The sequence below is a fragment of the Ochrobactrum sp. XJ1 genome, assembly GCF_024701725.1.
GTDB classification, from domain to species: Bacteria; Pseudomonadota; Alphaproteobacteria; order Rhizobiales; family Rhizobiaceae; genus Brucella; species Brucella anthropi.
The window spans coordinates 114,087-226,567 of record NZ_VDGD01000003.1; the positions used below are offsets into that span (position 1 = coordinate 114,087).

Genomic DNA, 112,481 nt, shown 5'->3' on the forward strand with positions numbered 1-112,481 from the left:
GGTGTTGATGAGAAACCAGCGAAAATTCGCGAATTTGACGTCTGAACCGGTACTTGTCCGATTCAAACGTCAAATTCATTCCGCCAGCGAATGTCGCGACCCATTCTCAGCAAGCCATTAATAGGACTATTGCCTCTCGCCCGCTTTCGTGATTTGGTCCAATAGTTTCGAGAGTGGGCCAAACGCAGGGCAGAACTGCAATGAAACCAAAGTCTCCGCCGGGGCTTTTACTGCCGGGAAGCGAGGAGCTGCAGAAGTTCCACGAGCAGCGTATTGCCATGCTGGAGGGCATGAGCGGGCCAGTGATTGCCTTGCCGACACGCTATCCCGACGGCTATTTTGTGCCGCGCCACCGCCATAGCCGGGCACAACTTCTCTGCGCCTCACAAGGAGTGGTGCTGGTGACGACGGATGCTGGACGCTGGATGATTCCCAGTGACCACGCCATGTGGATACCGGCAGGTGTGGAGCACTCGGTTGAAATCCTCGGCGAAGTCTTTATGCGATCGATTTACATCTGCGTCGATGCCGTCTCGGGCGTACCGGATTATCTCCACGTGGTCGGGCTTACCGATCTCATGCGGTGCCTCATAACGGATGCAACGACGCAGGACAGCACGCCGGAACCGGATAGTCGCGATGCTCTGGTAATCGAACTGATCCTGCGGGACCTTCACACATTGCCGCAACGCTCGCTGGGCCTGCCTTTTCCATCGGATCCGCGCTTGCAGAAACTGTGTCGTGAATTCGTGAAAAAGCCTTCTTCGCGCGCCACAATTGATGACTGGGCGGACAGGATGGCGATGAGCCGGCGCTCGTTCACCCGGCATTTCCAACGGGAGACTGGCGTAAGCCTTTCAGTCTGGCGCCAGCAGGCCTGTCTTTTTGCGGCAGTTCCCCGCCTGGCAGAAGGGGAGGCGGTGACGAGCGTGGCACTGGATCTGGGTTATGACAGCGTTTCCGCTTTCACGACGATGTTCCGCAGGATGCTCGGTGTTTCGCCGCGGTTTTATTTGCCTCGACTGGACACTGTTCCGTTTGAGCGCAGCGACAACGCCGCAGTTTTGGCCGAATAATAACAATTGTCTCCGCGATGGGAGAGCATTAATAGAAGCGCATGCTGTTTCAACGCCGTAATCCTCCGACCAGAAAAGAGCGCTTAAGGCTTCTGGTCTGGCCGCGCCGCTCCTTCTCCCGTTCCTTCCGGTACGGTGGAAAGCGGATTCTGCGCATCACTGCCTCGCCTCATGCTGTCGCAGCCGGTCTGGCCGTGGGCGTGTTTTCGGCGTTCACGCCTTTCTTTGGCTTCCATCTCATCATCGCAATCGTGCTGGCCTATTTCCTTGCCGGAAATATTGCCGCCGCGGCACTTGGCACGACGCTTGCCAATCCGCTGACCCTGCCATTCATCTGGGGCAGCACATTCGAGCTGGGCCGCTTCATCATGAATGGAAGCATCGACGATGCTCCGCCAGTTCATCTCGGGCGGGCACTGGAAACCATGCATTTCGATGAAATCTGGACGCCGCTTTTGAAGCCGATGCTATTCGGCTCAACGATTCTGGGCGCAGCATTCGCTGTCGTGGTCTATTTCGTTACCCGGTTTGCCGTTTCGGCCTTCCGCCGTCGCCGTATCGAACGCCTTGCCGAAAAACATCGCCTGCACCGCGAACAGGAGCTTCAGAAAGTATGATCGTCGGTATAGGCAGCGATCTCATCGATATTCGTCGTGTCGAAAGCGCGCTGGAACGACACGGCGATCGCTTTCGCAACAGGGTTTTTACCGAGGTCGAGCAGAAAAAATCGGACGGGCGCAAGCAGCGTGCTGCATCTTATGCAAAGCGCTTTGCGGCGAAGGAAGCCTGTGCGAAGGCGCTTGGAACTGGCATAGCTCAGGGCGTTTTCTGGCGGGACATGGGCGTGGTCAATGCCCCTTCCGGAAAGCCCACCATGCATTTGACCGGTGGTGCCGCAAAGCAGCTGCAGAAACTCTTGCCCGCCGGAACACGCGCCGCCATACATCTGACAATTACCGATGATTTTCCTCTCGCGCAGGCGTTCGTGATCATCGAAGCCCTGCCTGAGTGTCTGAATCAAAATGCGTCAGGCCGCAGCGAGAATGGTGATTTTCGAGAACCGGAGCGCAGTGTACTTAAAGGTACATGAGCACCGGAAGCGCAGAAAAATGCCATTTGCAGCAAGGCATAGCGACTTTTGGATCAGGCACAGAGACGAAATAGTTGTGGTTGTGACAGGTAAACTCCTGCTCATAATCGTGCGATAAACCGGCGTTCTGCCGGTGGCCTGATTGCGTCATGCATTCATAGTCGTTATTAGATCGCGTTATCGGAAGCGGAGATACAATGAGCGTGTCCAGCAAGAGTGAGACAAAAAAATCCGGCGGCCTTGGCGAAACCATCAGCGTTATCGTGCAGGCGCTGCTGCTGGCACTGGTCATCCGCACCCTTCTTTTCCAGCCTTTCAGCATACCGTCGGGCTCCATGCGCCCCACGCTTCTCGAAGGCGATTATCTGTTCGTTTCGAAATATGCCTATGGCTATTCGCGCTATTCACTGCCGTTCGGACTGGATTTGTTTTCAGGTCGCATCTGGAGTGCCGAACCGAAGCGTGGTGACGTGGTGGTGTTCAAGCTGCCGAGCGATCCTTCCGTCGACTACATCAAGCGCGTGATCGGCCTGCCGGGTGATCGTGTGCAGATGCGCGGTGGTGTGCTCTATATCAATGATCAGGCGGTCAAGCGCGATCGCATCGGCACGATCAACAATCCCGATGTCACCGAACAGAACCGCCCCGTCGAAGTCTATCGTGAAACCTTGCCGGACGGCGTGACCTACGACACGCTTGATCTGTCGCCAAACTCCATCGGTGACGATACGCGTGTTTTCGAGGTTCCGGCCGGTCATTACTTCATGATGGGCGACAATCGTGACAACTCGCTCGATAGCCGTTTCGGCGTTGGCTATGTTCCGTTTGAGAATCTTGTCGGGCGCGCAAACATCATCTTCTTCTCCATTGCCGACAAGGCGAGCCCGCTGGAAATCTGGAAATGGCCGACTGATGTTCGCTTTGGCCGACTGTTCAGTTCAGTCAATGCCGCGCCGCATACAGCTGTAACCGGAAACTGAAATGGCTTCGGCAAATCAGGCAGCAGCAATCCTGGAGGAGCGCACCGGACACCGTTTTCTCAATTTGAAACGGCTGGATCGTGCGCTCACCCACTCAAGTGTGCAGGCGCCATCGCGCGCAAATTATGAACGTCTCGAATTTCTCGGTGACCGCGTTCTGGGACTGACCGTCGCGGAAATGCTGTTCGATGAGTTTCCGGACGCATCCGAAGGTGAACTGTCGGTTCGCCTCAATGCGCTGGTGAACGCAGAAACCTGTGCGGCGATTGCCGATGAGATCGGTCTCGCTAACCTCATCCATACCGGTTCCGATATCAAGTCGCTGAATGACAAGCGTCTTTTGAATGTCCGCGCCGATGTTGTCGAAGCACTGATCGCCACGATCTATCTCGATGGCGGACTGGAGGCCGTGCGGCCTTTCGTCAAGCGCTACTGGGAGAAGCGGTCTCTGCAAACGGGCGCTGCCCGCCGTGACGCCAAGACGGAACTGCAGGAATGGGCACACCAGCAGGGCAACGTCCATCCTTCATACGCCATCATAAGCCGCACCGGTCCGGACCATGATCCGCTGTTCGCGGTGGAGGTTACGGTCAAGGGCTTTGCCACGGAAACGGGTGAGGGGCGTTCGAAAAGAATAGCCGAACAGAATGCGGCGGAAGCGATGCTTTATCGCGAAGGCGTCTGGAAGCGTGACGATTCCGCTTGATGCAAGAGTTGGCGTTTTTTAAGTCGAGATCGGTTATAATCAGTCAATTACGATGTGTCGCTTTCGTCGGCGGTTTTGTCGTATCCGGAATGCCGTACGCAGGGGACGGCGGCGTTCTGCAAGGAAATATCGTCTGGAAGGATAAAAAATGAACAATCGGACGACGCCGGCTGACGGCGAAAACGAGGCAGGCCAGACCCGGTCCGGCTTCGTGGCGTTGATCGGGGCGCCGAATGTGGGGAAATCCACGCTGGTCAACCAGCTTGTGGGAACGAAGGTTTCTATCGTCACGCACAAGGTGCAGACGACACGCGCTCTTGTGCGCGGCATATTCATTGAAGATCAGGCGCAGATCGTCCTGGTGGACACACCTGGTATTTTCCGGCCGAAGCGCAGGCTCGACCGTGCCATGGTCACCACGGCCTGGGGCGGTGCGAAGGATGCCGACATCATTCTCGTTCTTCTCGATTCGCAAGGCGGTTTGAACGAGAACGCCGAAGCGCTGCTTTCGAGCATGAAGGACGTGCGCCAGAAGAAAGTTCTAGTGCTCAACAAGGTTGATCGTGTCGATCCGCCGGTTTTGCTGGACCTTGCCCGCAAGGCCAACGAGCTGGTCGCGTTCGACCAGACCTTCATGATCTCGGCGCTGAACGGATCGGGCTGCAAGGATCTTGCGAAATATCTCGCAGAGAACGTGCCGAACGGTCCTTGGTATTATCCGGAAGATCAGATTTCCGACATGCCGATGCGGCAGCTTGCAGCCGAAATCACGCGCGAAAAGCTCTATCTGCGCCTGCATGAAGAACTGCCTTACTCGTCGACGGTGGAAACCGAACGCTGGGAAGAGCGCAAGGATGGATCAGTCCGCATCGAGCAGGTGATCTATGTCGAGCGCGAAAGCCAGAAGAAGATCGTGCTTGGCCACAAGGGTGAGACGATCAAGGCAATCGGGCAATCCGCGCGCAAGGAAATCTCCGAGATATTGGAACAGACGGTTCATCTCTTCCTTTTCGTGAAAGTGCGTGAGAACTGGGGCAACGACCCGGAACGCTATCGTGAAATGGGTCTTGATTTTCCAACCTAAATTATAAGACTGGCGGCCATGGAATGGCGCGATGAAGGCATAATTCTCGGGACACGACGCCATGGCGAGACAAGCGCCATCGTGGAAGTGATGACCCGTGAGCATGGCCGCCATATGGGTATGGTGCGCGGCGGGCGTTCCCGCCGCATGCAGCCTTTGCTACAGCCGGGCAATCATGTGGACGTGACATGGTGGGCGCGGCTGGACGAGCATATGGGCAGTTTTACCATCGAACCGCTGGAATTTGCCGCCGCCCGCCTCATCGAAACGCCAGTGGCGTTATACGGTATCCAACTGGCGGCTTCCCATTTGCGTCTCCTGCCGGAACGCGATCCGCATCGCGGCCTCTATGAGACATTGCGGCTCATCATCGAACATTTTGACGATCCGTTGGCCTCTGGCGAACTGGTGCTGCGTTTCGAAGTGATGATGCTTGAAGAGCTGGGCTTCGGCCTTGATCTCAAGAAATGCGCGGCAACAGGCGTCAAGGAAGACCTGATCTATGTGTCGCCGAAATCCGGGCGCGCGGTCTGCCGTGATGCCGGGGCGCCTTGGGCCGACAAGCTTCTGCTGCTGCCCGGCTTCGTCAACAATACTGCTGTTCGCGCGTCGTCCTATGACGACATCGATCATGCGTTCACGATGACAGGCTATTTTCTGATGCGGCATGTCTGGGAGCCGCGTGCTGTAACACCGCCTGATGCACGCGGCGGGTTTTTGAATGCTCTCGGGCGAGCGATCAATGTCTCGCAGGCAAGCTGAAAACCTCACCTTCGAAGGCATCCGCTCCGCGTCCGATTGCGCGTATGGCCGCAGTCATTCGTCCGTTTCGCCCCAGAACTTCGTCTGCGAGCGATATGAGCCGGATATTCGGCGTCGCAGATGGTGACAGGCTGCGAACAAGCGCGGCAAGCTCGCTTTCATCCAGCGCCGGGTTTAAAGCCGAAGCGATGATATAAGCCGCGGCCGTAGAACGAGAAATGCCAGCATAACAATGGATGAGCAAAGGCGCATCCATGGACCAGCTCTTCGCGAAGTTCAGAAGTCCCCGCACATGGGTTTCATCGGGGGCGACCAACCCCTCGCGCAATTCGATAATATCGTTGAATGTCAGCGACAGACGGACGGCATCGTAGCCATCAGGCAGAGCCGCCGGGGCCTCGCTTCCAAGCGTCACGACATGGCTGGGCTGGTGCGATGCGAGTTGTGTTGCCAGTTGCGACAAGGGCGTCACGACGATCCGGCTCATCGGGGGTGTCGCGCCTTGTCCAATGCCGCAAATCGCGCCAGGAAATCTATCTGCACGTCTTGTGTGGGGCGCGGTGCGATATCCAGCCCTGCGGGGTCGAAGCCACGCGGGCGCCCGAAATATTTAACGGCCTCGGTCTCGGTGAAACCGGCAAGTCGCGTGGCTTCAAAGAAAGCGGCAACCTGATCCGCGCGCTTGATCAGCGTCTTGAGCTGCGCAGGCACAGTTACCGGCAGCGAGAAGCGCAGGTGAATTGCGTTTTCCAGCCGCGTTTCGATTATCTTGTAATTGCCACCCATCACCGCCTTGAAGGGCGAGATCATGTCACCGATCACATATTCCGGTGCGTCGTGCAGGAGTGACAATAGCTGCCATTCAATGCTGGCATCGGGCACCAGCCGGGTGAATATCTGATCCACGAGCAGCGAATGCTGTGCGACCGAAAAAGCATGTTCACCAACAGTCTGACCGTTCCAGCGTGCAACACGGGCAAGGCCGTGAGCAATATCTTCGATTTCAATATCGAGCGGCGAGGGGTCAAGCAGGTCGAGACGGCGTCCCGACAACATGCGTTGCCAGGCACGTGTCTTGCCGGAAGATCGGTCGGCGCTTGCCATCAGGCGTTACCCGCTTCAGCTTCCGGAAACCCGAACCGCACGTGAGGCGGCAAGGTGAGTGTTATGGGCGTTTCGCCAGCCAGAATCGGACTACCCGCATCTATCGCATCCTTGGCGCGATCGATGCGCACAAGCGCGATGCCGATAGTGTCAGCGGAGCTTCCTGTCGTGCCGATCTCGCGCCCATCAACGGTAATAGGCGTACCCATCGGAGGCAGATTTCCATCGGAGTGTGCCACCAGAACGCGCCGCCGAGCCGTACCGCGATGCTGCATGCGCGACACGACTTCCTGCCCGATGAAACAGCCTTTCGGGAAGGAAACGCCGCCGGTCTGGTCGAAATTGACGTCATGCGGGAATACGTCATTATAAGCGAAATCCGTTTCGCCTTCCGCTATGCCATACTCTGCGCGCAGCTTTGTCCATGCGCTTTCATCGGTCGTGCCATCGGCCGGACCGTAAATCCGGTGTACGTTCAGCTCGGTCGGAAAGCGGCTGTCCCGCTTGATTGAACCATTCTGTGAAGGATGTGATTCAGTTTGCCAGGAAACACTGACAAGCGATTCTGGTAGTTGCGTTATTTCGGCTTTCGCACGCAGCCTGTAGAGGGTGATACGTTTGATGAAATCGGCGGCAATGCTTACCGGGAGATCGAAACGCAAGCCGCCATCAATGCGTGAAACGAGAAAATCGAACAGGATTTTCCCTTGCGGAGCGAGCAATGCTCCCGGTTTCAGGTTGTCCGGTCCAAGCTTGTCGAGGTCGGTGGTAATCACAGCCTGCAGAAATTTTTCCGCCTCTTCGCCAGTGATATGAACCAAAGCCCTGTTTGAAAGATTTACCACTTCAACTGCCGTCGTCATCGCTTCGTCCTTGCCTTTCGCGCCTTCGTTACGTAAGCCCCAATGGAAAGGCTCGCAAGTCCTATCAATCTGGCAGGAGACAACTATGGCCGAAACATTCGATACGATTTTGAAGGGTGCAACCATCGTCAATCACGACGGTATAGGCCAACGCGACGTCGGTATTCGCAATGGTCGCATCGCTGCCATAGGCTCTCTTTCCACACATACGGCAGGTGAGGTGATCGACTGCACCGGCCTGCATATTCTGCCCGGCGTGGTGGATAGCCAGGTCCATTTCCGCGAACCTGGCCTTAAACACAAGGAAGATCTCGAAACCGGTTCACTCGCAGCCGTGCTGGGTGGGGTGACCTCCGTGTTCGAGATGCCGAACACCAAGCCGCTCACCACTTCCGCCGAGACGCTGGAAGACAAGATTCGTCGTGGCCGCCATCGCATGCATTGCGATTTCGCTTTCTGGGTCGGTGGTACGCGCGACAATGCAAACGACGTTGCTGAACTGGAGCGCTTGCCGGGCGCTGCCGGGATCAAGGTTTTCATGGGATCGTCCACCGGCGATCTGCTTGTTGAAGACGATGATGGCGTTCGTTCGATCCTGAAGAATACGCGCCGTCGCGCGGCCTTCCACTCTGAAGACGAGTTCCGGTTGAAAAAACGCGAAGGCCTGCGCGTGCAGGGTGACCCGTCGAGCCATCCGGTCTGGCGCGATGAAGTTGCAGCACTTCAATGCACCGAACGGCTTGTGCGCATCGCACGCGATACCGGCGCCCGCATTCACGTACTGCATATCTCCACAGCCGAAGAAATCGACTTCCTGAAAGATCACAAGGATGTCGCGACGTGCGAAGCAACGCCGCATCATCTCACCTTGTCGGCAGACGATTACAAGACGCTCGGCAATCTCATCCAGATGAACCCGCCTGTCCGTGACAAGCGTCACCGCGATGGCGTATGGAAGGGCATCGATCAGGGTATTGTCGATGTGCTCGGTTCTGACCACGCTCCGCATACACTCGAAGAAAAGCAGAAGCCTTATCCGGCTTCCCCGTCCGGCATGACAGGCGTGCAGACACTGGTGCCGATCATGCTTGATCACATCAATGCGGGCAGGCTCACGCTGGAGCGCTTCGTCGATCTTTCCAGCCATGGCCCGAACCGTATTTTCGGTATGGCGCGCAAGGGTCGTATTGCAGTCGGCTACGATGCCGACCTGACCATCGTGGACATGAAGCGCCGCGAAACGATCACGCATGAGCAGGCCGGTTCGAAAGCCGGCTGGACACCCTATCATGGCAAGACTGTTACCGGATGGCCGATTGGCACTTTCGTGCGCGGCATAAAGGTGATGTGGGAAGCGGAGATCGTCAACGCCAACAAGGGCGAGCCGGTGGAATTCCTCGAGGCATTGCCGCATCGCTGAAGGTCGTCTCATGTTCGTTGTCAACCTGACCTACATCAAGCCTCTTGAGGAGATCGGGAGGCATCTCGAAGCGCATCGGGAATTTCTGGACCGGCAATATGCGGATGGCGTTTTCCTGGCTTCCGGGCCGAAAAACCCACGAGACGGCGGCGTGATCCTCGCAAGCGGTAAAGTCAGCAAGAGCGAGCTGGACGCGATACTGAGGCTTGATCCTTTCAGGCAACACGGACTGGCAACTTATGACGTCGTCGAGTTTACGCCAGCAAAGTATGCGCCTCCTCTTGGTGATCTTCTTTAAGGTAAGGAGCTGGCAACGTATTGGCGTAATCTGTCCGCTCTTTGTCCGTCAGGTGGCTTTTGATCCAAGTTGCAAGGCGTATTCTCTCCCTATAGTCTTTTTATAAGGAGAACAAAAATGTCCGCTCAAGATACTGCTTTGCTGGTTATCGACGCTCAGGAGTCATTCCGCCACCGGCCTTACTACCGGGACGAAGAGGTTGGCGCCTATATTGAACGCCAGCAGGCGCTGATCGATGGCGCCAGGCGTGCCGGTATTCCGGTGGTGCAGATTTTCCATGTCGAGAATGAAGGCCCATTCTCGGAAGCATCGGGTCTGGTAAAGGCGATTTCGCCCCTGTCGATTGAACCCGACGCGGTTTTCCGCAAGCGTCGCCACAGCGCGCTGGTGGGAAGCGGGCTTGATGTGTGGCTGGTTGCCAATGGTATCCGTCGCGTGCTGATTTCCGGTATCCGCACAGAGCAATGCTGCGAGACGACAACACGGCAGGCATCGGATTTTGGATATCACGTCGATTTCGTCAGTGAAGCGACATTGACCTTTCCCATGACTGACGCAAGCGGCCATGAGTGGAGCGCTGCGGACATCAAGGCTCGCACCGAGCTTGTTCTTGTCAATCGCTTTGCTCGTATCGTAACTGTGGAACAGGCGCTCGCCACGTCCGGAGAACGGAAGGCAGCATGAGTGACCAAGCGGACATTGTCCGGGTAGTTCCGGTTTATGTCGTAATCCCGCCGCGTGTGCTTCTGCTCGACGTGGCGGGACCGCTGGAGGTTTTGCGCAAGGCAAATCTTGAACAGCATAAGTTACGGTTCGACGTTTGTTATATCGGGCCAGCATCGACCGTGCTTAGTTCCATCGGTCTGCCAGTGGCGGGGGTGGAGCCTTTGCCAGAAGCCTTGCCAGATGACGCACTGGTCATTGTTTCGGGTGCTGCCGATATTCCGCTTGGAAACGCGGAGATCCACCGATCCGCTGATGCGGCACTGGAAAATGAAATCGTTCTATGGCTTCGCCGGGCAGTTCGCCCCGGTGTGCGGCTGGTGACGATCTGTTCCGGTGCGCTGCTCGCAGCGCGCGCGGGATTACTCGACGGCTATTCCTGCACCACGCACCATCTAACGCTTGGTGAACTCGAACGGCTGGCGCCTGCTGCACGCGTGCATGAGAACAGGCTGTTCGTTGAAGACGGCGAGCGGCTGACGAGCGCGGGCATCACCGCAGGCATCGATCTGATGCTGCACATCGTTGCAGGGCTGACCGATCACGCCACGGCGCTGGCGGTTGCGCGTTATCTGGTCGTTTATCTGCGGCGCAGTGGCAGTGATCCGCAACTATCGCCCTGGCTTGATGGGCGAAACCATATGAATCCGGTTGTGCATCGCGCACAGGATGCCATCGCGCACGATCCGGCGGCGGAATGGTCGGTGGAACGACTGGCGGATATTGGTGGTGCGAGTCCGCGCAACTTCTCGCGTCTGTTCAATGAATATGCCGGAATGACGGTGACCGACTATGTCAATCGTCTCAAGATCAGCCTTGCGCGCGAGATGCTTTTGAATTCCGAGCTCGATATCGAGAATGTAGCGGCGCAAGCGGGTTTTGCTTCCGCACGGCAGTTTCGCCGGGTCTGGCAACGCATCTACAACGAGCCGCCGAGCCGGGTACGTTTCGGGGTCTGACTATTCACCCGCAGTGAAAAAGCGCCAGCTACCGTCCGGCCCGATACCGATACTGTAGAAGATATAGCCGCCTGCTTTCTTCATATCCTCGAAATCACCGGCGGTGACGATTTCGAAAAGCTCCACGATCTGCGGCGGCGTCAGTCTGTCGAGGGGCATGGCGTAGAAATAGGGCCAGACATAAACCTCGTCGTCCTTGCCTGCATTCAGATGCACATAGCCGGTATCCAGTAGATCGACGATGATTGCCAGAACTTCACGGCCTGCTTCGTCGCCCGACAGCGATTTGAGGAAATCGATAACGTCTTCCTCATGATCCTCAAGCGAGAGCTGGGTGGCCTTGTCCTCGACGCCGAGGAGCGGTCGCAATTGCTCAATGTCGCCGGAGCGGGCAGCTTCCAGCATGCGCTCACGCGTCAGCCTCACAGGCTCGGGCAGCTTGTCGAAATCGCGGTGGATTTCCGGCATGGGCTTGGAGGATGCAGCCGGGGCAGGTGCGTTGTCTGGCGACACTCTTGGCACCGCGCGAGGAAGCGCGCCAGGCAGGGGAATAGGGGAAGAGCTGTCGCTTTCATCCGTCACTGCACGGCCGCCGGGGCGTTGCAGGAAGTCCGACTGGTCCGCCAGCGCGAGGTCAAAAGAGCTTGCCGCGGCTGCGGGCAAGGCAATGCCACAGGCAAGGAATAACCCGGCCAATAAAGCTCGGAGCGAGGCGAAGTTCCTGATCGGGAATGACATTTGGCGCAAGGAGAGGGACGCCGGGAGGGAACTGCTACGCCGGTCTGGTCCCGCGACCGGCGCTCTATCGATGCTATTGAAGAATGCGCTGCGGCAGGAAGGTTCCCGCTACAATCTGTTCGCGCATTTTCTCAATCAGCTCCAGCGCACAATCGTCGCCCGCTTCACGGATCAGTTCAGTGAGCGCGGTCGTAAAGGCTGCTTCGGCAAGGATTTCCGGTTCGATACCTTCAGAGATACCGTCTGCCCAGGCCTCGTTGTGATATTCGATTGCGACGAGTTTCTTCTCGCGCGCAATCATTTCGTCCAGATCGGCCGGTGCATGTTCCATAGACTTCATCCTGGCTTTCGCCTTTCTGTTGCACTGTCGGTGTCTCACCGTTTCGCGGGAGCTCAACCATCTGGCAACGTGACTGCCTGCTTAAGACAGTGTTAACAGATTATCACGGATTTGAACGAACTAATCCTGTCAATCCGCACAAGAGTGAATGATTGGTTAATTTCCATAGCGCGAGATGATCTCGTTCGACAAGTCCTCGCCTTCCTTCATGTAGCGATCAATCGCCGCAAGCGCCGAAGGGGTGCAACGGGTATAATTGTCGCTGAACACGCGATACCCGTGGTTGAAGCTCGAAATGAGCCGCACCCGTTCGGCTTCGGAAGGCTTTTCCGCCGTCACAATCGCATCCATCCGATCTCGCCATTCGCTGCCAGCTTCGCCACACAGATTGCGCAGATAGTGAAGCGAGCCGAGAATTTCGGCGAGCCGCAACATCTTCCCTTCATAGGGCGCGTCCTGAGCGGAAGCCGGACATGCCGCCCCGACCCATAAAGCGATCGAGAAGCAGATAGCCGGTCGAAAAAACGGAATGCTTTTCAATCGAAAACCTCTCACCTGAAAATGAGCTATTGCTATAAATCGGGGCCTCTTCAAGGCAGATCGCTAAACAGGATTAATATCCAAGCGCTCGTCTTCATTTTCCGCCACCGTGCGCGCGACATCGAGGGTACTGTCCGTCACCTTTGCGGACGCCATTTCTTCTATCGTCAGCCAGTGAATGGATGCGGCGTCGTCTCCGGCAATTTCCTGCCCCGAAACTTCGATGGCCCGGAACACAGACAGATAATAGCTCTTGTCATATGCCTTCCCCTCAAGCGCCAGATCTACAGTAATGACGTGAGATAGCGCCCTTGCATCAAGCGCCGTTTCTTCCTTGAGTTCGCGGATCGCGGCTTTTTCGGGTGTTTCGCCCGGTTCGATACTTCCTCCCGGAAAAGCAAGCCAGCCTTTCCACGGCTCCTTCCCGCGCTCGACCAGAAGGAAGCGCCCTTCGCGTCTGCAGATCAGCGAAACACCATGAATCTTCAGAGGTATCGGAACTACGGGAACTGTTTTCATCATGCTAGAGCTACACCGTTGGTAATGGAAAAGCACCCCTTGACCGGCGCAGAAAAACGCTAAACATGGCTACCATGTGTGGACGTTTTTCATTGACTGCAAGCCGGGAGGAGCTGGAAGCCTTCGCGGCCGCATTGATCGCAGAGGATTTTCCTCCACGATACAACATTGCGCCAACGCAACCCATATTGACTATTCTGGGCGGGGAAACGCCGCCGCCGGGCAGCAACAGGCCGGATCGCGTCGGCTTGCTGGTGCGATGGGGTTTTGTCCCGTCATGGGTCAAAGACCCGAACGACTGGCCGCTCATGTTCAACATCCGCTCCGAGACGGCTGCAGAGAAGAATTCGTTCCGCGCGGCGCTGAACCATCGGCGCGCCCTGATTCCGGCATCGGGTTTCTATGAATGGCGCCGTGAGGGCAAGAACAAGGCTCAAGCCTACTGGGTGCGCCCGCGCAAGGGCGGAATTGTCGCTTTTGGCGGCTTGATCGAGACATGGAGCAGTGCGGACGGATCGCAGATCGATACCGGAGGCATATTGACGACGAGTGCCAACGGCCTGTTGCGGCCGATCCATGAACGGATGCCTGTTGTTGTGCAGCCGGAAGGTTTTGCCCGCTGGCTGGACTGCAAACGTTTTCTGCCGCGCGAAGTGGCGGATATCATGCGTCCGGCTCAGGATGATTTTTTTGAAGCAATTCCGGTGTCGGACAAGGTCAACAAGGTGGCCAACACGACGCCCGATTTGCAGGAGCGTGTAGAGGAACAGGTTCCTTCGGAGCATGCAAAGCCGAAGCGAAAGAACAAGCCCGAATCCGATGACGGAAATGGCGGGCAGCTTTCGATGTTCTGACCGTGACCGCCAGTCTTGCTGAACTGGCGCTATTTGTTACGCATCCACCGACTCTGATCGCCGAGCCTGCGCGGCTCGGCGCTGAACGACATCAGCTTCTTCAGCCTGTCTTCTTGACGGCGAGAATGGAACGCCGGCGATTGTCGTTACGACCGTCGCTGCTGCGCCGCGTTGCGTTCAGCAATGCTGCAACAAGCACGGCAGGCCCGATTTCGCGGTATTTATCAACCAGTCGGTCTTGGCGGGGTTGCAGTTCACTCTTAGACATTGGTCCTTCCTTTCGATAATGCCTGCTCACCATTTTGTGATTGATTGAGACCGAATGAAGGCTGTTTGGAGCCGGTTTTGCGGTTTTCCGGTTAACGCGGGAAAGGGGGATATGCAGGTTGCAAAAATACAACATGCTTGGTGATCTCACTAAACTATCAGCCGCTTAGCGAAAGTTCTTGACGGAAGCACTCCTGCTGAGGATAAGTGCAGCCATGAAAACGCCGACCACGATCATTTGTATTTGTGCGATTATTATTGGCTAGCAGTTTGCTGGCCCGGCCGTTTTCGTCTCCCTTTCATAAAAATTGGATGATAACGCCCCGGCCAGTCGGCTGCGGTCAGTTGCGCACTGATTTCACAGGTCTATTTGGGGAATATTTACAATGGCTTATGCGCCACAACTGCGTCTGTACAACACGCTGACCCGCATGAAGGAGGAGTTTTCTCCTCTCGATGCTGACAATGTGCGCATGTATGTCTGCGGACCGACGGTTTATGACTTCGCGCATATAGGCAATGCCCGTCCGGTGATCGTTTTCGACGTATTGTTCCGTCTGCTGCGTCATGTCTATGGCGCAGAACATGTCACCTATGCGCGTAACATTACCGACGTTGATGACAAGATTAACGCCCGTGCCGCGCGGGATTACCCTGATCTTGCCTTCAATGAAGCCATTCGTCGTGTGACGGAAAGCACCAATGCGCAGTTTCAGGCTGACGTGACGGCACTCGGCAATCTGCAGCCCAGTGTTCAGCCGCGTGCAACCGAGCATATGGACGAGATGCGCGCGATGATCGATCGTCTCGTGAAGCTCGGTGTGGCCTATGTGGCTGAGGACCATGTCCTCTTCTCGCCGTCCGCCATGAATGAACGGAAGGGGCCACGCTATGGTGCGCTCGCCCGCCGTTCGCTGGATGAGATGCTGGCTGGCGCCCGCGTTGACGTCGCGTCTTACAAACGGGACGAAATGGATTTCGTCTTGTGGAAACCGTCGAAAGAGGGCGAGCCGGGCTGGTCGTCTCCTGCGGGGATTGCGGTGCTGGGCCGGCCGGGTTGGCATATCGAGTGCTCGGCCATGTCGATGGCCAAGCTGCTTGAGCCGTTTGGTGGCGGATTGAAGTGCGATGATCCGCTGAAGAACCAGTTCGACATCCATGGCGGCGGCATCGATCTCGTCTTCCCGCATCACGAGAACGAAATTGCGCAGTCATGCTGCGCATTCGGCACTGAGCGGATGGCAAACATCTGGATGCATAACGGCTTCTTGCAGGTCGAAGGGCAGAAGATGTCGAAATCGCTCGGCAATTTCATCACCATTCGCGATGTGCTGAACGAAGGCCTGCCGCAACTGGGCGTATGGGATGACGTTGATGCGCGTGATCGCTGGATCGGTCTGGCGGCACGCCTGTCGATGCTACAGACGCATTATCGTGAGCCGATCAACTGGACGGCGCAGCGTCTGGCAGAATCCGCCGACGAACTGCATCGCTGGTATGGCTTGCTGCGCGACAGGAAGTTCACTGTACCGGAAACGCTGACTGCAGTTGGTGAAGTCGTTGAGGCCTTGTCTGACGATTTGAACAGCTGGACGGCGATCACCGCATTGCGCAAGGCTTTCAAAGCACGCGATATCACCGGATTAGGCGAGGGCATGGCGCTGCTGGGCTTGTTGGATCCGCATTTCGTTATGGCTGAAGATATTCCTGTCTTTGCAAAGGCGGAAGTGGATCGTGAAGCCATCGAAGCACGTATCGCGGAGCGTCTGCGCTTCATCAATGAGAAGAACTGGGCCGAGGCTGATCGCATTCGCGACGAACTGCTTCAGGAAGGTGTTCAGCTTAAGGATGGCAAGGACCCGGCAACGGGCGAACGCACAACCAGCTGGGATGTGGTAGGCTAACAAGCTTATGGAGCAGGGAGGATGATATGACGCTTGATAACAAACCGATCTATACCGGCGGATGCCAGTGCGGTGCGGTTCGCTTTCGCGTCGACGGCGCGATGGGCTCCGCATCGATCTGCCATTGCCGCATGTGCCAGAAAGCGTTCGGTAATTTCTATGCGCCGCTGGTTTCGGTGAGCGATGCGAAACTGGAATGGACGCGCAACGAGCCGAAGCGCTTTCGTTCGTCCAATCATGTACAGCGGGGCTTTTGTCCCGAATGCGGCACGCCGCTTACCTACGAAGCGCCCGACGGGATCGCGCTTGCCATAGGCGCTTTCGATGCGCCGGAGGAAATCGAGCCGACGGTTCAGTGGGGCATCGAAAAGCAGCTGCCCTATGTGCCGGAACTTGCAAATCTTCCCGGCTACACAACGGAACGCGATCCGGAGAGCATCGAATTTGTACGAACGATGATTTCCTACCAGCATCCCGATTACGACACTGAAAGCTGGCCGCAACAGCAAGGTTGACCGGACCGCAGACCCACCGACAGGCAGGCACAATGGCACGCGAACGCATCTATATCTACGACACCACTTTGCGGGATGGGCAGCAGACACCCGGCATTGATTTTTCCGTGGAGGACAAGAAGTCGATTGTCGCGCTGCTGGAAGAGCTCGGCGTCGATTATGTGGAGGGCGGTTATCCGGGAGCCAACCCGACTGATACGGCTTTCTTCAAGCGTCGCCAGACCGCTCGCGCCAAGTTCGTGGCCTTTGGCATGACGAAGCGTGCAGGCGTTTCGGCATCCAATGATCCCGGCCTTTCCAGTCTGCTTCAGGCCTCTGCCGATGCTGTTTGCTTCGTTGCCAAGAGCTGGGACTATCACGTCCGCTTGGCGCTGGGCTGTACCAATGAGGAAAATCTGGAGTCGATCACCGCTTCCGTCACTGCTGCCCGTATGGCAGGACGGGAAGCGCTGGTCGATTGCGAGCATTTCTTCGATGGATACAAGGCCAATCCCGAATATGCGCTTGCCTGTGCCAAGGCTGCCTATTCGGCAGGTGCGCGCTGGGTTGTGCTTTGCGATACGAATGGCGGCACGCAACCGTCGGAAATCGCTGAAATTGTTGCCGCCGTGACGGCTGTAGTTCCAGGCGAGAGCCTTGGCATCCACGCCCATAACGACACCGAGCAGGCGGTCGCCGTCTCGCTTGCAGCTATCGATGCGGGTGTTCGCCATGTGCAGGGGACCCTCAACGGGATAGGCGAGCGTTGCGGCAATGCCAATCTCGTTTCGCTGATCCCTACACTGGCGCTGAAACCCTATTGGGCAGACCGTTTTGAGCTGGGGATCAAGCCAGCTGCGCTGAAGGGGATCACGCGGATTTCGCGCGCCTTCGATGATATCCTGAATCGTCCGCCGACGGAGCAGGCGCCCTATACTGGCACTTCCGCATTTGCGACCAAGGCCGGAATTCATGCTTCCGCGCTGCTCAAGGAACCGCAGACCTATGAGCATGTGCCACCGGAATCCGTTGGCAACAGCCGGCGTGTCATGGTGTCGGATCAGGGTGGAAAGTCCAATTTCATCGCCGAACTGGAACGCCGGGGCATTCGCGTTGCGAAGGACGATGTGCGTCTCGATACGTTGATTGCCGTGGTCAAGGAGCGCGAAGCCGAAGGCTATGCCTATGAAGGCGCGGATGCGAGTTTCGAGCTGCTCGCGCGCAATATGCTGACGCCACAGCCGGAATTCTTCAAGGTCGAATCCTTCCGTTGCCTTGTCGAGCGGCGTTTCGATGCCAACGGCATGCTGAAGACCGTTTCCGAAGCCGTGGTCAAGGTGGAGGTCGATGGCGAGGTGCGCATGTCGGTCGCCGAAGGGCACGGTCCGGTCAACGCGCTCGATATTGCATTGCGCAAGGACCTCGGGCGTTTTCAGGCCGAAATCGAGGATCTTGAACTGGTGGACTTCAAGGTGCGTATCCTCAATGGCGGTACGGCGGCTATTACGCGCGTTCTGATAGAATCCGGAGATGCGACCGGTGCCCGCTGGCGCACGGTTGGCGTGTCGGACAATATCATCGACGCGTCCTTTCAGGCACTGATGGATTCGGTCAATTACAAGCTGATGAAGAACCGCGCGATGGCCGGACTGGCTGCTGCTGAGTAAACCTATCTGTTCACGGCGATTGATGCTTCGATCAGTTTAATTGAATGGATTTTATGGGTTGTTGGGCGCATAGCAGGTGAAGTTTGATGCTTCGCCTGCCGCAATCGGTTTGCGACATCTTCAGTTTCGCCGAGGAGAGAGGCATGTCCGACCAGACCATCACCGATACGCGCCTTTCTGACGGGTCGCGCGGTTTTCTGATGGCTTTGGCAGCCTATGGACTCTGGGGCGCTCTACCGTTCTATCTCAAGGCACTTGGCCACATCCCGGCAATGGAAGTCGTGTCGCATCGCGTGATCTGGTCGGTTCCGGTCGCGCTGCTGCTTTTGCTGGCTCTGGGCCAGTTCAAAGGCATTCTCAGCGCCGTGCGCCAGCCGCGTATGCTGGCCATGGCTGCTCTGACAGCCGGGCTTATCACTATCAACTGGTCGATCTATGTGTGGGCTGTGGCTCATGATCAGGTGATGGGTGCAGCGCTCGGCTATTACATCAATCCACTGTTCAATGTCGTCCTCGGCGGTCTCTTCCTCGGCGAAAGGCTGACCAGGGTTCAATATGTTGCCGTGGGACTGGCTTTCGCTGCAGTGATACTGCTGACCGTCAATGCAGGCGGTTTGCCGTGGGTATCGCTGGCGCTGCCACTGACTTTCGGCCTCTATGGTTTCTTCCGCAAGTCACTGCCAATGCCGCCGCTGCAGGGCTTCACACTTGAAGTGCTCATCCTGTGCATTCCGGCGCTGGGCTATGTGCTGTGGCTGGCCGCAAACGGTCAGGACCATTTCTCGACCGGCCCAGCGTTTAACGTGACGATGCTGCTTCTGGCCGGGCCTTTCACTGCCATCCCGCTGATCCTTTATGCAGGTGGTGCCAAATTGCTGCGCTATACGACGCTTGGCCTCATGCAGTACATGACGCCGACGATGTTGTTTTTCTTTGCGATTTTCATCTTCCATGAGCCGTTCTCGACCGCTCAGCTCGGTGCATTCGCGCTGATCTGGGCCGGTCTTGCGCTCTATACATGGTCGATGCTGGTCGAACATCGCCGGGGGCGGGTGAAGGCCTGATCTTCACAATTCGCTGAATGTGATTCTCTTCTGGTGGATATCCCGCCAGAAGCCTTATTTTGGCCGCTGTCTTTGCCACTCTTCCGCCGATAATCCTTGGCGGAGAATTATTTAAGATGGTCTTCTGGTCAGCGCCAGCAAACGAAAGACTAGTTGCTGCGACGGCGGAGCCAGATTTTGCGTCCTTCGGAGCTGCCCTCAAGGGCGAGCCGCTTTCTTCCCGCAGTCTGAGACCATTCCGGCAGGTCCGGTTTTCCCTGCATACACATCTGCGGTTCTGTCTGGCACTGGCAGCCGCTACCGTCATTGCCGGGGGCGGATTTTTGTTTACGACAGGGCGGCTGGTGCGGCATGGGCGGCCCGCACAACCGGTTATGTTCAATACAATTACACTGAGAAGGAACCGCGCTGCACCGAAAGAAGCACGACTGGTGCCGGAAGGAAGTATTGCCCCCGGAAGTCGGGTATCAAGACGCATCGACATAGCTGAAGGCGTCGAGGACGGCGACGCGCGCCTTTACACCTACCAGCACGTGGTTCTTGACGTCAAAGGCTCGAAACGCGCCGTGATTGATGATGCGCTTCGCGGAGGAATTTCCTCGCTGAAATCTCGTTCGGAACCAGCCGAAGAAGCACTGGAGCGGGGTATTCCGGTCAATGTCAGTCTCGCCAGACCAGCCGTAGGAACAAAAGCCAAGGTTCATGAAATTATTGTCGCGCCGCAGTCACGCGAACGATTGGGCGCGTTGTTGCAGGCAGCGGGCATAGCAATCGAGGACAGCAAGCGGCTTGAGGAGGCTCTGGCTCGAACTGAACTGGTACCCGGTGACAGTCTGGAACTGCTGGTCGATAAATCGGGGCAAGACGCTGGCGCTGATGGCGAACAGCACATCGCGCTTGCGCGCTTCGAGCATGGCGATATCGATAAAGCTGTCTATGGACGTGCCGACGATGGCGTTTTTCGCGCTACCGGCAATGAACGCCTTTTTGCACGACTGTCGCGCGATGCGATGCTGACAGCCTACCACCCACAAAATGAGGTCAGCAGTAGCGGCTCCATTCCGTCCCGGCTGGCACAGGCGGGCGCACCGAAAGCGATCGTCGGTGAAGTCGAGAGGCTGGCTTCACAGAATGGTATTTCGCTGAATGGTGGTAAAAGACCGGACTTGATCGACCTGCTCTTCCGCAAAAGTGCGGAGACGGAACCGGAACTGGTTTTTGTCGAGTTCACAACGGATGGGAAAAGCCGCCGCCTGTATCGTCATGAAGGCAATGGCGGTGCGGATTACTTTAATGAAGACGGCTCCTCCATGACGAAATATCTCATGCAGAAACCTCTTCCGAATGGCCGTCTCAATGATGGTTTTGGCTGGCGCATACATCCCGTTCTGCATGTTCGCAAACACCATAATGGCGTGGATTACGATGCGCCAATCGGCTCGCCCATCGTTGCGGCGGGTGACGGTGTGGTGGAGCTTATCTCGTATCAGAAGGGATATGGAAAATATGTCCGTATCCGTCATCAGGGTGGCTACAGCACGACCTATGCGCATCTTTCAGCGGCCAGAAAAGACCTGAAGGTTGGCGAACACGTCAAGCAGGGTGAGGTGATCGCCTATGTCGGGTCGACGGGGTATTCAACCGGCCCGCACCTCTATTATGAGCTCAAGGTCGGCGATCAGTATGTCAATCCGTTGACGGCACGTCTCAACGCTGGTGAAAAACTGACTGGCTCGTCCCTGAACAGCTTCCGTGAAGAGATCGACCATGTAGGGCAGATCGTCAATGAAATGAAGCTGCCAGTCATGCCTGCTGCGCCCGAAGCGGCGAAGGCAGCCACCGGGAAAAGTGACCGTCATTAGAGCAGTAAACCGCTCTAACTATTTGATCGGGCGATAGGCGTTTGCCAGCGCGACGAATTCTTCCACACTGAGCGTTTCGGCACGGCGTGTTCCGTCGATGCCTGTCTTCTCAAGAAGCTCGGCCCCGCCAACCGGTTTCAGGCTCTGGCGCAACATCTTGCGACGCTGTCCAAAGGCGGCCTGCGTGATTTGCCCGAGCGCATTCGCATTGCAAGGCAGCGGGTCTTCACGCGGGATGATATGGACGACTGACGACATCACTTTTGGCGGTGGTGTAAATGCTTGCGGCGGCACATCGAAGCTGATCTTCGAAACAGTTCTCCACCCGGCAAGCACACCCAGACGTCCGTAATGATCACTGTCAGGCGTCGCGACGATACGCTCGGCGACCTCCCGCTGGAACATCAATGTCATCGACGAATAGAAAGGGGGCCATGGCTCGACCAGCAGCCAGTTGAGCAGAAGCTGCGTGCCAACATTGTAAGGCAGATTGGCAACGATGCGCGGCTTTGGCCCATCTGGAAATAATGCCGAAAAATCCTGCTCAAGAGCATCGCCTGAGATGATGCGCAGACGACCCGGATAATGGGCCTCAATTTCGGCAAGAGCATCAAGGCATCGTTCATCGCGCTCGATCGCCGTGACATAAGCGCCTTGGGCAAGAAGTGCGCGGGTCAGTCCGCCGGGACCTGGACCAACTTCGATGATGGGCTGGTCCTGCAGATTCCCTGCCTGGCGGGCGATCTTCGATGTCAGATTGAGATCGAAAAGGAAATTCTGGCCGAGCGATTTCTTCGGCATCAGATCGTGCCGTTCGATTACCTCGCGAAGCGGGGGAAGGCCATCAATACTCATGCCATTTGTACTCGTTAATGTCCGTTGGCTGCATTCTCAGCCAGTTCTTGCGCAAGGCGAATAGCCGCGACAAGGCTGTCCGGGCGGGCGATGCCTTTGCCCGCAATGTCAAAAGCCGTGCCATGGTCTGGCGATGTGCGAATGAAGGGAAGCCCGAGCGTTACATTCACGGTTTCGTCGAAAGCCAGCGCTTTGGCAGGGATAAGAGCCTGATCGTGATACATGCAGACCGCAGCATCATAGGTTGCGCGGGCTGGCGCGTGAAACATCGTATCGGCGGGCAGGGGGCCGCGCGCATTGATCCCCTCACGGCGCAACGCCTCGATTGCGGGAAGGATGACGGCATCATCCTCTTTGCCCATGGCTCCACCTTCGCCCGCATGTGGATTGAGTCCGGATATGGCCAGACGCGGTGATGCGATGCCGAACCGTTCGTGCAGTTCGGTGGCGGTGATCCGCGAAACTTCGATGATATCGGAAGTACGCAAGCGTACAGGTACTTCGGAAAGCGGAATGTGTATGGTGACCGGAACGGCGCGAAGCTGTGGCCCGGCCAGCATCATGACCGGCGTAACAGGCTTTCCAAGATGCTTGCTTGCCAGTTCCGCCAGAAATTCCGTATGGCCGGGATGCTGAAACCCGGCTTCATAAAGCGGTTTCTTCGAGATTGGGCAGGTAACGACTGCCGAAGCCTCACCTTTCAGTGTGAGCGCGACCGCGCGCTCGATGGCTTCGATGATGCCTGCAGCGTTTTCTGGTAACGGCTTGCCGACATTGTCCGTCAGCTTGTTCCCGAGCGGAAGCACCGGCAACGCACGAGAAAAGACACTGCTTGCGGCAGATATAGTGGAAATAACCTCTATCTCAACATCAAGACCGAGGTGTCGCGCACGGGCAGCCAGTTGCAGCGGATCTGCCAGCAAGGCGAAAGGCGGCAGCGAAAGCTCGCTGCGCTGAAGCCAGGCTGCAAGCACAACATCGGGGCCGATGCCAGAAGGGTCGCCAATGCTGATGGCGAGGGGAGGAACAGGTGCGGCGGACATCACGTCATATTCCATAGAGGACGGATGAACCGTCCGGTCGGTTTAGCGATTAACGATCGTCGCCTTTTCGCGCAGTTCCTTCAGATATTTCTCGCTGAGCTGTTCGGCTTTCTTTTCCTGGCCGGCAGGGGAATCCGCACCTTCCATGGAGAAGACGAGCTGAGCAACGCGGTCATCCGATATTTGGCGGGTCGAGCAGACTGCCAGGAATTCCACGCCCTTTTCGGTTTCCTGTGGCGGGGTCGTGCCACCGACGGATGTTGCCTTGACCGCTTTCGCCCACTCGTTCGGCAACTGCTGTTCGATGATGCGGCCGAGATCACGGACGGTCACGTCAAGAATGCCTTTGGCCTGCTGACGGGTCGTGTCACAGCTCTGGAAGCGCGAGCGAAGCGCATTGGCTTCCTGCTTGCGCTTGGAAAGCAGGGCAGGAGAGCGTTTGGAAGCGGGGATCACGAAAATGACCTGCTGAAGGCGATATTCGGTTGCCACAGGCTTCTTACCGCCATCCTTCAACATGCGTTGAACGGCTTCCTGTTCACTGACCATGCCGGTCGCGCGGAAGCGGGCGCTGACGAGGCGGCCCCAGCCCATCTGGACCATGATGTATTTCTTGAAATGGTCAGGCGTAACACCTGACTGGTTCATCAACTGATTGAGCTGAGCCAGGCTCATCTTGTTGCGGCTGGCAAACCCGGCATATGCCTCATCGACCTGCTGGTCGGTAATGTTGATGCTGCGCGATTTCATTTCGATGCGCTTCAACATTTCATCGGTCAGTTCTTCTTTCGCGACCTGACTGAGATTGCCACCCTTGCGTTGCAGCTTCAGGAACGCGACGCGGTGCTGAATGTCGCTGTTCGTGATGGCATTGCCGGAAACGATGACTTTGACCTCGGACCCTGCACCTGCAGCAAATGCCGGAACCGCAACGGTTCCAAGCGTCGTCAGGCAAACTGCGGCGCTCAGCATGGAGGCGAAGAGAGGTCTTGCAATCATCATCTTTCTTTCCCGATTCCTTCCGGTCGACGAACGACAATCCTTACCGGACATATCCCATTATAGTCATTGCCGCTATTCAGCCCAACAAGCAATCATATCAGCGGCTGATCATAAGCTGCCTGTATAGATGAGCTAGTGCGGCGAAACAATGACCCAAAAGCTATTTTAGGAAGCTTGTATCGTCTGAATACTGAAGAATGGATGCCAAATCAGGCTTTGATGAGCAAATTTCTTTGTCGCATTAAATGGAAAGACCGGAAGCATTTCCAACGCTTCCGGTCCATCAAGATTAGAAAGTCTGATTGCCGCTGCCTATGTCGCCGAGGGTGCGCAGCGAAATGTTGAAGCCAACGCTATGGGACGCTTTATCATCACCCGGATTGCGGGTTTGGACATAAGCCATGGAATACGTGAAGCACTCATCATCATAAGCGAGGCCTGACGATGCGCGGACCAAGGTTTCAGATACCATATCGTAGGTGCCTGAGCCGAAGACGCGCCAGTTCGTATTGATACGCGCTGTTGCCGAACCGGTAATCTCCTGACGAAGATCACTATATCCGTAGGCCGGTTGCGGCGCGATATAGGCGTACTGTGCAGAAACTGTCAGCTTCTGCCAGTTCTGCTGGGCTTCAAGCTCGCCACGCTGAACTGCGAAACTGTCCTTGTCGAAACGTCCGCGAGCAGCCAGAGCAAGGCCTGTCGAGTTGGACGTGCCGATCATGGCCACATAGTCGGAGCGGGCATCTTGCAGGCCGGAATCTGCGCCGACATTCACGAAATCGCTTGTGCCGTAGGAGTTTACGCCACCCAGCTGGAATGACTGACCGCCGAGAGCATAAAGCGCCCAATCGCTATTGTTGAAGTTGCCCGAATAGCGGACGCCGAGATTGGCACGGGTGCCACCTTCAACACGATCATAACCGGAGAACTTGTCACGCGAGAACAGGTTCGTCGCGTCGAAGACAAAGCTCTGGGCATCTTCATTCGGCAACTCCCCTGCATAGCGTTCGTTGTTGCGAACATAAAGCTGGGCAATCGGTTCGATGATATGGGTTGAGCTGGTGGTCGAGAACAGGATCGGCCAGCGCAGTTCAAGCCCTGCGGTTGCCATGGCGCGAAGCGCTTCTGAACGCACGAGTGCATCCGTATAGCCAGCATCTGCCAGATTGAAGTTCGTATTGGCGCCAATGGCGTCGCCGCGCAGTGCCAGCAACGGCGTGATGACCAGACCGGCAGGCGTGATGAACGTCCGCTTCCATTCCGCTTCGGTGGTCAGACGTGCATTGGTTCCGTCGAAGCCAGGAACGCGAGGGAACCTCGTGCCGAGAGGCGTATAATTTGCATTCTGACGATAAAGAACCTGCAGATTGGTATTGAAGTTCAGCTCACCGCCATAGACCGGCTCAGGCATCGTGTAGGAATAATCCAGACTTGGGAAAACCCAAGGCTGCTTCGAATGCATCTCGTTCGGATTATCCGACAAGAGAGATTCCTGCACATTGAAACGGTAGAAGTTCAGGTCGAAATAATTCCGGTTATTAATACCCGTGAGGTATATCTTCGAAACCTGAGTTTCGGCGCCGTAGCCGTCAAGAGAATAAGTGCGGCTGAAATTCCGGTCGGTCTGTGCCATCACATCCCAACCAAAACGCCAGCGCGAATTAAGATTGAAATCGCCTTTCGATGCGACCATGCCGCGATTGTCTTCTTCGCGGTCAACGGTGTTTACATCGAATTCGCCCGGCTTGTTCTGGTGAATGCCCGCGATGCGAAGATTGTAGGTGCCATTTTCCAGGCGATGACGCCATTCAGCCTCGGTCAGGAAGCCCTGCTTGGTGTAGGCAGTCGTGGAAAGCGTGACGTCATAATTCGGTGCGAGTGCCCAGAAATATGAGTTCTTGATGCCGACGCCCAGATCATCCTTGTAGGAAAAACCCGGAAACAGGAAGCCGCTTTTGCGCTTCACCGTCGGGTCTGCCATCTCGAATGCCGGAAAATAGGCAAGCGGCATGCCGAAGAACTCGAAGCGGCCATGTTCAAAACGAACCGTCTTCGTCGTGCTGTTCCAGATGATCTTGCGCGCCTTGATCTGCCAGAGAACAGGCTTGTCTGGATTTTTCGCGCAGGGCTCGCAGGCCGTATAGACGCCATTGTTGAACGTCGTGATTTCGCCGTTGCTGCGTTCAGCGCTTTCGGCGGCAAAGCGGGTGTTGTCCGTCGTCTCGACACGAAGGCCGTTCACGAAGCCGTCGCGGAAACTGTCGGTGACATCCATATGTTCGGAGTAGATCTTGTTGCCGTCGCGTTCGACGATTTCAACATTACCCGTCGCGGTCATACGCCGCGTCTGCTGGTTATAGGTTACCTTGTCGGCGACGAGATGGTTGCCGTCATACTCGATACGCACTTTGCCCTGAGCCGTGACGGTATTGATGTCGCGATCATAGACGAGCTCGTCTGCTTGCAGAAGCATGCGCGCATTCGGATCGCTCTCATAATTGGATGCGAGAGCGTCCTGTGCCGATGCAGGAGAGGGCAGGGCTGCGACAGAAATGAAAGGTAAAGCAAGGACGCACGCCAAGGCCGTCCCGCGCGCAAGACGCGAGAGCGAATGGGGCAATACCATGCGGGCGTTACTCAAACCCACTAACCATCCTCCTTATGCAACAGAAAGGAGACACCAAAGAATGTCGCGATAACAACCGGAACCCAGGCAGCCACGAACGGCGGAACGAATCCCGCATTCCCGAATGCCTTCACCAGCACCGAAACGACATAAAGCATGAAGCCTGCGATAACGCCACCCAGAATCATCGCTCCTGACTGACCAAATCGCACAAATTTCAACGACACTGTTGCAGCAATGAGAGTCATCGCCATCAGCAATGCCGGCAATGCCAGAAGTGACTGGTATTGCATGTCAAATGCGTTTGCCGAATAACCGAACGAACGCGCGACTTCGATCTTGTGACGCAACTGCGTGAAGGGGATCGTGTCGGGCGTCGCGAGCTTCTCTTCCACATATTCTGGGCGCAGCTGCGTCTCTATCTGGAAACTCGCCATTTTCTGGGGTTCTTCGCCGCGCGCGAATCGCGTCACGTCGGTAAGCTCCCAATGACCGTCCTTCAGCTGCGCAGTCCGCGCATCGTAACGGACCTTGATGTTCTTCTTTTCATCGAACTGAATGAATGTCGCGTCAGCAAGCGTAGCGCCCTGATCCAGAATGCTTTTTGCGCCGATGATGGTTTCGCCTTCATCCGTTTTCTGGCGAAGCCATGGATCGCGCAAGGCGGAAACGTCGGTAACCTTGCCGGTCTTCCACGTCGATGCAATCTCGTCGGCCTTGGCAAAGCCGTAGGCAGCAAACGGATTGAGGATGAAGATCGTGGCAAGGCCAAACAGGAAAGCGCCGAAACAGGCAGGAAGAAGGAACTGCCAGGCGGAAACGCCGACGGAGCGGGCGACAACGAGTTCGTATTTTCTGTTGAGCGAGATGAGCGTCGCCATTGCGGAAAACAAGGCAACGAACGGGATCATCTGCTGCATGATGAACGGAACGCGCATGGCGGAAAGGCCAAGCGCAGCCCATACCGAATAGTCCGGCAGGTTTGAAAGCTTGCTCGCATTCTCGGTGAAGTCGAGAAGCAGGGACAATGCAAAGATACCGAGCAGAAAATAGAGTGTGATCTGCACATAGCGGATGAAGAAATAGCGTCCAAGCGTCCAGCCGATCATGCCTGACCTCCGGCTTTATTGCGCGAACGTCCGGTGAGACGGGCATAGCGCTCCGAAACACGGTTTCTCAGATTGTCGAAATTGTCGAGAATACGGTCGTTCCATTTGTCCGGCAGGCCGATCCGTCGCCCGGTAGCGAGCGCAAAGCCCGTCACAAGAATGACGGCGGCAGGAACGAGATACATAACGACGATATAGCCTGCATCCTTGTCGGCCCGATCGGACGCGAAATAGCCTGCCCAATAGACGAGAAGGGCGGTGCTGATCGCCGAGAAGGACGCCGATACGCGGGCTTCGCGATGCGAGCGGGAATCGCCAGCAAAAGCCAGTGCGATCATTGCAAAGACAACCGGATAGAGCCATTGCGTCAGACGGCGATGCAATTCGGCCTTGTAGCGCAATGGACGGGTCTGAAGGATCGGATCGTTCGGGTCCGGATTCAACAGGTAGGAAAGCGGACGATCCTTCGCGTAGATAACGAAATCGTCGCCAGCCGAGGCGAACTGGCTGAGATCGAATGCGTAGGAATTGAACTTGATGATCGAAACGGTGCCATCCGACACATCACGCCGCTGCACTTCACCGTTCTGCATCAAAAGCATGTCGCCAGTCGGCGTCGACGCAATCGCGCCATCTGCGGCGTAATAGATGAGGTCGAGCGACGGATCGCGTGAATCGGCAATGAAAAGCCCGCCAATGCTGCCGTCGGCGCGTCGTTCCGCCACCTGAATATAGAGATTATCCGCCAGTTTCCGGAAGTTGCCTTCCTGAACGATGACATTCATCAGGTCGGCGCTGGCATTGGCAATCATCGCGCGCATGTTCATGCGCGCATAGGGATCGACATAATTGGCGACGAGAAACGAGACGACGGAAATGACGGCTGCAAGAATCAGGATTGGACGCATGACCGCGCTGCGCGGTGCGCCCGACGCATTGATGACGACAAGCTCGGAATCCTGGTTCATGGTCGAAAGCGTCTGAGTGATTGCAATAATCAGCGCAAACGGCATCACGAGGGGGATGGCCGACGGGATCAACAGCGAGCTGAACTGAATGATGGTCTGGAATGTCTGTCCGCTAGTGGTCAGAAAGTCGATGCGCTGGAGCACCTGCACAGTCCAGGTAATACCGACCGCCGCCCCGAGCACTGCTAGGAACATGATCGCCACCCGGCGCAAGATGTACAACTCAATCAATCGCATAGGTGGAGTCTACATCCCGGTTCCGTTGAAGGAGCGCGCACCCGAAAGGGCAGCAGCACTCGTGATAATCATTAAACTTAATGACGCTTGGCTAAGATTGGCCCAATAAACGCGGTTAACAGACTACTAAAAGCATTAGGAAGATGCCAGCTCTGCTACTCCCATTAATGGGCCCTGTTAATGAGCGATGAGTCGGCTCATGGCAACCAGTTTTTGTGCGGAGCAGGTAAGACGGGTTTGCAATTGTGTCCTGCACGGTTTTCCTCGGGCTAAAACTGGACAATCTGGCATCAACTCTTGCTGTTTCGCCATATTCGTCTCACATGAGTGGGGAAAAGTCGCGACACAATCGTGTCATTCTCAAATCGACACCAAGTTTGGAGTTGTCATGTCTAAACGTCCTTCGATCTCTTTCAGCGATTTTGCAGCACCAGAAAAAGGCGTGTCCATCGTCCTCGTCGCCAAGGGCGGCGGCTTTGCGGATGAGGCGGCTCAGGCTGCTGGCGGTGCGGAAAAGATCAAGCGCATTGCCGAAATTTCCGGATTCACCGGTGCTCTCGGCAAGACCGCTGAGGCGATCGAAACCACGTCCAGCGGTGTCGACAAGATTGTTCTGGTCGGCGTCGGTGAACCGGGCAAGCTTGGCAATGACGATTGGTTGAAGATCGGCGGCGCTGCATTTTCACGAATCGGTAAAGCCGAGCGCGCAACGGTGACGCTTGCATTGCCCGAAACCACCATTGCCGGTGACGAAGCAGCTGATCTCGCGCTTGGTATGATTCTGCGCTCCTACAAGTTCGAGCGCTACAAGACGCGCAAGAACAATGAGGAAAATGGTGATCCGAAACACGCTGCCAAGATCAGCATCTGCGTCGCTGATCCGCACACGGCGAAGCGGGCTTTTGAAGTTGCTGAGGCGGTTGCGGACGGCGTTATCCAGGCACGCAATCTCGTCAATGAGCCTGCGAACATTCTCGGCCCGGTCGAATTTGCACAGGAAGCTGAAAAGCTCGAAAAGCTTGGCGTGAAGATCGAGGTTCTCGGCGAGAAGGAAATGAAGAAGCTCGGCATGGGCGCGCTTCTCGGCGTGGCACAGGGTTCCGTTCGCCCGCCGCGACTGGTTGTCATGGAATGGCAGGGCGCGAAGAGCAAGGAAAAGCCGGTTGCCTTTGTCGGCAAGGGCGTGGTGTTCGATACGGGCGGTATTTCCATCAAGCCTGCCGCTGGCATGGAAGACATGAAGGGCGACATGGGTGGCGCGGCAGCCGTTACTGGCCTGATGCGCGCTCTGGCTGGACGCAAGGCAAAGGTCAATGCCATCGGCATTATCGGCCTTGTTGAAAACATGCCGGATGGCAATGCCCAGCGCCCGGGTGACATCGTTACATCCATGTCGGGACAGACGATTGAAGTCATCAACACCGATGCCGAAGGTCGTCTCGTTCTCGCCGATGCGCTGCACTACACGAATGACCGTTTCAAGCCGCGCTTCATCATCAATCTGGCCACCCTTACGGGCGCTGTCATGGTTGCTCTCGGCCAGTATCACGCCGGCCTCTTCTCCAATGACGACGAGCTTGCAGATCAGCTTTATGATGCAGGCCAGTTGACCGGCGAAAAGCTGTGGCGCCTGCCGCTCGGCACCGAATACGACAAGATGATCGATTCGAAGTTTGCCGATATGAAGAACAGCGCTGGCCGTTACGGCGGATCGATCACGGCGGCACAGTTCCTGAAGCGCTTTGTCGGCGAAACCCCTTGGGCGCATCTCGACGTTGCCGGAACGGCTATGGGGTCGCCAGCAAACGAGTATAGCCAGACATGGGCTTCCGGCTATGGCGTCCGCCTGCTGGACCGCCTTGTCCGGGATCATTTTGAAAGCTAAAATCTTTTCCAAACAAAAGGATGGGTGGAGAAGCGGAATCAATTTCTTCACCCATTCCCGAAACGGATAGTGCATGGCGGAAATTCTCTTCTACCATCTGACGGAATCGACACTCGATGAGGCCTTGCCCGGTCTGGTCGAGCGCTCGCTCGGGCGCGGCTGGCGCGTCACGATCCAGACTGTCAGCGAGGAAAGACGCGATGCGCTGGATGGTTTGCTCTGGACCTTCTCCGATACGTCCTTCGTGGCGCATGGCACCGATAAAGAGCCTCATCCCGAACACCAGCCGGTTCTGCTGACCACTAGTGAAGCCAATCCGAATGGAGCGACGGTGCGCTTTCTCGTTGAAGGCGCAGGACTGGAACGGGCGGATGCCTATGAACGTCTTGTCGTCATGTTCGACGGCCACGATCAGGATCAGCTCGATATTGCCCGAGGGCAGTGGAAAAATTTCAAGGCGGGGAGCCACGACTTGACTTACTGGCAGCAGACGCCCGATCGCCGTTGGGAGCGCAAAGCGTGACGCGAGTGCTATTCATTTTGATGATCGTCGCCGGTTTCGGGCTCGCCATCGGTTATCCTTGGTATATGCGCCATTTCACTGGCAGAGAAATCGGGCGCTGGACCATGCTTGAAAACCGCCAAAGCGGCTTCAAGATACAGGAAGTCAGGCTGTCGGCGGACGATGGGCCGGTGCGTGTGTTCATTGATGCAACGCCTTTGCCGGGTTACGTACCTGCGGAAAGGCGCTCGGCGGTGACCCTTGCGGTCAGCCGCGACGGCCAGCCGGTTCTCTCTCAGGGGCTCGATTTCGCCTCCACGAGCGGGTCCATCAATACGGACCGCCCGCAGGATGGCAGCGTTCTGCGCCAGAGTGCGGGGGATATCGATCCAGTCATTCCAGGGCTTTATGCGTTCCGTCTGGTGCAGGGAAACACGGATGGGCTTCAGCTTTCAAAAGCCGATCTCGTATTGCGTCGTGGAGCGGAAACGCCGGACGAGGTCTATACGACCATAGGTCTGATCCTCGGTGCATTCGGTCTTTATGCTTTGATGCGCACGCGTTTGCGTCCCCAGAGCTGACCAATGACGATGCTCTGCAAAATTTCCGACAGGTTGCTGCTGTTGCTGCTTTCGGCTCTTGCAGCGCTGGTTGCGCTGATACCGCTCGAAAAGCTTGGCGTCTTCGGCTCTTCTTTTGAAGGGCAGAGCGGTTACGCCGCCCTTTATTTCGGGTTTCCCGTTCTGACCGTCATTTTCGCGCTTCTCGCGGTACGGTTCATGCCCCGCCCTCTGCCGGTTGCCATGCGTGTCATCGGCTGGATCCTGTTGGGGGTCGTGATCTTGCTTATGTTCACGTAGGACTCTGCCGACAGACAGAAGGCCGATTTTTAATCGGCCATAGCTTCTTCATATTTGGTGGAAAGCTCCAGCCACTTGTCCTCTGCATCCGCAAGTGCAGAACGGGTATCGCTCATGTCCTTGTTGATCCGGACCGCCTTCTGGGGTTCCTTCTCGTAAAGCGCCGGGTCTTCCAGTTGCGACGAGAAGCCTTGAATCTGTTTCTGCAGTTTTTGAATCAAGGCTTCGGTTTCCTTGATCTTTTTCTGCAGCGGCGCCATGGCTTCGCGCTTCTGGGCGGCGAGCTTTCGCTGTTCAGCCTTGTTGACCTTGGCGTTATCGTCGCGGTCAGCAGCCGGTTCTCCCTTGGCATCAGCAAGAACGATCTGTCGGTATTCATCGAGATTGCCTTCAAACGCCTTCACGCCGCCCTCGCGGACCAACCAGAGTCGTTCCATCGTGGCTTCGATAAGATGGCGGTCGTGGGCAATCAGGATAACCGCGCCGTTGAAAGCGTTGAGCGCATGCACAAGCTCCTCGCGGCTGTCGATGTCGAGATGGTTGGTCGGCTCGTCGAGGATCAACAGGTTGGGACCATGAAAGGTCGCAAGTCCCATCAGGAGGCGCGCTTTCTCGCCACCAGACAGGTCTTTGGCCGGCGTCAGCATCTTCTCGGTCGACAGGCCCATCTGCGCAACGCGCGCGCGCACCTTCGCTTCCGGTTCCATCGGTATCAGCTTGCGCACATGCTCGATGGCATTGTCTTCAGGAATCAGATCGTCCATCTGATGCTGTGCGAAGAATGCGACTTTCAGGCTCGGCGAAAGCGTGAGCGTGCCTTTTTCCGGCGTCAGACGACCGGCAATCAGCTTTGCAAGCGTTGACTTACCGTTACCGTTCGAGCCGAGGAGGGCGATGCGGTCATCATTGTCGATGCGCAAGGTCACATTGCGAAGGACCGGCTTGCCGGGCACATAACCGACATCGGCATTATCAAGCGCGATGACAGGCGATGCCGTCTTTTTGTCAGCGTCTGGAAAACGAAACGGCTGCACATTGCTTTCAACATAAAGCTCGATTGGTTTGAGCTTTTCCAAAGCCTTCATGCGCGATTGTGCCTGACGGGCCTTGGTGGCCTTGGCACGGAACCGTTCCACGAAGGATTCCATGTGCTTGCGGTGGGCTTCCTGCTTGGCGTGGGCCTTCTGCTGCAATTCCAGCATTTCGTGACGCTGGCGCTCGAACTGATCGTAATTGCCGCGCCAGAAGCTGATCTTCTTCTGGTCGAGATGCATGATCGAACTGGTCGCCGAGTTCAGAAGATCGCGGTCGTGGCTGATGATGATGACGGTGTGCGGATAGCGCTTCACATAGTCGACCAGCCACAGCACGCCTTCAAGGTCGAGATAGTTGGTCGGTTCGTCGAGGAGCAGCAGGTCCGGTTCGGCGAAAAGAACTGCGGCCAGGGCGACGCGCATGCGCCAGCCGCCGGAGAAGGCGGACGCAGGCTGGCGTTGTGCTTCGGCGTTGAAACCGAGACCGGACAGAATGGCGCCTGCGCGAGCTTCCGCCGAATGCGCATTGATATCGGCAAGGCGTGTATGAATTTCCGCAATGCGGTGCGGATCGGTTGCCGTGTCGGCCTCTTCAAGAAGTGCTGTGCGCTCCTTGTCCGCCTTCATGACGATTTCAATCAGTGCGTCCTCGGTGCCGGGCGCTTCCTGCGCCACCTGACCGATACGGGTATTTTTCGGAAGCGAGATGCTGCCGGTTTCCGGCGCAAGATCGCCCGTGATCACACGAAACAGCGTGGATTTGCCGGTGCCGTTGCGGCCGACGAAACCCGTCTTCGACCCCGCAGGCAGCGTTACGCTGGCGTGGTCGATCAAGAGGCGTCCGGCAATTCGTACGGAGATGTCGTCAAGGATAAGCATGGTGAAAGCGCTTTTGCACGGCTTGACGCGTTTCCGCAAGTATCAACATCAGTCAGGCGAAGCGGCGCCCGCCTTCGGTTCGCTGGAATTGTGAGAGGTCGAGCGACGGAGCGTCGGCACCGAGCCGCGTCAATGCAGCATGGATCTGGCCGCGATGGTGGGTCTGGTGATTGAACAGATGCGCCAGCGAAGGCGCAAGCCGCTGGCTCATCGTGCGCATGTCCGAAACGGTCGTATAGGTAAAACGTCCAGCAAGCTTGTCGGCGTTCAAGGAGTCGGTATACCGGCAGATGCGTTCATCTTCGGCATGACGCAGATCGCGCAGCGTGATGAAATTGTCGGTGATGATGGCGTCGAGTTGCTTTGGATGGTCGCCTTCGCCGGTAAACCGCTTCATCCAGATGCGGTCGGTGACCAGAAGATGGTTGAGCGTGCGATGGATCGAACCGAAGAACAGCCCAAGATCGAGCCGGTATTCCTCGTCGCTCAGATCGGCGGCAGCGGCATAGAGCAGTTCGTTGGCCCAGCGATTGTACCACGCAAACATTTGAAAATGCTGTTCCATACAAGTTCCCCGCTACCCGATAGCCTGAATCAGAGTGGCATTATCTATGCCTTCAAATTTCCGTCGTCTCAAGCTGCTAGGCGGTATGCGATGTGTTCAAAATGGTGTGGCCTCTTGGCAATTAGGCCTATCGACGGTATAGAGCCTCACTTTTCTGAAATTTCCTAGCGAACAAGGTGTCATAATGGCAATCGAACGTACCTTCTCCATGATCAAGCCCGATGCGACCCGCCGCAACCTGACCGGCGCAATCACCGCCAAGCTCGAAGCAGCTGGCCTGCGCGTCGTCGCTTCGAAGCGCGTCTGGATGAGCCTGCGTGAAGCTGAAGGCTTCTATGCTGTTCACAAGGATCGCCCGTTCTTCGGCGAACTGACCGAATTCATGTCTTCCGGCCCGACGATCGTTCAGGTTCTGGAAGGCGAAAACGCCATCGCCAAGAACCGCGAAGTCATGGGTGCAACCAACCCGGCCAACGCTGACGAAGGCACCATCCGCAAGGAATTCGCCCTGTCGATCGGCGAAAACTCGGTTCACGGTTCCGACGCTCCGGAAACCGCTGCAGAAGAAATCGCTTACTGGTTCTCGGGCACCGAAATCGTCGGCTAATCCCAACGAGAATTCAAAGAAAAAGCCCGGCATTGCCGGGCTTTTTTTGTTGGGTGGGATGACGCGCAGAAGCAAATCTCAGAGGCTCTGTGCGAGCCTTGCCATCTCTTTCCCTTCGTCATCGAAGAGAACAAGCTTGCCCATGTCGATCTTGTAGGACTTGGTTTTGCCGAGCACATCGAGGAACTTGCGTTCCTGGTTCATGAGGGCAGGCGGGCACTGGACATAGGTCGATCCGATATCGGCAAAGGAAATGTTTTCCCCGGTCACGACCGCCTTGCTGAAATAACGGTTGCAGCCGCCTGAGCCACTGACGGCACCGTCGCTCGAAACCGTCAGCGTCGTCTGGGCATTGTCGATCACGCCGCCGCCCTGAATGTCTTCCGCGAGCCAGTCCTTGCCCTCGATGCCGATGGCAACGCCTTCATCACCGCTCTTGCGAACCATCACAACCTTGATTTCTGCCGGTTCTCCGGGGTTCTCCGGATCGATGGTATAGCGCTCGTCATTGACGAACCATAGCGTATCGCCTGCCGAAATGCGCGCCTGCAGGGCATAGGTATGACCGGGCTGAATCTGGTCCGTATCAAAATTGATGGCAAACGGGATCGGCGATCCCTGAACGGATTCAATCCGCGTTTCGCCAATGACTTTGGAAGGAGCGTCGGCCAGCGAGACATCGGAAAGCTGAACCGTCAGGTTTGCCTCCGGTGGCAGCGCGATACGCTCACGATACATCACCTTGCCGCTGACGGTTTTTTCCGCGGCAATGCTGCTCGTCGGCATCGACGTGGTCAGGAATAAGGCAGCGCCACCAAGCGCGCCAATGCCGACCACGAGTGCCGCAGCAATTGAAAGGGTTTTTGCCAGTCCATTTCGCATCGTCAAAGCCCGAAACTTCCGTTCCCGCACGCGTCATCTGTTGCAAGACAGATGGCGCTGATGCGGTTTCCAATCTGTCTTTCATTATCGCTTGTCAGCGTCTGATTCATCATGCCGACATTAGCGAAATCTTCATGTGAAAATTGTGGCAGCGCAAGAACACACCACCTAAATTAGCCATTATTCTAGGGGGTTAAATAGTTAATTCACGATTAAAATGAGAAATAGAGATCAACAGAATAGCTGGCAATCGAAAGATTACGACTGTTTCCAGCGTTCGCGGATCTTTTCGTCTTCCTCTTTGGACGACACCCAGCCACCAACCGAACCATCTGCGAGATGTTCCCGCTTCCAGAAGGGGGCGTCGGTTTTCATGTAGTCCATCAGGAATGAGGCGGCCTCGAAAGCCGCATGTCGATGCGACGACGCTGCTGCAACCAAAACGATGTTTTCGCCCGGTTTGATGAGTCCATAACGGTGAATGATCGTGAGGGCTGTTATCGGCCAGCGCTCGATGGCCTGTCGGGCGATGCGGGTGATTTCAGCTTCGGCCATGCCCGGATAATGCTCCAGTTCCAGAGCGGAAAGCGAGCCGCTTTCATCGCGACACAACCCGGTAAAGGTGACGATAGCGCCGATATCCGTGCGCCCATGCTCAAGCTTGCGCAGTTCCGCTGCCGTGTCGAAGTCTTCACTTCTTATGCCGACGAAAAGTGGGCATGTCATTAGGGCATTTCCAGTTTTGCTTGAATCATTGAAAATGGCCTATGTTTTTCTTTTACGCATTATCCTACGCAAAACCGCTCCGCACTTTTGCTGGAAATGCTCTTGCCCGCTCACTTCATCCTCCCGTCATGGGCGGAAAGAGCGCAACTTCATCGCCGTCATTCACGAGTTCAACGTGCTCGGCATGTTCCTGATTGATCGCGGCACGGATGACATGTTCGTGCTCGAAGGCGGCTTCATATTCATCACCGCGCGATTTCAGGTGGCTGATCAGGTCAGCCACTGTCGTTTTGGGCGAGGGAAGTTCGATTAACTCTTCACCCTTGCCGATTTTCTCGCGCACCCATGCAAAATAGACGAGTTTTACCGTCACTGGATCAATCCATTACGTGTTTGAGGCCCGCCTTGAAATAGTCCCAGCCCGTATAAAGCGTCAGAAGAGCCGATATCCAAAGCAAGACAATACCCATTTCGGTTACATAGGGCACGACTTTGTCACCAGCAGGGCCTGCGAGCAGAAATGCGAGAGCAACCATTTGTGCTGTCGTCTTCCATTTGGCGAGACGGGAGACGGGAACGCTGACCTTCAGTTCGGCAAGATACTCACGCAACCCCGAAACAAGGATTTCGCGGCAAAGGATGATGATTGCGGCCCACAGCGTCCAGCCGGCGATCGTGCCATCAGCTGCCAGAAGCAGCAGGATGGCGGATACGAGCAGCTTGTCGGCAATCGGGTCCAACATGCGACCGATGGTCGATGTCTGCTTCCAGATGCGGGCGAGGTAACCGTCGAAAAAGTCTGTAATGCTGGCGACGATAAACAATCCCAGAGCTGTCCATCGGGCGAAATCGCTTGATTCCAGCCGCCCCTCGACAAAGAAGCACAATACCACAAGGGGAACGGCGATGATCCGGCCGTAAGTGAGGATATTGGGCAAGGAGAGGGTATGATTTTTCTGCATTGTTCCGCCACGTCGTTGTTAGCGCACATCAACAGGGATGACCGATAAAATCAACACCTGCGAATATGTTCTGCCGGGACCTAATGACGCTTGTGCATAAATCCCGGACAAAATTGCGTCATCTGTCACGAAAATGATCGTGAATCGTCTTGGCCATGGCTTCCGAGATGCCTTCGATCTGCATCAGATCGGCAACCGCGGCTCTGGAAACCGCTTTTGCAGTCCCGAAATGGTGCAGCAGGGCACGCTTGCGCGATGGGCCGATTCCCGCAATTTCATCGAGCGGATTCTTGACCATTTCCTTCTTGCGACGGGCGCGGTGTGTGCCGATGGCAAACCGGTGCGCTTCGTCGCGCAGGCGCTGGATGAAATAAAGTACAGGATCGCGCGGCGGCAGCGTGAAGGCCTGTTTGCCTTCCACGAAGAAACGCTCGCGCCCCGCTTCACGGTCGACGCCCTTGGCAATACCGATTGCATTGACGAGATGGCTGATTCCAAGCTCCCCGAGAATTTGCCTTACCGCACCGACCTGGCCTTGACCGCCGTCGATCAAAATGACATCGGGCCATGCGGGAAATGTATCGGTTACTTCTGCGTCAGCGGGCTCTTCCGGCGTGCCATGCTCCTTGACCAGCCGTGAGAAGCGCCGCTCGATAACCTCGCGCATCATGCCGAAGTCGTCGCCCGGCGTAATGTCAGTCGAGCGGATATTAAACTTCCGGTACTGGTTTTTGACAAAGCCTTCCGGCCCGGCGACGATCATGCCACCGACGGCATTCGTGCCCATGATATGCGAGTTATCGTAGACCTCGATGCGGCGCGGGGGCTGGGACAGGCCGAAGGTCTCAGCCATGCCTTGCAACAGGCGCGCCTGTGACGATGTTTCGGCAAGCCGCCGTCCAAGCGCTTCGCGCGCATTGGTCAGGGCGTGATCGACAAGGTCTTTCTTCTCGCCGCGCTGTGGAACGTTGACCTGCACCTTATGGCCCGCTCGCGTCGAGAGCGCTTCGGCAATAAGCGATTGCTCCTCAACCGTTTCGGACAAGAGAACCAGACGCGGACATGGCTTGTCGTCATAGAACTGTGACAGGAATGCCCCCAGAACCTCTGCCGGGCCGAGCGAACTGTCCGCTTTGGGGAAATAGGCGCGATTGCCCCAGTTCTGGCCAGTACGGAAGAAGAAAACCTGAATGCAGGTCATGCCACCTTCCTGATGTATGGCGAAAACGTCAGCCTCTTCGACCGTCTGTGGATTGATACCCTGATGTGACTGGACGTGTGAAAGCGCAGCCAGGCGATCCCGGTAAACCGCTGCATGTTCGAAATCGAGATCAGCCGATGCGGCTTGCATTGCCGTTGCAAGGTGGTCTTTTACCGACTGGCTCTTGCCGGACAGAAACGCCTTGGCCTCGTTGACGAGTTCGGCATAGTCCTCATCGCTGATCTCGTGCGTGCAGGGGCCGGAGCAACGCTTGATCTGAAAGAGAAGGCAGGGACGGGTGCGTGTCTCAAAAACCGAATCCGTGCATGTCCGCAACAGAAAGGCGCGCTGAAGCGCGTTGATCGTGCGACCGACAGCACCGGCAGAGGCGAATGGGCCGAAATAGTCTCCCTTGCGGGACCGTGCACCGCGATGCTTGAAAATGCCGGGTGCCCGATGGTCGCCAGTCAGGAGAATATAGGGAAACGACTTGTCATCGCGCATCAGCACGTTGAAGCGCGGACGCAATCTCTTGATGAGATTTGCTTCCAGCAACAAGGCCTCGGTTTCTGTCCGGGTGACGACGAATTCCATCGTCACCGTTTCGCGGATCATCCGGGTGATGCGATTCGAATGGCCGATCCCGCGCGCATAATTGGAGACGCGCTTCTTGAGATTGCGTGCCTTGCCGACATAGAGCACGTCACCATCGCTGTTGAACATGCGATAGACGCCCGGATTGTTCGGCAGGCGCTTCACGAAAGCATTGATGATGTCCTGACCGCTCAGGCCTTCAATGTCCGGCAGGCCATCCGTAGAATCCCATTGAATGGAATCGGCAGCGGACGGCGAGGCAGGAACGTCGACTATATCGTCGGTCTCGTCATCATCGTCGGTTTCCGCATCACCAATGATAATACCGGCCACATCCTGCTCGTCATCTGACGGCAGGTTTGCAACGGCATCCTCATTGTTCTTGCGGTTTCCGGTCATTCGGTGATTCCTGCAATATCCGGGGTTTCCCACGCCAGATGCTGTCCGCCATCAAGTGCGATCATCTGGCCGGTGACGGAGCGGCTTTCCCAGAAATAGCGAACAGTACGCCCAAATTCCGACAATTCCGGCGCACGTTGCAAAAGAAGTTTCTCGACCTGCTGTTCGAAATCGCCTGGCTTCTGCCGTTCGCTCGGCAATGTTGGACCAGGTGCGATTGCATTGACCCGAATCTGCGGAGCAAGCGCTTGTGCCATCGTTCGGGTGGCATTCCAGAGGGCCGTCTTTGAAAGCGTGTAGGAAAAGAAGTTCGGATTGAGCTTCCAGACGCGCTGGTCGATGACATTGACGACAAGCGCTTCTTCACGATCGGGCAGGGCTTTTGCCATTTCTTCAGCCAACAGGACAGGCGCCTTGAGGTGGATGGCAAAGTGCTTGTCCCACAGCGTCATGTCCAGTTGGCCGATACGGTCATCTTCAAAGAGCGATGCATTATTGACGAGGAGCTGGATCGGCCCGATCTGGCGCGACGCATCTTGCACAAGATTGCGAATATCAGATTCGGACGAAAGGTCTGCGCGCACGACACAGGCTTTGCCGCCTTGTTCATTTATGGACGCTGCAAGGGCGGCGCCTTCATCGATGGAGTGATTATAGTGTATGGCGACCGGGAAGCCATGGGCGGCGAGGTCTTCGACAATTGCCTTCCCAATGCGCCGTGCGCCGCCGGTGACCAGAACCGGGCATTTAGCAAGCAGGCGAGGCTCTTGATCGTTCAACACGGTAAACACTTTCTTATCGAGATTCTTCAATCGATTTCATGCCATTTCGGTCGGAAGATTGCAGCTAAAAACAGCGCCCGCAATGTTCACAACTGACAAATTTGTAGAGATTTCAGCGGCTTCGTGTCACTTCGCCGCGCGTTGCCGTCACTGCAATCGACGTTATCCCACTATATAGGTGGCTGAATTCGGCGTTGCGATAATGCAACATCGTATTTTTGCCATGTTCTCGTCAGGTTCTCTCCACAGAAGCGGGCATTTCGTGCCGCAATTACCGCCGATATGTCGATCCTGTCAGCGCGGCATGGACGATTTGCTCCCAACATCGTCCGCCCGATAAGGGACCGCGCTAAAGGTAATTTGTGTAAGGAGAATGCTATGCGCACTCTTAAGTCTCTCGTAATCGCCTCGGCTGCGCTGCTGCCGTTCTCTGCGACTGCTTTCGCTGCTGATGCCATTCAGGAACAGCCTCCTGTTCCGGCTCCGGTCGAAATGGCTCCGCAGTACAGCTGGGCTGGTGGCTACACCGGTCTGTACCTCGGCTACGGCTGGAACAAGGCCAAGACCGACACCGTAGGCACCGTTAAGCCTGACGATATGAAGGCTGGCGCTTACGCTGGCTGGAACTTCCAGCAGGACCAGTTCGTATACGGTGTTGAAGGCGATGCCGGCTACTCCTGGGCCAAGAAGACCAAGGACGGTCTGGAAGTTAAGCAGGGCTTCGAAGGCTCGCTGCGTGCACGTCTCGGCTACGACCTGAACCCGATTATGCCGTACATCACGGCTGGTGTTGCCGGTTCGCAGGTCAAGCTTGACAATGGCTTTGACGACGAAAGCAAGTTCCGCGTTGGTTGGACTGCTGGTGCCGGTCTGGAAGCTAAGCTCACGGACAACATCCTGGGCCGCGTTGAATACCGCTACACCCAGTTCGGTAACAAGACCTACGACCTCGGCAACGAATCGGTTCGTAACAAGCTCGACACCCACGACATCCGCGTCGGCGTTGGCTACAAGTTCTAATTATCTGATAATTGAACACGGAAAACCGGGCAGGCAACTGCCCGGTTTTTTGTTGCGCTGTTTAGCTCAGTTGTTCGCGGCATCTGTCAGCCAGTCGCGAAATGCGGCCATCGCTTGCGTTTCCGTCCGCGACTGTAGCCTTGTCAGCCAGTAACTGCCCATCGTCACCGTCGTCTCGAACGGCTGGACAATGGTTTCCGACAGCAATTGCCGGGAGAACATCAGTGGCGGGGCAAGCGCAATGCCCGCTCCCTGCATGGCGGCTTCCATCATCGCGAGCGACGAATCAAACATGATGCTTCGCGGCAGGGGCATGTCGCCCGTGACGCCTGCTGCCACAAACCACTGCGTCCATTCATCGGCACGATAGGAGCGCAGCAAAGTATGTCGTGCGAGATCGACCGGTGTTCGCAATTCGCGCGCCAGTTCCGGGATGCAAAGTGGCGACAGGGGCGCTTCCAGCAATCGGGTTGCGTCGATGCCGTGCCAGGCGCCGCTCCCGAAACGGATCGCGTAATCCAGTCCCTCCGCCGCGATATCCACCCGGTTGTTGTTGGTCGAAAGCCGCAGGTCGATGAACGGGTAGCGATTCTGAAAATCGCGCAAACGTGGCAGTAGCCAGCCGACGGCCAAGGTGCCGACAGCACCCACACGCAAGATTTCCCGATAATGCCCCGCTTCAAAACGCTCTAGCGTTCCGGCAATCCTGTCGAATGCGTCCTTTAATGTGGGAAGCAGCGTTTCTCCTTCGCTCGTCAGCATCAGCCCGCGGGGCAGGCGCTCGAACAATGTCACGTTCAGACGGGTTTCGAGGCTCTTGACCTGATGGCTGACAGCTGCCTGCGTGACGCAAAGTTCAATCGCGGCCTTCGTAAAGCTCAGGTGGCGCGCCGATGCCTCGAAGGCGCGCAGGGAATTGAGCGGGAGATGCGGTCGAACCATGTTGCCCCAAATTTTTCTAATGCCAAGTGCTAGATAACGTCGTTTGTCGCGCCAGCGCAAGCATCGTATATAAGCTGGGCCTGAAAGGCTTATATCCCGCAAAGCGGGCTTCAATATAATGGACCGCGCAATACCGGCTATGTCTTGAGAAAGATGCAGCGGAACGCATAATCATGAGGTTAATTTTTCTGTCATGAGAAAATCTACGACACTTTTGATCGGTTTCCTCACCACTGCCGCTATTATCCCGAATAATGGCGCGCTGGCTGCGAGCAAGGCGAATGATGGCGACTTGCGCCGTATTGTCGATGAAACGGTGCGCCCGCTCATGGCCGAGCAGAAAATCCCCGGCATGGCCGTCGCTATAACCATCGACGGCAAGAGCCACTTCTTCGGTTATGGTGTGGCATCGAAAGAAAGCGGGCAAAAAGTCACTGAAGACACGATTTTCGAGATCGGTTCGGTCAGCAAGACCTTCACTGCAATGCTTGGCGGTTACGGGCTGGCGACAGGCGCGTTCTCCCTGTCCGATCCCGCGACCAAATGGGCTCCTGAACTGGCAGGCAGCAGCTTCGACAAGATCACCATGCGTGATCTTGGGACCTACACGCCGGGCGGATTGCCCCTCCAGTTTCCCGATGCTGTCACCGATGACAGTTCGATGCTGGCATATTTCAAGAACTGGAAACCCGATTACCCGGCAGGGACGCAGCGTCGCTATTCGAATCCCAGCATCGGCCTGTTCGGCTATCTGGCGGCACGAAGCATGGACAAGCCGTTCGACGTTTTGATGGAGCAAAAGCTTCTGCCTGCATTCGGCCTGAAGAACACCTTCATCAATGTGCCGGAAAGCCAGATGAAGAACTACGCCTACGGCTATTCCAAAGCCAACAAGCCGATCCGGGTATCGGGCGGGGCGCTGGATGCACAAGCCTATGGCATCAAGACCACCGCGCTTGATCTTGCCCGCTTCGTCGAACTGAACATCGACAGCTCATCTCTGGAGCCTGATTTCCAGAAAGCCGTCGCCGCAACGCATACCGGTTACTACCATGTCGGAGCGAACAATCAGGGACTTGGCTGGGAGTTCTACAACTATCCGACTGCGCTCAAGACACTTCTTGCCGGCAATTCGTCGGACATGGCGCTGAAGTCGCACAAAATCGAGAAATTCGATACACCTCGCCAACCGTCAGCTGATGTGTGGCTCAACAAGACAGGCTCAACCAACGGCTTTGGCGCTTATGCGGCCTTTATTCCTGCGAAGAAGACCGGAATTGTTCTGCTTGCCAACCGGAATTATCCGATCGATGAGCGCGTAAAGGCTGCCTATCGGATATTGCAGGCGCTCGACAACAAGCAATAGGCCGCAAAAAAAGAACCCCGGAAAATCCGGGGTTTTTTCTTTCCAGACCGGTCAACCGCGCGGCAGCAGTTCAGTCAGTTCCGGATGCACTTCCTGAAAGCGCTTCATCCAGCGCTTGAGCTTGGGACGGTTACGTTCCCATTTGCCCTCGAAGCGTAGCGCCAGATAGCCCAGCGTGGCGGCGACAGCGATATGACCGCCATGCAGCTTGCCCGCCAGACGTGGCGGTGCTTCGTTCAGAAGATCGAGCGCACGTTCAGCCTTGCGCCATTGCAGGTCGAGCCAGGGCTGATGAATCTTTTCTTCGGGACGCATACGGCGTTCATAGACATGTGCCAGAAGCACGTCGCAGAGACCGTCGGCGATGGCTTCATAGCGCTCTGCATCGGTGCGCTTTTCGGCATTACGCGGGAAGAGCTTGTTACCCGAAACCCGGTTCAGATATTGGATGATTGCACGGCTGTCGAAAACCGATTTGCCATCATCCGTCACCAGCGTCGGAATTTTTCCGAGTGGATTGGCATGGATGAGGTTCTCCGGTTCCGCCGAGGTGTTGACGACGACGCTTTCAAACGGAATGCCGGCATAGTGGGCGGCCATGCGCACCTTCGCGCTGTAGGGCGAAGCAGGCGAATAGAGTATCTGTGTCATCGTTCGTTCCTAAACCGGATATGTGAAGTTTATTGCGTGGCGGGCATCATGACGGAGCGGCTTCGGCAACCATTGGCATCGACCTGACCGCAGGCGCGGTATTGCAGGTCTTTTGTCATGCAGATGCGAACTTCCTGAAGATAGTTCTGTTTGCAGCTTATCGAAATTCCGTCCGGCTTCATGCCGGGATTGGCTGCGATAAAGGCTTTTTCGACGAGAAGTGGATCAACACGCCGACCACTCGCCAGATTGCGCAGGCTGGGCGGAATGTTGACCTGATCGAAAGCGTTACGCAGCGTTGAGAAATATTCGTCCTGCGACAGGCCCGAACAACTGCCGTGTTTGCGCCATTGATAAGCGACAAGACCGGCAGAAGGCATGATATCCGACAGGCGGGAAATGATTGGACGAGGCACATAGCTGCCCCGACTGCGGGCATTGTCGAACTGGCAGTTCGCCGGATAGCCCCATTCGTTCTGTGGCCAGAGACCGTGCACCACGAAACCGAAAGGACGGTTGGTTCCACATTGCTGCTTGTTGGCGCGGGGGCCTTCGGAGGCACAATAGCTCGGCGACCAGGAGAGGGCGAGGACGTAGAAGTCGAACTCGCCCGCAACGTCATCAGCATGGCTTGGTGCAACTGCCAAAACACTCGCAACTGCCGCTGCGAGCAACGTAAACGCAGCTGCACCAAAATTCCGCAGCATATGCCCTCCACTCAATCGTTGCTCAAGGCTTCAGTGTCTGAATCAAAAAGCGACAGGCCGAGGCGAAAATGGTGATTTTCGAGTACCGGAGCGGAGCGTACTTAAAGGTACGTGAGCACCGGAACGCAGACGAATTGCCATTTGCAGACCGGCATGGCGACTTTTGGAGCAGACACTAGCGAAGAACGCGGCAGCTCGCGTCGTAAACATACCAGCGGTCGAAACCATCGACGCAGAATTCGACGTTGCGGCCCATCGAGGCAAAGCCCTGACCTTCTTCGACCATATACCAGACCGAACGGTACTGACCGTCGGTCAGAACGGCGGTTGCCTTGCAATAGGTACGTTCGATCTGGGCCGGATTGGTCTTCGGCTCATAGCGTGTCAGCTGAACATCGCTCATCGCCGAAATACCGACCTGCGGCAGGTTCGGGACATGACGTACCTGATAGCCAAAATCGGAAACCACCGAGCGCAAAACGCTCTGCTGGCTGCAAGCGCCTGCATCGGCAACGCCTGCTGGAGCAGGAGTGAGATAGTCTGCGGCACTGGCCGGCAGAGACACAAGCGTCAGGGGAAGGACAGACGCAGCAAACAGGGCTGCGCGTGAATACTGTCCGATACGTTCCAGGGTTCGTTGCATATCTCTGTCCTGTCCCAAATTGCGAGCTCGCACCCGCTCTAATCTGTGATAGCCGAAGCGTTGAGGCGCAGTTTCTGTCAGCAATTCGCGCGGGTCAAGTGCGATCCGTCTCGCTGCGCACCCACTTGATGCTGAAATTGCTCCCTTTTTCCTCCGCCAGAAGCTTGGTAAGGCAGGGAAGCAGGGTTTGCATCTCACTTTCGAGTGTATAGGGCGGATTAACGACAATCATGCCGGTGCCATCGAGGCGTGGTTCAGCGGACGGTGCACGAATCGCAAGCTCAATCTGCATGATCTTTGGAATGCCGGTTTCCCGCAGCTGCCGGGTGAACCGTTCTGTTTCCTTGCGATCTTTCACCGGATACCACAGTGCATAGATGCCGCCGCCGAAGCGCTTGTAGGCCTTGGCCAGACCGTCGACCAGACGATCGAATTCGCCATCCTTTTCAAAAGGCGGGTCAACCAGAACCATGCCGCGTTTTTCTTTGGGCGGAAGGTGGGCGCCCAGCGCAAGCCAGCCGTCGAGCTCCGTCACGCGGACGTGATAATCACCGTCGAAAAGTTTCGCCAGCTTGGTGGAGTCCTGCGGATGCAGTTCCAGTGCGGACAGGCGATCCTGCTTGCGCAGCAAATGCCGGACGACAAGCGGCGAACCCGGATAATGGCGAAGCTTTTCACCGTTGTTGACCGCACGGACAGCAGCGAGATAGGGCTCCAGAAGTTCAAGCGCGGGCTGCTCGATCTGCCCTTTCTTCACCGCGTCCATGATGCGGTCGATACCGCCCGTCCACTCGCCGGTTTTGCCTGCTTCGATACCCTTCAGGTCGTAGAGGCCAATGCCTGCATGGGTGTCGATGACGCGAAAGGCTTGATCCTTGCGTTTCAGATACTCGACAAGACGCGTCAGGATGACGTGCTTGACGACATCCGCAAAATTTCCGGCGTGATAGGCGTGACGATAATTCATGGTTGCGCTTGTTTCATGTCGGCCAGTTTTCGGCAAGAGGCAGTGATATCCAAAAAGACCCCGGTCTGCGTCGTTCCTGCAATATCTCTCCTGTCACAAATGTGACATACAACTTTCATCATCCGCTCCGTAGCTTTGAGTCGAGTCCCGAAATGTCTGGTGGCGTCCTTCTGATCGTCCTCTTTGGCGCGTTTCTCCACGCGAGCTGGAACGCAATTGTAAAGGGAAGCGGAGACAAGTTCTTCGGCGCAGCCAGTGTAACCGGTGCAGCCGGTTTGATTGCTCTTTTTATCCTGCCATTCTTGCCACTGCCGAACCCGGCAAGCTGGGGCTACATAGTTGCTTCAACCGTCACACAGGTATTCTACATGTCGCTCGTGGCCGCGGCTTATAAATCGGGCGACATGAGCGAAGCCTATCCGATTATGCGCGGCACGCCGCCCTTGCTGGTGGCGTTGGTGAGTGCCCCCTTGGTCGGCGAGGTTATGGGCTGGCAAAGCTGGCTTGGGATCGTGCTGATCTGTTCCGGTGTTCTTGCGATGGCGCTGGATGCCCGCCGCAGAAATCGTGGCGCCTCAAGTCGCACGGCGCTGCTTGCGCTCGCGAATGCGGGCTTCATTGCAAGCTATACGATCATTGATGGCCTCGGTGTTCGTGTCTCGGGCGCACCGATTTCCTATACGCTGTGGCTATTCCTGATGAACGCCATGCCGCTGGCAGGCTGGGCTCTTTATCGTGAACCGAACAGGTTTATCCAATATCTGCGCAATCACTGGCGACCGGCCATGATTGGCGGTGTCGGAACCCTCGGTTCTTACGGATTGGCACTTTGGGCGATGACCATGGCTCCGATTGCCGTCGTGGCGGCGCTTCGCGAAACGGCTATCCTCTTCGGCGTACTCATCTCGGCTGTGGTATTGAAGGAAAAGGTTGGCTTGCCGCGTTTCATCGCTGCCGGTCTTATCGTTCTTGGTGCGATTTCGCTCCGCCTGTCGTGAAAATTTATTTCGTCACAGTGACAATCTTCCGGCAGAAATTCGTTTCTGTGCGAAGTGGCTTGAGATAATAAAGTAACATGAACCAGCACGCTCCCATCTCGAACATCAAAACAGGTCATTCGGCTTGCCCGCACGACTGTCCGTCAACTTGCGCACTCGATGTCGAAATCCTCGATGAGCGCACCATAGGGCGTGTGCGGGGGGCAAAGGACAACAGCTACACGGCTGGCGTCATCTGCGCCAAGGTCGCGCGCTATGCCGAGCGCGTCCATCATCCCGACCGCCTCAAGCATCCGCTGGTTCGTGCCGGTGCGAAAGGCGCGGGGCAATGGAAGGAAGCTTCATGGGAAGCAGCACTTGATCTCATTGCCGAGCGCTTCCTGAAAGCCGAGCATGAGTTTGGCAGCGAAAGCGTCTGGCCCTATTACTATGCTGGCACGATGGGGCTGGTGCAGCGCGACTCGATCAATCGTCTGCGTTTCGCCAAGCGCTATTCCAACCAGTTTGACAGTTTCTGTACCAATATGGCCTGGACTGGCTATTTTGCGGGAACAGGAAGCCTGACCGGTCCCGATCCGCGTGAAATGGCAAAGGCAGATGTGGTGGTGATCTGGGGCACCAATGCCGCCGCCACGCAGGTCAATGTGATGACCCACGCGGTTCGGGCGCGAAAGGAACGCGGCGCAAAGATCGTCGTCATCGATGTTTACGCCAATGCGACCGTCCGGCAGGCGGATATGGGCATTGTGCTGAAACCGGGTACGGACGGCGCCTTTGCCTGCGCGGTCATGCATGTGCTGTTCCGTGATGGCCTTGCAGACTGGGATTATCTGGAGCGCTACACCGATGATCCGAAAGGACTGGAAGCGCATCTTCAAACCCGGACACCGGAATGGGCAGCCGCCATCACCGGCCTGTCCGTCGAAGAGATCGAGGCATTCGCCCATCTCGTCGGCAAGACCAAGCGCACCTATTTCCGTCTCGGCTATGGTTTCACCCGCCAGCGCAACGGCGCGGTGAACATGCACGCAGCTTCTTCGATTGCCTGTGTGACAGGCGCTTTCCTTTATGAAGGCGGTGGTGCATTCCACTCGAACTCCGGCATCTTCAAGATGGACAAGCGCGAGATCGAAGGTCGCGCCATGCAGGATGTAGGTCTTCGTTTTCTCGATCAGTCGAAGATCGGTCGTATTCTCACCGGTGACAGTGAGGCTCTTTATGGCGGCCCACCCGTCATGGCGATGCTGATCCAGAACACCAACCCGATGAATGTGACGCCGGAACAGAGGCTGGTTCGCAAAGGTTTCGCGCGCGAGGATCTTTTCGTTGCGGTGCACGAACAGTTCATGACCGATACGGCGAAGATGGCCGATGTCGTCCTGCCTGCGACGACATTCCTTGAGCATGACGATATCTATCGCGGCGGTGGACAGCAGCATGTGGTTCTGGGACCGAAGCTGATCGAGCCTCTTGCCGATGCGCGCCCGAATATTTTCGTTATCAACGAATTGGCGAAACGTCTCGGCGTTGCGCATCTGCCGGGTTTTGATCTCGACGAGCGCACGCTGATCGACAACATGAATGCCAATAGCGATCTGCCGCAATTCGACGAATTGAAGGAAAAGCGCTTTGTCGATCTGCAGCCGCCCTTCGAAGAAGCGCATTATATCGATGGTTTCAAATGGCCGGATGGCAAATTCCGCTTCCGACCCGACTGGACTGGAAGCCCGTCGCCGAACAAGCCGCCGGAAATCATGGGGCTGCAGGGGCCCTTCCAGTCGATACCGGAGTTTCCAGACCATTGGGAAGTGATCGAAACGGCGGATGCCGAGCATCCCTTCCGCATGACGACCTCACCGGCGCATAACTTCCTGAATTCGACCTTTGCCGAGACACCGACATCGCTCGCCAAGGAAATCCGGCCAGAATTGCTTATTCATCCTGATGACGCGGCTGAGCTTGGCATCGAGAATGGTGAGCGGATCGAGATCGGCAATCATCGAGGCGAACTGGTGCTTCATGCCGTGCTGCGCGCCGGGCAAAAGCGTGGTGTTGTGGTGTCGGAGGGCATTTTCCCGAACTCGACATTCGAGCGCGGCGAGGGGATCAATATATTGATCGGCGCTGAACCTGCCGCACCCTATGGCGGGCTGGCGGTGCACGATACCAAGATCTGGATTCGAAAAATAAACTCATAACTATTTATCCAACAACGCCGGGGCGCATATATAAACTATATATGCGCCCCGGCGTTGTTGTTTATTCGCGCTGCTCGTTAGCCAGCGTAACGCAGTTTCAGCTTGGAAACGCCCACAGCTGCATTCAGGCCACGCTGGCCCTGAAGCGAGATCGGCTGAAGCGAAATCGTCTTCCACGAACCGCCGGTCAGGATGTTGGTGCCGAAGCCGACGCCGATCGCGGCATTGGCAGATGCGCCGACATAACGGCCCTGAAGAGCGCCTTCGGGACGAACGGTCGGAGCCCACACGGCCCAGGCGACACGACCGCCATTGATGAAGCCGACATCGATGCCGAGCTTGGTAATCGTCCCTGTATAACGTTCAGCTGGACCACGTCCACGGGCTGGGCTGAATACGCAGTCCACATCCTGCTGGCTGCCGATGATGACGCCGATGGCAGGGGAGATATCGCAGGACAGCGTGCCGACTTCCGAGCGCGGCTGGGTGCGACCCGAAGCGGGAGGAGCTACGTAGTCGGCAGCAATGGCTGGAGCCGTGACCGCAATGCCTGAAATGACGGCCATTGCCGAAAGGAAGGAAGTCGAAAAACGGAGAGACATGTCCTTGTCCTCTTCTAAAACACACATTGAAAGAGACGCTTACACGTCCCTTAACGAGATTTGCCGAAGCAAGTTCCGTTACGAAGGGGAATTAGAGCTTTTTGCGGGAAATTAAAGTTTTATTAACAAAAAACTTCGTCTGTGATTAATTTGCCGCGGTTGAACATGGAAAGAGCGCCATCAGGCGCTCAAAACCATCGCATCGGTCAAATCTGGCTGGCCGTTTTGCTCATCGGCAAATTTACGTAGGGCCAGCGCATAAAGTTGATGTTCGGCTTTGAGAACGCGGGCTGCGAGCGCTTCGGCATCGTCGCCAACATGTACCGGCACCGCCGCCTGGGCCAGAATCGGACCTTCATCCATCTCTTCCGTGACCAGATGAACGGTACAGCCTGCGACTTTCATGCCCGCATCCAGCGCGCGCTGATGGGTATGCAGTCCAGGGAAAAGCGGGAGCAGGGAAGGATGAATGTTGAGGATGCGGCCTTCATAGGGAGCAATGAAGCGGCCCGACAAGAGGCGCATATAGCCAGCAAGGCAGATCATATCCGGTTTCAACGCGGCGAGCGCGTCCAGAATGGCATCTTCATGCTCATCCTTCGAGGCAAAGTCCTTGCGCTTGAAAACCTGTGTCGCAATACCGGCAGCCTTTGCTTTGGCAAGGCCACCAGCTTCTTCCTTGTCGGAAAAGACCGCCACCACTTCCGCCGGAAAATCGGCGACTTGCGCAGCGCGGATCAGCGCCTCCATATTGGAGCCGCCGCCCGAAATGAAGATGACGACCCGCTTGCGGCTCATAGCGAAAGCGTGCCTTTGTAGACGACGCCGTCCTTTTCACGCTTCACCATCTGGCCGAGCGTGACAACCTTTTCGCCTTCAGCGGCAAGGGCAGCCACAACTTCCTCGACCTTATCAGGCTTCACGACGGCAATCATTCCGATGCCGCAATTGAATGTGCGCAGCATTTCATTCGGCTCGACGCCGCCCGTCTTGGCAAGCCAGGAGAAGACTGGCGGAACGGAAATGGACGCAAGATCGATTTCGGCAGCGAGACCGTCCGGCAGAACGCGCGGAATATTGTCGGGAAAACCGCCGCCCGTGATGTGTGCCAGCGCCTTGATGCCGTCCGAAGCGCGGATCGCGGCAAGAAGAGGCTTCACATAAATGCGTGTTGGGGTGAGCAGCGCTTCACCGAGTGTTGCGCCCGGCTGGAACGGGGCATCGGACTTCCAGCCGAGGCCGGAGAGTTCAACGATGCGGCGTACCAGTGAAAATCCGTTGGAATGAACACCGGACGAAGCAAGGCCGAGTATGACATCACCTTCGGCGATATCGCCACGCGGCAGCAGACGGTCGCGTTCAGCCGCACCAACCGCGAAACCGGCAAGATCATAATCGCCGTCGCGATACATGCCGGGCATTTCAGCGGTTTCACCGCCTATCAGTGCGCTACCGGCTTGTCGGCATCCTTCTGCGATACCCGCAACGATATCGACACCCTGATCCGGCGAAAGCTTGCCGGTCGCAAAATAGTCGAGGAAGAAAAGCGGTTCAGCACCCTGAACGACGAGATCGTTGACGCACATGGCAACAAGATCAATGCCCACCGTGTCGTGCTTGTCGGCATCGATGGCGATCTTCAGCTTGGTGCCGACACCATCATTGGCGGCAACGAGTACCGGATCCTTGAAGCCAGCAGCCTTGAGGTCGAACAGCCCGCCAAAACCGCCGATCTCGCCATCCGCACCGGGGCGGCGCGTGGAGCGCACGAGCGGCTTGATCTTCTCGACCATCAGGTTCCCGGCATCGATGTCGACACCAGCCTGCGCATAGGTCAGGCCGTTCTGGCCAACAGGCTTATCGGCGGGCTTATTTTCCATGGTCATGGCCTGCTCCTGAAATTGGGTGCTTATCCACGCAGCTGTTTAATGCATTTTCGGCAAAAGCGTGTAACGGTTTTGCTCAAGAAAAATGCGATAAACAGAGAATGTGCGCGCAATGGCACGAGACGGCGCTGCCTGCAAGGCCACAAAGCTCGAAAAGAGCGAAACAGTGCAGGATTCTGCCTGAAATCGTAAAGCACCGTCCATAACTCGATAGAAGGTTGTGTTTCGTCAGGCTTTTCGCACAGACATTGCAATCCTCAGTAACCGTTCTAACTTGTTCCCGTTCGCACTAAGATATCCGTAACGCCATTCTGCTATCAGGACTGGCTCTATCCAATTCGTTTCCTGGAAATAGATGCACATGGTCAAGAAACCGACACCCACGCGCACGAGCGCCAGCCGAACGATCCGTCAGTCGGAAGCGACAGTTCGGGATGGTGATATCCACGTCAATGTGGAAGTCGGCGCGCTGACCGGCTCTTCGGTACGCCGTCAGGCGATGTTCTGGGTGGGGACCGTCGCGGTCTTCGTTCTGTTCCTGATCGTATTCAGTTCAGTGCTGTTGCCTTTTGTTGCGGGCATGGCGCTGGCCTATTTCCTCGACCCTGTCGCAGACAGGCTGGAACGTTTCGGCTTGTCCCGGCTTACGGCCACAATCGTCATCCTGCTCATCTTCCTGATGGCGCTGGTAGTCGGCCTGATGATTATTGTGCCGATCTTGGCAACCCAGCTAGCTGACTTCATTTCTAAAATTCCAGACTACATCACACAACTTCAGTCGCTTCTGGCAAACGAAGATTCGCAATGGCTGAAGAAATATATCGGTATTGACAGTTCGGTCATTCAGCAGAATCTGAGTTCTCTGCTCCAGCAGGGCGCCGGGTTCATGTCGACCTTGCTTCAATCCCTGTGGAATTCGGGGAAATCGCTGATCGATATTGCGGGCCTTTTCGTCGTCACGCCGGTGGTCGCTTTCTATATGCTGTTGGACTGGGACCGCATGGTCTCGAGCATCGATTCATGGGTGCCGCGCCGCCAGCTTCACACCGTGCGCCGCATTGCCGCTGAGATGAATGCTGCCGTCGCCGGTTTCATTCGCGGGCAGGGAACGCTCTGTCTCATTCTGGGAACCTATTACGCCATCGGTCTCACGCTGACCGGGCTTAATTTCGGCTTGTTGATCGGCTTTTTTGCCGGTCTCATCAGCTTTATTCCCTATATCGGTTCCTTTGTTGGTCTGGCGCTCGCCATCGGTGTGGCGCTGGTCCAGTTCTGGCCTGACTGGATCATGATCTGTGCCGTCGCGGGTGTGTTTTTCCTTGGTCAGTTTGTGGAAGGAAACATCCTCCAGCCGAAGCTCGTCGGCTCGTCCGTGGGGCTTCATCCGGTCTGGCTTATGTTCGCTCTTTTTGCCTTCGGCTCGCTGTTCGGCTTTACAGGAATGCTGGTGGCAGTGCCCGCAGCGGCTGCAGTCGGGGTGCTTGTGCGGTTCGCATTGAATAGCTATCTCCATTCACCGATGTATGATCCTGCCTACCATCAGCCAAACCCCGACGCCGGGCCGCTGATCGAGGCAGGCGAGAATGCAGGCAAAGAGAAATGAGATTGGGTCGTAACCGGGCAAGGTTTGAAACGGGATTTGCAGGAGGCCGCGATGCGTGAGGCACCGCGCCAGATTCCGTTGAATCTTGAGCATCAGCCCGGTTATCATCGGGAAGACATGATCGTCACGGGCTCCAACCGTGCTGCAGTCGATCTTATCGATCGCTGGCCGAACTGGCTGTCGCCTGTCACGATCCTTGCCGGGCCGACAGGATCGGGCAAGACGCATCTGGCGGAAATCTGGCGCGCCGGAACAGGTGCGCTTCTGGTAGACCCCACGAACATTACCGAGGAAGCTGTAAACGGCGCTGCCGAATATCCGGTGCTGATCGACGATATCGGCGCCACGTCTTTCGATGAAACCGGACTTTTCCATCTCATAAACAGCGTTCGGCAGAATGCGGCTCAGGGACTTGGGCCCTCGCTGCTCATAACTTCCCGCCTGTGGCCCGCGAACTGGAACGTCAAGCTCCCCGATCTTGCCTCGCGTCTCAAGGCTGCAACCGTCGTGGAAATTTCAGAACCGGACGATCTGCTGCTTTCCGGCGTCATTCACAAACTCTTCGCGGACCGGCAGGTAAGCGTCGAGCCGCATGTCGTCGCCTATCTGGTGAGCCGGATCGAGCGCTCGCTTCTGTCTGCGATCCAGATCGTCGACAAGCTTGACCGGGCGGCACTTGAGCAGAAAAGCCGCATCACGCGCACGCTTGCTGCTCAGGTTCTGGCGGGCAGCGAACAGCCGGAACGCTGAGGATGAAGATAGCGGTCACCGGAGCGGGTGGTTTTATCGGAAGCGCACTCACTCAAGTGCTAACCGGGGAAGGGCATGATGTCCTGCCTCTGTCCCGGAATGAACTGTCTGATCCAGATTTCTCAGGTGTTGAAACGGTTGTTCATTGTGCAGCACTTGCTCACCGCACCGGCGCAGAACGACCGGACGCCGATACATTCAATGCGGTCAATCATCGACTGGCCGTGGAACTTGCCGCCAAGGCAAAAGCCGCCGGTGTAAGACGCTTCGTGTTTGTATCCACGATCTATACGATTGCGGGAAACCCATCGCCGCTGACGCCAGACATGCCGCTGAAGCCGCGTGATGATTACGGCCGTGCCAAGGCAAAGGCGGAAGCCGATCTGCGTGAACTCAACGGGATTGAGATCGTCATTGCGCGCCCGGTTCTCGTTTATGGTCCCGGAGCGCGGGCGAACCTGAAAGCCTTGATAAAGCTCTGCGATAGCGGGTTGCCGTTGCCGTTCGGCCTGGCAGACAACAGGCGCAGTTTCGTCTCGCTTGAAAACGTCGCACATGCGCTGACATTTTTAAGCATAGCGCCTGCCGAAAAAGTTGCAGGGCGGGTGTTTCATCTTGCGGAGCCGCAACCCCGCTCCACAAAAGAGCTCGTGACGAAACTGCGTGCGGCCTTGCGAAAACCTGTGCGTCTTGCGCCTGTTCCGCCGGTCTTCATGCGGCTCCTGCTATCAGTAGTGGGCAAAAGCGGTCTCTACGACCAGCTTTATGGCGATCTGGTCGCGGACAGTTCATCGCTGACTGAAGCGGGCTTCGATTATCTGCCGGGCGACCAGCAACTCGAAGCAATGGCGCGTGGTCTGGATTAGAGCATGTCTCCCAAAAGTGGGAACCGGTTTTGGGATAAAGACATGCGTAAAAACAAAGAGATAGAGCGGTTCCAGCGACTCCGTTTTAACCGGAACCGCTCTAGTTTTTCTGGCCGACAGCTTTGGGCGGCTCCATGCGCGAATGCGCTGGATTTGGAGCCTGTTTCGGTGCGGCTGCCGTTGCAGTTTGCGTCTTCCTGGTAACCGAGCCGGTGATCAGGCTTGCGCTGTCAGGCTTGTTGCGTCCACCGATAAGCTGATCTTCATGCACCCAGCCGATCATGTTCGTCTTCGGGACGATCACGCGATGCCAGCGTCCGGTCTTTCCATAGGAGCGCATCTCACGGCCTTTTTCCACCACGCCGATGGATGGCGACTTGTCCCACGCATTCTTATGGATGGTGAGTCGCGCCTTGGCATAAATCACCGAAGGCGAGCTTGCGGGAGTGTTGACGCCACGCGGCGGCATGGAGCGCAGTGCAGCGGCTGGTGGGGACACGACAACCTGATTTGCGGGGCGGGGCGGGGTGGCGGTCTGGATTGCTGCCTGCTGTACCGGCTTTTGCGGTGCGGGTGCCATAACGGGCGCCGATGGACGCGGCACAGGGCCGACGGCAGCGCCATAATTCTTCGACCACGCCTTGTTCTCGGGTGCTTTGCTGGTGACGGTCGCCTTTGGCTCGGTTCTCGCAGATGACTGTATGTTCGGCTTGGAAGCGGGGCGCTGGAACAGGGCTGTGATCGCGGCTTGCGGGCTCTTGTGCTGCGAGGTTGCCCACAGGCTGAAAGCACCAAGGCCGAGGATTGCGGCAAGCGCGAGCATGGGAGTGGACGAGCCGGACGACTTGCCCGACGACCTGGCCGAGCGCTTTGTGGAGCGCTTGGGCGTGCGGGTGGTGCGTTTCCGTGCAGCCATCGTCTGTCTCCTGTTCGAATCGCGATGGGGAGACGCTACCAATTGTTCCTTCGCATTTGGTTACCGGAGCATCGGGCGCGAACGGCTGGAACGACGAATCGGAAACAAAAAACGCCGCTTTCGCGGCGTTTCAAGGTGGATTGGTGAAGACTTACTGGTGCCCAGACGTCTTGTCATCGCAAGAGGTCTGGCCTGAAGCCTTCTCCTGCTGCCGTTGGTTGGCTTCGCTTGCTTCAACTGCGTTGCGCAACTCTGCCCATTCGCGTTCATGACGACGATAAAGCTCGTCGGAAACAGTCTGGATACCCATTTCGGTCCTCCGTTTTATCTGGTGCCCCAAATAACATGGCGAAGTCCGAAACGTTGCATCACAAAGCGTAAGCGTTTGAAATCTTAATCGGTTTATATGTTTATAACGTCTTGCCGATTTCAGTTTTCCTGAATGGAAACACCACCTTCTCCGATTTTCATCTCAATCCCGGCGGGTTTGGTCTCTTCGCGATAGACATAAACCGCAAGACCTGCAGCCACGACAATCAGCGCGCCAATAATCAGATAAAGCCCGTTTCTATTCACATTCAGTCTCCAGCTGGTTGATGGTGAAGTGGGAACGTTCGCGCGCGTGATTTGGTTCCGCAGAACATGATGACCACAAAAATGCGCCATCCTGTTTTTATTGAATGGAAAAAACACAAACTGGCAAATTTGCCTCTTGCTTTATCTCTTTGGATTATCTAGTGAAGCCGCACCGCTTGAAAGCGACGGAGCGTAGCGCAGTCTGGTAGCGCACCTGATTTGGGATCAGGGGGTCGCAGGTTCGAATCCTGCCGCTCCGACCATCGTCCCCAAGATTTAATGGTCGATATATGAACGCCCCGGCACAGGCTGTGGCGTGCGTCTTTATCGCGTTGACATGCATTCCCGTGTAAACTATTGGCTTGGTGGATTTTCAGCTCCCCCAGCGGGGCAAGAGAGTAGTTCAGGGTTCTTCAAATGGTTGCACGTATTTACCGTCCAGCTAAGACTGCAATGCAGTCCGGTCAGGCTAAGACAGACCAGTGGCTTCTGGAATATGAACCGGAAAGCCCGCGTATGGTCGAGCCTTTGATGGGCTACACTTCTTCAGGTGATATGAAGAGCCAGATTCGTCTGTTCTTCGCCACGCAGGAAGAAGCAGTCGATTATGCAAAGCGCAATGGCATCGCCTATCGCATTACGGAACCGAATGAGCCGAAGCGCCGCAAGGTTTCCTACTCGGACAATTTCCGCTTCGACCGGACGATGCCCTGGACGCATTAAGACGCATTGATTGCCTGTTTAGCCTGACACTTGTTTCAGGCCGGGCAATGCGATAATTCGGCAAGGCTTTGCTGGCAAAGCCCTGTGCACATTGAAATATCTTCGATCTTTTTCGAAAGGCGAGGTCCCGTAGCTCAGTTGGATAGAGCGTCAGCCTTCTAAGCTGAATGTCACAGGTTCGAATCCTGTCGGGATCGCCACCCCACTTTTCCACGATCACAACATATTGAAATGTCTCAACCTTTTTTAAGGTGTGGGGTTTTGGGTTCTAGGTGAGGGGATAGCATGTTCCCTTTTAGTTTATCCACGCCAGATTGAGCCAGTTTTTTAGCGTTCGCATTCTTTATGTAATGCGTCGCCATGGCGTCAGTCGTCCAGCCGAATTGCGCCTTCAGTTCTGCATTGCTGCCGCCGCTTTCCGCCACGATCTGAGCGAGCAGTTTGCGCAGTCCGTGGGCGCGTGGATACCCTATCACCCACGCCGCTTATCAAGTCTCCCTCACGTATTAGTTGAGGAACTTTGGAATCACAGTATGTACTCGGCTTCATGAATTCGCCGGGAGAGATTTGAATGCGAATTATCGTTGCAGCTAGTATTGTTTTGACACTAACAGCGTGCGGGACTCCGTCCGCGGAGAAACAAGTCAAACTGAGCACCAAGACTGAGAAAGAAGCCGACAAATTTTTGAAAGAAAAGGGTGCCGCAATCGCGTTTCGAGCTACGGTCGGCAAAAATTTACTCGGTAATCCGGCCGAGTGCGGTTCAGTTGCATTGAGACGAGTGGAGGGGAAACAGCAGTTCGAGACAGTGCGTGTCAACACTGGATCGGGGTTTCGGCTTTTCAAAGGATATTCCGCTAAAGATCCTCGCGACGAAGGTTACAGAATCAAGTTCGAACCCATAAAGCCAGGAAAGTATATCGTGACCGCCCTGAACTGCGATTCTGGTTATGTCAATCCGCCTCGTCTTTCCGATGGGACAGATATTGCAGTAGCGGGTGCAAATACCATAACCATCGGTTCGAGCGAACTGGTTGATGCTGGAACCTTGGATTTCAAGGCAAACTTCAGCGGGCGAGGGTTCCTAGTTTCATACCCGGCTGAAAGCGGTTATCGGGCCATGGTTCAAAAGAACATGCCAAATGTCTATTCTAGGATTTCATTTAAGACATTCGCCCCATCAGGCCTGTAAACATTGATATCCCCTGAAGTGGCCAGCAAGGTCCGGCGTAGGGGGAACCTGGCGCCGGACCTTTATCGGGAGAAGCGGAGGCCATCTCCCGATGTGTGCAGCTATCAATGAGGGAAGAAGACGAACCGAGCGATGAACAGGATCGCTACCAGCCATGTTGCCGGATGAACGCTTCTCCACTGACCTGTGACCGTTTTGAGGATCGCGTAGCTGATGAAACCGTACGCCAGACCATTCGCGATGGAATTGGTGAACGGCATCATCAGGACAGTCAGGGCAGCAGGTGCGGCCTCTGTTACGTCTTCCCAATTGATCTCCAGAAGCTCCTTCATCATCAGGCCGGCAACATAAAGCAGTGCCGGAGCCGTCGCGTAAGCGGGTACTGAGCCTGCCAGCGGCGAGAAGAATAGTGCCAGCACGAAGAGACCTGCGATGACCAGTGCGGTCAGTCCGGTTCGTCCGCCAGCCTGTACGCCAGATGCACTTTCAACATAGGCTGTCGTGCTGGATGTGCCGATGAGTGCGCCCGAAATGATCGCACAACTGTCAGCCAGAAGCGCCTTTCCAAGACGGCCAGACTTCTTGTCGTGGATCAGGCCCGCGCGCTTGGCAATGCCGATCAGCGTGCCGGTGGCGTCGAAGATTTCGACGAGTACCATGACGAGCAACACCTGAATGATACCGCCGCTCAGGGCACCCAGGATATCGAGCTGCAGGAAGGTTGGCGCGAGGCTTGGCGGCATCGACATGATGCCGTTGAATTGCGAGACGCCAAGCAGCATCGACAGCACTGTCACCGCCAGAATACCGATCAGAATGGCACCACGCACATTGAGGTAATCCAGCGCCGCCATGATGAAGAAACCGACCATGGCAAGTACGAGGCTTCCAGCAAAGACAGAACGCCGCGAGCACTTCGCGGCGTTTCGATTTCTGTTCAGCTGTCTGTTATTGTCCGTGCGGACCGTCTGGAACGCGGTGCCTCATATAGACACGTGGCCGGTCATTTCCGTGCCAGCCTGGACGATCACGCCATCCACGGCGATCCCAATGTCTGTCGCGATAGTAGCGACGGTCGCGATACCAATAGTCATCCCGGTCATTGAGAGCAGAGCCTATGGCAACGCCAGCGATAAGCGGAATGCCGATGAGCGCAGCTGTTCGACCGAAATCATCGGAGTAACCACCAGATGTTCCCTCGCGAAATGCCAGATAGCGCGACGATGCCCAGCCATAGGTCGGGCCGTAGCTGACTTGACACCAGCCATAACCGGATGTGCAGCCACGCACGGTCAAAGGCGCCCCACTGGGTATGGAGCCCAGCGTCGCATAGCGCGTGCCGGGGCCTGTTCGAATATTGAGGTTGGTGGTGGATATGGCGTTCGCCGCCTGCGCTGCGCCCGCCGCAAATACGCCCAAGGCAACAAGGGCGGCTTTGAGAGCAAGCTTCATCGGAGTTCTCCCTGAACTGTCTCTATTGTCTATGAAACGACATCGACGAGCGAAGGTTCCCATCAGGGCAGACAGGTCGCGCGTGCCGAATAACAAAAAGCGCCGGAAAACCGGCGCTTTCGAGGATCTTTGCGGATTGCTGGAGCTATCGTCTGCAGCGAGCCACATACATGCGGCCATGACGGTCGCGATATTGGCAGTTGCCGTTGCGCAGTTCGCGCACCAGAAGGCCGCCCAATGCGCCCGCACCTGCGCCGATCAGCGCGCCACGTCCGCCGCCAGCAATGCCGCCAATGATGGCACCTGCGCCGGTGCCGATGGAAATATCTTTTTCCGTAGTTGTGCAGCCCGTTATTGCGAGCAGGGCCACCAATCCAAGCGCCACTTTCCGCATCACTGTCTCCTCCTGAGAAATACCAGACTAAGCTTAAACGATTGATTTCATGATCGGTTGCGTCCGAACCTGCAGGCCCGGACGAAAAATATCGCAGATCGAAACAGCGTCAGTGGCGACGATGGCGAAGGATGACCGCAATCGCCAGTCCAGCCAGTCCGAACGCGATAACGCCTTGCAGAATGAAAACCCAGTTCATCATGATGTAGTCCTTTGACACTTACCTCATTGAGAGGTGCGTACGAATTTGGGTTTTACCTAGCGCATTTTAGTCGGATGGGAAACGCAACATAATGGCTTTGAGCTGGAGTGCATCCCGAAAAGTGCGACGCGCCTACACAAGGAAATAAGTTCGCTGGACTGATCTCCGATCCTGTTTTGATTGGACATGGTGCGCTTTGATGAAAACTAATCGTATGAAATCATTAAATTTATTTAATGGGAGTATTCACTTGGCGTTCACGTTGGCGAGCGCATTTTCCTTACATCGAATAAACAAAGGAAGCCGATATGAAGCCGATCGTTATTGCTCTTACTGCCTTTTCCTTTCTTGCAGCTCCTGCTGCGATGGCCCAACCGTATCCGTCGCAACATGGCAAGCCGTCTCACAGCCAGATGCACAAGGGTGGTCCGAAATATGATGCGCGTAAATATGACAATCGCCGTCACCAGAGCTGGAAGAAGGGCAACCGCCTGCCGCCAAACTACCGCGGCCACGTCGTGAACAACTATTCTGGCTACAAGCTGCGCAAGCCGCCACGCGGCTATCACTGGGTCAAGGTCAACAACGATTATATGTTGATCAGCATCGCAACCGGAATCATTTCGTCCATCGTGGCGGGCCGGTAAATAATCTGCACAAGAAAGGCGGCCATTGGCCGCCTTTTCCATGTCTGCAATATCAGTTCTCGGGGCCAAAATATTTGGCTTTCAGCTTGGCGACCTCTTCACTCTCGTGAGCACTGATGATTGCTACGCTGGCGGGCTTGACGAGTTCGCTATGGCGCGGGAAGGCAAAGCCATATTTGTCCGGGCTGAATACATTCCCGACAAGATCGACAGGTTGGTCGGCGTGCTGGTGGGCGTAATATTCCAGAACCGGCCCGTCGCCGACGATTGCCGCAATTTCATCGCTGACCAGTGCGTTTACCGCTTCGGGCATGTGATCGAAAGGAACAGTCGCGATAGAGCGCGACTTCAGAAACCGTTCTGCGACACCGCCTGCACGAACGCCAACGGATTTCCCCTGCAGATCAGAAAGGCTGGAAATATTGTTGTCGATATGAGCGACGGTCATGACGCTAGTAATCGATGAAGTCATGTAGGCGATGATCGCTATGCCAAACACCATCCAGAATGTCTGCCAGATGCGTCCCACCCAACCGAACAGGTTTTTGCGTGAAGTTTTGCCAGACGTCGCAATGGAAACCACGTGATAGAAACTTTCTGCCAGTCCCTCGCGCCAGCGTTTCGGAAAGCCTTCATCAAAACGCCTGTCGAAGATCGTCAGCAATACCGTGGCCGCAACGAGAATGCCGAGGATCCAGGCATAAGTCGCCAGATGTCCCGCATCATCAAGGCGGCTGATGAGATCGTCCCAGCCACTTCCTGCCTGGGTATGCACCATGATGCGCAAGCCAGCATCGAACCATGGATGGGTGAAATCCACGATCTCGGCACGCTGTTCCGTGATTGTCAGATTGGTAACGGCGGCTTCGACTTTGCCTTCTGAAACCGCTTTCACCAGTTCGGTGTAATTCGGATACTCCACATATTGCGAAGCAAGGTTCATGCGTGTGGCAATGTCCTGCCAGATATCGATAGCCATGCCGGAGAACGCATTGCCCTGTTTGTTGACGAATGGCTCACTGACATAAACACCAACCTGTACCGGCTTGGGTGCTTGCTGCGCATAAGACACTGACGAGAATGCCACCAAGAGTAGAATTAGAAGATATTTGTATAAACTGCGGTTGAAGAAGCTATTCATTGGCATTAACGACAAAGCACGTCCCCAAAAATTCCAGTACTTGCTGTATTTTAGATAGTTTCGATATTTTAATTGTATTAATATTTACCTCAACAGTTATCATGATATTTCGAGAAATATGTTCGTTAGCTGTTGCTAATTTAATTTGTTCTCTGTTCCGACGGAATATGGAACCGAACGCCCTCCTATTCAGTTATTGCGGCTAACAAGCCGAAGGTCACAACACGGCTAAAGAGGGGTTCATGGAGAGTATCGACCGTCTGGATTCCACGGTGCGTCCGATCACGTCGGCGCCGCCACGCCTGCCGACTCTGGCGGCAATGGCTGTTGCCGTTGCCATTCTCTACTTTGCAAAAGACGTCTTTCTGCCTCTTGCCATAGCGGTACTGCTGACATTTGCGCTTGCGCCGATTGTCGCCTTTCTGCGCAGGGCCGGTCTTCCACGGCTGTTCGCGGTGATTACCAGTGTGGCCAGCGGTTTTCTGATCGTCGCAGTCTTCAGCGCCGTCGTTGCCTTTCAGGTCTCCGAGGTTGGGCAGAATATTTCAATCTATCAGTACAACATTATCGAGAAGATCAGGACACTCAAGGAAGCGAGCTCAGACAACAGTTTCATTGACAGGCTCAACCGCTTTGCCGAGCGCATAGGCACGGAAATCAACAGGCCGGAACAGAAAACACAGGCGCTGCCTTCGGATCAGCCGGAGGAAAAGCCGCTGCTCGTCCAGATATTCGCGCCGCGCCATCCGGTTGAGACGCTCCGGAGCATAATCGAACCGCTCGTCGGTCCGCTGGCGACGACAGGTCTCGTCGTGGTTGTGGTGATTTTCATGCTGCTCGAACGGGAGGAGCTGAGGGATCGCTTCATAAGGCTGGTCGGCTATGGCGATCTTCACCGCACGACTGAAGCGTTGCAGGATGCGGGAAAGCGGGTTGGACAATATCTGCTGACGCAGCTTGTGGTGAATATTACCTATGGAGTGCCACTCGCTTTCGGACTTTGGATTTTGGGTATTCCGAATGCAGCTCTATGGGGAATGCTGGCAATCGTTTTGCGGTTCGTTCCCTATATTGGCCCGGTTATCGCGGCGATCCTGCCGCTGTTCCTTGCCTTTGCCGTTGCACCCGGCTGGAGCCTGCTCCTCTGGACAATCGGGCTCTTCGTCATCATCGAGCTTCTTATAAACAATGTGATCGAACCTTGGCTCTATGGCTCGCGCACCGGCCTTTCGCCGCTTGCAATCATCGTTTCGGCCATTTTCTGGACTTGGCTCTGGGGCCCGGTCGGGCTGGTCTTGTCGACGCCTCTGACGGTCTGTCTCGTGGTGCTGGGGCGTCATGTGCCGCAATTCGAGTTTCTGGAAATCCTGTTCGGCAACGAGCCTGTGCTCGATCCGAAGGAACGTCTCTATCAGCGCCTCCTGGCCGGAGACCCGGATGAGGCCACGGATAATGCCGAGGAAATGCTGGAACGGAAATATCTGGTCGAGTTTTACGGTTCGGTCGCGATCCCGGCGCTCCTGATGGCGGAGCGGGACCGTCTGCGCGGTGTTCTGACCGAGCCGCAATTGCAGATCGTTGACGAAAGCACGAAGACGCTGGTGGCCAATCTGGAACAGATTGCGAGCGAGGAGGAGGGGGACGACGAAGAGATCGCGATTGAGAATCCCGATGGCGATGTTAGCGCATCCGATCTGGAACTTCCCTCCGGCGAAGGCCGGTCGCTGCTGACATTCGGGGGACGAAAGGGGCTCGACGACACGGCTGCGATCATGCTGGCGCAGGTGCTTGCCGTGCAGGGCGCGTCGGCAGAAGCCGTCGTGCATGATGCGCTCAAGCCCGCCAATCTCAGGGCGCTGGATCTTTCCGACAGGGATACGCTGATAATCTGCTTTCTGGATCAGCAGGCGGCACGTCACGCCCGCTTTGCCGTACGTCGCCTGCGACGGCTGCGGCCCTCTCTGCGCATTGGCGTGGTGCTGTGGCACGATCCGAGCGAAGCACGATCCGTTGACCGGGAGGCGTTGCGGGAAGAAATGCAGGCGGATTTCGTCGCCTGCACCATGATAGAGGCCGTCGTGGAAGGCCTCTCTGAAATCGAGCCGAAGCCCTTAAAGGCGGCAAAGAAAACGGTCCGCGCGCGGTCACGCAAGATGACGGCTGCAAAACCGGCTTAGATCGCGGCAAAGCCTTTTTCGAGGTCTGCAATGAGGTCCGGCACGTCTTCCAGACCAATCTGCAGGCGGATCACCGGGCCCGGATAGTCGCCCTTGGCCACGGTGCGATCATCGAGGCGGACATGAACCGCGAGGCTTTCATAGCCGCCCCAGGAATAACCGAGGCCGAAAATCTCCAGCGCATCGAGGAAAGCATGGGCTTCCTTCTGCCCGCCGCTGGCGAGCACGATGGAGAAAATGCCGGCAGAACCGGAGAAGTCCCGCTTCCAGATTTCATGACCCGGATGGCTTTCCAGTGCCGGATGCAGAACCCGGTCGACAGCCGGGTGGCTTTCAAGCCAACGGGCGACGTCCAGTGCGCTCTTGCGGTGATGTTCCAGCCGCACGCCCATCGTGCGCATGCCGCGCAGGATCTGGTAGGTATCGTCAGCCGATGTGCACAGTCCAAGCGTTCCGTGCGTTTCCAGAAGCTGCGGCCAGCATTTTTCATTGGCCGAAATCGTGCCAAACAGAATATCGGAGTGGCCGGACGGATATTTGGTCGAGGCATGGATGGTAATGTCCACGCCGAAATCGAGCGCCTTGAAGTAAAGCGGGGTGGCCCACGTATTGTCCATCATGACGATGGCGCCGCCCTTGTGCGCTTCTTCAACGATGGCCGGAATATCCTGCATTTCAAACGTGTTCGACGCCGGTGATTCCGTGAACACGACCTTGGTGTTCGGGCGCATCAGCTTTGCAATGCCAGAGCCGATCTCCGGATCGTAATATTCGACTTCCACGCCTATGCGCTTCAGGATCGTATCGGCAAAATGACGGGTCGGATTGTAGATCGAATCGACAAACAGCACGTGATCGCCGGGCGAGAGGAAGGCGAGAAGCGGAACGGTAACAGCGGCAAGACCGGACGGGACGCAGACCGTACCTGCCGAACCTTCCAGCGCATCAATGGCAGCGCAAAGCGCATCGCTGGTCGGTGTGCCACGCGTGCCATAAGTGTATTTCTGGCCACCGGTTGCCATCGTCTCTGCATCCGGGAAAAGCACGGTGGAGGCGCGGACAACGGGCGGATTGACGAAGCCATGATAATCGCGCGGCTGATAACCATCGTGAGCCAGCCGTGTGTTTATACCCAGCTTCTCTGTCTTGCCCTGCTGCTTAGTCACGAAAATGCCTCCAGACCATGTTGCATGCTATCCCACTGATTCTCGCCCACCGATTCTCGAACAAGAGGATTCTGCCGGGTCGCATCAAGGTCGGCTGCGGCAAAAAGATCTGCGATTCCGTTTGCGGCGGAAACTTTGAATACTTGGATAGGATGCGCGCGTTCCGGATGCAACCTCGCGTGCAATTTATTGCGTAAGAAGCTTTTGAAAGGGTATTTCTATTATGATGGCGTCAGGCACGGGAAGCATTTTTCTATATCCCTTTCGCGCGGCGCTGGAACTCCTTCGAGCTCTTCTGCGCCCGGCTTACAAGGGGGCGCCATCCCCATGGACGCTTGAAATGACCGCAATTGTGGTGCTTCTGCCGTTCATTATTCTCGTGCTGCATCTGTGGGATGCTGACATCGTTCGCGTCACGGCGCAGAGCACCAATTTTATCATGGAATTCCTGCGTGCGGTTACGGATGCGATTCGCACCATCGTCTGGCTGGCAATCGGCATTGTCGTCTGGCTCGTCACAGCGATACTGCTTTCGCCAAAACTACGTGATAGTGCCAGACCGTGGTTCGTGAAACTCCATAGCTGGGCAACGTTGGTGCTGACGTCGATTGTTGTGGGGAGCATCCCGACTGAAATCGGTAAACTCGCCATCGGTCGGGCGCGCCCGTTCCTGCTCGATGACGTGGGCGCAGCCTATTTCTCACCGTTCAAAGGCCAGTTTCTTTATGAAAGCTTCCCGTCAGGTCACTCTATGATGGCTGGCATCATGATGGTCTCGCTTTGGATATTCCTGCCGCGCTGGCGCGTCCTTACAGCCCCGGCATGTTTTCTCTTCGGGATCAGCAGGCTTGCCGCGGGCGCACACTATCCGACTGACATCGTAGCCGGTCTGACGATCGGATTCGTGGCGACATGGTGGGTTGCCCGTTATATGGCGACGCGAAATATTATTTTTTCTTTGGATGGTGAAAGCGCGATGCCGCGCGTCTGATTTCTATCAGGAGTTGCTATCGGCATTGCCCATCTAGGGTGGTAGTCAAATTTAACCAATTGTATTAATTGAGTTATAATGCCGTATTCCAACTGGTTGCGACATGATCTTCTCTGGAGAGGGTTTCTACCCAGAAATCGGGAAATCGTGTAAATTTTCAAATATTTCCCCCTCATCTTTTTTGGAGGCCAGCTCGCCGGGCTGCGTTATTGCCTTGACCAAAGGCAATTTTTCGCCTTCGATAAGACCCGTGAAGGCGGCAGGTTTGTCACTGCGCTCAAAAACAAGAATCGAAGACCGGAAAGCGGTCTCGGGCGAGGGGCAGCCTGCTGTATGGCATGGGCTTGGGAGGTCACACGGCTTTTCCGACGGGTTTATGCAAAAATAAAGCAACAAGAGACGCTTGAGCTAAGGGTTCAGCGCTCTCCAGGGAACAAAAGGTTGCAGGCCAGATGAAAAAAACTCTTATGACGGGTGTATTGGGTGCGGCGGCGCTGTTTAGCGTAGCTTCGGGAGCATCCGCGGATACGCTTTCCGATGTGAAGGCGAAAGGTTTTCTGCAGTGCGGCGTTAATACGGGTCTTCTCGGCTTTGCTTCGCCCAACGACAAGGGCGAGTGGTCCGGCTTTGACGTAGACTATTGCCGCGCTGTGGCTTCTGCGATTTTCGGCGATCCAACCAAGGTGAAGTTCACGCCGCTGAACGCCAAGGAGCGTTTTACAGCCCTGCAGTCGGGTGAAGTGGACGTCCTGATCCGTAACACGACCTGGACGATCAGCCGCGACACTGCGCTTGGCCTTGATTTTGCTGGCATCAACTACTTTGACGGCCAGGGCTTCATGATCAATTCAAAGAAGCTGTCGGGCATCAATTCCGCATTGCAGCTTTCCGGCGCTTCCATCTGCGTTCAGGCCGGTACGACGACCGAGCTGAACATGGCCGACTATTTCCGCGCCAACAAGATGGAATATAACCCGGTTGTCTTCGAGAAGATCGAAGAAGCCAACGCCGCTTACGATTCCGGTCGTTGCGACGCCTATACGACCGACCAGTCCAGCCTCTACGGGGTTCGTCTGGCGCTTGCCAATCCGGATGATCACGTCATCTTGCCGGAAATCATCTCCAAGGAGCCATTCGGTCTGACCGTTCGTCAGGGCGATTCCAAGTGGGCGGATGTCGTTCGCTGGACCCATAATGCGCTGCTCAACGCCGAGGAATACGGCATTACGCAGGCCAATGTCGAAGAGATGAAGAAGTCCGACAATCCGGACATCAAGCGTCTTCTCGGTGTGGAAGCAGACACGAAGATCGGTACCGATCTCGGTCTCGACAATGACTGGGTGGTAAAGATCGTCAAGGGCGTCGGCAATTACGGTGAAATCTTCGAGCGCAATATCGGCGCCAGCAGCCCGCTCAAGATCGCACGTGGCATCAACGCCCAGTGGAACAAGGGCGGCCTGCAATACGGCGTCCCTGTGCGCTAACGGGCCCTTCTTTCCAGACTGATCATCGGCGGGTGCAGCAGCGCCCGCCGGATTTGTCGGCTCTGCAGTTTGTCCGTTTGCTACTGGCCTCGCATCGTGAGGGCATTTGAACGCTGATAAGCTGCTTTTTGGAATTCAACCGCGTCTTGCAGGCCCGCAAGCTCGAGATGAGCCTGAATTGGGGATGGCAAGACCGAACGGTTCGGCATTCGATGTCTCGATTTCAGGAATTGCTCCGCAGATGCGGTCAACCTTTCCTGTTTGAGGTCGATGCAGCCAGCCGAGAGGCACAGGAAACATATGGCTTCCTATTCTGCAACTGAACGTCGCCAGGACAGCGGCGGAACTTCGTTCCTGTACGATCCGCGGATTCGCGGCATCTTCTATCAGGTCATTGTCTTTGGTGCGGTCATTGGCGCGATCTACTGGATTGTCGGCAACACGATCACCAATCTGCAGCGCGCAAACATTGCGTCCGGTTTCGCCTTCCTCAATGGGCGTGCCGGGTTTGATATCAGCCAGACGCTTATTCAGTACAACAGCGATTCGAACTATGGCCGGGCCTTTCTGGTTGGCCTCGTGAATACGCTTTACGTTGCCGCGCTGGGTGTCATTACGGCATCGATCATCGGGTTTCTGGTTGGTATCGGCCGTCTTTCGCGCAACTGGCTGATCCGCAAGATCTGCACGGTCTATGTGGAGATATTCCGCAATATTCCGCCGCTGCTCGTCATCTTCTTCTGGTATTTCGGCGTTCTGTCGGTCCTGCCGCAGGCCCGCGACAGCTTCGCGCTCCCGCTGGGCACGTACCTGAACAATCGCGGCTTCTTCATGCCATCTCCTATATGGGGTGAGGGGGCGTGGCTTCTGCCGGTGGCGCTTCTCATCGGCATCGTCGCTTCGATCATCGTTGCGCGTTGGGCAAAACGCCGCCAGATGGCAACCGGCCAGTCCTTTCACACGATACGCGTGTCCGCCGCCCTGATTATCGGCCTGCCGATACTGGCGCTGATCGCGACCGGTTTTCCGGTTTCGTTCGACTCGCCGAAGCTCGGAACGTTCAATCTGACCGGCGGCGCACAGATCAAGCCGGAGTTTCTGGCTCTGTTTCTGGCGCTTTCCTTCTATACGGCGTCCTTTATCGCTGAAACGGTTCGCGCCGGCGTTCTGGGCGTCAACAAGGGGCAGACCGAAGCGGCTTATGCAGTCGGGCTCCGTCCCGGCCAGACGATGCGTCACATCATCGTGCCGCAGGCGCTGCGCATCATCATTCCACCGCTCTCGAGCCAGTATCTCAATCTTATCAAGAACTCGTCGCTCGCCATTGCCATCGGCTATCCCGATCTTGTCGCCGTAGGTGGCACGATCCTCAACCAGACCGGTCAATCGGTCGAAGTCGTGGCGATCTGGATGGTGATCTACCTGGGCATCAGCCTGATTGTGTCCGGCCTGATGAACTGGTTCAATGCCAAGATGGCGCTGGTGGAGAGGTGACAATGGAAAACGCAGATCTCCAATATGTCCGCTCGCAGATGGTGGATGGCGAAGCGCCGCCACGCTCCGTGCAGGGCATTTCGCACTGGTTGCGCGTCAATCTGTTCGCAACGCCTGTCGATGCGGCGCTGACCATTCTCGGCCTGCTGGCCGTGGCGTGGTTCCTCCCGCCAATCATCGAGTGGCTGTTCTTCAAGGCCGTTTGGACGGGTGCGGATCGCACGGCCTGCCTGACTGTCGCGCAGGGCGGCACGCAACCGGAAGGCTGGTCGGGCGCCTGCTGGGCATTCGTGAACGCGAAATACGAGCAGTTCATCTATGGCCGTTATCCGATTTCGGAACGCTGGCGCGTCAATCTGACGGCGCTGATCTTCGTCGTCCTGCTGGTGCCGCTGCTGATTCCGAAGGCCCCGAAGAAGGCTCTCAATGCGATCCTGTTCTTCTTCGTGTTCCCGATTGTCGCCTTCTTCCTGCTGGTCGGCGGCTGGTTCGACCTTCCTTATGTGGAAACGCCGCTCTGGGGTGGGCTTCTCGTCACGCTTGTGCTGTCCTTTGTCGGTATCGCCGTGTCGCTGCCGCTTGGTATCGTGCTGGCGCTCGGACGCCGTTCAAAGCTGCCGGTCATCAAGACCTTCTCGATCATCTTCATCGAAATGGTGCGCGGCGTTCCGCTGGTGACGGTGCTGTTCATGGCCAGCGTCATGCTGCCTTTGTTCCTGCCGCCGGGCGTGACTTTCGACAAGCTGCTGCGTGCGCTCATCGGCGTGGCGCTGTTCGCTTCGGCCTATATGGCGGAAGTGGTGCGCGGTGGTCTTCAGGCTATCCCGCGTGGGCAGTATGAAGGTGCGGATGCGCTGGGTCTCAGCTACTGGCAGAAAACGGGACTGATCGTTCTGCCGCAGGCGCTGAAGCTTGTCATTCCAGGTATAGTCAACACCTTCATCGGTCTGTTCAAGGATACGAGCCTTGTCTACATCATCGGCATGTTCGATCTGTTGGGCATCGTCCGTCAGAACTTTTCCGATGCCAATTGGGCTTCTCCACAGACGCCTGCCACCGGTCTCATCTTTGCGGGCTTCGTTTTCTGGATTTTCTGTTTCGCAATGTCGCGATACTCTATATTCATGGAACGACGGCTCGACACGGGTCATAAACGATAAGAATAAAGGGAATAATGGAAATGAGTGCACAAAACGCCCTCCCGCAATCCGAGCTGGGAATGGATGTTGACCGTTCGAAGATGCAGGTTTCCACAACCGATGTCGCCATCGAAATCACCAATATGCATAAGTGGTATGGTGAGTTTCACGTCCTGCGCGACATCAATCTGAAGGTCATGCGCGGGGAGCGCATCGTTGTTGCCGGACCGTCGGGCTCGGGCAAATCGACCATGATCCGCTGTATCAACCGTCTGGAAGAACACCAGAAGGGCAAGATCGTCGTCGACAATATCGAGCTGACCAACGATCTCAAGAAGATCGATGAAGTGCGCCGCGAAGTCGGCATGGTGTTCCAGCACTTCAATCTCTTCCCGCATCTGACCATTCTGGAAAACTGCACGCTCGCGCCGATCTGGGTGCGCAAGATGCCGAAGAAGCAGGCGGAAGAAATCGCCATGCACTATTTGGCCCGCGTGAAGATTCCGGAACAGGCCAACAAATATCCGGGCCAGCTTTCCGGTGGTCAGCAGCAGCGTGTGGCGATTGCTCGTGCACTGTGCATGAACCCGAAAGTCATGCTGTTCGACGAACCGACATCGGCTCTCGATCCGGAAATGGTGAAGGAAGTTCTGGACACGATGGTAAGCCTCGCTGCCGAAGGCATGACCATGATCTGCGTGACGCACGAAATGGGCTTTGCCCGTCAGGTTGCCAACCGCGTGATCTTCATGGATCAGGGCCAGATCGTCGAGCAGAACTCGCCGGACCAGTTCTTCGACAATCCGCAACACGAACGCACCAAGCTGTTCCTGAGCCAGATTCTGCACTAATCAGATTAGTGGCCTGAAATCGAAACACCCGCCGGTTCGCCGGCGGGTGTTTTTGTTTATTCGTCGTGCGGGCCTTCGCAGAACTGGATGCGATTGCCGAAGGGGTCGATGACCGCCATTACGCGGCCCCATGGCTCATTCTCAATTCCTGGTCGCATGAAGCGGTAACCGCGTGCGTTGACTTCTTTGTGCAGTTCCTCAACACCTTGCATGCGCACGAAAATATTGGCGCCCGGACTTCCGTCGCCGTGATGCTCGCTGAGATGCAGGACAAGCGCACCGCGGGAAACCTGCATATAAAGCGGCATTCCCTCGGCAAATCGATGCTCCCAATCCAGATTGAAGCCGAGAAAGCCGAGATAAAATTCACGGGCTTTCTCTATGTCGAAAATGCGAAAGATCGGACAGGTTTGCTCAAACTGGATTGCCATTCTGAAACGCCTTTGCGACTGATTATTCCGTGACACGGGAGAGGGAAGCAGTGACTGATTTTCAATGGGTGGAGAAACTCGCGCCTGAGCAATACAGCGAATTTCATGAGTTTTATAGTAAAGAATGGTGGACGAGCGAGCGGACGCTTGATGACGTCACTAACATGCTGGCCCATTGTGATTTGCTTCTGTTCTGCCTCGACGCAGAAAGCAGGATCGCAGGTTTCGCCCGCGTTCTCACGGACTTCACCTTCAAGGCGATGGTCTTCGATGTGATCGTGTCGGAGAAGCATCGTGGACGAGGGCTCGGACAAGCCCTTGTTGAACGCGTTCTCAACCATGAAAAGTTGAAGCGTGTGAAAAGTTTTGAACTCTACTGCCCGGAACAGCTTGTGCCCTTCTACGAGAAGCTTGGCTTCGTGAAGGGCACATCCTCGTTACTTTTCAACCAGCGTTAGAACACCGATCTGACTGAATCAGGTCGGTGTTCTAAGTATTTGTTTCGTCGCATTTGCCTCACGCAAAACCGCTGCGCACTTTTGCTGGAAATGCTCTAATCTTCGACAAACCGGCGCAGGCGCTGGAGTGCGTCGTCCCACTGGTTGGAAACGGTTGCGAGATAGGCGCGGGCGTCAATCAATGGCGCAGGATGCAGGCGAAACCTGCTCTCCCGTCCGACCTTTTCCCGTTCGACCAGATTTGCCTGTTCCAGCACGGACAGATGCTTGGTGACGGCCTGCCGGGTGATGCTGCCGTTTTGCGACAGCACCACAATCGAACGGCTTTCGCCATCACTCAGGGTTTCGATGAGCGCCAGCCGGGTCGGATCGGCGAGCGCTGCAAAAACCATGGACATGTCCATACCGGTCATCTCTGGCTTATCATACATTTTCGACGTGTCTTTTGATGTTGCCGACCTGTTCCTCCCAGCCGCCCTCGTTCATCCGCAACGCCAGCGGCCGGCGTTCGGCAGGCAACGCATCGAAACCACTTTCGACCACCGTCAGCCGCGTTCCGGTCTCGATCGGTTCCAGTTTGAATTCCACCAGCGTCGGCGGCTCCTTGGAATAGTCGATACTGCGGTCCACCGCATAGGGATGCCAGGTGAAGGCAAAGTAGCTCGGTGCCTTCATTTCCTTGATGAGTGATTCCCAAGGCTCGTGCTCGAAACCGGGATAGGTGATGTGGCCGGTCGAACGGGTGCCGACGATGAACGGCCCGTCGATCTTGACCTGAAACCAGCTCCCAAACTCTTCATGATCGGTGAGGGCGCGCCATACGCGGTCGATCCCTGCATGAATATCGACGGTTTTCGCGATGCGGTCAGTATTGCTTGCAATGGTCATGATATGCATCCTCCGTAATTGGCAACTTAATGGTTGCCAATATGGGGTACTTGACGAAATACGCAACTAAAAAGTTGCATATTTTATTCGGGTGCGGTCGCCTTGTCGGGAAGCGGGAACAACGTCACGAATTTTTCTGCAAGGGTGCGGTCGCCTATCACCTTGAGAATATTGGCGCTTTCCAGCACTGAAAGGGGCTGTCCGCCATAGATGGCGGCAGCCAGCATACGCGGTGAACTTTCGAAATGGAGATCGTATTTCTGCGCTGTGCCGCGCTCTATCCGAATCCCTTCATCGTTCAGCTGTGCGGTAAAATCTTCTCCGTCCAGACGGAGACCGATCACGGCGCGCATACCGAGAGCCCTGTCATGATCCATCATGGTTCTGAGCGACAGCAGGAATGAAGCGGTCGAAATAGGCAGGTTGGGATCATGCTTTGGTGAACGCGCGGCCCAACGACCCAACGTTTGAAGGATGGGTTCGCTCTCATAACCCCAATCAGTCAGTTCGTAGACCTGCACCGATGCGGGAGGCGGAAGTTTCGTCTTGCGAAGAATGCCTGCTTCTTCCAGCCCTTCAAGCCTCTGGGTGAGGACATTTGCACTCACACCCGGCAGACCAGCCCGCAGATCGCTGAAACGTTTGGGACCGAACATCAATTCGCGCATAACCAGAAGCGACCAGCGTTCCCCAATCAAATCAAGGGCATGGGCAGCAGCGCAAGCATCGTCATAACTGCGTTTGGCGGCTGGCTTTTCCGATCTAGTTATTTTTTCTAACTTCATGGTTGCTAATTATAACTTATATGCCATTATGTACAAGCGAACTTTGAGTTCTTCCGATGCCAATTGCGTGAATTGTTTTACGCCCGGAAGGCTCAGGCATCGATTGCATGCCGGGCCTCAGACTCATGGCTCGATCTTATCGCCGGGGGAGCCGGGCAGGCGATAGATAATCGTAAAATAAAATCAGGCCACCTGGCCTTCCAACGGAGGAAATCTTATGCCGAAAATGATATTCGTGAACCTGCCAGTGAAGAATGTTGCGCAGTCGACCAGCTTCTACGAAGCCATCGGGGCTACCAAGAACCCAATGTTCTCGGACGAAACGGCTTCCGGCATGGTCTTTTCGGATACGATTCACGTGATGATCCTTGACCACGAAAAGTTCAGCCAGTTTACGCCGAAGAAGATCGCAGATGCCAACACGGTCAGCGAAGTGCTGGTCTGTTTGTCTGCGGAAAACAAGGCTGAAGTCGATACCACCGTTGAGAAAGCGGTAAACGCTGGCGGTAAGGCGGATCCGGGTCCGAAACAGGACTATGGATTCATGTATGGACGCAGCTTTGAAGATCTTGACGGCCATATCTGGGAGATAATGTGGATGGATATGGAAGAAGCCAAGAAGGTTATGGGCTGAGGAGGAAATAATGTCAGGTCTGACAATCTGTCTCTGGTTCGACAAGCAGGCCGAAGAAGCGGCGAACCACTATGTCTCGATCTTCCGCGCTTGCGGAAGATCGGCTTCCGTCGATGGCTTCATCCGATTTGAGCATGCACACCAGCCCGAAGGCACGGATGTGGTTGTGGCGAACTTCACGCTCGACGGGCAGGCGATATCCGGCCTCAACGGCGGGCCGACCTTCAAGTTTTCCCCGGCAGTTTCGCTTTTCGTCCAATGCAAGGATCAGGTGGAACTGGATATGTTCTGGGAGAAACTGATGGAGGGCGGCGCGCCGATGGAATGCGGCTGGCTGACGGACAAATATGGCTTCTCGTGGCAGGTCGTGCCGCAGATGTTGCTGGATGTCCTGCAGAACGGCACAGCCGAACAGCGCCAGCGCGTGGCCGATGCCGTGATGAAGATGGTCAAGCTCGACGTTGCGATGCTCGAAGCTGCGCGCGACGCAGCTTAATTCCGCACGGCCGCAATGGCATCATAGCCATAGAGCCAGTCCAGATCCTTCAGGAAACTATCCGGACTGCGCATGGCGAAGAGCGTGTTGCGGCCAAGCGCGTAAATGCCGGTGGCGTGATAGGCGAACCTGTTCAACTGGCCGCGCTTGGCAACCGCAGCAATCCGCTCCTTGCGGACGGTATCGAAGCGCTTCAGCCCTGCTTCGTGGTCGCCACTGTCCAGTGCCTCGGCAATGGCCGCAGCATCCTCGATCGCCATGGCGGCACCTTGTGCAGCAAAAGGTGTGACCGCATGCGAAGCGTCGCCGAGAAAAATCGTCCGGTCCGGCCCGACGAATTGAGCATCTGGCATTTCGAAAAGCGGCCAATAGGTCCACTCATTGGCAGCCGCCAGCACATCGCGAACGGGAGCGCCCCACTCCGCGTAGATGGAGCGCAAGCGCGCCGGATCGCCGGTTCTGGACCAGACTTCGCCGGGGTTTTCGCCCGTCGTGATGGCGACGAAATTGAAGAAACTGCCGCCCTTGACCGGATAGGCGATGAAATGCGCTTGCCTGCCGAGCCATGCTGAAACTGCGTTGCTTGTTACAACAGCGGACGAAAACGATGCGGGGAGGGCATCCGCCGCGAGCGTAGTGCGCCAGGCAATATGGCCGCTGAACCTTGCCTTGCTGAAACCTGCCTTCGAGCGCTCCGCCGACCAGACGCCATCGCAGGCGATCAGATATGCAGCGTCGACAGATTCTTCGGAATTGCCACGGCGGATAGTGGCTACAACAGCGCCGTTTTCGACGCGATGATTTGTGATTTCAGCACCGAGGCTGATGTCGATGCCGGGCTCTTCACAGCAGGCGTCGAGCAAAGCGGATTGCAGATCGGCGCGATGGCAAACGACATAGGGATGGTGCCAGCGCTGAGAAGCCTTGTCGCCAAGCTTCATTTCCATCAGCGGACGCGCTTTGCGCCCATCCATGAGGTAGAGCGCTTCCGGCGTTATGGCTTGTGCAGAAAGACGGCCGGCAACGCCGAGCCGTTCCAGATGACGCATCGCATTTGGTGCAAGTTGCAGGCCAGCACCGACTTCCGAAAGGGTCTCGGCCTTTTCGACAAGCCGGACATTCCAGCCGCGCGCTGCCAGCTCCAATGCTGCCGACAGACCGGCAACTCCGGCCCCGGCAATCAATATGCGCCCTTTGCTCATGTCGATGAGATCATCCGGCATTCAGCCTCGTGAGGCTGCCCAGATCAGGCAGCTTTGTCGGCGGGTGCTTCGTAAACGCAGCCAGCCGGAACGGTTTCGTCGGCATGGAGCTTGGCGTTGTAGCGATAGAGGGTCGAACAATACGGGCAAACGACTTCACTTTCATCACCCATGTCGAGAAACACGTGCGGATGATCGAAAGGCGGGTTTGCACCGACGCACATGAATTCCTTCACGCCGATTTCGATGGCCGCATGGCCGGCGTCGTTCTGAAAGTGAGGAATAATGTGATCGGACATAATATGCTCCGGTTCTGGTCGATGGGCGGTATGAGCATGATCCTGAACCGGGTCCCGGACAGGATCATGCATAGACATTGGCATGCGTGTACCGCGAAAGTCTTGTTTCCGGAAGCGTTTTCATCAATTCTGAGGACATTTGAAGCTAATTGCTATCAAACTGTCATATGACAGCCATAGGCTTAAGGCAGAGCCGGAATGTTCCGGTGGAAGTCGGGACAGGAAAAATGAGCGAAAACAGCGTTATGGCGAGCGAAACCCCCAACGCGATTGAAGGCGGGACACACGAAATGACAGCCGGACTAGCCCCCAACCCAACCGTCGTTCCCGATGTGGACGTAGCCCCTGACGTTCACAAAGCTTTGAACGGCGAATTGATGCAAAGTTCCGACCGCTTTGTGAATCGCGAGTTTTCCTGGCTGCAATTCAACCGGCGTGTTCTCGAAGAAGCCGCGAATATGCGGCAGCCTCTGCTTGAACGCCTGCGCTTCCTGTCTATCTCCGCCGCCAATCTCGATGAATTTTTTATGGTCCGCATTGCCGGTCTCGCCGCTCAGGTGCGCGCCGGTGTGGCGATGCGCAGCGCCGATGGACGCACGCCGCAGGAACAGCTCGACTTCGTTCTGGACGAAGTAGGGCGCTTGCAGGAAGAACAGCAGGAACGCCTGCGTATGCTGCGCGAGGAACTGGAACAGGACAGCATCGAGATTGTTCGCCCGTCGGCGCTTTCAAAGCCCGAAAAGGAATGGCTTGAAAACCACTTCCTCGAAACGATTTTCCCTGTTCTGACGCCACTCTCCATTGATCCGGCGCATCCGTTCCCGTTCATTCCGAACCTCGGCTTTTCCATCGCCCTGCAGCTTGCGCGCCGCGCCGACAATCATCCGATGACGGCCCTTCTGCGTATTCCGGTCGCGCTCAAGCGCTTCATTCAGCTGCCGACAGACCAGCAAAACACCTACCGCTTCATCACCATCGAGGACGCGGTGAGCCTGTTCATCGGGCGACTGTTCCCCGGTTACGAAGTGCGCGGCGCCGGTACGTTCCGCATCATCCGTGACAGCGATATCGAAGTGGAAGAAGAGGCGGAAGATCTCGTTCGTCTCTTCGAGACAGCACTGAAACGCCGTCGTCGCGGTCAGGTTATCCGCATTGAGTTTGACGGCGAAATGCCAGAAGCCTTGCGCGTCTTCGTGGCGACGGAACTTGGCGTTTCGGAAAACCGCATCAGCGTGCATGAAGGTCTTCTGGCGCTCAACATGATTTCGGAGATCGTTTCGATCCCGCGGGATGACCTCAAATTCGTATCCTACAATCCGCGTTTCCCGGAGCGTATTCGCGAGCATGGCGGCGATTGCTTTGCAGCGATTCGTGAAAAGGACATTGTGGTCCATCACCCCTATGAATCGTTTGACGTGGTGGTGCAGTTCCTGCGGCAGGCTGCAGCCGACCCGGATGTGCTGGCGATCAAGCAGACGCTGTATCGTACCTCCAATGACAGCCCGATCGTGCGCGCATTGGTCGATGCTGCAGAAGCGGGCAAGTCGGTAACGGCGCTGGTCGAGCTGAAGGCACGCTTCGATGAGGAAGCGAATATTCGTTGGGCACGCGATCTGGAGCGCGCGGGCGTTCAGGTGGTGTTCGGCTTCATCGAATTGAAAACCCACGCGAAAATGTCGCTCGTGGTACGCCGTGAAGATCAGAAGCTGCGCTCCTATGTGCATCTGGGCACGGGCAACTATCACCCGATCACGGCGCGTATCTATACCGACCTGTCGTTCTTTACGTCGGACGCGGATATTGCTCGCGACGTGGCGCATATCTTCAATTTCATCACGGGCTATGCCCAGCCTGCCGAAGAGATGAAGATAGCGATTTCACCTTTCACACTTCGCGCGCGAATCCTCAAGCACATCGAGGACGAGGTTGCGCATGTGAAGGCGGGGCGTCCGGCTGCGATCTGGATGAAGATGAACTCGCTGGTTGATCCACAGATTATTGACGCGCTCTACGTGGCGAGCCAGGCGGGTGTGCAGATTGATCTGGTCGTGCGTGGCATCTGCTGCCTGCGTCCGGGCGTTCCGGGGCTTTCCGACAATATTCGCGCCAAGTCGATTGTCGGACGTTTTCTCGAGCACAGCCGCATTTTCTGCTTCGGAAATGGCAATGACCTGCCTTCCGACAAGGCAATCGTCTATATCGGTTCCGCCGACATGATGCCGCGCAATCTTGATCGCCGCGTGGAGACGCTTGTTCCGATCACAAATGCAACAGTGCATCAGCAAATCCTGTCGCAAATCATGTTTGCCAACATAATTGATAACCAACAGAGCTATCAGCTACTTGCGGACGGCACCTCTCGCCGGATAGAAAAAGAAGCAGGAGAGGAAGCTTTCAACGCGCAGGAATATTTCATGACCAATCCTAGCCTGTCGGGTCGCGGAAAGTCGCTGAAGTCTTCGGCCCCCCGCCTTATCGCGCATCGCAAGCGCGCGCAGGCGGAAAGAAAAACGACTGCATGAGTCCAGCTGTAGCACAAGGCCGCCTCAAGGGACTCAAGCCCGTCGCGGTCATCGACATTGGCTCGAACTCGATCCGTGTCGTCATCTATGAAGGCATCGTCCGTTCGCCGACGGTGCTTTTCAATGAAAAGATACTTTGCGGCCTCGGAAAGGGCCTCGCGAAAACCGGCAAGCTCAACGAGAAATCCGTTGAAGCGGCGCTTCGTGCGCTGAAGCGTTTTCGCGCTCTGGCCGAACAGGCCGGCGCGGTTTCCATTCACGCGCTGGCGACTGCGGCTGCACGCGAAGCAAAAAACGGCCCGGATTTCATCGCACAGGCGGAAGCCATTCTCGGCCGGCACATCGAAGTGCTGTCCGGCAAGGAAGAAGCCTATTACTCGGCGCTCGGCATTATTTCCGGTTTCTTCCAGCCGAAGGGTGTCACGGGCGATCTCGGCGGCGGCAGCCTTGAGCTGATCGCGGTGGACGACCACGAGGTAGGCGAGGGGATCACCTTGCCGCTCGGTGGCCTGCGCTTGCAGGATATGTCCGATGGACGGCTGCCAGAGGCAACCAAGATTGCACGCACGGAACTCGCAAAGGCGACGCTTCTGCAAGCCCATCAGGGCCAGGTTTTCTATGCGGTCGGCGGCACCTGGCGTAACCTTGCCAAGCTGCATATGACGGCGAAGAACTATCCGCTGCACGTTATGCACGGTTACGAGATGAATCCGGTGGACGCGCAGAGCTTCCTCAAGCGCGTTGCCAAGGGCAACCTCGACACGATGCGCGGCATTGAAGCGGTTTCGAAAAACCGCCGTCAACTTTTGTCTTATGGCGCCACGGTGCTGCTCGAGGCGATCCGTCTGATGAAGCCCTCCAAGATCGTTTTCTCGGCGCTCGGCGTGCGTGAAGGCTATCTTTATTCGCTTCTGCCGAAGAATGAGCAGCGGCTCGATCCGCTGCTGGCCTCGGCAGACGAACTGTCCATTCTGCGCTCGCGCTCTCCGCGTCATGCCCGCGAACTGGCAACCTGGACAACATTGTCCTTGCCGGTCCTCGGTTTCGACGAAACCGAGGACGAAGCGCGCTACCGACAGGCTGCCTGCCTCGTGGCCGACATAAGTTGGCGTGCGCATCCCGATTATCGCGGGTCGCAGGCGCTGAACATCATCGCTCACGGCTCGTTCGGCGGTATCGACCACGCCGGACGTTCCTTCATGGCGCTTGCCAATTATTATCGCCATGAAGGGCTGATCGAAGACGAGATTGCGCCGGAGATCATGCAGCTCGCCACGCCGCGCCTGCGTGAACGGGCAAAGCTGCTTGGAGCCTTGCTGCGGGTGGTCTACCTTCTGTCGGCTTCGATGCCGGGCGTCATCCCGCGCCTTGTCTGGCGTGAGGAAGAAAACGGCATTGCGCTTGTCGTACCGGGAGACCTGGCCGATCTGATTTCGGATCGTCCCGAAGGCCGCTTGCAGCAGCTCTCCAAGCTGACCGGAAAGAACATCTATTTCGCGGTTGGTGATGCAGCCATCGAGGGGACGCGGGAATAAGGCAGTAAGTGAGTAGGGCAGTAAGGCAATATGTTAATGCTCGCGTTAAACATACTGCCTTACTGCCCTATTGCCTTACTCCCCTAACTCAACTGCCCTGATCCGCCGGTTCTCGAACCTGATGACGATCTTGCCGTCGATAAGATCGAGGGCTTTCTGACCGAAAACCTCGCGACGCCAGCCATGCAGGGCAGGCACATTGGCCTTGTCGCCTTCCGAGGCGATCTTGTCGATGTCGTCGGAATTCGCCACGATCTTTGCCGCGACGCCGTGCTCTTCCGTCACAAGCTTGAGCAGAACCTTGAGGATATCTGCAGCGGCGGCGCTGCCTTCCGGCGAATGCGACGGCTTCGGCAATTTTGGCAAATCTTCCTTCGGGATTTCAAGCGCGGACTGGATCGCTGCGACAAGCCCTGCAGCCTGTGCCGAACGCTCCCAACCCTTCGGGATCGAGCGGAGACGGCCCAGTGCTTCCGCGTCACGCGGCTGCTGCTGTGCGATTTCGGCTATGGTGTCGTCCTTGATGATACGCCCACGCGGCACATTGCGCTCGCGCGCTTCGCGTTCGCGCCAGGCGGCGACAGCCTGTACAATAGCAAGTTCCAGCGGTTTGCGGACGCGTGCCTTGACCCGGCGCCACGCATCGTCAGGGTGCATGTCATAGGTTTCGCGGGAAGTCAGCACCGCCATTTCCTCGTTCACCCACTCGCTGCGACCTTCTTTCTCAAGTTCTTCCTTCAGATAGAGATAGATATCGCGCAGATAGGTAACGTCGGCCAGTGCATAGTCGAGTTGCTTGTCTGAAAGCGGGCGACGGCGCCAGTCGGTAAACCGGGACGACTTGTCGATCTGCTTGCCGGTGACCTTCTGCACAAGCTGGTCATAGGAAATGGCATCGCCAAACCCGCAAACCATTGCCGCTACCTGACTGTCGAAGACAGGCGACGGGATGAGATCGCCGAGGTGGAAGACGATTTCGATGTCCTGCCGTGCTGCGTGGAAAACCTTGACGATCGTCTCATCGGCCATCAGGCGGAAGAACGGCGCGAGGTCGAGCCCCGGCGCAAGCGCATCCACAAGCGCCGTATGGTCAGGCGAGGCCATCTGGATAAGGCACAATTCCGGCCAGAACGTCGTTTCACGGATGAACTCCGTGTCGACTGTAACGAAATCGGATTTGGCGAGGGCGGATACGGCCTCTTCGAGAGCCTGTGTTGTCGTAATCAGATGCATGTCTACCTTTTAGAGCATTTCCAGCAAAAGTGCGAAGCGGTTTTGCGTCGGATAATGCGACAAAACAAAGAGACAGAGCTTTGCCGCTTGTCGCGAAATAATCAGGAACTGGCGCTCCACTTAATACGCACATAGTGTTTTTTGTCGACACGTTACGTCAAGGTGGTTTAACACCAAAACCCGCAGGGAATGCAGACTTGACAAAACCCGGTCAAAATGCGCTTTTCCGCGAGAATTTAAAGCGTTTCCGTCAGCAAGGACTGACTTATTATTCCAAAGGCAGAAATCATGCACCGTTACCGCAGCCATACCTGCGCAGCCCTTCGCAAGACGGACGTTGGTTCGAACGTTCGCCTTTCCGGATGGGTTCACCGCGTCCGTGACCATGGCGGCATTCTCTTCATCGATCTTCGCGATCATTATGGCATTACCCAGATCGTGGCCGATCCCGATTCGCCCGCCTTCAAGGTTGCCGAAACCGTTCGCGGCGAATGGGTTATCCGTGTCGATGGTGAAGTGAAGGCCCGCGCAGGCGATGCGGTCAATACCAATCTGCCGACCGGCGAAGTCGAAATCTTCGCAACCGAAATCGAAGTGCTGGCCGCTGCCAAGGAATTGCCGCTGCCTGTATTCGGCGAGCCGGACTACCCGGAAGATATCCGCCTGAAGTACCGTTTCCTCGACCTTCGCCGTGAAACGCTGCACAAGAACATCATGAGCCGCACCAAGATCATTGCCGCGATGCGTCGCCGCATGACCGAAATCGGCTTCAATGAGTTCACCACGCCGATCCTGACGGCTTCCTCGCCGGAAGGCGCGCGCGACTTCCTCGTGCCGAGCCGTATTCATGAAGGCAAGTTCTACGCGCTGCCGCAGGCGCCGCAGCAGTACAAACAGCTTCTGATGGTTGCCGGTTTCGACCGTTACTTCCAGATCGCGCCGTGCTTCCGCGACGAAGACCCGCGGGCAGACCGTCTGCCGGGCGAGTTCTACCAGCTCGACCTCGAAATGAGCTTCGTGACCCAGGAAGAAGTATGGGAAACGATGGAACCAGTCATGCGCGGCATCTTCGAAGAGTTTGCCGAAGGCAAGCCGGTGACGCAGCAGTTCCGTCGCATTGCCTATGACGATGCGATCCGCACCTATGGTTCGGACAAGCCGGATTTGCGCAACCCGATTGAAATGCAGGCTGTGACCGAGCATTTCGCCGGTTCGGGCTTCAAGGTCTTCGCAAACATGATCGCCAACGACCCGAAGGTCGAAGTCTGGGCAATTCCGGCCAAGACCGGTGGTTCGCGCGCATTCTGTGACCGCATGAATTCCTGGGCGCAGAGCGAAGGCCAGCCGGGTCTCGGCTATATCTTCTGGCGCAAGGAAGGCGACAAGCTTGAAGGCGCTGGTCCGATTGCCAAGAACATCGGTGAAGAGCGCACGGAAGCGATCCGCACGCAGATGGGTCTCGAAGACGGCGATGCCTGCTTCTTCGTTGCCGGTCTGCCGTCCAAGTTCTACAAGTTCGCTGGCGATGCCCGCACGCGCGCTGGTGAAGAACTGAACCTCGTCGATCGTGATCGTTTCGAACTGGCATGGATCATCGACTTCCCGTTCTACGAATGGGACGAAGACAACAAGAAGCTCGACTTCGCACACAATCCGTTCTCCATGCCGCAGGGCGGTATGGACGCTCTGGAAAACCAGGACCCGCTTGCGATCAAGGCTTACCAGTACGATCTCGTCTGCAACGGCTTTGAAATCGCCTCGGGTTCGATCCGTAACCAGCTGCCTGACGTGATGGTCAAGGCATTTGAAAAGGTTGGCTTGAGCCAGCAGGACGTGGAAGAGCGTTTCGGCGGTCTTTATCGTGCGTTCCAGTACGGTGCACCTCCGCATGGCGGCATGGCTGCCGGTATCGACCGCGTCATCATGCTTCTGGTCGGTGCAAAGAATCTGCGCGAAATCTCGCTGTTCCCGATGAACCAGCAGGCACTTGATCTTCTGATGAACGCGCCTTCGGATGTGTCGCCCGCGCAGCTGCGCGACCTGCATATTCGTCTGGCTCCCGTACAGAAGAGCTAAACGACCTCTATAAAAAAGTAAAAACCCGGCCTTGAGCCGGGTTTTTTATTAGGTGAAAAAAGCTCGGTGAGTCTTCTCACCGGGCTTTTTCATTTTAGTTGTTAGCGTCGACGCTGACTTTGAGAAGCTGGATGATCTTCGTCGGGTCCAGCGATGCGGTGGCAACGATGGAAGCGAAGGTCACCGGCTGGTCCGGCGATGCGCTGATGGTCAGCGACTTCGGATCGTCGAAGAACTTGTCGGATGCGGCCTTGAGCTGCTGGGCAAAATCCGGGTTCTTCAGCTGTGTCGCCATCAGCGGAACCATCATCTTCATCTGCTCGCCAAGCTGCTTGCCATCCGCGCCCTGCTGCTTGCCGTAATAGTCGAGAAGCTTCTGGGTCAGGGTTTCGTTGTCGAAGCGGATCGACAGGTTCTTCAGGTTCAGCTGTTCCGCCAGACCCAGAATTGCAAGTCCGGCAGCATCCTTGTCTGCGTCGGCCTTGCTCATGTTTTCCTGTGTCTTCTGGACGGCTTCGAGGAAGGCCAGATCATAGCCACCGAGGCTGCCGGCGATGTTGATCTTGCCAAGTTCCTCGGCCTGAAGTTCCAGCTGGTCCAGCGATGTGTCGCCCGAAGTCGGCGACCAGCTGCCCTTGGAGTTCAGCGAGCCGTTGAAGGTGTTCATGTCGAGCGGTGCAAGCGGGTTCTTGCCGCCCTTCTCAAAGGTCGCGTCGATATTGGCGATGGTCCAGACATAGCCGATCTTTTCGGCCTTGTTGGAGGTGTCGAGCGACAGGTCGAAACCCTTTACGGTGGCGCCATCCGTGCCGGGGGTGCCGAACTGGATTTCGTCAATCTTCAGCTTGTCATACATGACCATGCTGTCGAGCGGACCCTTGGCGGTTTCCGACGGAATATGCACGTTCTGCATGGCAAGGCCCTTGATCTCGGCCTTGTCGTTCTTGTCTTCCTCGCCAGCAAAGGCAAGATCGGGCACGGTGACCTGTTCGATGCTGTAGCCGCCGTCCGGCGCATCCTGAACGTTCTGGAGCGTCACGTCGCCGAGGGCGGTTTCTTTTTCGCCCACCGTCGGCAGCTTGATCTTGGTGCCCTGGAGCACGATGTCGGAGCCGTTCGCCTGAACATTGGCGAAGCTCAGTTCGCCGCCCTGTTTCGCATAAAGTGCCTTGATACGCTCGGCGACTGCATTGGCGTCAGCTGCCATGGCCGCGCTGCCGAAAATCAGCGAAAGCGCTGTACCTGCAGCCAAAACACGTGCCGCTGGCTTGATATTGACGAAAACCTGCATTCGAAGCTCCTGCCTAATCTCTAATATAGCGCGGCATTCATAGGCGGAAATCACTCGCAATAACAACATGATTTCCTCAGCCTGCGATTGCAGCCGGGGAAACTTGCCCCCAATAGCTCTATAGGACACAAATGGCGGCAGGATTGCGACTATTACACACTAATGTACTGGATTGGTTCTCCTGAACTCTTGCTGGCGAATCGCGCAGTTGGTACTGAGAGACATGGGAAAAAGTCTGATTCCGCCGGATGACGGCGAAGAACACATCGAACGGGTCGATCTCAAATCGGCTCTCGAGGAACGTTACCTCGCTTATGCGCTGTCGACGATCATGCATCGTGCGCTGCCGGACGTGCGCGACGGCTTGAAGCCGGTGCATCGTCGCATCATGCACGCCATGCGTCTGCTGCGTCTCAATCCCGATCAGGCCTATGCAAAATGCGCCCGTATCGTCGGTGATGTGATGGGTAAGTTCCATCCGCATGGCGATGCGTCGATCTACGATGCGCTGGTGCGTCTGGCGCAGGATTTCGCGGTGCGTTATCCGCTCGTGGACGGGCAAGGCAACTTCGGCAATATCGATGGCGATAACGCGGCTGCCATGCGTTACACCGAAGCGCGTATGACGGAAGTGGCGACGTTGCTGCTGGAAGGCATCAACGAAAACGCCATCGATTTCCGCCCGACCTATAATGAAGAGGACGAAGAGCCGATCGTTCTGCCGGGCGCTTTCCCGAACCTGCTTGCAAACGGTTCGGCGGGCATTGCGGTCGGCATGGCGACCAATATTCCGCCGCATAACGTGGCGGAGCTTTGCTCGTCGGCGCTCTATATCATCAATCATCCTGACGCGCCGGTGGAGGAACTTGTCACCTCGCCAGCGCAATGGGCGGAAATTGAACATGAGGCCAAGACCGATCCGGCCGCTCTGCTGAAATGCAAGGTACGCGGCCCGGATTTCCCGACGGGCGGTATCCTTGTCGAAGAGCACGGCAATATACTCGAGGCCTATCGCACGGGCCGCGGCGCATTTCGTGTGCGCGCCCGCTGGGAGAAGGAAGAGGGCAATCGCGGCACCTGGGTGATCGTCGTCACCGAAATTCCCTATCAGGTTCAGAAATCGCGCCTGATCGAAAAGATTGCCGAGCTGCTGCTGGCAAAGAAGCTGCCATTGCTCGACGACATTCGTGACGAGTCGGCGGAAGACATTCGCATCGTTTTGGAGCCGAAGAACAGGACTGTTGATCCTGAACTGCTGATGGAATCGCTGTTCAAGCTGACCGAGCTGGAAAGCCGCGTTTCACTGAACATGAACGTGCTGTCGCATGGCAAGGTGCCGAATGTTCTGTCGTTGGGCAGCGTTCTGCGCGAGTGGCTCGACCACCGCAAGGAAGTGCTTGTCCGCCGTTCGCAATTCCGTCTGGCGGAAATCGAAAGACGCCTGGAAATCCTTGGCGGCTTCCTGATCGCCTATCTTAATCTGGATGAAGTGATCCGCATCATCCGCGAGGAGGATGAGCCGAAGCAGGACCTGATGCGGACCTTCGAGCTGACCGACGTTCAGGCCGAGTCGATCCTCAATATGCGCCTGCGTTCGTTGCGCAAGCTCGAGGAATTCGAAATCCGCAAGGAGTTCGACGATCTCACCGTCGAGAAGACGGACCTCGAAGGGCTGCTCGCTTCGGGCACACGCCAGTGGAAGAAGATCAGCGCCGAAATCAAGTCGGTGCGCGAAAAGTTTGGTCCGAAGACCAAGCTCGGCGCACGTCGCACGACCTTTGCCGATGCGCCGACCCATGATCTGGAAGATATTCATCAGGCGATGATCGAGCGAGAGCCGGTCACGATCGTGGTTTCGGAAAAGGGCTGGCTGCGCGCGATGAAGGGGCATCTGGCCGATTTCTCGACGCTCGCCTTCAAGGAAGGCGACAAGCTCAAGCTCGCTTTCCATGCCGAGACGACGGACAAGCTTCTGTTCTTCACGACAGGCGGCAAGTTCTTCACCATCGGCGCAAACACGCTGCCGGGCGGTCGCGGCCATGGCGAGCCGATCCGCATCCTTGTCGATATGGAAAACGATCAGGATATCTTGACGGCCTTCGTGCATGATCCATCCGCGAAACTGCTGCTCGTCAGCCATGAAGGTAACGGTTTCATCGTTCCAGAAAACGAAGCGGTCGCCAACACCCGCAAGGGCAAGCAGGTGATGAACGTCAAGGCGCCGGACGAGGCAAAGCTTTGCCAGCGCGTTTCCGGCGATCATATCGCTGTCGTCGGCGAGAATCGCAAGATGGTGGTCTTCCCGCTTTCCGACATTCCGGAAATGACACGTGGCAAGGGCGTGCGCCTGCAAAAATACAAGGATGGCGGTGTTTCCGACGTCCGCACCTTTGCACTTGCCGAGGGGCTTTCCTGGCAGGATTCGGCAGAGCGCACCTTCAATCGCAACAAGGAAGAGCTTGTCGAGTGGATCGGCGCACGCGCCTCTGCGGGCCGTCTGGTGCCGAAGGGGTTTCCGCGTTCAGGCAAGTTCTAAGTGTCTGATCTAAAAGTCGCCATGCCGGTCTAAAATGGCAATTTCTGTGCTTCCGGTGCTCACGTACCTTTATGTACGCTGCGCTCCGGTTCTCGAAATCACCATTTTCACCACGGCCTGCCGCTTTTTGATTCAGACACTGCGCAAACGGATCAATAAAAAAGCGGCTTTCGCCGCTTTTTATGTCTAACCCTCAAACCGTTGCCAGCCGCGGGGGCCCAGATGCTCCTGCGGGGTAAAGCGGATCTTGTATTGCATCTTGCGTGATCCCTCGACCCAATAGCCGAGATAGACATGCGGCAGACCGGCGGCGTGTGCGCGCTGGATATGATCGAGGATCATGTAGGTTCCAAGCGACCGGTCATGCATATGCGGTGAGAAGAACGAATAAACCATCGACAGGCCATCGGCCATCACGTCGGTGAGTGCTACGGCGATCAGCTCGCCGTCGCCCTTGGCGCTGATGAAGCTTTCCGGACCGCGCTTGCGATATTCGATGATCTGCGTGTTCACATGCGTATCCTCGATCATCATTGCATAGTCGAGGACAGTCATGTCCGACATGCCGCCGGATCGGTGGCGCGCATCGAGATAATCGCGGAAAAGCGCATATTGTTCGGTGCTGGGCTGAGCCTTGTGCACGCGCCCGATCAGGTCATTGTTCTGCGTCCAGACGCGACGCATGTTGCGCGTCATCTTGAATTCGCCGGCAAGGATGCGAACGGATATACAGGCTCTGCACAATTCGCAAGCCGGACGATAGGCAATGTTCTGGGAACGGCGAAAACCGCCTTGGGTCAGGAGATCGTTGATTTCGTTCGCTTTGTCGCCGACCAGATGCGTAAAGACTTTTCGCTCCATCTGACCCTCTAGATAAGGACAAGGCGACGGAGCTGTCAGAAAGAACTGCGGAGACTGTTGCGGTTGATGGGTCATTCAATATCCACGAAATGGTAATACCGAAACCATCACGATACTGTCTCTAAGGATTGAGCCGACGGCACAAAACGTCAATAGAAATTTTGCGCAGCCGGCTCTGAATTTTTTTGATCTGAAGCATCAACCCGAAAATCGGAATCGATTCTCGGGTATTTTATGCGTTTATCGATCTGAACGGATCACAGCCGTGCCGAGCAGAAGATCATGCACCGTGCGCTTGCGGTCGAGAACCAGCGAAGCGAGCAGGATCAGCGGCGTCAGCACCACGTTGAGACCCCAGAACAGAACCGTATGAACGATGGCGAGCATCGGATCGACCGTGCCGCCTTCAAGCCGGACGAGTTTGATGTTCATCATCTGCATGCCCTTGGTGGCCTGCTGCGGTCCGCCCAGAGTACGCGCTATGTAAAACAGCGCCACCATTGGAAACATGATGCCATAGAGCATCCAGCCGAGGCTGAGCGTAATGATGCCGAGAATTGCAATGACGATTGCCGCCGGGATGCAAAGCAGAAAAACAATCAGGTAATCGATAAGAAAAGCCATGATGCGGCGCGTGCGCACGCCTTCAAAGAATGCGCGGCTTTCATAACGCGGGCCCATGACTTCGCCGTGCAGAATATGGTCGGACATTTTTCCTTCCAGTCGTTTCCAAGGAAGCGTCCGGGGGAGTGTGACAACCGGCGCTGTCCCGCTACCTCAGCGGAACAGTCATCAACATGGTAACCAAAACCGGCGGTTTCAAGGAAATTTGAAGATTTCCTGCCGAAAGGACTTGCCGTTTAACCCTGTTGCTTAAGCTTTTCAGCCACTTCGATTGCGAAGTAAGTAAGAATTCCGTCGCAACCGGCGCGCTTGAACGCCATGAGGCTCTCCATCATCACCTTTTCTTCGTCAATCCAGCCATTGATCCCGGCGGCCTTGATCATCGCGTATTCGCCCGACACCTGATAGGCATAGGTGGGAAGGCGGAATTCGCTTTTCAGGCGATGGATGATGTCGAGATAGGGCAAGCCCGGCTTGACCATCAGCATATCTGCGCCTTCAGCAATATCCTGCTCGGCTTCGCGCACGGCTTCTTCCGGATTGGCCGGGTCGAGATAATAGGTCTTCTTGTCGCCCTTCAGCAGCCCCTGCGTGCCGATGGCATCGCGATAAGGACCATAAAAGGCGGAAGCGAATTTGGTGGCATAAGACATAATCGGCAGATGGCAGAACCCATGTTCGTCCAGCGCCTGACGCACGGCGCCGACGCGACCGTCCATCATATCGGACGGAGCAATAATATCCGCACCGGCTTCAGCTTGCGAAAGCGCACCACGAACCACCATGGCGACCGATTCGTCGTTGACGATCTCGCCGTTCCGCAAAATGCCGTCATGGCCGTGCGTGGTGAAGGGATCGAGCGCCGCGTCGGTGATGATGCCGATTTCAGGCACTTCCTTCTTGATTGCGCGCACGGCGCGATTGATCAGATTGTCCGGGCTTGCGACGAAAGCGCCGTCCTCAGTCTTCACTTCCAGCTTTTCGCGCGGGAAGGGGGCAATGGCGGGAATGCCGAGCCTGGCGGCTTTTTCCGCCATGCGAACAGCCATATCGACCGAATAGCGTTCGACACCAGGCATTGCTTCCACAGGTTCTGCTACACCGGTTCCATAGGTCAGGAAGAACGGCAGGATGAGATCATCAACTGTCAGCCGGGTTTCCTGCACCAGCCTGCGCGACCAGTCGGCCTTGCGCATACGGCGCAGACGTCTGCTGCCGGTAACGTCATCGACATGCTGGCTGATATTGGTGGGCAGATATTTGGATTGGCGGTCGGTCATTTGAATAATCCCGAGAAGTGAAGCCTTAATTCCCAAATTTTGGAGGCTGATATCGGATGCGCACCGTTTATCATGGGAAAAGTGATGAAACCAAGAACATTGACCTGTGCAGGATTGACGCGGGGCGTCTCACTTTCTACCCATTTGATGGAACGGGAGACACGATATGCAGATTGACTTCGGTGGCGGCAGCGAAATCAGCTTTGAACGCAAGGGAAAAGCGGGGCTTGTGAAGCTTACGCGGACCGAGGCCCTCAATGCGCTCACGCATAAAATGATTCTGGCGCTGGATCGCGCATTGCAGGCCTGGGAAGACGATCCTGAAGTGGCCTGTGTGATTCTCGAAGGCGAAGGGCGCGCATTCTGCGCAGGCGGTGATGTGGTTGCCGCCTACAAGGCCGGTCAGGCCGGAACACCTGCTTACGAATTCTTCCGCGACGAATATCGGCTCAATGCGCGCATTGGCCGGTTTCCAAAACCTTATATCTCGCTGATCAACGGGATCGTCATGGGCGGTGGTGCGGGCATTTCCGTTCACGGTTCGCACCGTATCGTGACGGAAAACACCATGTTTGCCATGCCGGAAACCGGCATCGGCTTCTTCCCAGATGTGGGCGGCAGCGCTTTCCTGCCGCATCTGCACGACAATTTCGGATATTATCTTGCGCTGACCGGCAACCGAATCCGCTGGGGCGATTGCCTGCAGAGCGGGATTGCGACACATGCCGTCGCCGCAAGTGATCTGCAGGATGTGCGGGACGACATCATCGCAACCGCCGACATTGATGCGGCTCTGACGCGCAGCCAGTATCCCGATTTTGAAACCGCTGTTGAAACGCGCCAGATCATTGCGGAATGCTTTTCCGGCGCAACGCTTGCCGATTGCATGGCTTCGCTGGAAAAGGAAGCCGAAGCGGGCAGCAAGGCCGCAATGGACATCGTGAAGGTGATCGCCACGCGTTCACCAACCAGTGTCGCGGTTACTTTCCGCCAGATTGCCGATGGTCGTCCGCTCGATCTCGATGATTGCATGCGCATGGAATACCGCATTGCCAACCGGATGCTGGAAGCGCACGATTTCTATGAAGGCGTTCGCGCATTGCTCATAGACAAGGACGGTGCGCCGAACTGGAAACCCGCAACGCTCGACGAAGTGAAGCCCGAACAGGTCAATGTCTATTTTGCAAATCTGGGTGACAAGGAACTGACCTTGTGGTGAGGATCGGCTGATGCATATGAACGAGCTGCGCCAGCATACCCAGCCGAGCGGAACCGAATGGGCCTTCACATGGTTCGTTCGGATACTCGCCCTTGTGGCGCTGGCAAGTGGTGTTTTCTACTGGATCAGGCTGATCGGTATTCAACCGGGACTTCTATGGCGTTTCGATCTGATGCCATGGCCCTGGCAGACTGCGGTTGTGGCTCTGGCCGTTCTGATGCCCGTTGCTGCGACAGGTCTGTGGATGCGCGCACCGTGGGGCCCTGTGCTCTGGTTCGTAGCAGCACTCGGCGAAATCGCCATCTATTCCGTTTTTTCCCGGCATTTCGAATACAAGCCGTTGACAGTTGGGTTCAACGCGGCCTGCATCGTCATTTTTATCGCTTTTCGTATTCTGCTCTTCTTCGAAAAGAGACGGCAGGCCCGTGCGAGCCTGCCGATCTAGCTTCTAGAGCGCTTGCGTACCCTCATAGCGGGCAAAGGGCTTCGTCATCTGGCCTTTGAAAAGCAGAACATCATAGGTATCGGCTTTGCTGCCCGGCATTTCCATGCCCGGCGATCCCATCGGCATGCCGGGTGCAGTCAGCCCCGTTGCCTGCGGACGTTCTGCCAGCAGCCGCTTGACCGCACCGGCAGGAACATGTCCCTCGATGACATATCCATCGACGACTGCCGTGTGGCATGAGGCGAGATTGGCACCAACGCCATACTTTGCCTTTACGGTGTCCATCGCATCCTCGACTTTAACCGTCACATTGAAGCCAGCAGCTTTCATATGTTCAGCCCAGCCCTCGCAGCAGCCGCAATAGGGATCTTTATACATGGTCATTTGCGGAGCTGCGGTAACCGGTTCAGCATGAGCGAAACTCACAAAGCCGGTAAAGCTTAACAGCCCGCCGACCACGAAATAATGTGCAAGACGAAGCGCCATGGTCCCTCCAATGGATTGTTGATGGCTCGTATTTAGCCGCTATCCAGACACTTCTCAAATGACGAAAGTTTAATGTAGCAGGCCTTTCTAACGCCCGGAAAACCGGCATTCTTGCGCTGTAGCAATGTATCCGGGCGCGGTCCCGCAAATGGCGCGGAGTAAGCAAACATTAAGCCTGAATGGTCAATTTGTCCGGTAAGTTACTGTTAAGGCTGACTTTTAAGTCGAATTTTATGCATCTCCCCTAAATTCCTCTCAAGACACGGTGAGAAACAATACACCGCATAAAACAGGACAGAGAGCTGCATCATGGTTTCATGGAATGCGGCTCCGACAGAGAGGCAAAAGAAATGATCAACGCACAGCGCAAGACGGACATATCCGCTCCGCTCACGACACCGGAAACCGCACTTCGTTCGCTTTATCTGGAAGCGCTCCAGCTGGTCGAGCGCCTGCATCGCCGCCTGCTCGACGTCGTCAAGGACGAGTTCGACCGCAATGGCCAGAGCGACATCAATGCGACGCAGGCGCTTCTGCTCTTCAACATCGGCAATTCGGAACTGACCGCCGGTGAACTGCGCTCGCGCGGTTACTATCTCGGCTCGAACGTTTCGTACAACCTGAAGAAGCTGGTCGAAATGGGCTTCATTCATCATCAGCGCTCGCGCGTTGACCGTCGTTCGGTGCGCGTCAGCTTGACGGACAAGGGCAATGCTATTGCCGATCAGGTGGCTTCGCTCTACGAACGCCATATCTCCTCGATCGAACAGGTTGGCGGTATTCAGGTCGAAGAATTCACGGCGATGAACAAGTCGCTGCAGCGTCTCGACCGTTTCTGGAACGACAGCATCGCTTACCGGCTCTAAAGAAAGCGGGTCGGTGTTAACTGACTGACTGCTTTGTTGCAGAACTGTCACAACAGGCTGCCATTGAGAAGAATAAGGCGCTGTGAAGCTCCCAATCGTAAGGCGCATGGCTTGAAATTCCGGCCATGCGACATGATTAAGCCATAAAAAACGACATAAGCGTTTTAGAGCGGCACGGGCAATATTGTGCCACCTTCAGTCAGGAATGGGCTCGAAATCGAATTTCGGATGAGCGAGCAGCTTTGCATCGCCTGCAGTCCGGATATCGCCTTGTTGACCTATTGCTGATATTCTCTGGGAAGATCCCGCGTGAGCGGTTAGCCTTTTGGGACTAAGCAAAATGACCAAGACCGACAGACCAGCCGATACTTTAAGAGTAGACCGCCGCAGTTTCCTGCGCGGCGCGGCAACCGCCGGCCTTTCCGTGGCAGCCTCCGCCATGGTTTCCTCGGCTTACGCTCAACAAGCTCTGACCGATGTTATCTCATCGTCGCGTCGCGGCAACTGGGCTGACCAGTTCGATGCCCGCGCGACGGGTGGCCAGCGGGTCGCAACCAACCAGCCGGTTTTGAGCCCGCAGACGGTTGGCAATCTCCAGACCGCTATCGCTCAATATACCGACATTGCCGGTCGCGGTGGCTGGCCGAGCGTTCCGGGTAATACAAAACTCCAGATCGGCGTCACCGATCCGTCTGTCCAGGCACTGCGCAAGCGCCTCATGATTTCTGGCGATCTGCCACAGGAAGCCGGGCTTTCCAGTTCTTTCGACACCTATGTCGATGCTGCCGTGAAGCGCTTCCAGTCCCGTCATGGTCTGCCGGCCGACGGCGTCATGGGACAGTTCACCTATGCGGCCATGAATGTGGACGCGAATACGCGTCTCGGCCAGCTCCAGACCAATCTGCAGCGTCTCTCGCCTCTCGCCAATCAGGGCCTGCAGGAACAGCGTTTCGTGATGGTCAACATCCCGGCTGCGCGTATCGAGGCCGTTGAAGGTGGCAGCGTCATGCAGCGCCATACGGCAGTTGTCGGTAAGATCGACCGTCAGACGCCGATCCTCAATTCGAAGATTCACGAAGTCATTCTCAATCCTTACTGGACTGCGCCAAAGTCGATCATCCAGAAGGATATCATTCCGCTGATGCGGAAAGACCCGCAATATCTGGCGAAGAACAAGATCCGCCTCTACGACCAGTCCGGTCAGGAAGTGGCGCCGGAAAGCATCGACTGGAATACGGACGATGCAGTGAAGCTGATGTTCCGTCAGGATCCGGGCAAGATCAACGCCATGTCCTCGACCAAGATCAACTTCCACAACCAGTACGCCGTTTACATGCACGACACGCCGCAGAAGAGCTATTTCAACAAGCTCATGCGTTTCGACTCGTCGGGCTGCGTTCGCGTCCAGAACGTGCGCGACCTCGATGTGTGGCTGCTGAAGAACACCGCAGGCTGGGATCGTCAGAACATCGAAAGCACGATCAAGTCGGGCACGAACACACCGATCCAGCTCGCCGATCCGGTTCCGCTGCATTTTGTTTACATTACTGCGTGGTCTACCGGCGACGGCGTGGTGCAGTTCCGCGACGACATCTACAAGATGGATGGCGCAACCGAACTCGCTCTTGGCACCGACACCTGATTCTCATCTTGAGTTTGATTTTCCAAAGCCGTCCGGACCCGTTCCGGGCGGCTTTTTAGTTGCAAGGCATCTATCAAATCGGTTTGCCGCATTTTGGAATAAGCTTTTCGCTTTGCGACCATTGGCCTTGTGCATTCAAGTGTGATAATGCGCCTCATCCATATAGCTTTTACCGGCTAACCCGGAGGGTGTGAAACATGTCTCAAGCCAACGCCGCCGCCAAGAACGCGTCGTCCGACGTTTTCTTCAATGCAAGCCTCGAGGACATCGATTCCGAGATTTTCGGAGCAATCCGCAACGAACTCGGTCGTCAGCGCCATGAAATCGAGCTGATTGCCTCGGAAAACATCGTTTCGCGCGCTGTTCTCGAAGCGCAGGGTTCCATCCTCACCAACAAATATGCCGAAGGCTATCCGGGCAAGCGCTATTATGGCGGCTGCCAGTATGTCGACGTCGTGGAAGAACTGGCCATTGAACGCGCCAAGAAGCTCTTTGGCTGCGAATTTGCCAACGTTCAGCCGAACTCGGGCAGCCAGATGAACCAGGCCGTGTTCCTTGCGCTTCTTCAGCCGGGCGACACGTTCATGGGCCTCGACCTCAATTCGGGTGGTCACCTGACCCACGGCTCGCCGGTCAACATGTCCGGCAAGTGGTTCAATGTCGTGTCCTATGGCGTTCGCAAGGATGACCATCTGCTCGATATGGATGAAGTTGCCCGCCTTGCACGCGAGAACAAGCCGAAGCTCATCCTCGCAGGCGGTACTGCTTACTCGCGCGTCTGGGACTGGAAGCGTTTCCGCGAGATCGCCGATGAAGTCGGTGCCTATCTCATGGTCGATATGGCGCATATTGCCGGTCTTGTTGCCGGTGGCGTCCATCCTTCGCCGGTTCCGCATGCGCATGTCTGCACCACGACGACGCACAAGTCGCTTCGCGGTCCACGCGGTGGCATGATCCTCACCAACGACGCCGACATCGCCAAGAAGATCAATTCGGCTGTGTTCCCGGGTCTTCAAGGCGGTCCGCTGATGCACGTCATCGCCGGTAAGGCTGTTGCTTTTGCCGAAGCGCTGAAGCCGGAGTTCAAGCTTTATGCCAAGAACGTCGTCGACAATGCGCGCGCGCTCGCCGAAGAACTGAAGTCCAATGGCCTCGACATCGTCTCGGGTGGCACCGATAACCATCTGATGCTGGTCGATCTGCGTCCGAAGAACGCAACCGGCAAGCGTGCAGAGGCTGCTCTTGGCCGCGCCAACATCACCTGCAACAAGAACGGCATTCCGTTCGACCCTGAAAAGCCGTTCATCACCTCCGGCGTTCGCCTTGGCACGCCCGCTGGCACCACGCGCGGTTTCGGCGTAACCGAGTTCAAGGAAATTGGTTCGCTGATCGCCGAAGTGCTGGATGGTCTGAAGGTTGCCAATTCTGACGAAGGCAATGCCGCTGTCGAACAGGCCGTGAAGGAAAAGGTCATGGCCTTGACCGACCGTTTCCCGATGTATGGCTATCAGGGCTAAGCTTGCTTCCATGATTGAGATGAAGCCCCGTTCAACTCTGTTGAGCGGGGCTTTTTCATTGTCGCATCTGGTAGGTAGCTTACCGCTTATGGGCTATGATCGCCGGGAATCGGTTGACGATGGCAAAGCTCTTGAGTTTTTGGCGGGGGTGTCCCCACATATGAGCTGTTCGTCGCCAGTGCTAAAGCTGCCGATATTGAAATCGAAAGTGTTCCATGCGTTGTCCCTATTGCCAGTCTGAAGATACGCAAGTGAAGGATTCTCGCCCGGCGGAAGACGGTGCGGTCATTCGCAGGCGTCGTGTCTGTTCGGTGTGTGGAGGCCGTTTCACGACCTTTGAGCGCGTACAGTTGCGTGACCTGATGGTCGTGAAGAAAAGCGGGCGCCGAGTTCCTTTTGATCGCGACAAGCTTACGCGGTCTATCGAAGTGGCGCTGCGCAAGCGCGACGTCGACAATGACCGGGTGGAACGCGCCATTTCCGGCATTGTCCGCCAGCTTGAAAGTTCGGGTGAGGCGGAGGTGACGTCCGACGAAATCGGGCGGCTGGCCATGGATGCGCTGAAAGGCATCGATGATATCGCCTATATCCGCTTTGCTTCGGTCTATCGCAATTTCAGCAAGGCCGTCGATTTCCACAATGTCATTGATGAACTGACAGTTGCTGAAACTGAGGACGATCTGGACGCTTAGGGATGAGTGGCAGCAAGTTTCCGCCTTCGAATGCAACTGTGGATGACGTCCGCTTCATGGAAGCGACGATCCGTTATGCACGGCGTCACAAGGGGCTGACGGGAACCAATCCGTCCGTCGGCACGATCATCGTCAAGGATGGCGTCATCGTCGGACGTGGCGTGACTGCAATTGGCGGCAGGCCCCATGCCGAGCCGCAGGCGCTTGCAGACGCGGGAGAAGCGGCGCGTGGCGCGACGGCTTATGTGACGCTGGAACCTTGTGCGCATCACGGACGCACACCTCCTTGTGCGGAAGCGCTGGTGCGGGCAGGGGTGGCGCGTGTCGTGGTTGCCGCGACCGATCCGGACGAACGGGTCAGCGGAAGAGGCTTTGCCATTCTGCGCGAGGCAGGGATTGAGGTCGTACCAGGCATTCTTGCTGAACAGGCTGCCGATGATCTTGCGGGCTATCTGAATCGATCTGCGAAGAAGCGCCCGGAAGTAATTCTGAAACTTGCACTTTCCGCCGATGGCATGATCGGCCGTCGGGGCGAGGGACAGCTTGCAATAACGGGGCCGGTTGCGCGCGCCCAGTCGCATATCCTGCGGGCCCAGACCGATATTATCCTGATTGGCATCGAAACCGCACTGGCCGACGATCCGGTGTTGAACTGCCGCCTGCCTGGGCTGGAACAGCGTTCGCCTGTTCGGGTGGTGCTCGATAGCGGATTGCGTTTGCCGCTTTCCTCGAAACTTGTACAGACTGCTGATGCCCAGCCCTTGTGGGTTGCCTGTGGTGAAGAAGCGTTGCCGGAGCGGCGCTACGAGTTGCAGGCGGCCGGTTGCCGGATTCTCGCGACCGAAGCTTATGATTGCCGCATCGCTCTGCCCGAACTGATGGACGATCTCGCTGCGCAGGGCATTTCCTCGGTTCTCGTTGAAGGCGGAGCAGGTGTTGCGAAGAGCTTTCTGGACGAGGGGCTGGTGGACCGGCTTGCCATCTTCCGTTCGCCGGTTGAAATCGGCTCAGAATTTGGGGTTGCCGTGGACGGGCTTGAAACCCATATCGCAGACAAGTTCAAAATCTTAAGGCAGGCTCGCTACGGCGACGATGCCTATGCGGAATATGTAAGTGCCAGAATGTAAAAGCGTCAGGTCGCAGCAAAAATGGTGGTTTTCGAGAACCGGAGCGCAGTGTACTTAAGTACATGAGCGCCGGAAGCGCAGGAAACCGCTATTTGCGAGCCAAGACATGGCGAATTTTGGATCAGACACGAAGGAGACTTGATGTTTACAGGCATTATTACCGATATCGGCAAGGTTGACCGGATCAAGCCGCTGAATGAAGGCGTTCTTCTGCGCATTGAAACTGCCTATGATCCCGAAACGATTGAGCTTGGTGCATCGATTGCCTGTTCAGGCGTCTGCCTCACAGTGGTGGCGCTGCCAGAAAAAGGCACGAATGCCCGCTGGTTCGAGGTTGAGGCATGGGAAGAAGCGCTGCGCCTGACCACAATCTCCAAATGGCAGAGCGGACGGAACATCAATCTGGAACGTTCTCTGAAACTTGGCGACGAAATGGGCGGCCACCTCGTTTCCGGCCATGTCGATGGGCAGGCTGAAATCGTCGAGCGCAAGGAAGAAGGCGATGCAGTGCGCTTCACCCTGCGTGCGCCGGAAGAACTGGCCCCATTTATCGCCCAGAAGGGGTCGGTCGCTCTCGATGGAACCTCGCTGACGGTTAATGGCGTCAATGGCAACGAGTTCGATGTGCTTCTGATCCGCCACTCGCTTGAAGTCACGACCTGGGGCGAGCGGAAAGCAGGCGACAAGGTGAATATCGAGATCGACCAGCTGGCACGTTACGCAGCAAGGCTTGCGCAATATCAGAAATAGGCTTACAGCCTAAATTCCCAGGCTGTAAAAGCATATCCCGATTTTAAGCGTTGACCGCAATCGTTGCGGTCCGCAAAATTTGTCATGGAGTCTCTCATGTCCAAGCACGAGGCGCATGCGCCGCATTTGCTTATTGTTGAAGCGCGTTTCTACGATGATCTCGCCGACGCGCTTCTGGATGGCGCAAAGGCAGCCTTGGATGAGGCAGGGGCAACCTACGACGTGGTGACGGTACCTGGCGCGCTGGAAGTTCCGGCGGTCATTTCTTTCGCACTCGATGGTGAAGACAATGGCGGCAAGGAATATGACGGCTTTGTCGCGCTTGGCACGGTTATCCGTGGCGAAACCTATCATTTTGATATCGTGTCCAATGAATCCTGCCGCGCACTCACCGATCTTTCGGTCGAAGAAAGCATCGCCATCGGCAACGGCATTCTGACGGTCGAAAACGAAGAGCAGGCATGGGTACGCGCCCGCCGTGAAGACAAGGACAAGGGCGGTTTTGCCGCCCGCGCTGCGCTGACCATGATCGACCTGCGCAAGAAGTTCGGAGTCTGATCATTATGAATTCTTCTACCGAAGGCCGCCCAACCCCCAATCTCCCACGCACGGCGAACAAGCGCGGTGTTGCCCGTCTTGCTGCAGTCCAGGCGCTTTATCAGATGGATGTTGCCGGAACAGGTGTTCTGGAAGTGGTGGCTGAGTACGAAGCTTTCCGTCTCGGCAAGGAAGTGGATGGCACGCAGTATCTTGATGCCGATCCGCAATGGTTCCGTGCAATCGTGGCCGGTGTCGTCGATGAACAGCTGAAGCTCGATCCGATGATCCATCAGGCGCTGACGGAAGACTGGCCGCTGTCGCGTCTCGATTCGACCCTGCGCGCCATTCTCCGTGCTGGCGCCTGGGAATTGCAGACACGCAAAGACGTGCCGACGGCTGTTATCGTGTCGGAATATGTTGATATCGCCAAGGCTTTCTACACGGAAGACGAGCCGAAGCTGGTCAATGCCGTACTTGATCGCCTCGCATTCGTCATTCGTGGCGAGAGCCGCGGTGTGAAACCGCGCTGATCCGGCTTCCCTGACAATAATCATGCAAGAAGGGCTGTGAGAAATCGCAGCCCTTCTTTCATTGTACGCTGGCAAAGAACGACTTGACGTTTGTTAAACCGTTTCGCATGTTGGGTACGCGGCATTGAGAATGCTGAAATGCAAGGAATCGCGCCAATTGATTGATTTCTCAGGCATGTCGCGCAAAAGTGCGTAGCAGTTTTGCGAGAACGACAGGCCTGAAATCAGAGACATAAAGCGCTGAGAGCGAATCTGAAAGATCGCGATCCGCTTTAGGCGTAAGTTCCAGACGTGAATATACCGAAGAAGCCCGGTATCTTGCATTGGCTTCAGGCACTTCCATGCCGCTCAATCGGGTCCGGGGAGGGGTTTTCGGGCCTAACCTGCGCATGTGCCTGCCGACAATCGCGGCTCGCGGTCTGACGGTAGCCAGCGCGAGCTCAATGGGAGTTGGCCTTTATGCAAATGGGAGTGGCAGTCTTAGTTCTCGTCATTGCCTGCGGCGTGGTTTCCGTTCTTTTCGCCATATGGGCGATTCGTTCGGTTCTTGCAGCCGATCAGGGGACGCAGCGCATGCAGGAAATTGCTGAAGCCATCCGCGAGGGTGCCTCAGCCTATCTCACAAGACAATATTCGACGATTGCCATTGTCGGCGTCGTGGTCTTTCTGGCAGCCTGGTATTTGTTGTCGATCAGTGCCGCAATCGGTTTCCTGATTGGCGCGGTTCTGTCGGGCGTTACCGGCTTTATCGGAATGCACGTTTCGGTTCGCGCCAATGTGCGCACCGCCCAGGCAGCTTCACTCAGCCTCGCCGGAGGGCTTGAGCTGGCCTTCAAGTCAGGGGCCATTACCGGCCTTCTGGTGGCAGGGCTCGCGCTGCTCGGCGTGTCCGTCTATTATTTCATTCTCACTGTCTGGCTTGGTTACTCGCCGTCCGACCGCACGGTTATCGATGCGCTGGTGTCGCTCGGCTTCGGTGCTTCGCTGATCTCGATCTTCGCGCGTCTTGGCGGTGGTATCTTCACCAAGGGTGCTGACGTCGGCGGCGATCTTGTCGGCAAGGTCGAGGCCGGTATTCCAGAGGATGATCCGCGCAACCCAGCGACCATTGCGGATAATGTCGGCGACAATGTCGGCGATTGCGCAGGCATGGCTGCCGATCTTTTCGAAACCTACGCGGTGACAGTCGTCGCAACCATGGTTCTCGGCGCAATCTTCTTCAACGGATCGGACATTCTTTCGAGCGTCATGCTCTATCCGCTGATGATCTGCGGCGCCTGTGTCATCACGTCAATCGTGGGCACATTTTTCGTCAAGCTCGGCGTCAATGGCTCCATCATGGGTGCCCTCTATAAGGGGCTGATAGCGACGGGCCTGCTTTCCATCGTTGGTCTTGCTATTGCCAATACGCTGACCGTTGGCTGGGGCGAAATCGGTACTGTGGCTGGTAAAAGCATTACCGGCACCAATCTCTTCATTTGCGGACTGATCGGTCTGATCGTTACCGGTCTGATCGTTGTGATCACAGAATACTATACCGGCACCAACAAACGTCCGGTCAATTCCATCGCGCAGGCCTCGGTAACAGGGCACGGCACGAATGTCATTCAGGGGCTGGCGGTTTCGCTTGAATCCACGGCTCTGCCAGCGATCGTGATTGTCGGCGGTATTATTTCGACCTACCAGCTGGCTGGTCTGTTCGGTACGGCAATCGCCGTCACTGCCATGCTTGGTATTGCCGGGATGATCGTTGCGCTCGATGCCTTCGGTCCGGTCACGGATAATGCGGGTGGCATTGCGGAAATGGCCGGTCTCGACCCGGAAGTCCGCAAGGCCACCGATGCGCTCGATGCCGTTGGCAACACTACCAAGGCCGTCACGAAGGGCTATGCTATCGGTTCGGCAGGGCTTGGCGCACTGGTGCTGTTCGCGGCCTATTCCAACGATCTGGCCTACTTTGCCGCCAACGGACAGACCTATCCTTATTTCGCCGATATGGGGCCGGTTTCCTTCGATCTCTCCAACCCTTATGTGGTTGCGGGGCTGATCTTTGGCGGCCTGATCCCTTATCTGTTCGGTGGCATGGCGATGACCGCCGTGGGCCGGGCCGGAGGCGCGGTCGTGCAGGAAGTGCGCCGCCAGTTCCGTGAAAAGCCAGGCATCATGACCGGCAAGGAGCGCCCGGACTATGCCCGTGCGGTCGATCTTCTGACCAGGGCGGCCATTCGCGAGATGATCATCCCGTCGCTCCTGCCTGTGCTGGCGCCGATTGTGGTCTATTTCGGCGTGCTGCTTATCTCAGGCTCGAAGGCTGCAGCCTTTGCAGCGCTCGGCGCATCGCTTCTGGGCGTTATTGTCAACGGCCTCTTCGTCGCGATTTCCATGACGTCCGGAGGTGGCGCATGGGACAATGCCAAGAAGAGCTTCGAGGACGGGTTTACCGATGCCGACGGCGTGAAGCACCTGAAAGGGTCGGAAGCGCATAAAGCATCAGTGACCGGCGATACGGTTGGTGATCCCTATAAGGATACGGCCGGTCCGGCTGTCAATCCGGCGATCAAGATCACCAACATCGTGGCCCTTCTTCTGTTGGCTGTGTTGGCGCATATGTCCTGACGGACATGCATTGTGAAAAAAGAAAACCCGCCGTAAAGGCGGGTTTTCTTTTTGTCAGGATATGACCGGATCAGTTGCTGGCGCCACCTGCAGCTCCCGGCAACGATGTCGGGGCCTTGGAAACGCCCTGAATGATCTGACCGAGGAAGGTCTGGTCCTTGCCGCCTGTCGGCGTGGTGCGCGACACGAAGTCGAACAGCTTACCGTCCTTCAGGCCGTAATTGGCGATATGCTCGACCTTGCCGTCCTTGTTGAAATAGATGGCGAGGATCTGCCGCTCGATGATCTTCGGCTTCATGAACTGCGCGGCGCGATAACGCTTCTGCGAAATGTAGTAGAACACTTCATTGTCGAAGGTCGCGGTGGTGGACGGCGTACCGAGCGCCAGAAGCACCTGCTCGCGGCTGGAGCCGACAGGAACCGAATCAAGCGCACCCTGATCGAGTACGTAACCCTCTGTCAGCGTTTCGGACGGATTGAGCGTGGATGCAGTGTTACATCCGGCAAGAGCTACTGCGACGAGAATTGCCGTGCCTGCGAGAAGGGCACCCTGCTTGCGTACGCCAGAGGATGCACTTGGAAAAATTCGCTGCAACAAAGACCTCTCCATACATTCTAAATCAGCGCGGCACTTTCGCCGTCGGGAGAACTTCGGTAAACCACCTTGCTTATTTATGCAACTGGAACGGTCGTACGGACATGATTCTCCAACTATTCCGCCGCAAATCGAAAGCAAACGAGGCAATTATGCTTCACGTTTACGAGGTGATCGTGGCGGCGGCGCGGCAAAAACGGTTTTATGCACAATTTCAGGTGCCTGATACGCCGCTTGGCCGCTATGAAATGCTTTCGCTGCATATTTTCCTCGCCCTGCATCGGATGAGGGGAGAAAACAAGGCGCTTGCCGATCTGGCACAGGAAATCGCCGACGAGTTTTTCAAGGATGTCGATCATTCGCTGCGCGAACTCGGTATCGGTGACCAGGGCGTCCCGAAGCGCATGAAGAAGCTTGCACGCATGTTCTATGGTCGGGTCGCAGCTTATGGGGAGGCGTTGGATGCAAATGATGCAGACGCGCTGGCTGCCGCACTCACGCGAAATATCCGCCCGGACCTCGAATTCTGGCCGCATGCCCACCATTTAAGTGAATATGTTCTGGGATGCCGTGACCGGCTGCAAAAAATTGCGGACGATGCTTTGGCGGCAGGCGACATTTCCTATATGGATGCGGATCAAATGGACTTTGCGCCAAAAAACAATGCTGAAAAGGCCAATGAGAATGACTGACAAACCGGCGCTCACCTATCCTGTTCCGGTTCTTCACCTGCCGCAAAAGGGCGTGACGGTGAAAATAGGCACGGATGAGAAAGAGCGCGCAGCACTCGCGGCAGCCCATGGGCTAGAGGCTGTAAATGCCTTTGCTGCGGAATTTCTGATTACACCCTGGAAAAAGGACGGTATCCGGGTGCGGGGTCGTATCGATGCGGAAATCGTTCAGTCCTGCATCGTGACGCTGGAGCCGCTGACCAACAGCATCGCGGAAGACGTCGACACGATTTTCGTGCCGGAAAATTCGAGGCTTGCACGGATTGAGCTTGATGAAAGCGGCGAAATGCTGCTCGATGCCGAAGGCGCGGACATTCCGGAAGTTTTTGCTGGTGACAGGATCGATGTCGGCGCAATTGCCGAGGAATTCTTCGATCTCGCCATCGATCCTTATCCTCGCAAGCCGGGTTTGCCGGACGAGAGTGAGCCTAAGGTTTTCGGGGATGACGACGGTGAAGAGAAGCCCGTTTCGCCGTTTGCGAAGCTTTCAGAATGGCAAAAGAAGCCGTAATTCAGAGTGGTTTGACAGAATTTGGTTGTGCGGAAACGCAAAAACACTATTTTCGCCGAAAACCTGTCTGCTGCAAAAAGCAGAGCAGGGGCAGGGATCGCACAGGAACAATCAAGAGTGATCAAAATTTCGATTGACGCGATGGGCGGTGATTTTGGCCCTGAAGTGGTCATCCCCGGCGCAGCGAAGGCGCTTGAGCGCCATCCTGACATCCGTTTCATATTCTTCGGTCTCCCCGCACAGGTGGAGCCCGTGCTGGCACGTTATCCGAAGCTGAAAGCCGCATCCGAGTTCCGCGCGAGCCAGGTTGCCATCAGCATGGATGACAAGCCGAGCCAGGCGCTGCGGGCCGGTCGCGGTAAATCTTCCATGTGGCAGGCCATCGAGGCAGTGAAGACCGGCGACGCCCAGGCGTGTATTTCCGCCGGTAATACCGGTGCATTGATGGCCATGTCCAAATTTTGCCTGCGTATGATGTCGGACGTCGAGCGCCCGGCGATTGCTGGCATCTGGCCGACGCTGCGCGGTGAAAGCATCGTGCTTGACGTTGGAGCCACCATTGGCGCCGATGCGCGCCAGCTCGTCGATTACGCAGTTATGGGGGCTGGTATGGCGCGGGCCCTGTTCGAGGTGCGTAAACCGACCGTCGGGCTCCTGAATGTCGGCACGGAAGAGGTAAAGGGTCTCGACGAGATCAAGGAAGCAGGTCAGATTCTGCGCGACACACCGCTCGACGGACTTGCCTATTCCGGCTTTGTTGAAGGCAATGATATCGGCAAGGGCACGGTGGACGTGGTCGTGACCGAAGGCTTTACCGGCAATATCGCGCTCAAGGCTGCGGAAGGTACGGCCCGCCAGATGGGTGAACTGCTGCGTCAGGCCATGCGCCGGACGCTGCTTGCCAAAATCGGTTATGTTTTCGCCAAGGGTGCGTTTGATCGCCTGCGCGAAAAGATGGATCCGAACAAGGTCAATGGTGGCGTCTTCCTCGGTCTCAGTGGAATCGTCATCAAAAGCCATGGCAGCGCCAATGCAGAAGGCTTCTGCTCGGCAGTGGAAGTCGGCTATGACATGGTGAGAAATCGTCTTCTGGAAAAGATCGAGGCTGATCTGGCGCATTTCCACCACAGTCATCCGCATGTATCGAACGATGGTGGCGAGGCTGCAAAGGCATAATTCCGGCAAAGCCATCCGGAAGACGGAATTGGATAAGATTTGCGGTTGCCGATTATTTTTCGGCGCCGAAGCGGTGAAGTAACTTTTACCGAGTATGTGTAGGGCCAGAATTTTCGACTGCGCGCGTGAATGTTCGTCGCGCCGGTCGCATGTAAGGACAGGAAATAAGAGATGATAAGATCTGTCGTGCGGGGTATCGGTTCGGCTTTGCCGAAGCGGGTGATGAAGAATACCGATTTCGAAGGTATTATCGAAACCTCCGACGAGTGGATCGTGCAGCGCACGGGTATCCGTGAGCGCCACATTGCAGGCGATGACGAAACCACGGTTTCGCTTGGCACGGCTGCGGCCCGCGCAGCAATCGAGAATGCCGGCTTGCAGCCGACTGATATCGATCTTGTTCTGCTGGCAACCTCGACGCCTAACCATACCTTTCCGGCAAGTGCCGTGGAAATTCAGCGCGAACTGGGAATCACCAAGGGTTTTGCCTTCGATATGCAGGCCGTGTGCAGCGGCTTCATCTATGCCATCACGACGGCTGATCTCTATATTCGCGGCGGCATGGCGAAGCGCGTTCTGGTCATCGGCGCGGAAACCTTCTCGCGTATCCTCGACTGGAATGACCGCACGACCTGCGTTCTGTTTGGCGATGGTGCCGGCGCATTGGTTCTCGAAGCTGCCGAAGGCAACGGGCTGACCTCGGATCGTGGCGTTCTCGCCGCCAATCTGCGCTCGGACGGCAACCACAAGGAAAAACTTTTTGTGGATGGCGGCCCGTCAACGACCCAGACTGTTGGTCACCTGCGCATGGAAGGCCGCGAAGTCTTCAAACATGCAGTCGGCATGATTACGGACGTTATCGAGGCCTCTTTCGAGGAAACCGGCCTTACAGCCGAGGATATCGACTGGTTCGTCCCGCATCAGGCCAACAAGCGCATTATCGATGCTTCCGCCAAGAAGCTGAATATCGCTGAAGGCAAGGTTGTCATCACAGTGGATCGCCACGGCAACACGTCTGCGGCGTCGGTTCCACTGGCGCTCGCGACCGCCGTTGCGGACGGCCGCATCAAGAAGGGCGACCTCGTTCTTCTGGAGGCAATGGGTGGCGGATTCACGTGGGGCGCGGTTCTGTTGCGCTGGTAAGCGACAAATTTGATCTGCCGTGAGGAAACTCGCGGCTTGACCGTTGCGCTTTTATTTGTGTAACGTCCTGTCACGTAAGGATATTATCTGTTCAAACGCTAACCAGGCAGGTTCGGTCATGGGAGGTAAGACGGTCACGCGAGCTGATCTGGCAGAGGCTGTTTACCGGAAGGTAGGCCTTTCCAGAACGGAGTCGGCGGCTCTTGTCGAGATGATTCTCGATGAAGTCTGTGACGCTATCGTCAACGGTGAAACCGTGAAGTTGTCGTCTTTCGCGACATTTCAGGTTCGCGACAAGAACGAGCGCATTGGCCGTAATCCGAAAACAGGCGAGGAGGTTCCAATTCTTCCCCGTCGTGTGATGACTTTCAAAGCTTCCAACGTTCTCAAGCAGCGTATTCTGCAGGAACATCAGAAGCGTGAAACCAAAAGCCAGAAGTAATTGCTAGTGGATTGAATTTGACGTTTGATACTCGTCCGATATAGATCACGTTTCAAACGTCAAACTCGAAAAATCTACTAGATTCATAAAGTTACCAGTGGTCTTTTTGATCTCGACATTTGCTCAGTGCTCATATCCGAGGGATGCAAATGTCGGAATCAGACCATTAGCATGCTGCCCATCGGGCAGCATTTTGTTTCGGCACCATCCTTGTAAAACTGACATCGCTTTTGCGCCCGACTTATGGCCGCGTGCAGGACGGCTGTTTTTTTGTTGGTTGCAACCGTCATAATAGTCCTTTGCCACGAACTGGCCATGCTGCTTTCGGCTTCGCATGAAGGGATGCTTATAAAGCTCTGATATTATATAATGGATTCAGTGGAGCGAATCGCTTCGCTGATATTGAAATCTGGAAAGCGGCTGGCTTTTCAGAGAGAGTTCGTGTTGCACACCGTCCGGTTTTGAATGACGTTTGCGCCGTGTCTTTCCGCACGCTGGAGTTTGTTAACTCCCGTCTTCTAAATTCCGATGGTAACAAGCGCCTTTCGTGTTACAGACGCGTTCGCGTTGGCAGCGAGTTGAACTATCTGGATCGGCGAGGTTGCGCCGCAACGGCGAAACCTGAACCACTGGAAAGGGCAAGTGGATGGACAAGAGCCCTGATGCATTCAGGACGATCAGTGAAGTAGCGGATGATCTTGATCTTCCGCAGCATGTGCTGCGTTTCTGGGAAACGCGCTTTACCCAGATCAAGCCTATGAAGCGGGGCGGCGGTCGCCGATATTACCGGCCGCTCGATGTCGAATTGCTCAAGGGCATTCGCCATCTGCTCTATGATCAGGGCTATACGATCAAGGGTGTGCAGCGTCTTCTTCGCGAAAACAATGCACAGTTTATCATCGCGCTTGGCAATGGCGACGTTCAGGCGATTGAGGCGATTACGCGCCAGAAGCAGGCTGCCGCCGATAAGCGCGCTGCCGAAGAGGCGGCTGACAATGAAATGGCTCTGCCGAGCGGCATCAAGGCGCCGCAACCGGCGCGCAAGCTCTTCGGTCTCTTGAAGGGCGAGGAGGATGGCCCCATCGGAGCTGATGGAAAGCGGCCTTCAAAGGACAACCGCTCGCTTCTGCAGGAGGCGTTGTTCGATCTTCTCGAATGCAAGCGTCTTCTCGATCAGGTGCGCTGATCGATTTCGGACCGCATGAAAAAGGGAGGCTTTCGCCTCCCTTTGCTTTTGTACGCGGATTGAATCAGCTGGACGAGAGTTTCAATCCGATGATGCCGGCGAGGATCAGTGTCACGCTTGCAACGCGGAAGAAGGTTGCAGCTTCGCCGAGAATGAATATGCCCACCAGAAACGCACCCACTGCCCCGATGCCGGTCCAGATCGCATAGGCTGTTCCAAGCGGCAGGCTGCGCATGGCGATGGAAAGCAGAATGAAACTGCCGATCATCGTCACGATGGTGATGGCGCTCGGTGTCAGAAGGGAAAAGCCTTCCGACTTTTTCATGAAATAGGCCCAGATGACCTCAAGAATTCCGGCCATTCCCAGATAAATCCATGCCATTCTAATGCTCCCTCACAAGGGTTCTGAACGGGCCGTCCCGTTCGTTGAAGAAGCGGGAAGGCCGTCCTTCCCGCGAAGTCACTGCGCACGGCGCTCTAATCAGTGTGATGGATGCAGTGCATCATTGAGATACATGCAGGTCAGCATAGTAAATACGTAAGCCTGAATAACTGCCATCAGCAATTCGAGTGCGGTCAGCGCGACGGTCATTGCAAGCGGCAGCACAGCGGTTAGCATGCCGAGCGTTCCGAGACTGCCAAGCCCGATAACAAACCCCGCAAAGACTTTCAGCGTAATGTGCCCTGCAAGCATGACGGCGAACAGACGAACCGAATGACTGACCGGACGCGAGATATAGGACATGATCTCGATCGGCACGATGATCGGCGCCAGCACAGCCGGTACGCCCGCAGGCATGAACAGTCGGAAGAACCTGAACCCGTGTCGAACGAGACCGTAGATCGTGACCGTCAGGAAGACCAGCATCGCAAGCGCGAACGTTACGATGATGTGGCTTGTCACGGTGAAGGCATAGGGGAACATGCCGATCAGATTGGCAAACAGGATGAACAGAAACAACGAGAAGACGAGGGGGAAGAAAGCCATACCTTTTTCCCCGGCGTTCTCGCGCAATGTCTTCGACACGAATTCGTTGAGGATCTCGGCTGAGGACTGCCAGCGCCCTGGCACAACGGTGCTCCTGCGGGACGACAGAAACATGAACGCAGCCGCACCCAGCACCGTCAGCACCATGAAGAGTGCCGAATTGGTGAAAGCAACCGGCTGGCCGCCGATTTCGCCAAGTTCAACGATGGGCTTGATTGCGAATTGTTCGATCGGCCCTGCCATAGGACACCCTCCTATGGGGCCGTCCCCGATGCGAACACTGGCGCGGGTCGTCCCGCGCGGCCCTGTAAATAGTGATTCTTGAACGGAGAGGCAAGAGGGCGTTGTCCATATCGCGCCAACAGAAACTTGATCGCGTATCCCATGGATCAGGGAGCTTTTTCGGGTATCCTGTCGTTCTTATCCATAGATTATGCCGGGAGATCGATTGATGACCATCTCAAGACGTAATTTCATTGTTACAGCATCTGCTGCCGGGGCCGGATTGGCTTTATCGCCTTTGGAGCTCAACAAGGCGGCAGCCGAAACAGGCAGTCCTAAAGTGCTAACCCCTTCACAGGTAGAAAATCCGGGCTTCCATCGCTTTCAGTTTGGTGATTTTGAGATCACCACGCTTTCCGATGGGCGCCGAGCAGGCGAAGCGCCCGAAAAGACATATGCGGTCGATCAGGACCCGAAAGTGGTTGCCGCACTTCTTGAGGAAAATCTTCTGCCCGCCGACCGCTTCGTCAACAGCTTCACGCCAGTGCTCATCAATACAGGCAAGGAGCTTGTTCTGTTTGACACCGGCATGGGAGCAGGTGCTCGCGGAACGGGATTGGGCAAACTGGCCAGTGCTCTTGAAGCTTCGGGCTACAAGACGGACGATGTGTCTCTGGTCGTATTGAGCCATTTCCACCCTGATCATATTGGTGGTCTGATGGAAGACGGCAAGCCAGCCTTCGCCAATGCGCGCTACGCCACCGGACGGAAGGAATTCGACTTCTGGACCGATCCCGCGCGGCTCGACAGCCCCGCCAAGACCGTTGCTGAAATGGTGGCCAAAAACGTCAAGCCTCTCGCGGAGAAGATGACGTTCCTGGGCGATGATAGCGAAGTCATTTCCGGTATTCATTCGGTGGCAGCTTATGGCCACACGCCGGGTCATCTGGCTTTCAGGGTCGAAACGGGCGGCAAGTCGTTGATGTTGGTCTCGGATACGGCCAACCATTTCGTCATTACGTTGCAGCGGCCCGAATGGCACGTATCCTTCGATATCGATAAGGATGCTGCCGTCCAGACCCGCAAGCGCATGTTTGACATGATCGCCACCGACAGGCTTCCTTTCA

General features: G+C 56.2%; 114 protein-coding genes, 2 tRNA genes and 2 pseudogenes (1 of these 118 only partly in view). 65 read left to right on the forward strand and 53 right to left on the reverse strand.

Going from position 1 to position 112,481, the window contains the following annotated elements:
- Positions 1-230: 230 nt before the first annotated feature.
- From FG152_RS06005 to recO, 7 genes and pseudogenes are all read left to right on the forward strand, one after another.
- The gene (locus tag FG152_RS06005; RefSeq protein ID WP_029376309.1) at positions 231-1,076 is read left to right on the forward strand and encodes an AraC family transcriptional regulator; all 846 of its coding nucleotides are present in this window, start codon (positions 231-233) and stop codon (positions 1,074-1,076) included.
- A gap of 41 nt (positions 1,077-1,117) precedes the next feature.
- Positions 1,118-1,693 carry a type IV secretion system effector BspA gene (gene bspA / locus FG152_RS06010; RefSeq protein ID WP_029925252.1) on the forward strand — a complete coding sequence of 192 codons (576 nt, stop codon included), beginning with the start codon at positions 1,118-1,120 and terminating at the stop codon, positions 1,691-1,693.
- Positions 1,690-2,082, forward strand: a pseudogene (gene acpS / locus FG152_RS06015) (holo-ACP synthase); the annotation flags it as partial. The gene bspA and the pseudogene acpS, both read left to right, overlap by 4 nt.
- 281 nt (positions 2,083-2,363) lie before the next feature.
- On the forward strand, positions 2,364-3,146 hold the full coding sequence (lepB, locus tag FG152_RS06020; protein WP_010661640.1) for a signal peptidase I: 783 nt from the start codon (positions 2,364-2,366) through the stop codon (positions 3,144-3,146).
- Position 3,147: 1 nt separating this feature from the next.
- On the forward strand, positions 3,148-3,852 hold the full coding sequence (gene rnc, locus FG152_RS06025) for a ribonuclease III (RefSeq protein ID WP_010661641.1): 705 nt from the start codon (positions 3,148-3,150) through the stop codon (positions 3,850-3,852).
- A 148-nt stretch (positions 3,853-4,000) separates the two neighbouring features.
- Positions 4,001-4,936, forward strand: a complete 936-nt coding sequence (era, locus tag FG152_RS06030; protein WP_498985496.1) for a GTPase Era — start codon at positions 4,001-4,003, stop codon at positions 4,934-4,936.
- Positions 4,937-4,954: 18 nt separating this feature from the next.
- Positions 4,955-5,698 (forward strand): DNA repair protein RecO, encoded by a 744-nt coding sequence (gene recO / locus FG152_RS06035; protein WP_010661643.1) that lies wholly within the window; start codon positions 4,955-4,957, stop codon positions 5,696-5,698.
- Here recO and FG152_RS06040 read toward each other — a convergent pair.
- From FG152_RS06040 to ygfZ, 3 genes are read right to left on the reverse strand one after another with little or no spacing between them, the layout of a single operon-like run.
- Positions 5,676-6,185, reverse strand: coding sequence for a tyrosine phosphatase family protein (locus FG152_RS06040; protein WP_010661644.1), 510 nt, complete (start codon positions 6,183-6,185; stop codon positions 5,676-5,678). The genes recO and FG152_RS06040 overlap by 23 nt on opposite strands.
- On the reverse strand, positions 6,182-6,802 hold the full coding sequence (locus FG152_RS06045; RefSeq protein ID WP_010661645.1) for a YfbR-like 5'-deoxynucleotidase: 621 nt from the start codon (positions 6,800-6,802) through the stop codon (positions 6,182-6,184). The genes FG152_RS06040 and FG152_RS06045 overlap by 4 nt, the downstream gene beginning before the upstream one ends.
- A complete protein-coding gene (gene ygfZ / locus FG152_RS06050; protein ID WP_498985499.1) occupies positions 6,802-7,665 on the reverse strand; it encodes a CAF17-like 4Fe-4S cluster assembly/insertion protein YgfZ in 864 nt (287 codons plus the stop codon). Before ygfZ ends, FG152_RS06045 begins: the two co-directional genes overlap by 1 nt.
- Positions 7,666-7,750: 85 nt before the next feature.
- On the opposite strand from ygfZ, the gene FG152_RS06055 reads away from it, so the two are divergent.
- From FG152_RS06055 to FG152_RS06070, 4 genes are all read left to right on the forward strand, one after another.
- Entirely contained in the window at positions 7,751-9,085 is a 1,335-nt protein-coding gene (locus tag FG152_RS06055) for a dihydroorotase (RefSeq protein WP_498985500.1), read from the forward strand.
- Between the two features lie 10 nt (positions 9,086-9,095).
- A complete protein-coding gene (locus FG152_RS06060) occupies positions 9,096-9,383 on the forward strand; it encodes a YciI family protein (protein WP_036585790.1) in 288 nt (95 codons plus the stop codon).
- A gap of 117 nt (positions 9,384-9,500) precedes the next feature.
- Positions 9,501-10,067, forward strand: coding sequence for an isochorismatase family protein (locus tag FG152_RS06065; protein WP_010661649.1), 567 nt, complete (start codon positions 9,501-9,503; stop codon positions 10,065-10,067).
- Positions 10,064-11,065, forward strand: coding sequence for a GlxA family transcriptional regulator (locus FG152_RS06070; protein ID WP_036585787.1), 1,002 nt, complete (start codon positions 10,064-10,066; stop codon positions 11,063-11,065). The genes FG152_RS06065 and FG152_RS06070 overlap by 4 nt, the downstream gene beginning before the upstream one ends.
- On the opposite strand, the gene FG152_RS06075 is transcribed toward FG152_RS06070, so the two are convergent.
- From FG152_RS06075 to FG152_RS06090, 4 genes are all read right to left on the reverse strand, one after another.
- On the reverse strand, positions 11,066-11,803 hold the full coding sequence (locus FG152_RS06075; RefSeq protein WP_029925242.1) for a hypothetical protein: 738 nt from the start codon (positions 11,801-11,803) through the stop codon (positions 11,066-11,068).
- Positions 11,804-11,876: 73 nt separating this feature from the next.
- Complete coding sequence (locus tag FG152_RS06080) at positions 11,877-12,143, reverse strand: hypothetical protein (protein ID WP_010661652.1); 267 nt, start codon at positions 12,141-12,143, stop codon at positions 11,877-11,879.
- Positions 12,144-12,299: 156 nt separating this feature from the next.
- On the reverse strand, positions 12,300-12,674 hold the full coding sequence (locus FG152_RS06085; protein WP_373418758.1) for a TIGR02301 family protein: 375 nt from the start codon (positions 12,672-12,674) through the stop codon (positions 12,300-12,302).
- Between the two features lie 72 nt (positions 12,675-12,746).
- The gene (locus tag FG152_RS06090; protein WP_181834062.1) at positions 12,747-13,202 is read right to left on the reverse strand and encodes an NUDIX hydrolase; all 456 of its coding nucleotides are present in this window, start codon (positions 13,200-13,202) and stop codon (positions 12,747-12,749) included.
- A 74-nt stretch (positions 13,203-13,276) separates the two neighbouring features.
- Here FG152_RS06090 and FG152_RS06095 point away from each other — a divergent pair, with 74 nt between their 5' ends.
- Positions 13,277-14,056, forward strand: a complete 780-nt coding sequence (locus tag FG152_RS06095; RefSeq protein WP_114048000.1) for an SOS response-associated peptidase — start codon at positions 13,277-13,279, stop codon at positions 14,054-14,056.
- A gap of 100 nt (positions 14,057-14,156) precedes the next feature.
- Here the strand turns inward: FG152_RS06095 and FG152_RS06100 are convergent, their stop codons facing one another.
- Positions 14,157-14,324, reverse strand: coding sequence for a hypothetical protein (locus FG152_RS06100; RefSeq protein ID WP_010661656.1), 168 nt, complete (start codon positions 14,322-14,324; stop codon positions 14,157-14,159).
- A gap of 385 nt (positions 14,325-14,709) precedes the next feature.
- Between FG152_RS06100 and cysS the strand changes: the two genes are divergently transcribed.
- The 5 genes from cysS to FG152_RS06125 all read left to right on the forward strand — a co-directional run bounded on the left by cysS (position 14,710) and on the right by FG152_RS06125 (position 21,314).
- Positions 14,710-16,227 (forward strand): cysteine--tRNA ligase, encoded by a 1,518-nt coding sequence (gene cysS, locus FG152_RS06105; RefSeq protein ID WP_010661657.1) that lies wholly within the window; start codon positions 14,710-14,712, stop codon positions 16,225-16,227.
- A gap of 26 nt (positions 16,228-16,253) precedes the next feature.
- The gene (locus tag FG152_RS06110) at positions 16,254-16,742 is read left to right on the forward strand and encodes a GFA family protein (protein WP_010661658.1); all 489 of its coding nucleotides are present in this window, start codon (positions 16,254-16,256) and stop codon (positions 16,740-16,742) included.
- Between the two features lie 32 nt (positions 16,743-16,774).
- Positions 16,775-18,388, forward strand: coding sequence for a citramalate synthase (cimA, locus tag FG152_RS06115; RefSeq protein ID WP_043062611.1), 1,614 nt, complete (start codon positions 16,775-16,777; stop codon positions 18,386-18,388).
- 143 nt (positions 18,389-18,531) lie between these two features.
- Positions 18,532-19,452, forward strand: a complete 921-nt coding sequence (rarD, locus tag FG152_RS06120; protein WP_029925235.1) for an EamA family transporter RarD — start codon at positions 18,532-18,534, stop codon at positions 19,450-19,452.
- A gap of 116 nt (positions 19,453-19,568) precedes the next feature.
- A complete protein-coding gene (locus FG152_RS06125) occupies positions 19,569-21,314 on the forward strand; it encodes a peptidoglycan DD-metalloendopeptidase family protein (RefSeq protein WP_498985502.1) in 1,746 nt (581 codons plus the stop codon).
- 18 nt (positions 21,315-21,332) lie between these two features.
- Here FG152_RS06125 and rsmA read toward each other — a convergent pair whose 3' ends face one another.
- The 6 genes from rsmA to lptF form a co-directional block, all read right to left on the reverse strand.
- On the reverse strand, positions 21,333-22,169 hold the full coding sequence (rsmA, locus tag FG152_RS06130) for a 16S rRNA (adenine(1518)-N(6)/adenine(1519)-N(6))-dimethyltransferase RsmA (RefSeq protein WP_010661662.1): 837 nt from the start codon (positions 22,167-22,169) through the stop codon (positions 21,333-21,335).
- Between the two features lie 14 nt (positions 22,170-22,183).
- Complete coding sequence (gene pdxA, locus FG152_RS06135; protein WP_498985504.1) at positions 22,184-23,212, reverse strand: 4-hydroxythreonine-4-phosphate dehydrogenase PdxA; 1,029 nt, start codon at positions 23,210-23,212, stop codon at positions 22,184-22,186.
- 42 nt (positions 23,213-23,254) lie between these two features.
- On the reverse strand, positions 23,255-24,214 hold the full coding sequence (locus tag FG152_RS06140; protein WP_498985506.1) for a peptidylprolyl isomerase: 960 nt from the start codon (positions 24,212-24,214) through the stop codon (positions 23,255-23,257).
- Between the two features lie 289 nt (positions 24,215-24,503).
- Positions 24,504-26,843: an LPS-assembly protein LptD gene (locus FG152_RS06145; protein WP_498985723.1), complete on the reverse strand. Its 2,340-nt coding sequence runs from the start codon at positions 26,841-26,843 to the stop codon at positions 24,504-24,506.
- A gap of 20 nt (positions 26,844-26,863) precedes the next feature.
- Positions 26,864-27,952: an LPS export ABC transporter permease LptG gene (gene lptG / locus FG152_RS06150; RefSeq protein WP_010661666.1), complete on the reverse strand. Its 1,089-nt coding sequence runs from the start codon at positions 27,950-27,952 to the stop codon at positions 26,864-26,866.
- Complete coding sequence (lptF, locus tag FG152_RS06155; protein ID WP_010661667.1) at positions 27,949-29,157, reverse strand: LPS export ABC transporter permease LptF; 1,209 nt, start codon at positions 29,155-29,157, stop codon at positions 27,949-27,951. The genes lptG and lptF overlap by 4 nt, the downstream gene beginning before the upstream one ends.
- A 388-nt stretch (positions 29,158-29,545) precedes the next feature.
- Between lptF and FG152_RS06160 the strand changes: the two genes are divergently transcribed.
- The 4 genes from FG152_RS06160 (at position 29,546) to FG152_RS06175 (ending at position 32,404) form a co-directional block, all read left to right on the forward strand.
- Positions 29,546-31,042 carry a leucyl aminopeptidase gene (locus tag FG152_RS06160; RefSeq protein ID WP_036580666.1) on the forward strand — a complete coding sequence of 499 codons (1,497 nt, stop codon included), beginning with the start codon at positions 29,546-29,548 and terminating at the stop codon, positions 31,040-31,042.
- A 73-nt stretch (positions 31,043-31,115) separates the two neighbouring features.
- A complete protein-coding gene (locus FG152_RS06165) occupies positions 31,116-31,565 on the forward strand; it encodes a DNA polymerase III subunit chi (RefSeq protein WP_036585770.1) in 450 nt (149 codons plus the stop codon).
- A complete protein-coding gene (gene bspB / locus FG152_RS06170) occupies positions 31,562-32,125 on the forward strand; it encodes a type IV secretion system effector BspB (RefSeq protein WP_498985508.1) in 564 nt (187 codons plus the stop codon). Before FG152_RS06165 ends, bspB begins: the two co-directional genes overlap by 4 nt.
- Before the next feature lie 3 nt (positions 32,126-32,128).
- On the forward strand, positions 32,129-32,404 hold the full coding sequence (locus FG152_RS06175) for a hypothetical protein (RefSeq protein WP_029925217.1): 276 nt from the start codon (positions 32,129-32,131) through the stop codon (positions 32,402-32,404).
- A gap of 29 nt (positions 32,405-32,433) precedes the next feature.
- On the opposite strand, the gene FG152_RS06180 is transcribed toward FG152_RS06175, so the two are convergent.
- On the reverse strand, positions 32,434-34,317 hold the full coding sequence (locus FG152_RS06180) for an ABC-F family ATP-binding cassette domain-containing protein (RefSeq protein WP_498985510.1): 1,884 nt from the start codon (positions 34,315-34,317) through the stop codon (positions 32,434-32,436).
- 52 nt (positions 34,318-34,369) lie between these two features.
- On the reverse strand, positions 34,370-34,882 hold the full coding sequence (locus FG152_RS06185; protein ID WP_040129495.1) for a DinB family protein: 513 nt from the start codon (positions 34,880-34,882) through the stop codon (positions 34,370-34,372).
- Between the two features lie 184 nt (positions 34,883-35,066).
- Here FG152_RS06185 and ndk point away from each other — a divergent pair, with 184 nt between their 5' ends.
- Positions 35,067-35,489 carry a nucleoside-diphosphate kinase gene (ndk, locus tag FG152_RS06190; protein WP_010661674.1) on the forward strand — a complete coding sequence of 141 codons (423 nt, stop codon included), beginning with the start codon at positions 35,067-35,069 and terminating at the stop codon, positions 35,487-35,489.
- Between the two features lie 78 nt (positions 35,490-35,567).
- Here ndk and FG152_RS06195 read toward each other — a convergent pair whose 3' ends face one another.
- The 6 genes from FG152_RS06195 to FG152_RS06220 form a co-directional block, all read right to left on the reverse strand.
- Complete coding sequence (locus FG152_RS06195) at positions 35,568-36,371, reverse strand: YbaY family lipoprotein (RefSeq protein ID WP_010661675.1); 804 nt, start codon at positions 36,369-36,371, stop codon at positions 35,568-35,570.
- A gap of 258 nt (positions 36,372-36,629) precedes the next feature.
- Complete coding sequence (locus FG152_RS06200; protein WP_029925213.1) at positions 36,630-37,097, reverse strand: molybdenum cofactor biosynthesis protein MoaE; 468 nt, start codon at positions 37,095-37,097, stop codon at positions 36,630-36,632.
- A 115-nt stretch (positions 37,098-37,212) separates the two neighbouring features.
- A complete protein-coding gene (gene moaD / locus FG152_RS06205; RefSeq protein ID WP_010661677.1) occupies positions 37,213-37,470 on the reverse strand; it encodes a molybdopterin converting factor subunit 1 in 258 nt (85 codons plus the stop codon).
- Between the two features lie 4 nt (positions 37,471-37,474).
- Positions 37,475-38,059: a CDP-diacylglycerol--glycerol-3-phosphate 3-phosphatidyltransferase gene (pgsA, locus tag FG152_RS06210; RefSeq protein ID WP_010661678.1), complete on the reverse strand. Its 585-nt coding sequence runs from the start codon at positions 38,057-38,059 to the stop codon at positions 37,475-37,477.
- A 118-nt stretch (positions 38,060-38,177) separates the two neighbouring features.
- Positions 38,178-40,253 carry an excinuclease ABC subunit UvrC gene (gene uvrC / locus FG152_RS06215; RefSeq protein ID WP_498985513.1) on the reverse strand — a complete coding sequence of 692 codons (2,076 nt, stop codon included), beginning with the start codon at positions 40,251-40,253 and terminating at the stop codon, positions 38,178-38,180.
- Positions 40,250-41,065, reverse strand: a complete 816-nt coding sequence (locus FG152_RS06220) for an SDR family oxidoreductase (protein WP_036595813.1) — start codon at positions 41,063-41,065, stop codon at positions 40,250-40,252. Before FG152_RS06220 ends, uvrC begins: the two co-directional genes overlap by 4 nt.
- A gap of 348 nt (positions 41,066-41,413) precedes the next feature.
- Between FG152_RS06220 and omp25 the strand changes: the two genes are divergently transcribed.
- Complete coding sequence (omp25, locus tag FG152_RS06225) at positions 41,414-42,055, forward strand: outer membrane protein Omp25 (protein WP_213507300.1); 642 nt, start codon at positions 41,414-41,416, stop codon at positions 42,053-42,055.
- 66 nt (positions 42,056-42,121) lie between these two features.
- On the opposite strand, the gene FG152_RS06230 is transcribed toward omp25, so the two are convergent.
- Positions 42,122-42,997, reverse strand: a complete 876-nt coding sequence (locus FG152_RS06230; protein ID WP_029925209.1) for a LysR family transcriptional regulator — start codon at positions 42,995-42,997, stop codon at positions 42,122-42,124.
- Positions 42,998-43,190: 193 nt separating this feature from the next.
- On the opposite strand from FG152_RS06230, the gene blaOCH reads away from it, so the two are divergent.
- On the forward strand, positions 43,191-44,363 hold the full coding sequence (gene blaOCH / locus FG152_RS06235; RefSeq protein ID WP_498985516.1) for an OCH family extended-spectrum class C beta-lactamase: 1,173 nt from the start codon (positions 43,191-43,193) through the stop codon (positions 44,361-44,363).
- Positions 44,364-44,414: 51 nt separating this feature from the next.
- On the opposite strand, the gene FG152_RS06240 is transcribed toward blaOCH, so the two are convergent.
- The 4 genes from FG152_RS06240 to FG152_RS06255 form a co-directional block, all read right to left on the reverse strand.
- Positions 44,415-45,014 (reverse strand): glutathione S-transferase, encoded by a 600-nt coding sequence (locus FG152_RS06240; protein WP_010661684.1) that lies wholly within the window; start codon positions 45,012-45,014, stop codon positions 44,415-44,417.
- 29 nt (positions 45,015-45,043) lie between these two features.
- On the reverse strand, positions 45,044-45,721 hold the full coding sequence (locus tag FG152_RS06245) for a ribonuclease T2 family protein (protein WP_043062597.1): 678 nt from the start codon (positions 45,719-45,721) through the stop codon (positions 45,044-45,046).
- Between the two features lie 175 nt (positions 45,722-45,896).
- Positions 45,897-46,364, reverse strand: a complete 468-nt coding sequence (locus FG152_RS06250) for a phage portal protein (protein WP_010661686.1) — start codon at positions 46,362-46,364, stop codon at positions 45,897-45,899.
- 94 nt (positions 46,365-46,458) lie between these two features.
- The gene (locus FG152_RS06255; protein ID WP_331664418.1) at positions 46,459-47,331 is read right to left on the reverse strand and encodes a 23S rRNA (adenine(2030)-N(6))-methyltransferase RlmJ; all 873 of its coding nucleotides are present in this window, start codon (positions 47,329-47,331) and stop codon (positions 46,459-46,461) included.
- A 152-nt stretch (positions 47,332-47,483) separates the two neighbouring features.
- Here FG152_RS06255 and FG152_RS06260 point away from each other — a divergent pair, with 152 nt between their 5' ends.
- Together FG152_RS06260 and FG152_RS06265 are read left to right on the forward strand one after the other, a co-directional pair.
- Entirely contained in the window at positions 47,484-48,329 is an 846-nt protein-coding gene (locus FG152_RS06260; RefSeq protein ID WP_010661688.1) for a DMT family transporter, read from the forward strand.
- Positions 48,330-48,406: 77 nt separating this feature from the next.
- Positions 48,407-50,527: a molybdopterin oxidoreductase family protein gene (locus FG152_RS06265; RefSeq protein ID WP_010661689.1), complete on the forward strand. Its 2,121-nt coding sequence runs from the start codon at positions 48,407-48,409 to the stop codon at positions 50,525-50,527.
- Between the two features lie 77 nt (positions 50,528-50,604).
- Here FG152_RS06265 and FG152_RS06270 read toward each other — a convergent pair whose 3' ends face one another.
- The 3 genes from FG152_RS06270 to purM all read right to left on the reverse strand — a co-directional run bounded on the left by FG152_RS06270 (position 50,605) and on the right by purM (position 53,015).
- Positions 50,605-51,129 carry a DUF992 domain-containing protein gene (locus FG152_RS06270; RefSeq protein ID WP_010661690.1) on the reverse strand — a complete coding sequence of 175 codons (525 nt, stop codon included), beginning with the start codon at positions 51,127-51,129 and terminating at the stop codon, positions 50,605-50,607.
- Positions 51,130-51,309: 180 nt separating this feature from the next.
- The gene (gene purN, locus FG152_RS06275; RefSeq protein WP_114047954.1) at positions 51,310-51,927 is read right to left on the reverse strand and encodes a phosphoribosylglycinamide formyltransferase; all 618 of its coding nucleotides are present in this window, start codon (positions 51,925-51,927) and stop codon (positions 51,310-51,312) included.
- Entirely contained in the window at positions 51,924-53,015 is a 1,092-nt protein-coding gene (purM, locus tag FG152_RS06280; protein WP_010661692.1) for a phosphoribosylformylglycinamidine cyclo-ligase, read from the reverse strand. Before purM ends, purN begins: the two co-directional genes overlap by 4 nt.
- A 361-nt stretch (positions 53,016-53,376) precedes the next feature.
- On the opposite strand from purM, the gene FG152_RS06285 reads away from it, so the two are divergent.
- Genes FG152_RS06285 through FG152_RS06295 form a run of 3 tightly spaced genes read left to right on the forward strand, consistent with a single transcriptional unit; the run spans position 53,377 to position 56,234 of the window.
- Complete coding sequence (locus tag FG152_RS06285; protein ID WP_172488791.1) at positions 53,377-54,618, forward strand: AI-2E family transporter; 1,242 nt, start codon at positions 53,377-53,379, stop codon at positions 54,616-54,618.
- Positions 54,619-54,669: 51 nt separating this feature from the next.
- A complete protein-coding gene (gene hdaA, locus FG152_RS06290; RefSeq protein WP_194531941.1) occupies positions 54,670-55,368 on the forward strand; it encodes a DnaA regulatory inactivator HdaA in 699 nt (232 codons plus the stop codon).
- 2 nt (positions 55,369-55,370) lie between these two features.
- Complete coding sequence (locus FG152_RS06295; protein WP_114047952.1) at positions 55,371-56,234, forward strand: NAD-dependent epimerase/dehydratase family protein; 864 nt, start codon at positions 55,371-55,373, stop codon at positions 56,232-56,234.
- A 100-nt stretch (positions 56,235-56,334) separates the two neighbouring features.
- On the opposite strand, the gene FG152_RS06300 is transcribed toward FG152_RS06295, so the two are convergent.
- The 3 genes from FG152_RS06300 to FG152_RS06310 all read right to left on the reverse strand — a co-directional run bounded on the left by FG152_RS06300 (position 56,335) and on the right by FG152_RS06310 (position 57,726).
- Positions 56,335-57,150: a hypothetical protein gene (locus tag FG152_RS06300; protein WP_498985521.1), complete on the reverse strand. Its 816-nt coding sequence runs from the start codon at positions 57,148-57,150 to the stop codon at positions 56,335-56,337.
- Positions 57,151-57,301: 151 nt separating this feature from the next.
- On the reverse strand, positions 57,302-57,460 hold the full coding sequence (locus FG152_RS06305) for a hypothetical protein (protein WP_010661697.1): 159 nt from the start codon (positions 57,458-57,460) through the stop codon (positions 57,302-57,304).
- Positions 57,461-57,579: 119 nt separating this feature from the next.
- Positions 57,580-57,726 carry a hypothetical protein gene (locus tag FG152_RS06310; protein WP_010661698.1) on the reverse strand — a complete coding sequence of 49 codons (147 nt, stop codon included), beginning with the start codon at positions 57,724-57,726 and terminating at the stop codon, positions 57,580-57,582.
- Between the two features lie 186 nt (positions 57,727-57,912).
- Between FG152_RS06310 and FG152_RS06315 the strand changes: the two genes are divergently transcribed.
- The 4 genes from FG152_RS06315 to FG152_RS06330 all read left to right on the forward strand — a co-directional run bounded on the left by FG152_RS06315 (position 57,913) and on the right by FG152_RS06330 (position 59,641).
- Positions 57,913-57,989, forward strand: a tRNA-Pro gene (locus FG152_RS06315).
- A 154-nt stretch (positions 57,990-58,143) separates the two neighbouring features.
- The gene (locus tag FG152_RS06320) at positions 58,144-58,449 is read left to right on the forward strand and encodes an ETC complex I subunit (RefSeq protein WP_010661699.1); all 306 of its coding nucleotides are present in this window, start codon (positions 58,144-58,146) and stop codon (positions 58,447-58,449) included.
- Between the two features lie 123 nt (positions 58,450-58,572).
- Positions 58,573-58,649: transfer RNA gene (locus tag FG152_RS06325), tRNA-Arg, on the forward strand.
- A 371-nt stretch (positions 58,650-59,020) separates the two neighbouring features.
- Positions 59,021-59,641, forward strand: coding sequence for a hypothetical protein (locus FG152_RS06330; RefSeq protein WP_114047949.1), 621 nt, complete (start codon positions 59,021-59,023; stop codon positions 59,639-59,641).
- A gap of 104 nt (positions 59,642-59,745) precedes the next feature.
- Here the strand turns inward: FG152_RS06330 and FG152_RS06335 are convergent.
- The 3 genes and pseudogenes from FG152_RS06335 to FG152_RS06345 form a co-directional block, all read right to left on the reverse strand.
- Positions 59,746-60,525 (reverse strand): annotated as a pseudogene (locus FG152_RS06335) (NCS2 family permease); the annotation flags it as partial.
- 64 nt (positions 60,526-60,589) lie between these two features.
- The gene (locus FG152_RS06340; RefSeq protein ID WP_012092367.1) at positions 60,590-61,093 is read right to left on the reverse strand and encodes an SH3 domain-containing protein; all 504 of its coding nucleotides are present in this window, start codon (positions 61,091-61,093) and stop codon (positions 60,590-60,592) included.
- Between the two features lie 145 nt (positions 61,094-61,238).
- Complete coding sequence (locus FG152_RS06345; protein WP_012092366.1) at positions 61,239-61,487, reverse strand: YMGG-like glycine zipper-containing protein; 249 nt, start codon at positions 61,485-61,487, stop codon at positions 61,239-61,241.
- A 510-nt stretch (positions 61,488-61,997) separates the two neighbouring features.
- Between FG152_RS06345 and FG152_RS06350 the strand changes: the two genes are divergently transcribed.
- A complete protein-coding gene (locus FG152_RS06350) occupies positions 61,998-62,336 on the forward strand; it encodes an RcnB family protein (protein WP_010661056.1) in 339 nt (112 codons plus the stop codon).
- Positions 62,337-62,388: 52 nt separating this feature from the next.
- On the opposite strand, the gene FG152_RS06355 is transcribed toward FG152_RS06350, so the two are convergent.
- Positions 62,389-63,408 (reverse strand): transporter substrate-binding domain-containing protein, encoded by a 1,020-nt coding sequence (locus FG152_RS06355; RefSeq protein ID WP_010661057.1) that lies wholly within the window; start codon positions 63,406-63,408, stop codon positions 62,389-62,391.
- Between the two features lie 311 nt (positions 63,409-63,719).
- Here FG152_RS06355 and FG152_RS06360 point away from each other — a divergent pair, with 311 nt between their 5' ends.
- Entirely contained in the window at positions 63,720-65,654 is a 1,935-nt protein-coding gene (locus FG152_RS06360; protein WP_010661058.1) for an AI-2E family transporter, read from the forward strand.
- Here the strand turns inward: FG152_RS06360 and FG152_RS06365 are convergent.
- A complete protein-coding gene (locus FG152_RS06365; RefSeq protein WP_010661059.1) occupies positions 65,651-66,820 on the reverse strand; it encodes a cystathionine beta-lyase in 1,170 nt (389 codons plus the stop codon). The genes FG152_RS06360 and FG152_RS06365 overlap by 4 nt on opposite strands.
- A 223-nt stretch (positions 66,821-67,043) precedes the next feature.
- On the opposite strand from FG152_RS06365, the gene lpxE reads away from it, so the two are divergent.
- The 5 genes from lpxE to FG152_RS06390 all read left to right on the forward strand — a co-directional run bounded on the left by lpxE (position 67,044) and on the right by FG152_RS06390 (position 72,779).
- A complete protein-coding gene (gene lpxE / locus FG152_RS06370; RefSeq protein ID WP_010661060.1) occupies positions 67,044-67,811 on the forward strand; it encodes a lipid A 1-phosphatase LpxE in 768 nt (255 codons plus the stop codon).
- Between the two features lie 452 nt (positions 67,812-68,263).
- Entirely contained in the window at positions 68,264-69,295 is a 1,032-nt protein-coding gene (locus tag FG152_RS06375) for an amino acid ABC transporter substrate-binding protein (RefSeq protein ID WP_010661062.1), read from the forward strand.
- 300 nt (positions 69,296-69,595) lie between these two features.
- Positions 69,596-70,789 carry an amino acid ABC transporter permease gene (locus FG152_RS06380; RefSeq protein ID WP_498985526.1) on the forward strand — a complete coding sequence of 398 codons (1,194 nt, stop codon included), beginning with the start codon at positions 69,596-69,598 and terminating at the stop codon, positions 70,787-70,789.
- Positions 70,790-70,791: 2 nt separating this feature from the next.
- Entirely contained in the window at positions 70,792-71,949 is a 1,158-nt protein-coding gene (locus FG152_RS06385) for an amino acid ABC transporter permease (protein WP_331664421.1), read from the forward strand.
- Positions 71,950-71,969: 20 nt separating this feature from the next.
- The gene (locus tag FG152_RS06390) at positions 71,970-72,779 is read left to right on the forward strand and encodes an amino acid ABC transporter ATP-binding protein (RefSeq protein WP_012092357.1); all 810 of its coding nucleotides are present in this window, start codon (positions 71,970-71,972) and stop codon (positions 72,777-72,779) included.
- 56 nt (positions 72,780-72,835) lie between these two features.
- Here the strand turns inward: FG152_RS06390 and FG152_RS06395 are convergent, their stop codons facing one another.
- Positions 72,836-73,210, reverse strand: coding sequence for a glyoxalase superfamily protein (locus tag FG152_RS06395; protein ID WP_029925143.1), 375 nt, complete (start codon positions 73,208-73,210; stop codon positions 72,836-72,838).
- A gap of 50 nt (positions 73,211-73,260) precedes the next feature.
- Here FG152_RS06395 and FG152_RS06400 point away from each other — a divergent pair, with 50 nt between their 5' ends.
- On the forward strand, positions 73,261-73,668 hold the full coding sequence (locus FG152_RS06400; RefSeq protein WP_029925142.1) for a GNAT family N-acetyltransferase: 408 nt from the start codon (positions 73,261-73,263) through the stop codon (positions 73,666-73,668).
- Between the two features lie 95 nt (positions 73,669-73,763).
- On the opposite strand, the gene FG152_RS06405 is transcribed toward FG152_RS06400, so the two are convergent.
- The 3 genes from FG152_RS06405 to FG152_RS06415 form a co-directional block, all read right to left on the reverse strand.
- The gene (locus FG152_RS06405; protein ID WP_029376230.1) at positions 73,764-74,081 is read right to left on the reverse strand and encodes an ArsR/SmtB family transcription factor; all 318 of its coding nucleotides are present in this window, start codon (positions 74,079-74,081) and stop codon (positions 73,764-73,766) included.
- Positions 74,082-74,091: 10 nt separating this feature from the next.
- Positions 74,092-74,556, reverse strand: a complete 465-nt coding sequence (locus FG152_RS06410; protein ID WP_010661069.1) for an SRPBCC family protein — start codon at positions 74,554-74,556, stop codon at positions 74,092-74,094.
- An 83-nt stretch (positions 74,557-74,639) separates the two neighbouring features.
- Entirely contained in the window at positions 74,640-75,341 is a 702-nt protein-coding gene (locus FG152_RS06415) for a winged helix-turn-helix transcriptional regulator (RefSeq protein ID WP_331664422.1), read from the reverse strand.
- A 217-nt stretch (positions 75,342-75,558) separates the two neighbouring features.
- On the opposite strand from FG152_RS06415, the gene FG152_RS06420 reads away from it, so the two are divergent.
- Positions 75,559-75,975 (forward strand): VOC family protein, encoded by a 417-nt coding sequence (locus FG152_RS06420; RefSeq protein WP_010661071.1) that lies wholly within the window; start codon positions 75,559-75,561, stop codon positions 75,973-75,975.
- 10 nt (positions 75,976-75,985) lie between these two features.
- Positions 75,986-76,471 (forward strand): VOC family protein, encoded by a 486-nt coding sequence (locus FG152_RS06425; protein WP_029925140.1) that lies wholly within the window; start codon positions 75,986-75,988, stop codon positions 76,469-76,471.
- Here FG152_RS06425 and FG152_RS06430 read toward each other — a convergent pair.
- Both FG152_RS06430 and FG152_RS06435 read right to left on the reverse strand, forming a co-directional pair.
- Positions 76,468-77,673 (reverse strand): FAD-binding protein, encoded by a 1,206-nt coding sequence (locus FG152_RS06430; protein WP_331664803.1) that lies wholly within the window; start codon positions 77,671-77,673, stop codon positions 76,468-76,470. The two genes, FG152_RS06425 and FG152_RS06430, sit on opposite strands and share 4 nt — an antisense overlap.
- Positions 77,674-77,717: 44 nt before the next feature.
- Positions 77,718-77,972 carry a zinc-finger domain-containing protein gene (locus tag FG152_RS06435; RefSeq protein ID WP_010661074.1) on the reverse strand — a complete coding sequence of 85 codons (255 nt, stop codon included), beginning with the start codon at positions 77,970-77,972 and terminating at the stop codon, positions 77,718-77,720.
- Between the two features lie 290 nt (positions 77,973-78,262).
- On the opposite strand from FG152_RS06435, the gene FG152_RS06440 reads away from it, so the two are divergent.
- Positions 78,263-80,494, forward strand: coding sequence for an RNA degradosome polyphosphate kinase (locus FG152_RS06440; protein ID WP_043062647.1), 2,232 nt, complete (start codon positions 78,263-78,265; stop codon positions 80,492-80,494).
- On the forward strand, positions 80,491-82,029 hold the full coding sequence (ppx, locus tag FG152_RS06445; RefSeq protein WP_498985532.1) for an exopolyphosphatase: 1,539 nt from the start codon (positions 80,491-80,493) through the stop codon (positions 82,027-82,029). The genes FG152_RS06440 and ppx overlap by 4 nt, the downstream gene beginning before the upstream one ends.
- 75 nt (positions 82,030-82,104) lie before the next feature.
- On the opposite strand, the gene rnd is transcribed toward ppx, so the two are convergent.
- Positions 82,105-83,262: a ribonuclease D gene (gene rnd, locus FG152_RS06450; RefSeq protein WP_036579852.1), complete on the reverse strand. Its 1,158-nt coding sequence runs from the start codon at positions 83,260-83,262 to the stop codon at positions 82,105-82,107.
- Between the two features lie 288 nt (positions 83,263-83,550).
- Here rnd and aspS point away from each other — a divergent pair, with 288 nt between their 5' ends.
- A complete protein-coding gene (gene aspS, locus FG152_RS06455; protein WP_010661078.1) occupies positions 83,551-85,338 on the forward strand; it encodes an aspartate--tRNA ligase in 1,788 nt (595 codons plus the stop codon).
- Positions 85,339-85,432: 94 nt separating this feature from the next.
- On the opposite strand, the gene FG152_RS06460 is transcribed toward aspS, so the two are convergent.
- Positions 85,433-86,629, reverse strand: a complete 1,197-nt coding sequence (locus FG152_RS06460; protein ID WP_498985533.1) for an aq_1923 C-terminal domain — start codon at positions 86,627-86,629, stop codon at positions 85,433-85,435.
- 223 nt (positions 86,630-86,852) lie between these two features.
- Here FG152_RS06460 and parC point away from each other — a divergent pair, with 223 nt between their 5' ends.
- A complete protein-coding gene (parC, locus tag FG152_RS06465) occupies positions 86,853-89,165 on the forward strand; it encodes a DNA topoisomerase IV subunit A (protein WP_036579857.1) in 2,313 nt (770 codons plus the stop codon).
- Between the two features lie 186 nt (positions 89,166-89,351).
- Here parC and FG152_RS06470 read toward each other — a convergent pair whose 3' ends face one another.
- The 3 genes from FG152_RS06470 to hemB all read right to left on the reverse strand — a co-directional run bounded on the left by FG152_RS06470 (position 89,352) and on the right by hemB (position 91,930).
- Entirely contained in the window at positions 89,352-90,101 is a 750-nt protein-coding gene (locus tag FG152_RS06470; protein WP_012092346.1) for an arginyltransferase, read from the reverse strand.
- A 165-nt stretch (positions 90,102-90,266) separates the two neighbouring features.
- Positions 90,267-90,737: an RDD family protein gene (locus FG152_RS06475; protein ID WP_010661082.1), complete on the reverse strand. Its 471-nt coding sequence runs from the start codon at positions 90,735-90,737 to the stop codon at positions 90,267-90,269.
- Between the two features lie 149 nt (positions 90,738-90,886).
- Complete coding sequence (gene hemB / locus FG152_RS06480; RefSeq protein WP_012092345.1) at positions 90,887-91,930, reverse strand: porphobilinogen synthase; 1,044 nt, start codon at positions 91,928-91,930, stop codon at positions 90,887-90,889.
- Positions 91,931-92,096: 166 nt separating this feature from the next.
- On the opposite strand from hemB, the gene FG152_RS06485 reads away from it, so the two are divergent.
- Both FG152_RS06485 and FG152_RS06490 read left to right on the forward strand, forming a co-directional pair.
- Positions 92,097-93,149, forward strand: coding sequence for an enoyl-CoA hydratase/isomerase family protein (locus FG152_RS06485; protein WP_010661084.1), 1,053 nt, complete (start codon positions 92,097-92,099; stop codon positions 93,147-93,149).
- Between the two features lie 10 nt (positions 93,150-93,159).
- The gene (locus FG152_RS06490) at positions 93,160-93,594 is read left to right on the forward strand and encodes a DUF6163 family protein (RefSeq protein WP_012092343.1); all 435 of its coding nucleotides are present in this window, start codon (positions 93,160-93,162) and stop codon (positions 93,592-93,594) included.
- A gap of 3 nt (positions 93,595-93,597) precedes the next feature.
- Here the strand turns inward: FG152_RS06490 and FG152_RS06495 are convergent, their stop codons facing one another.
- The gene (locus FG152_RS06495) at positions 93,598-94,080 is read right to left on the reverse strand and encodes a DUF411 domain-containing protein (protein WP_036579863.1); all 483 of its coding nucleotides are present in this window, start codon (positions 94,078-94,080) and stop codon (positions 93,598-93,600) included.
- Positions 94,081-94,430: 350 nt separating this feature from the next.
- Between FG152_RS06495 and ldtR the strand changes: the two genes are divergently transcribed.
- The 9 genes from ldtR to FG152_RS06540 all read left to right on the forward strand — a co-directional run bounded on the left by ldtR (position 94,431) and on the right by FG152_RS06540 (position 104,360).
- Positions 94,431-94,946, forward strand: coding sequence for a transcriptional regulator LdtR (ldtR, locus tag FG152_RS06500; RefSeq protein ID WP_010661087.1), 516 nt, complete (start codon positions 94,431-94,433; stop codon positions 94,944-94,946).
- A 340-nt stretch (positions 94,947-95,286) separates the two neighbouring features.
- Positions 95,287-96,588: a L,D-transpeptidase family protein gene (locus FG152_RS06505; protein WP_010661088.1), complete on the forward strand. Its 1,302-nt coding sequence runs from the start codon at positions 95,287-95,289 to the stop codon at positions 96,586-96,588.
- 197 nt (positions 96,589-96,785) lie between these two features.
- Positions 96,786-98,105, forward strand: a complete 1,320-nt coding sequence (gene glyA, locus FG152_RS06510) for a serine hydroxymethyltransferase (RefSeq protein ID WP_036579872.1) — start codon at positions 96,786-96,788, stop codon at positions 98,103-98,105.
- Between the two features lie 215 nt (positions 98,106-98,320).
- A complete protein-coding gene (gene nrdR, locus FG152_RS06515; protein WP_012092340.1) occupies positions 98,321-98,797 on the forward strand; it encodes a transcriptional regulator NrdR in 477 nt (158 codons plus the stop codon).
- Positions 98,798-98,799: 2 nt separating this feature from the next.
- Positions 98,800-99,924: a bifunctional diaminohydroxyphosphoribosylaminopyrimidine deaminase/5-amino-6-(5-phosphoribosylamino)uracil reductase RibD gene (gene ribD / locus FG152_RS06520; protein ID WP_498985537.1), complete on the forward strand. Its 1,125-nt coding sequence runs from the start codon at positions 98,800-98,802 to the stop codon at positions 99,922-99,924.
- Between the two features lie 141 nt (positions 99,925-100,065).
- Complete coding sequence (locus FG152_RS06525; RefSeq protein WP_010661092.1) at positions 100,066-100,674, forward strand: riboflavin synthase; 609 nt, start codon at positions 100,066-100,068, stop codon at positions 100,672-100,674.
- A gap of 96 nt (positions 100,675-100,770) precedes the next feature.
- Complete coding sequence (locus FG152_RS06530) at positions 100,771-101,232, forward strand: 6,7-dimethyl-8-ribityllumazine synthase (RefSeq protein WP_010661093.1); 462 nt, start codon at positions 100,771-100,773, stop codon at positions 101,230-101,232.
- Positions 101,233-101,237: 5 nt separating this feature from the next.
- Positions 101,238-101,744, forward strand: coding sequence for a transcription antitermination factor NusB (nusB, locus tag FG152_RS06535; RefSeq protein WP_010661094.1), 507 nt, complete (start codon positions 101,238-101,240; stop codon positions 101,742-101,744).
- Positions 101,745-102,203: 459 nt separating this feature from the next.
- Positions 102,204-104,360 (forward strand): sodium-translocating pyrophosphatase, encoded by a 2,157-nt coding sequence (locus FG152_RS06540; protein ID WP_010661096.1) that lies wholly within the window; start codon positions 102,204-102,206, stop codon positions 104,358-104,360.
- A 70-nt stretch (positions 104,361-104,430) separates the two neighbouring features.
- Here the strand turns inward: FG152_RS06540 and FG152_RS06545 are convergent, their stop codons facing one another.
- A complete protein-coding gene (locus tag FG152_RS06545) occupies positions 104,431-104,958 on the reverse strand; it encodes an outer membrane protein assembly factor BamE (RefSeq protein ID WP_029376233.1) in 528 nt (175 codons plus the stop codon).
- Positions 104,959-105,059: 101 nt separating this feature from the next.
- Between FG152_RS06545 and FG152_RS06550 the strand changes: the two genes are divergently transcribed.
- From FG152_RS06550 to FG152_RS06575, 6 genes are all read left to right on the forward strand, one after another.
- Positions 105,060-105,647 carry a ubiquinol-cytochrome C chaperone family protein gene (locus FG152_RS06550; RefSeq protein ID WP_279721918.1) on the forward strand — a complete coding sequence of 196 codons (588 nt, stop codon included), beginning with the start codon at positions 105,060-105,062 and terminating at the stop codon, positions 105,645-105,647.
- On the forward strand, positions 105,640-106,197 hold the full coding sequence (locus FG152_RS06555) for a YceD family protein (protein WP_029925123.1): 558 nt from the start codon (positions 105,640-105,642) through the stop codon (positions 106,195-106,197). Before FG152_RS06550 ends, FG152_RS06555 begins: the two co-directional genes overlap by 8 nt.
- A gap of 117 nt (positions 106,198-106,314) precedes the next feature.
- Positions 106,315-107,373 carry a phosphate acyltransferase PlsX gene (gene plsX, locus FG152_RS06560; RefSeq protein ID WP_010661100.1) on the forward strand — a complete coding sequence of 353 codons (1,059 nt, stop codon included), beginning with the start codon at positions 106,315-106,317 and terminating at the stop codon, positions 107,371-107,373.
- Positions 107,374-107,544: 171 nt separating this feature from the next.
- Positions 107,545-108,516: a beta-ketoacyl-ACP synthase III gene (locus FG152_RS06565; protein WP_010661101.1), complete on the forward strand. Its 972-nt coding sequence runs from the start codon at positions 107,545-107,547 to the stop codon at positions 108,514-108,516.
- Positions 108,517-108,634: 118 nt separating this feature from the next.
- Positions 108,635-108,958 (forward strand): integration host factor subunit alpha, encoded by a 324-nt coding sequence (locus FG152_RS06570; protein ID WP_010661102.1) that lies wholly within the window; start codon positions 108,635-108,637, stop codon positions 108,956-108,958.
- Positions 108,959-109,604: 646 nt separating this feature from the next.
- Positions 109,605-110,144 carry a MerR family transcriptional regulator gene (locus FG152_RS06575; protein ID WP_010661103.1) on the forward strand — a complete coding sequence of 180 codons (540 nt, stop codon included), beginning with the start codon at positions 109,605-109,607 and terminating at the stop codon, positions 110,142-110,144.
- Positions 110,145-110,208: 64 nt separating this feature from the next.
- Here FG152_RS06575 and sugE read toward each other — a convergent pair whose 3' ends face one another.
- Both sugE and FG152_RS06585 read right to left on the reverse strand, forming a co-directional pair.
- Entirely contained in the window at positions 110,209-110,526 is a 318-nt protein-coding gene (sugE, locus tag FG152_RS06580) for a quaternary ammonium compound efflux SMR transporter SugE (RefSeq protein ID WP_279721896.1), read from the reverse strand.
- A 99-nt stretch (positions 110,527-110,625) separates the two neighbouring features.
- Entirely contained in the window at positions 110,626-111,375 is a 750-nt protein-coding gene (locus tag FG152_RS06585) for a F0F1 ATP synthase subunit A (RefSeq protein WP_498985541.1), read from the reverse strand.
- A gap of 208 nt (positions 111,376-111,583) precedes the next feature.
- Between FG152_RS06585 and FG152_RS06590 the strand changes: the two genes are divergently transcribed.
- Positions 111,584-112,481: the 5' portion of an MBL fold metallo-hydrolase gene (locus FG152_RS06590; RefSeq protein ID WP_498985543.1), read on the forward strand. It continues 98 nt past the right edge of the window; 898 of the gene's 996 nt are visible here — the first part of the coding sequence; the start codon lies at positions 111,584-111,586; its stop codon lies beyond the right edge, outside the window.

Excerpts from the sequence above, each read along its gene's own strand:
- bspA (WP_029925252.1), top strand. The coding sequence starts at position 1,118 with ATGCTGTTTCAACGCCGTAATCCTCCGACCAGAAAAGAGCGCTTAAGG.
- lepB (WP_010661640.1), top strand. The coding sequence starts at position 2,364 with ATGAGCGTGTCCAGCAAGAGTGAGACAAAAAAATCCGGCGGCCTTGGC.
- rnc (WP_010661641.1), top strand. The coding sequence starts at position 3,148 with ATGGCTTCGGCAAATCAGGCAGCAGCAATCCTGGAGGAGCGCACCGGA.
- era (WP_498985496.1), top strand. The coding sequence starts at position 4,001 with ATGAACAATCGGACGACGCCGGCTGACGGCGAAAACGAGGCAGGCCAG.
- recO (WP_010661643.1), top strand. The coding sequence starts at position 4,955 with ATGGAATGGCGCGATGAAGGCATAATTCTCGGGACACGACGCCATGGC.
- FG152_RS06040 (WP_010661644.1), bottom strand. The coding sequence starts at position 6,185 with ATGAGCCGGATCGTCGTGACGCCCTTGTCGCAACTGGCAACACAACTC.
- FG152_RS06045 (WP_010661645.1), bottom strand. The coding sequence starts at position 6,802 with ATGGCAAGCGCCGACCGATCTTCCGGCAAGACACGTGCCTGGCAACGC.
- ygfZ (WP_498985499.1), bottom strand. The coding sequence starts at position 7,665 with ATGACGACGGCAGTTGAAGTGGTAAATCTTTCAAACAGGGCTTTGGTT.
- FG152_RS06055 (WP_498985500.1), top strand. The coding sequence starts at position 7,751 with ATGGCCGAAACATTCGATACGATTTTGAAGGGTGCAACCATCGTCAAT.
- FG152_RS06060 (WP_036585790.1), top strand. The coding sequence starts at position 9,096 with ATGTTCGTTGTCAACCTGACCTACATCAAGCCTCTTGAGGAGATCGGG.
- FG152_RS06065 (WP_010661649.1), top strand. The coding sequence starts at position 9,501 with ATGTCCGCTCAAGATACTGCTTTGCTGGTTATCGACGCTCAGGAGTCA.
- FG152_RS06070 (WP_036585787.1), top strand. The coding sequence starts at position 10,064 with ATGAGTGACCAAGCGGACATTGTCCGGGTAGTTCCGGTTTATGTCGTA.
- FG152_RS06075 (WP_029925242.1), bottom strand. The coding sequence starts at position 11,803 with ATGTCATTCCCGATCAGGAACTTCGCCTCGCTCCGAGCTTTATTGGCC.
- FG152_RS06080 (WP_010661652.1), bottom strand. The coding sequence starts at position 12,143 with ATGAAGTCTATGGAACATGCACCGGCCGATCTGGACGAAATGATTGCG.
- FG152_RS06090 (WP_181834062.1), bottom strand. The coding sequence starts at position 13,202 with ATGAAAACAGTTCCCGTAGTTCCGATACCTCTGAAGATTCATGGTGTT.
- FG152_RS06095 (WP_114048000.1), top strand. The coding sequence starts at position 13,277 with ATGTGTGGACGTTTTTCATTGACTGCAAGCCGGGAGGAGCTGGAAGCC.
- FG152_RS06100 (WP_010661656.1), bottom strand. The coding sequence starts at position 14,324 with ATGTCTAAGAGTGAACTGCAACCCCGCCAAGACCGACTGGTTGATAAA.
- cysS (WP_010661657.1), top strand. The coding sequence starts at position 14,710 with ATGGCTTATGCGCCACAACTGCGTCTGTACAACACGCTGACCCGCATG.
- FG152_RS06110 (WP_010661658.1), top strand. The coding sequence starts at position 16,254 with ATGACGCTTGATAACAAACCGATCTATACCGGCGGATGCCAGTGCGGT.
- cimA (WP_043062611.1), top strand. The coding sequence starts at position 16,775 with ATGGCACGCGAACGCATCTATATCTACGACACCACTTTGCGGGATGGG.
- rarD (WP_029925235.1), top strand. The coding sequence starts at position 18,532 with ATGTCCGACCAGACCATCACCGATACGCGCCTTTCTGACGGGTCGCGC.
- FG152_RS06125 (WP_498985502.1), top strand. The coding sequence starts at position 19,569 with ATGGTCTTCTGGTCAGCGCCAGCAAACGAAAGACTAGTTGCTGCGACG.
- rsmA (WP_010661662.1), bottom strand. The coding sequence starts at position 22,169 with ATGAGTATTGATGGCCTTCCCCCGCTTCGCGAGGTAATCGAACGGCAC.
- pdxA (WP_498985504.1), bottom strand. The coding sequence starts at position 23,212 with ATGTCCGCCGCACCTGTTCCTCCCCTCGCCATCAGCATTGGCGACCCT.
- FG152_RS06140 (WP_498985506.1), bottom strand. The coding sequence starts at position 24,214 with ATGATGATTGCAAGACCTCTCTTCGCCTCCATGCTGAGCGCCGCAGTT.
- FG152_RS06145 (WP_498985723.1), bottom strand. The coding sequence starts at position 26,843 with ATGGTATTGCCCCATTCGCTCTCGCGTCTTGCGCGCGGGACGGCCTTG.
- lptG (WP_010661666.1), bottom strand. The coding sequence starts at position 27,952 with ATGATCGGCTGGACGCTTGGACGCTATTTCTTCATCCGCTATGTGCAG.
- lptF (WP_010661667.1), bottom strand. The coding sequence starts at position 29,157 with ATGCGATTGATTGAGTTGTACATCTTGCGCCGGGTGGCGATCATGTTC.
- FG152_RS06160 (WP_036580666.1), top strand. The coding sequence starts at position 29,546 with ATGTCTAAACGTCCTTCGATCTCTTTCAGCGATTTTGCAGCACCAGAA.
- FG152_RS06165 (WP_036585770.1), top strand. The coding sequence starts at position 31,116 with ATGGCGGAAATTCTCTTCTACCATCTGACGGAATCGACACTCGATGAG.
- FG152_RS06175 (WP_029925217.1), top strand. The coding sequence starts at position 32,129 with ATGACGATGCTCTGCAAAATTTCCGACAGGTTGCTGCTGTTGCTGCTT.
- FG152_RS06180 (WP_498985510.1), bottom strand. The coding sequence starts at position 34,317 with ATGCTTATCCTTGACGACATCTCCGTACGAATTGCCGGACGCCTCTTG.
- FG152_RS06185 (WP_040129495.1), bottom strand. The coding sequence starts at position 34,882 with ATGGAACAGCATTTTCAAATGTTTGCGTGGTACAATCGCTGGGCCAAC.
- ndk (WP_010661674.1), top strand. The coding sequence starts at position 35,067 with ATGGCAATCGAACGTACCTTCTCCATGATCAAGCCCGATGCGACCCGC.
- FG152_RS06195 (WP_010661675.1), bottom strand. The coding sequence starts at position 36,371 with ATGCGAAATGGACTGGCAAAAACCCTTTCAATTGCTGCGGCACTCGTG.
- FG152_RS06200 (WP_029925213.1), bottom strand. The coding sequence starts at position 37,097 with ATGACATGCCCACTTTTCGTCGGCATAAGAAGTGAAGACTTCGACACG.
- pgsA (WP_010661678.1), bottom strand. The coding sequence starts at position 38,059 with ATGCAGAAAAATCATACCCTCTCCTTGCCCAATATCCTCACTTACGGC.
- uvrC (WP_498985513.1), bottom strand. The coding sequence starts at position 40,253 with ATGACCGGAAACCGCAAGAACAATGAGGATGCCGTTGCAAACCTGCCG.
- omp25 (WP_213507300.1), top strand. The coding sequence starts at position 41,414 with ATGCGCACTCTTAAGTCTCTCGTAATCGCCTCGGCTGCGCTGCTGCCG.
- FG152_RS06230 (WP_029925209.1), bottom strand. The coding sequence starts at position 42,997 with ATGGTTCGACCGCATCTCCCGCTCAATTCCCTGCGCGCCTTCGAGGCA.
- blaOCH (WP_498985516.1), top strand. The coding sequence starts at position 43,191 with ATGAGAAAATCTACGACACTTTTGATCGGTTTCCTCACCACTGCCGCT.
- FG152_RS06240 (WP_010661684.1), bottom strand. The coding sequence starts at position 45,014 with ATGACACAGATACTCTATTCGCCTGCTTCGCCCTACAGCGCGAAGGTG.
- FG152_RS06245 (WP_043062597.1), bottom strand. The coding sequence starts at position 45,721 with ATGCTGCGGAATTTTGGTGCAGCTGCGTTTACGTTGCTCGCAGCGGCA.
- FG152_RS06250 (WP_010661686.1), bottom strand. The coding sequence starts at position 46,364 with ATGCAACGAACCCTGGAACGTATCGGACAGTATTCACGCGCAGCCCTG.
- FG152_RS06255 (WP_331664418.1), bottom strand. The coding sequence starts at position 47,331 with ATGAATTATCGTCACGCCTATCACGCCGGAAATTTTGCGGATGTCGTC.
- FG152_RS06260 (WP_010661688.1), top strand. The coding sequence starts at position 47,484 with ATGTCTGGTGGCGTCCTTCTGATCGTCCTCTTTGGCGCGTTTCTCCAC.
- FG152_RS06265 (WP_010661689.1), top strand. The coding sequence starts at position 48,407 with ATGAACCAGCACGCTCCCATCTCGAACATCAAAACAGGTCATTCGGCT.
- FG152_RS06270 (WP_010661690.1), bottom strand. The coding sequence starts at position 51,129 with ATGTCTCTCCGTTTTTCGACTTCCTTCCTTTCGGCAATGGCCGTCATT.
- purN (WP_114047954.1), bottom strand. The coding sequence starts at position 51,927 with ATGAGCCGCAAGCGGGTCGTCATCTTCATTTCGGGCGGCGGCTCCAAT.
- purM (WP_010661692.1), bottom strand. The coding sequence starts at position 53,015 with ATGACCATGGAAAATAAGCCCGCCGATAAGCCTGTTGGCCAGAACGGC.
- FG152_RS06285 (WP_172488791.1), top strand. The coding sequence starts at position 53,377 with ATGGTCAAGAAACCGACACCCACGCGCACGAGCGCCAGCCGAACGATC.
- hdaA (WP_194531941.1), top strand. The coding sequence starts at position 54,670 with ATGCGTGAGGCACCGCGCCAGATTCCGTTGAATCTTGAGCATCAGCCC.
- FG152_RS06295 (WP_114047952.1), top strand. The coding sequence starts at position 55,371 with ATGAAGATAGCGGTCACCGGAGCGGGTGGTTTTATCGGAAGCGCACTC.
- FG152_RS06300 (WP_498985521.1), bottom strand. The coding sequence starts at position 57,150 with ATGGCTGCACGGAAACGCACCACCCGCACGCCCAAGCGCTCCACAAAG.
- FG152_RS06305 (WP_010661697.1), bottom strand. The coding sequence starts at position 57,460 with ATGGGTATCCAGACTGTTTCCGACGAGCTTTATCGTCGTCATGAACGC.
- FG152_RS06320 (WP_010661699.1), top strand. The coding sequence starts at position 58,144 with ATGGTTGCACGTATTTACCGTCCAGCTAAGACTGCAATGCAGTCCGGT.
- FG152_RS06330 (WP_114047949.1), top strand. The coding sequence starts at position 59,021 with ATGCGAATTATCGTTGCAGCTAGTATTGTTTTGACACTAACAGCGTGC.
- FG152_RS06340 (WP_012092367.1), bottom strand. The coding sequence starts at position 61,093 with ATGAAGCTTGCTCTCAAAGCCGCCCTTGTTGCCTTGGGCGTATTTGCG.
- FG152_RS06345 (WP_012092366.1), bottom strand. The coding sequence starts at position 61,487 with ATGCGGAAAGTGGCGCTTGGATTGGTGGCCCTGCTCGCAATAACGGGC.
- FG152_RS06350 (WP_010661056.1), top strand. The coding sequence starts at position 61,998 with ATGAAGCCGATCGTTATTGCTCTTACTGCCTTTTCCTTTCTTGCAGCT.
- FG152_RS06360 (WP_010661058.1), top strand. The coding sequence starts at position 63,720 with ATGGAGAGTATCGACCGTCTGGATTCCACGGTGCGTCCGATCACGTCG.
- lpxE (WP_010661060.1), top strand. The coding sequence starts at position 67,044 with ATGATGGCGTCAGGCACGGGAAGCATTTTTCTATATCCCTTTCGCGCG.
- FG152_RS06375 (WP_010661062.1), top strand. The coding sequence starts at position 68,264 with ATGAAAAAAACTCTTATGACGGGTGTATTGGGTGCGGCGGCGCTGTTT.
- FG152_RS06380 (WP_498985526.1), top strand. The coding sequence starts at position 69,596 with ATGGCTTCCTATTCTGCAACTGAACGTCGCCAGGACAGCGGCGGAACT.
- FG152_RS06385 (WP_331664421.1), top strand. The coding sequence starts at position 70,792 with ATGGAAAACGCAGATCTCCAATATGTCCGCTCGCAGATGGTGGATGGC.
- FG152_RS06390 (WP_012092357.1), top strand. The coding sequence starts at position 71,970 with ATGAGTGCACAAAACGCCCTCCCGCAATCCGAGCTGGGAATGGATGTT.
- FG152_RS06395 (WP_029925143.1), bottom strand. The coding sequence starts at position 73,210 with ATGGCAATCCAGTTTGAGCAAACCTGTCCGATCTTTCGCATTTTCGAC.
- FG152_RS06405 (WP_029376230.1), bottom strand. The coding sequence starts at position 74,081 with ATGACCGGTATGGACATGTCCATGGTTTTTGCAGCGCTCGCCGATCCG.
- FG152_RS06410 (WP_010661069.1), bottom strand. The coding sequence starts at position 74,556 with ATGACCATTGCAAGCAATACTGACCGCATCGCGAAAACCGTCGATATT.
- FG152_RS06415 (WP_331664422.1), bottom strand. The coding sequence starts at position 75,341 with ATGAAGTTAGAAAAAATAACTAGATCGGAAAAGCCAGCCGCCAAACGC.
- FG152_RS06420 (WP_010661071.1), top strand. The coding sequence starts at position 75,559 with ATGCCGAAAATGATATTCGTGAACCTGCCAGTGAAGAATGTTGCGCAG.
- FG152_RS06425 (WP_029925140.1), top strand. The coding sequence starts at position 75,986 with ATGTCAGGTCTGACAATCTGTCTCTGGTTCGACAAGCAGGCCGAAGAA.
- FG152_RS06430 (WP_331664803.1), bottom strand. The coding sequence starts at position 77,673 with ATGAGCAAAGGGCGCATATTGATTGCCGGGGCCGGAGTTGCCGGTCTG.
- FG152_RS06435 (WP_010661074.1), bottom strand. The coding sequence starts at position 77,972 with ATGTCCGATCACATTATTCCTCACTTTCAGAACGACGCCGGCCATGCG.
- FG152_RS06440 (WP_043062647.1), top strand. The coding sequence starts at position 78,263 with ATGACAGCCGGACTAGCCCCCAACCCAACCGTCGTTCCCGATGTGGAC.
- ppx (WP_498985532.1), top strand. The coding sequence starts at position 80,491 with ATGAGTCCAGCTGTAGCACAAGGCCGCCTCAAGGGACTCAAGCCCGTC.
- rnd (WP_036579852.1), bottom strand. The coding sequence starts at position 83,262 with ATGCATCTGATTACGACAACACAGGCTCTCGAAGAGGCCGTATCCGCC.
- aspS (WP_010661078.1), top strand. The coding sequence starts at position 83,551 with ATGCACCGTTACCGCAGCCATACCTGCGCAGCCCTTCGCAAGACGGAC.
- FG152_RS06460 (WP_498985533.1), bottom strand. The coding sequence starts at position 86,629 with ATGCAGGTTTTCGTCAATATCAAGCCAGCGGCACGTGTTTTGGCTGCA.
- parC (WP_036579857.1), top strand. The coding sequence starts at position 86,853 with ATGGGAAAAAGTCTGATTCCGCCGGATGACGGCGAAGAACACATCGAA.
- FG152_RS06470 (WP_012092346.1), bottom strand. The coding sequence starts at position 90,101 with ATGACCCATCAACCGCAACAGTCTCCGCAGTTCTTTCTGACAGCTCCG.
- FG152_RS06475 (WP_010661082.1), bottom strand. The coding sequence starts at position 90,737 with ATGTCCGACCATATTCTGCACGGCGAAGTCATGGGCCCGCGTTATGAA.
- hemB (WP_012092345.1), bottom strand. The coding sequence starts at position 91,930 with ATGACCGACCGCCAATCCAAATATCTGCCCACCAATATCAGCCAGCAT.
- FG152_RS06485 (WP_010661084.1), top strand. The coding sequence starts at position 92,097 with ATGCAGATTGACTTCGGTGGCGGCAGCGAAATCAGCTTTGAACGCAAG.
- FG152_RS06490 (WP_012092343.1), top strand. The coding sequence starts at position 93,160 with ATGCATATGAACGAGCTGCGCCAGCATACCCAGCCGAGCGGAACCGAA.
- FG152_RS06495 (WP_036579863.1), bottom strand. The coding sequence starts at position 94,080 with ATGGCGCTTCGTCTTGCACATTATTTCGTGGTCGGCGGGCTGTTAAGC.
- ldtR (WP_010661087.1), top strand. The coding sequence starts at position 94,431 with ATGATCAACGCACAGCGCAAGACGGACATATCCGCTCCGCTCACGACA.
- FG152_RS06505 (WP_010661088.1), top strand. The coding sequence starts at position 95,287 with ATGACCAAGACCGACAGACCAGCCGATACTTTAAGAGTAGACCGCCGC.
- glyA (WP_036579872.1), top strand. The coding sequence starts at position 96,786 with ATGTCTCAAGCCAACGCCGCCGCCAAGAACGCGTCGTCCGACGTTTTC.
- nrdR (WP_012092340.1), top strand. The coding sequence starts at position 98,321 with ATGCGTTGTCCCTATTGCCAGTCTGAAGATACGCAAGTGAAGGATTCT.
- ribD (WP_498985537.1), top strand. The coding sequence starts at position 98,800 with ATGAGTGGCAGCAAGTTTCCGCCTTCGAATGCAACTGTGGATGACGTC.
- FG152_RS06525 (WP_010661092.1), top strand. The coding sequence starts at position 100,066 with ATGTTTACAGGCATTATTACCGATATCGGCAAGGTTGACCGGATCAAG.
- FG152_RS06530 (WP_010661093.1), top strand. The coding sequence starts at position 100,771 with ATGTCCAAGCACGAGGCGCATGCGCCGCATTTGCTTATTGTTGAAGCG.
- nusB (WP_010661094.1), top strand. The coding sequence starts at position 101,238 with ATGAATTCTTCTACCGAAGGCCGCCCAACCCCCAATCTCCCACGCACG.
- FG152_RS06540 (WP_010661096.1), top strand. The coding sequence starts at position 102,204 with ATGCAAATGGGAGTGGCAGTCTTAGTTCTCGTCATTGCCTGCGGCGTG.
- FG152_RS06550 (WP_279721918.1), top strand. The coding sequence starts at position 105,060 with ATGATTCTCCAACTATTCCGCCGCAAATCGAAAGCAAACGAGGCAATT.
- FG152_RS06555 (WP_029925123.1), top strand. The coding sequence starts at position 105,640 with ATGACTGACAAACCGGCGCTCACCTATCCTGTTCCGGTTCTTCACCTG.
- FG152_RS06565 (WP_010661101.1), top strand. The coding sequence starts at position 107,545 with ATGATAAGATCTGTCGTGCGGGGTATCGGTTCGGCTTTGCCGAAGCGG.
- FG152_RS06570 (WP_010661102.1), top strand. The coding sequence starts at position 108,635 with ATGGGAGGTAAGACGGTCACGCGAGCTGATCTGGCAGAGGCTGTTTAC.
- FG152_RS06575 (WP_010661103.1), top strand. The coding sequence starts at position 109,605 with ATGGACAAGAGCCCTGATGCATTCAGGACGATCAGTGAAGTAGCGGAT.
- sugE (WP_279721896.1), bottom strand. The coding sequence starts at position 110,526 with ATGGCATGGATTTATCTGGGAATGGCCGGAATTCTTGAGGTCATCTGG.
- FG152_RS06585 (WP_498985541.1), bottom strand. The coding sequence starts at position 111,375 with ATGGCAGGGCCGATCGAACAATTCGCAATCAAGCCCATCGTTGAACTT.